Annotated in this window: 102 protein-coding genes and 3 pseudogenes (1 of these 105 running past the window's edge); 43 read left to right on the plus strand and 62 right to left on the minus strand. The window is 43.6% G+C overall.

Annotated features, from left to right (window positions below; all coding sequences use genetic code 11):
* Positions 1-35: 35 nt before the first annotated feature.
* Both menD and myaer_RS02010 read right to left on the minus strand, forming a co-directional pair.
* A complete protein-coding gene (gene menD / locus myaer_RS02005) occupies positions 36-1,745 on the minus strand; it encodes a 2-succinyl-5-enolpyruvyl-6-hydroxy-3-cyclohexene-1-carboxylic-acid synthase (RefSeq protein WP_046660755.1) in 1,710 nt (569 codons plus the stop codon).
* Between the two features lie 173 nt (positions 1,746-1,918).
* A complete protein-coding gene (locus myaer_RS02010; RefSeq protein ID WP_046660756.1) occupies positions 1,919-3,259 on the minus strand; it encodes an ArnT family glycosyltransferase in 1,341 nt (446 codons plus the stop codon).
* An 87-nt stretch (positions 3,260-3,346) separates the two neighbouring features.
* On the opposite strand from myaer_RS02010, the gene myaer_RS02015 reads away from it, so the two are divergent.
* The 3 genes from myaer_RS02015 to myaer_RS02025 all read left to right on the plus strand — a co-directional run bounded on the left by myaer_RS02015 (position 3,347) and on the right by myaer_RS02025 (position 6,192).
* Positions 3,347-4,342 carry a formylglycine-generating enzyme family protein gene (locus myaer_RS02015; RefSeq protein WP_046660757.1) on the plus strand — a complete coding sequence of 332 codons (996 nt, stop codon included), beginning with the start codon at positions 3,347-3,349 and terminating at the stop codon, positions 4,340-4,342.
* Positions 4,343-4,419: 77 nt separating this feature from the next.
* Positions 4,420-5,682, plus strand: coding sequence for a glycosyltransferase (locus tag myaer_RS02020; protein ID WP_046660758.1), 1,263 nt, complete (start codon positions 4,420-4,422; stop codon positions 5,680-5,682).
* An 87-nt stretch (positions 5,683-5,769) separates the two neighbouring features.
* Positions 5,770-6,192, plus strand: coding sequence for a Mov34/MPN/PAD-1 family protein (locus myaer_RS02025; RefSeq protein ID WP_002799991.1), 423 nt, complete (start codon positions 5,770-5,772; stop codon positions 6,190-6,192).
* Here myaer_RS02025 and myaer_RS02030 read toward each other — a convergent pair.
* The gene (locus tag myaer_RS02030) at positions 6,171-6,734 is read right to left on the minus strand and encodes a DUF4334 domain-containing protein (protein ID WP_046660759.1); all 564 of its coding nucleotides are present in this window, start codon (positions 6,732-6,734) and stop codon (positions 6,171-6,173) included. The genes myaer_RS02025 and myaer_RS02030 overlap by 22 nt on opposite strands.
* A 117-nt stretch (positions 6,735-6,851) precedes the next feature.
* Positions 6,852-6,935 (minus strand): annotated as a pseudogene (locus myaer_RS22415) (recombinase); the annotation flags it as partial.
* Positions 6,936-7,080: 145 nt separating this feature from the next.
* Here myaer_RS22415 and myaer_RS02040 point away from each other — a divergent pair.
* The gene (locus myaer_RS02040) at positions 7,081-8,244 is read left to right on the plus strand and encodes a cysteine desulfurase family protein (RefSeq protein ID WP_046660760.1); all 1,164 of its coding nucleotides are present in this window, start codon (positions 7,081-7,083) and stop codon (positions 8,242-8,244) included.
* Positions 8,245-8,306: 62 nt separating this feature from the next.
* Here the strand turns inward: myaer_RS02040 and myaer_RS02045 are convergent, their stop codons facing one another.
* On the minus strand, positions 8,307-9,779 hold the full coding sequence (locus tag myaer_RS02045) for an NADH-quinone oxidoreductase subunit M (RefSeq protein ID WP_046660761.1): 1,473 nt from the start codon (positions 9,777-9,779) through the stop codon (positions 8,307-8,309).
* Positions 9,780-10,015: 236 nt separating this feature from the next.
* Here myaer_RS02045 and myaer_RS02050 point away from each other — a divergent pair, with 236 nt between their 5' ends.
* The 9 genes from myaer_RS02050 (at position 10,016) to myaer_RS02090 (ending at position 19,371) form a co-directional block, all read left to right on the plus strand.
* Positions 10,016-12,685 (plus strand): type I restriction-modification system subunit M, encoded by a 2,670-nt coding sequence (locus tag myaer_RS02050; RefSeq protein WP_046660762.1) that lies wholly within the window; start codon positions 10,016-10,018, stop codon positions 12,683-12,685.
* A 23-nt stretch (positions 12,686-12,708) separates the two neighbouring features.
* Complete coding sequence (locus tag myaer_RS02055; protein WP_046660763.1) at positions 12,709-12,924, plus strand: hypothetical protein; 216 nt, start codon at positions 12,709-12,711, stop codon at positions 12,922-12,924.
* Between the two features lie 39 nt (positions 12,925-12,963).
* Positions 12,964-14,193: a restriction endonuclease subunit S gene (locus tag myaer_RS02060; protein ID WP_052734152.1), complete on the plus strand. Its 1,230-nt coding sequence runs from the start codon at positions 12,964-12,966 to the stop codon at positions 14,191-14,193.
* 16 nt (positions 14,194-14,209) lie between these two features.
* Positions 14,210-14,338: a hypothetical protein gene (locus myaer_RS22240; RefSeq protein ID WP_268807302.1), complete on the plus strand. Its 129-nt coding sequence runs from the start codon at positions 14,210-14,212 to the stop codon at positions 14,336-14,338.
* Positions 14,339-14,464: 126 nt separating this feature from the next.
* Entirely contained in the window at positions 14,465-14,791 is a 327-nt protein-coding gene (locus myaer_RS02070; protein WP_046660764.1) for a nucleotidyltransferase family protein, read from the plus strand.
* On the plus strand, positions 14,775-15,128 hold the full coding sequence (locus tag myaer_RS02075; RefSeq protein ID WP_046660765.1) for a DUF86 domain-containing protein: 354 nt from the start codon (positions 14,775-14,777) through the stop codon (positions 15,126-15,128). Before myaer_RS02070 ends, myaer_RS02075 begins: the two co-directional genes overlap by 17 nt.
* Positions 15,115-15,297 carry a hypothetical protein gene (locus tag myaer_RS02080; protein WP_046660766.1) on the plus strand — a complete coding sequence of 61 codons (183 nt, stop codon included), beginning with the start codon at positions 15,115-15,117 and terminating at the stop codon, positions 15,295-15,297. Before myaer_RS02075 ends, myaer_RS02080 begins: the two co-directional genes overlap by 14 nt.
* A 244-nt stretch (positions 15,298-15,541) precedes the next feature.
* Complete coding sequence (locus myaer_RS02085) at positions 15,542-18,655, plus strand: type I restriction endonuclease subunit R (RefSeq protein WP_046660767.1); 3,114 nt, start codon at positions 15,542-15,544, stop codon at positions 18,653-18,655.
* A 32-nt stretch (positions 18,656-18,687) separates the two neighbouring features.
* Positions 18,688-19,371 (plus strand): M48 family metallopeptidase, encoded by a 684-nt coding sequence (locus tag myaer_RS02090; RefSeq protein WP_046660768.1) that lies wholly within the window; start codon positions 18,688-18,690, stop codon positions 19,369-19,371.
* A gap of 127 nt (positions 19,372-19,498) precedes the next feature.
* Here the strand turns inward: myaer_RS02090 and myaer_RS02095 are convergent, their stop codons facing one another.
* The 6 genes from myaer_RS02095 to myaer_RS02120 all read right to left on the minus strand — a co-directional run bounded on the left by myaer_RS02095 (position 19,499) and on the right by myaer_RS02120 (position 28,223).
* Positions 19,499-20,842, minus strand: coding sequence for a 2-succinylbenzoate--CoA ligase (locus tag myaer_RS02095; RefSeq protein ID WP_046660769.1), 1,344 nt, complete (start codon positions 20,840-20,842; stop codon positions 19,499-19,501).
* The gene (locus myaer_RS02100; RefSeq protein WP_046660770.1) at positions 20,818-21,783 is read right to left on the minus strand and encodes an o-succinylbenzoate synthase; all 966 of its coding nucleotides are present in this window, start codon (positions 21,781-21,783) and stop codon (positions 20,818-20,820) included. Before myaer_RS02100 ends, myaer_RS02095 begins: the two co-directional genes overlap by 25 nt.
* A 188-nt stretch (positions 21,784-21,971) precedes the next feature.
* Positions 21,972-26,192 (minus strand): beta strand repeat-containing protein, encoded by a 4,221-nt coding sequence (locus myaer_RS02105; protein WP_046660771.1) that lies wholly within the window; start codon positions 26,190-26,192, stop codon positions 21,972-21,974.
* A gap of 154 nt (positions 26,193-26,346) precedes the next feature.
* The gene (locus tag myaer_RS02110) at positions 26,347-26,844 is read right to left on the minus strand and encodes a DUF3368 domain-containing protein (protein ID WP_046660772.1); all 498 of its coding nucleotides are present in this window, start codon (positions 26,842-26,844) and stop codon (positions 26,347-26,349) included.
* The gene (locus tag myaer_RS02115) at positions 26,841-27,086 is read right to left on the minus strand and encodes a UPF0175 family protein (RefSeq protein ID WP_002739258.1); all 246 of its coding nucleotides are present in this window, start codon (positions 27,084-27,086) and stop codon (positions 26,841-26,843) included. The genes myaer_RS02110 and myaer_RS02115 overlap by 4 nt, the downstream gene beginning before the upstream one ends.
* A 168-nt stretch (positions 27,087-27,254) precedes the next feature.
* Positions 27,255-28,223: a DUF4351 domain-containing protein gene (locus tag myaer_RS02120; protein WP_046660773.1), complete on the minus strand. Its 969-nt coding sequence runs from the start codon at positions 28,221-28,223 to the stop codon at positions 27,255-27,257.
* Between the two features lie 27 nt (positions 28,224-28,250).
* Here myaer_RS02120 and myaer_RS02125 point away from each other — a divergent pair, with 27 nt between their 5' ends.
* Positions 28,251-28,445 (plus strand): hypothetical protein, encoded by a 195-nt coding sequence (locus myaer_RS02125; protein WP_046660774.1) that lies wholly within the window; start codon positions 28,251-28,253, stop codon positions 28,443-28,445.
* Positions 28,446-28,682: 237 nt separating this feature from the next.
* On the opposite strand, the gene myaer_RS02130 is transcribed toward myaer_RS02125, so the two are convergent.
* On the minus strand, positions 28,683-30,110 hold the full coding sequence (locus myaer_RS02130; RefSeq protein WP_046660775.1) for a glycosyltransferase: 1,428 nt from the start codon (positions 30,108-30,110) through the stop codon (positions 28,683-28,685).
* A gap of 211 nt (positions 30,111-30,321) precedes the next feature.
* On the opposite strand from myaer_RS02130, the gene myaer_RS02135 reads away from it, so the two are divergent.
* Entirely contained in the window at positions 30,322-31,557 is a 1,236-nt protein-coding gene (locus myaer_RS02135; RefSeq protein WP_046660776.1) for a bifunctional sterol desaturase/short chain dehydrogenase, read from the plus strand.
* A gap of 10 nt (positions 31,558-31,567) precedes the next feature.
* On the opposite strand, the gene myaer_RS02140 is transcribed toward myaer_RS02135, so the two are convergent.
* Both myaer_RS02140 and myaer_RS02145 read right to left on the minus strand, forming a co-directional pair.
* Entirely contained in the window at positions 31,568-32,512 is a 945-nt protein-coding gene (locus myaer_RS02140; protein ID WP_046660777.1) for an NAD(P)-dependent alcohol dehydrogenase, read from the minus strand.
* Between the two features lie 2 nt (positions 32,513-32,514).
* Positions 32,515-32,901 carry a hypothetical protein gene (locus myaer_RS02145; RefSeq protein WP_046660778.1) on the minus strand — a complete coding sequence of 129 codons (387 nt, stop codon included), beginning with the start codon at positions 32,899-32,901 and terminating at the stop codon, positions 32,515-32,517.
* A 635-nt stretch (positions 32,902-33,536) separates the two neighbouring features.
* On the opposite strand from myaer_RS02145, the gene myaer_RS02155 reads away from it, so the two are divergent.
* Entirely contained in the window at positions 33,537-34,067 is a 531-nt protein-coding gene (locus myaer_RS02155; protein WP_046660779.1) for a universal stress protein, read from the plus strand.
* Here the strand turns inward: myaer_RS02155 and myaer_RS02160 are convergent.
* Together myaer_RS02160 and sppA are read right to left on the minus strand one after the other, a co-directional pair.
* Complete coding sequence (locus myaer_RS02160; protein WP_046660780.1) at positions 34,057-36,216, minus strand: ComEC/Rec2 family competence protein; 2,160 nt, start codon at positions 36,214-36,216, stop codon at positions 34,057-34,059. The two genes, myaer_RS02155 and myaer_RS02160, sit on opposite strands and share 11 nt — an antisense overlap.
* A gap of 56 nt (positions 36,217-36,272) precedes the next feature.
* Entirely contained in the window at positions 36,273-38,084 is a 1,812-nt protein-coding gene (gene sppA / locus myaer_RS02165; RefSeq protein ID WP_046660781.1) for a signal peptide peptidase SppA, read from the minus strand.
* 383 nt (positions 38,085-38,467) lie between these two features.
* On the opposite strand from sppA, the gene obgE reads away from it, so the two are divergent.
* A complete protein-coding gene (gene obgE / locus myaer_RS02170; RefSeq protein ID WP_046660782.1) occupies positions 38,468-39,496 on the plus strand; it encodes a GTPase ObgE in 1,029 nt (342 codons plus the stop codon).
* Positions 39,497-39,505: 9 nt separating this feature from the next.
* Here obgE and myaer_RS02175 read toward each other — a convergent pair whose 3' ends face one another.
* The 3 genes from myaer_RS02175 to myaer_RS22245 all read right to left on the minus strand — a co-directional run bounded on the left by myaer_RS02175 (position 39,506) and on the right by myaer_RS22245 (position 40,334).
* Positions 39,506-39,871 carry a KH domain-containing protein gene (locus myaer_RS02175; protein ID WP_002801906.1) on the minus strand — a complete coding sequence of 122 codons (366 nt, stop codon included), beginning with the start codon at positions 39,869-39,871 and terminating at the stop codon, positions 39,506-39,508.
* Entirely contained in the window at positions 39,864-40,112 is a 249-nt protein-coding gene (gene rpsP / locus myaer_RS02180) for a 30S ribosomal protein S16 (protein ID WP_002780060.1), read from the minus strand. Before rpsP ends, myaer_RS02175 begins: the two co-directional genes overlap by 8 nt.
* A 93-nt stretch (positions 40,113-40,205) precedes the next feature.
* On the minus strand, positions 40,206-40,334 hold the full coding sequence (locus tag myaer_RS22245) for an HNH endonuclease (RefSeq protein WP_268807303.1): 129 nt from the start codon (positions 40,332-40,334) through the stop codon (positions 40,206-40,208).
* Between the two features lie 33 nt (positions 40,335-40,367).
* On the opposite strand from myaer_RS22245, the gene myaer_RS02190 reads away from it, so the two are divergent.
* The 6 genes from myaer_RS02190 (at position 40,368) to myaer_RS02215 (ending at position 45,533) form a co-directional block, all read left to right on the plus strand.
* A complete protein-coding gene (locus tag myaer_RS02190) occupies positions 40,368-41,333 on the plus strand; it encodes an IS630 family transposase (RefSeq protein ID WP_046660783.1) in 966 nt (321 codons plus the stop codon).
* A 216-nt stretch (positions 41,334-41,549) separates the two neighbouring features.
* Complete coding sequence (locus myaer_RS02195; protein WP_235614797.1) at positions 41,550-41,801, plus strand: hypothetical protein; 252 nt, start codon at positions 41,550-41,552, stop codon at positions 41,799-41,801.
* Between the two features lie 446 nt (positions 41,802-42,247).
* On the plus strand, positions 42,248-42,520 hold the full coding sequence (locus tag myaer_RS02200) for a BrnT family toxin (RefSeq protein WP_045359780.1): 273 nt from the start codon (positions 42,248-42,250) through the stop codon (positions 42,518-42,520).
* Complete coding sequence (brnA, locus tag myaer_RS02205) at positions 42,501-42,725, plus strand: type II toxin-antitoxin system BrnA family antitoxin (protein WP_016515715.1); 225 nt, start codon at positions 42,501-42,503, stop codon at positions 42,723-42,725. Before myaer_RS02200 ends, brnA begins: the two co-directional genes overlap by 20 nt.
* A 3-nt stretch (positions 42,726-42,728) precedes the next feature.
* The gene (hsdR, locus tag myaer_RS02210) at positions 42,729-45,041 is read left to right on the plus strand and encodes an EcoAI/FtnUII family type I restriction enzme subunit R (RefSeq protein ID WP_046660785.1); all 2,313 of its coding nucleotides are present in this window, start codon (positions 42,729-42,731) and stop codon (positions 45,039-45,041) included.
* 81 nt (positions 45,042-45,122) lie between these two features.
* Positions 45,123-45,533, plus strand: coding sequence for a VOC family protein (locus myaer_RS02215; protein WP_046660786.1), 411 nt, complete (start codon positions 45,123-45,125; stop codon positions 45,531-45,533).
* Here myaer_RS02215 and myaer_RS02220 read toward each other — a convergent pair.
* Positions 45,500-46,684, minus strand: coding sequence for a class I SAM-dependent rRNA methyltransferase (locus tag myaer_RS02220; protein ID WP_046660787.1), 1,185 nt, complete (start codon positions 46,682-46,684; stop codon positions 45,500-45,502). The genes myaer_RS02215 and myaer_RS02220 overlap by 34 nt on opposite strands.
* A gap of 186 nt (positions 46,685-46,870) precedes the next feature.
* Between myaer_RS02220 and myaer_RS02225 the strand changes: the two genes are divergently transcribed.
* A complete protein-coding gene (locus tag myaer_RS02225; RefSeq protein WP_046660788.1) occupies positions 46,871-47,665 on the plus strand; it encodes an MlaE family lipid ABC transporter permease subunit in 795 nt (264 codons plus the stop codon).
* A gap of 197 nt (positions 47,666-47,862) precedes the next feature.
* On the opposite strand, the gene myaer_RS02230 is transcribed toward myaer_RS02225, so the two are convergent.
* From myaer_RS02230 to myaer_RS02250, 5 genes are all read right to left on the minus strand, one after another.
* Positions 47,863-49,236: a TIGR03279 family radical SAM protein gene (locus myaer_RS02230; RefSeq protein WP_046660789.1), complete on the minus strand. Its 1,374-nt coding sequence runs from the start codon at positions 49,234-49,236 to the stop codon at positions 47,863-47,865.
* 105 nt (positions 49,237-49,341) lie between these two features.
* Positions 49,342-49,674, minus strand: coding sequence for a DUF4164 family protein (locus myaer_RS02235; protein ID WP_046660790.1), 333 nt, complete (start codon positions 49,672-49,674; stop codon positions 49,342-49,344).
* Positions 49,675-49,984: 310 nt separating this feature from the next.
* Positions 49,985-51,862, minus strand: a complete 1,878-nt coding sequence (ftsH4, locus tag myaer_RS02240; protein ID WP_046660791.1) for an ATP-dependent zinc metalloprotease FtsH4 — start codon at positions 51,860-51,862, stop codon at positions 49,985-49,987.
* A 77-nt stretch (positions 51,863-51,939) separates the two neighbouring features.
* The gene (locus myaer_RS02245) at positions 51,940-53,124 is read right to left on the minus strand and encodes a tetratricopeptide repeat protein (RefSeq protein WP_046660792.1); all 1,185 of its coding nucleotides are present in this window, start codon (positions 53,122-53,124) and stop codon (positions 51,940-51,942) included.
* A gap of 135 nt (positions 53,125-53,259) precedes the next feature.
* Complete coding sequence (locus tag myaer_RS02250; protein WP_046660793.1) at positions 53,260-54,474, minus strand: RNA-guided endonuclease InsQ/TnpB family protein; 1,215 nt, start codon at positions 54,472-54,474, stop codon at positions 53,260-53,262.
* Between the two features lie 78 nt (positions 54,475-54,552).
* On the opposite strand from myaer_RS02250, the pseudogene myaer_RS02255 reads away from it, so the two are divergent.
* A pseudogene (locus tag myaer_RS02255) lies at positions 54,553-54,759 on the plus strand (IS200/IS605 family transposase); the annotation flags it as partial.
* Positions 54,760-54,913: 154 nt separating this feature from the next.
* Here the strand turns inward: myaer_RS02255 and myaer_RS02260 are convergent.
* Positions 54,914-56,389 (minus strand): leucyl aminopeptidase, encoded by a 1,476-nt coding sequence (locus myaer_RS02260; RefSeq protein ID WP_046660794.1) that lies wholly within the window; start codon positions 56,387-56,389, stop codon positions 54,914-54,916.
* A 447-nt stretch (positions 56,390-56,836) separates the two neighbouring features.
* On the opposite strand from myaer_RS02260, the gene myaer_RS02265 reads away from it, so the two are divergent.
* The 4 genes from myaer_RS02265 (at position 56,837) to myaer_RS02280 (ending at position 62,343) form a co-directional block, all read left to right on the plus strand.
* Positions 56,837-57,964, plus strand: coding sequence for an aldo/keto reductase (locus myaer_RS02265; RefSeq protein WP_046660795.1), 1,128 nt, complete (start codon positions 56,837-56,839; stop codon positions 57,962-57,964).
* 132 nt (positions 57,965-58,096) lie between these two features.
* Positions 58,097-59,176, plus strand: coding sequence for a class II fructose-bisphosphate aldolase (fba, locus tag myaer_RS02270; protein WP_002744497.1), 1,080 nt, complete (start codon positions 58,097-58,099; stop codon positions 59,174-59,176).
* Positions 59,177-59,367: 191 nt separating this feature from the next.
* Positions 59,368-60,606, plus strand: a complete 1,239-nt coding sequence (gene ctpA / locus myaer_RS02275; RefSeq protein ID WP_046660796.1) for a carboxyl-terminal processing protease CtpA — start codon at positions 59,368-59,370, stop codon at positions 60,604-60,606.
* Between the two features lie 432 nt (positions 60,607-61,038).
* Positions 61,039-62,343, plus strand: a complete 1,305-nt coding sequence (locus tag myaer_RS02280) for an ABC transporter substrate-binding protein (protein ID WP_046660797.1) — start codon at positions 61,039-61,041, stop codon at positions 62,341-62,343.
* Positions 62,344-62,916: 573 nt separating this feature from the next.
* Here myaer_RS02280 and myaer_RS02290 read toward each other — a convergent pair.
* The 9 genes from myaer_RS02290 to phaA all read right to left on the minus strand — a co-directional run bounded on the left by myaer_RS02290 (position 62,917) and on the right by phaA (position 72,060).
* Positions 62,917-64,104, minus strand: a complete 1,188-nt coding sequence (locus myaer_RS02290; protein ID WP_046663577.1) for an FtsW/RodA/SpoVE family cell cycle protein — start codon at positions 64,102-64,104, stop codon at positions 62,917-62,919.
* Between the two features lie 71 nt (positions 64,105-64,175).
* Positions 64,176-65,120: an isoaspartyl peptidase/L-asparaginase gene (locus myaer_RS02295; RefSeq protein WP_046660798.1), complete on the minus strand. Its 945-nt coding sequence runs from the start codon at positions 65,118-65,120 to the stop codon at positions 64,176-64,178.
* Positions 65,121-65,787: 667 nt separating this feature from the next.
* Entirely contained in the window at positions 65,788-67,005 is a 1,218-nt protein-coding gene (gene chlP, locus myaer_RS02300) for a geranylgeranyl reductase (RefSeq protein WP_002735532.1), read from the minus strand.
* Positions 67,006-67,254: 249 nt separating this feature from the next.
* Entirely contained in the window at positions 67,255-68,349 is a 1,095-nt protein-coding gene (locus myaer_RS02305; RefSeq protein WP_002789736.1) for a class III poly(R)-hydroxyalkanoic acid synthase subunit PhaC, read from the minus strand.
* 151 nt (positions 68,350-68,500) lie between these two features.
* Positions 68,501-69,496 (minus strand): class III poly(R)-hydroxyalkanoic acid synthase subunit PhaE, encoded by a 996-nt coding sequence (gene phaE, locus myaer_RS02310; protein WP_046660799.1) that lies wholly within the window; start codon positions 69,494-69,496, stop codon positions 68,501-68,503.
* A gap of 79 nt (positions 69,497-69,575) precedes the next feature.
* Complete coding sequence (locus tag myaer_RS02315) at positions 69,576-69,788, minus strand: hypothetical protein (RefSeq protein WP_002784823.1); 213 nt, start codon at positions 69,786-69,788, stop codon at positions 69,576-69,578.
* Positions 69,772-70,071, minus strand: a complete 300-nt coding sequence (locus myaer_RS02320; RefSeq protein ID WP_046660800.1) for a BrnT family toxin — start codon at positions 70,069-70,071, stop codon at positions 69,772-69,774. The genes myaer_RS02315 and myaer_RS02320 overlap by 17 nt, the downstream gene beginning before the upstream one ends.
* A 69-nt stretch (positions 70,072-70,140) precedes the next feature.
* Positions 70,141-70,857, minus strand: coding sequence for an acetoacetyl-CoA reductase PhaB (phaB, locus tag myaer_RS02325; RefSeq protein WP_046660801.1), 717 nt, complete (start codon positions 70,855-70,857; stop codon positions 70,141-70,143).
* 12 nt (positions 70,858-70,869) lie between these two features.
* Complete coding sequence (phaA, locus tag myaer_RS02330) at positions 70,870-72,060, minus strand: acetyl-CoA acetyltransferase PhaA (protein WP_046660802.1); 1,191 nt, start codon at positions 72,058-72,060, stop codon at positions 70,870-70,872.
* Between the two features lie 219 nt (positions 72,061-72,279).
* Between phaA and myaer_RS02335 the strand changes: the two genes are divergently transcribed.
* Both myaer_RS02335 and psbQ read left to right on the plus strand, forming a co-directional pair.
* The gene (locus myaer_RS02335; protein ID WP_046660803.1) at positions 72,280-73,410 is read left to right on the plus strand and encodes an FAD-dependent oxidoreductase; all 1,131 of its coding nucleotides are present in this window, start codon (positions 72,280-72,282) and stop codon (positions 73,408-73,410) included.
* Between the two features lie 239 nt (positions 73,411-73,649).
* Complete coding sequence (gene psbQ, locus myaer_RS02340; RefSeq protein ID WP_045360899.1) at positions 73,650-74,090, plus strand: photosystem II protein PsbQ; 441 nt, start codon at positions 73,650-73,652, stop codon at positions 74,088-74,090.
* A 70-nt stretch (positions 74,091-74,160) separates the two neighbouring features.
* On the opposite strand, the gene myaer_RS02345 is transcribed toward psbQ, so the two are convergent.
* Together myaer_RS02345 and myaer_RS02350 are read right to left on the minus strand one after the other, a co-directional pair.
* Complete coding sequence (locus tag myaer_RS02345; RefSeq protein WP_002790976.1) at positions 74,161-74,460, minus strand: 2Fe-2S iron-sulfur cluster-binding protein; 300 nt, start codon at positions 74,458-74,460, stop codon at positions 74,161-74,163.
* A 43-nt stretch (positions 74,461-74,503) separates the two neighbouring features.
* Positions 74,504-75,763: a phosphopantothenoylcysteine decarboxylase gene (locus myaer_RS02350; protein WP_046660804.1), complete on the minus strand. Its 1,260-nt coding sequence runs from the start codon at positions 75,761-75,763 to the stop codon at positions 74,504-74,506.
* Positions 75,764-75,993: 230 nt separating this feature from the next.
* Here myaer_RS02350 and myaer_RS02355 point away from each other — a divergent pair, with 230 nt between their 5' ends.
* The gene (locus myaer_RS02355; protein WP_046660805.1) at positions 75,994-76,935 is read left to right on the plus strand and encodes a DUF1517 domain-containing protein; all 942 of its coding nucleotides are present in this window, start codon (positions 75,994-75,996) and stop codon (positions 76,933-76,935) included.
* 341 nt (positions 76,936-77,276) lie between these two features.
* Here the strand turns inward: myaer_RS02355 and myaer_RS02360 are convergent, their stop codons facing one another.
* From myaer_RS02360 to gltX, 5 genes are all read right to left on the minus strand, one after another.
* The gene (locus tag myaer_RS02360) at positions 77,277-77,645 is read right to left on the minus strand and encodes an STAS/SEC14 domain-containing protein (RefSeq protein WP_046660806.1); all 369 of its coding nucleotides are present in this window, start codon (positions 77,643-77,645) and stop codon (positions 77,277-77,279) included.
* Positions 77,646-77,871: 226 nt separating this feature from the next.
* Positions 77,872-79,467, minus strand: a complete 1,596-nt coding sequence (locus tag myaer_RS22250) for a calcium-binding protein (protein WP_149039019.1) — start codon at positions 79,465-79,467, stop codon at positions 77,872-77,874.
* A 217-nt stretch (positions 79,468-79,684) separates the two neighbouring features.
* Entirely contained in the window at positions 79,685-81,175 is a 1,491-nt protein-coding gene (locus tag myaer_RS21110) for a calcium-binding protein (RefSeq protein WP_052734154.1), read from the minus strand.
* 403 nt (positions 81,176-81,578) lie between these two features.
* Positions 81,579-82,661, minus strand: coding sequence for an ATP-dependent 6-phosphofructokinase (locus tag myaer_RS02385; RefSeq protein ID WP_046660807.1), 1,083 nt, complete (start codon positions 82,659-82,661; stop codon positions 81,579-81,581).
* Between the two features lie 261 nt (positions 82,662-82,922).
* Entirely contained in the window at positions 82,923-84,365 is a 1,443-nt protein-coding gene (gltX, locus tag myaer_RS02390; RefSeq protein ID WP_046660808.1) for a glutamate--tRNA ligase, read from the minus strand.
* Positions 84,366-84,619: 254 nt separating this feature from the next.
* On the opposite strand from gltX, the gene myaer_RS02395 reads away from it, so the two are divergent.
* The 3 genes from myaer_RS02395 to myaer_RS02405 all read left to right on the plus strand — a co-directional run bounded on the left by myaer_RS02395 (position 84,620) and on the right by myaer_RS02405 (position 86,345).
* Positions 84,620-85,279: a glutathione S-transferase family protein gene (locus myaer_RS02395; RefSeq protein ID WP_046660809.1), complete on the plus strand. Its 660-nt coding sequence runs from the start codon at positions 84,620-84,622 to the stop codon at positions 85,277-85,279.
* Complete coding sequence (locus tag myaer_RS02400) at positions 85,280-85,576, plus strand: hypothetical protein (RefSeq protein WP_046660810.1); 297 nt, start codon at positions 85,280-85,282, stop codon at positions 85,574-85,576.
* A 148-nt stretch (positions 85,577-85,724) separates the two neighbouring features.
* A complete protein-coding gene (locus tag myaer_RS02405; protein WP_046660811.1) occupies positions 85,725-86,345 on the plus strand; it encodes a chorismate lyase in 621 nt (206 codons plus the stop codon).
* A 32-nt stretch (positions 86,346-86,377) separates the two neighbouring features.
* Here the strand turns inward: myaer_RS02405 and myaer_RS02410 are convergent, their stop codons facing one another.
* Positions 86,378-88,417: a hydantoinase/oxoprolinase family protein gene (locus myaer_RS02410; RefSeq protein ID WP_046660812.1), complete on the minus strand. Its 2,040-nt coding sequence runs from the start codon at positions 88,415-88,417 to the stop codon at positions 86,378-86,380.
* A gap of 84 nt (positions 88,418-88,501) precedes the next feature.
* Here myaer_RS02410 and myaer_RS02415 point away from each other — a divergent pair, with 84 nt between their 5' ends.
* Entirely contained in the window at positions 88,502-89,509 is a 1,008-nt protein-coding gene (locus myaer_RS02415) for a Gfo/Idh/MocA family protein (RefSeq protein ID WP_046660813.1), read from the plus strand.
* 341 nt (positions 89,510-89,850) lie between these two features.
* Here the strand turns inward: myaer_RS02415 and myaer_RS02420 are convergent, their stop codons facing one another.
* The 7 genes and pseudogenes from myaer_RS02420 to myaer_RS02450 form a co-directional block, all read right to left on the minus strand.
* The gene (locus myaer_RS02420) at positions 89,851-90,225 is read right to left on the minus strand and encodes a type II toxin-antitoxin system PemK/MazF family toxin (RefSeq protein WP_172968156.1); all 375 of its coding nucleotides are present in this window, start codon (positions 90,223-90,225) and stop codon (positions 89,851-89,853) included.
* A complete protein-coding gene (locus myaer_RS02425; protein WP_046660815.1) occupies positions 90,206-90,508 on the minus strand; it encodes a hypothetical protein in 303 nt (100 codons plus the stop codon). Before myaer_RS02425 ends, myaer_RS02420 begins: the two co-directional genes overlap by 20 nt.
* Positions 90,509-90,696: 188 nt before the next feature.
* Positions 90,697-91,104 carry a PIN domain-containing protein gene (locus tag myaer_RS02430; protein WP_235614798.1) on the minus strand — a complete coding sequence of 136 codons (408 nt, stop codon included), beginning with the start codon at positions 91,102-91,104 and terminating at the stop codon, positions 90,697-90,699.
* Positions 91,104-91,313: a DUF2281 domain-containing protein gene (locus myaer_RS02435; protein WP_002760653.1), complete on the minus strand. Its 210-nt coding sequence runs from the start codon at positions 91,311-91,313 to the stop codon at positions 91,104-91,106. Before myaer_RS02435 ends, myaer_RS02430 begins: the two co-directional genes overlap by 1 nt.
* A gap of 257 nt (positions 91,314-91,570) precedes the next feature.
* Positions 91,571-92,581, minus strand: a complete 1,011-nt coding sequence (locus tag myaer_RS02440) for an adenine-specific methyltransferase EcoRI family protein (protein ID WP_046660817.1) — start codon at positions 92,579-92,581, stop codon at positions 91,571-91,573.
* Positions 92,582-92,618: 37 nt separating this feature from the next.
* Positions 92,619-93,455, minus strand: a pseudogene (locus tag myaer_RS02445) (EcoRI family type II restriction endonuclease).
* Between the two features lie 445 nt (positions 93,456-93,900).
* A complete protein-coding gene (locus myaer_RS02450; protein WP_016517018.1) occupies positions 93,901-94,701 on the minus strand; it encodes a BMC domain-containing protein in 801 nt (266 codons plus the stop codon).
* A gap of 213 nt (positions 94,702-94,914) precedes the next feature.
* On the opposite strand from myaer_RS02450, the gene myaer_RS02455 reads away from it, so the two are divergent.
* From myaer_RS02455 to myaer_RS02465, 3 genes are all read left to right on the plus strand, one after another.
* Positions 94,915-95,994, plus strand: a complete 1,080-nt coding sequence (locus tag myaer_RS02455; RefSeq protein WP_046660818.1) for a RuBisCO accumulation factor 1 — start codon at positions 94,915-94,917, stop codon at positions 95,992-95,994.
* A gap of 273 nt (positions 95,995-96,267) precedes the next feature.
* The gene (csaB, locus tag myaer_RS02460; protein ID WP_046660819.1) at positions 96,268-97,305 is read left to right on the plus strand and encodes a polysaccharide pyruvyl transferase CsaB; all 1,038 of its coding nucleotides are present in this window, start codon (positions 96,268-96,270) and stop codon (positions 97,303-97,305) included.
* 5 nt (positions 97,306-97,310) lie between these two features.
* Complete coding sequence (locus myaer_RS02465) at positions 97,311-97,934, plus strand: hypothetical protein (RefSeq protein WP_046660820.1); 624 nt, start codon at positions 97,311-97,313, stop codon at positions 97,932-97,934.
* A 60-nt stretch (positions 97,935-97,994) separates the two neighbouring features.
* On the opposite strand, the gene myaer_RS02470 is transcribed toward myaer_RS02465, so the two are convergent.
* From myaer_RS02470 to myaer_RS02480, 3 genes are all read right to left on the minus strand, one after another.
* Entirely contained in the window at positions 97,995-98,285 is a 291-nt protein-coding gene (locus myaer_RS02470; RefSeq protein ID WP_002752661.1) for a circadian clock KaiB family protein, read from the minus strand.
* Complete coding sequence (locus myaer_RS02475) at positions 98,282-99,148, minus strand: response regulator (RefSeq protein WP_046660821.1); 867 nt, start codon at positions 99,146-99,148, stop codon at positions 98,282-98,284. The genes myaer_RS02470 and myaer_RS02475 overlap by 4 nt, the downstream gene beginning before the upstream one ends.
* A 295-nt stretch (positions 99,149-99,443) precedes the next feature.
* Positions 99,444-101,645, minus strand: coding sequence for a PhoX family protein (locus myaer_RS02480; protein ID WP_046660822.1), 2,202 nt, complete (start codon positions 101,643-101,645; stop codon positions 99,444-99,446).
* 305 nt (positions 101,646-101,950) lie between these two features.
* Here myaer_RS02480 and myaer_RS02485 point away from each other — a divergent pair, with 305 nt between their 5' ends.
* On the plus strand, positions 101,951-102,274 hold the full coding sequence (locus myaer_RS02485; protein ID WP_046660823.1) for a DUF4164 family protein: 324 nt from the start codon (positions 101,951-101,953) through the stop codon (positions 102,272-102,274).
* Positions 102,275-102,311: 37 nt separating this feature from the next.
* Here the strand turns inward: myaer_RS02485 and myaer_RS02490 are convergent, their stop codons facing one another.
* The 5 genes from myaer_RS02490 to speA form a co-directional block, all read right to left on the minus strand.
* Positions 102,312-102,998 carry an N-acetylmannosamine-6-phosphate 2-epimerase gene (locus myaer_RS02490; protein WP_046660824.1) on the minus strand — a complete coding sequence of 229 codons (687 nt, stop codon included), beginning with the start codon at positions 102,996-102,998 and terminating at the stop codon, positions 102,312-102,314.
* Between the two features lie 116 nt (positions 102,999-103,114).
* Complete coding sequence (locus myaer_RS02495; protein WP_002732961.1) at positions 103,115-103,624, minus strand: inorganic diphosphatase; 510 nt, start codon at positions 103,622-103,624, stop codon at positions 103,115-103,117.
* Positions 103,625-104,853: 1,229 nt separating this feature from the next.
* Positions 104,854-106,032, minus strand: a complete 1,179-nt coding sequence (locus tag myaer_RS02505; protein WP_046660825.1) for an AI-2E family transporter — start codon at positions 106,030-106,032, stop codon at positions 104,854-104,856.
* Between the two features lie 171 nt (positions 106,033-106,203).
* A complete protein-coding gene (locus myaer_RS02510) occupies positions 106,204-108,219 on the minus strand; it encodes a ribonuclease catalytic domain-containing protein (protein WP_046660826.1) in 2,016 nt (671 codons plus the stop codon).
* Between the two features lie 77 nt (positions 108,220-108,296).
* Positions 108,297-110,336 (minus strand): biosynthetic arginine decarboxylase, encoded by a 2,040-nt coding sequence (speA, locus tag myaer_RS02515; RefSeq protein ID WP_046660827.1) that lies wholly within the window; start codon positions 110,334-110,336, stop codon positions 108,297-108,299.
* A 140-nt stretch (positions 110,337-110,476) separates the two neighbouring features.
* On the opposite strand from speA, the gene myaer_RS02520 reads away from it, so the two are divergent.
* Positions 110,477-111,010, plus strand: a complete 534-nt coding sequence (locus myaer_RS02520) for a DUF4330 domain-containing protein (RefSeq protein WP_046660828.1) — start codon at positions 110,477-110,479, stop codon at positions 111,008-111,010.
* Positions 111,011-111,152: 142 nt separating this feature from the next.
* Positions 111,153-111,743: a recombination mediator RecR gene (gene recR / locus myaer_RS02525; protein ID WP_043999193.1), complete on the plus strand. Its 591-nt coding sequence runs from the start codon at positions 111,153-111,155 to the stop codon at positions 111,741-111,743.
* 243 nt (positions 111,744-111,986) lie between these two features.
* Here recR and ctpB read toward each other — a convergent pair whose 3' ends face one another.
* From ctpB to myaer_RS02545, 4 genes are all read right to left on the minus strand, one after another.
* Complete coding sequence (gene ctpB / locus myaer_RS02530) at positions 111,987-113,312, minus strand: carboxyl-terminal processing protease CtpB (RefSeq protein WP_046663580.1); 1,326 nt, start codon at positions 113,310-113,312, stop codon at positions 111,987-111,989.
* Positions 113,313-113,454: 142 nt separating this feature from the next.
* The gene (locus tag myaer_RS02535; protein ID WP_004162555.1) at positions 113,455-113,874 is read right to left on the minus strand and encodes an NUDIX hydrolase; all 420 of its coding nucleotides are present in this window, start codon (positions 113,872-113,874) and stop codon (positions 113,455-113,457) included.
* A gap of 31 nt (positions 113,875-113,905) precedes the next feature.
* Entirely contained in the window at positions 113,906-114,265 is a 360-nt protein-coding gene (locus myaer_RS02540) for a four helix bundle protein (protein WP_046660829.1), read from the minus strand.
* Positions 114,266-114,291: 26 nt separating this feature from the next.
* Positions 114,292-115,002 (minus strand): nucleic acid-binding protein, encoded by a 711-nt coding sequence (locus tag myaer_RS02545; protein WP_046660830.1) that lies wholly within the window; start codon positions 115,000-115,002, stop codon positions 114,292-114,294.
* Between the two features lie 89 nt (positions 115,003-115,091).
* Between myaer_RS02545 and folD the strand changes: the two genes are divergently transcribed.
* Positions 115,092-115,343, plus strand: partial view of a bifunctional methylenetetrahydrofolate dehydrogenase/methenyltetrahydrofolate cyclohydrolase FolD gene (gene folD / locus myaer_RS02550; RefSeq protein ID WP_004160794.1) — the beginning only. It continues 606 nt past the right edge of the window; 252 of the gene's 858 nt are visible here — the first part of the coding sequence; the start codon lies at positions 115,092-115,094; its stop codon lies off the right edge, out of view.

The following is a 115,343-nucleotide window of genomic DNA, read 5'->3' on the forward strand; positions in this document are numbered from 1 at the left end:
GTGTCTTTGTGGTTCGTTCCACAAAACCCCACACCCTACACATAATTACTGAGGAACCATTGAGTATTAAAAGCTCGATCGCAGGATATTTCTAGTAATCTTAGGCCTGATTCCGGCAAAACTGCGATTTTTTGCTCAAAATCAGTCCAATCGCTGATTAAATGGTAATCGATACCGTAGGTGCGACAGAGTTGGCAAAAGTCGATATTTTGGGGAGTGGCAAAAAATTCTTCAAAGGGGGGGTCAAATTTGGCGATCGGCAACATCTGGAAAATGCCTCCCCCCTTGTTATTGATTAAAATTATGGTCAAGGAGCCAACAAAATATTTTTTGATTAAAAAACCATTTGTGTCGTGTAATAGGGCTAAATCTCCCGTTAATAGCAGACTGGGGACATTTTTATAAGCTATTCCTATCGCAGTGGAGAGGTTGCCGTCGATGCCATTGGCCCCGCGATTAAAATAGGGACGAATTTGGCGATCGCTAGGCGGGTTAAAAAATTCGGCATAGCGAACAGGCATACTATTAGAGATAAAGATCGGGGTGCGGGGGGGGAGGTATTGGGAGAGCAGCCAAGGAATTTTCCCTTCAATCAGTTTAGTTTCTGCTGCCAAAAGGCGATCGATGGTTAATCTGGCTTGCTGGTCGAATTTTTGCCATAATTGCCCATATTCTCGGTTATTATCGGGTTTTTCTGGGAATAGATGCCCTAATTGCTCGATATTTCCCCTGAGATGTCTGGTTTTTCCCTGTAGAGGATCGTAATTATCGGGATGGGGATCGATAATCCAACGCGGACAGTCGATTTCTTCTAACCAGGTCCGTAATTCTTTGCTGGTGGGTAGTTCCCCAATTTGCAGGACAACATCGGGGGTTAATTGGGTTTTAATAGCAGGATTCCGCAATAATAAATCATAGGTGGTGATGAGATGGGGATTTAACCCTGCATAGTTTCGTAGAGGAGATAAAGCTTCTGCTAAGACGGGATATTGTTGCGATCGGGCTAAATTAGCGATCGCCTGACAGTAACTTTCAGGGTTTTGCGGGGAAGCTAATCCCGCGATGATAATTCCTTGGGGGGGTAAAGAAGGAATTTCGAGAATTGAGTGGTTAATGGCGATATTTTGCCGAGATATATGGCTAAAAAAAGCTTCTTGGTCAAAATTAGCCTCTAAATTGTTAATTTCTAGATCGGGAGTTGGTGCGAGGGGATCGCGAAATGGTAAGTTCAGATGCACCACTCCGGGGACAGGATCAAGACAGCGCCACCACGCGTGGATGATAGTTTGACGGAGATAGCGTAAACGCTCGATATTGGCACTAGGACAGCTAATTTCCGCTTGCCAGTTGGGATAATTACCGTAGAGTTTGACTTGATCGATAGTCTGACCGGCGTGAGCATGACGCAATTCTGGGGGGCGATCGGCGGTTAGAATTAATAAGGGGACATGACTTTCTTTTGCTTCAATGACTGCGGGATAAAAATTAGCCGTGGCGGTCCCAGAAGTGCAGACTAAAACCACCGGTTGATATAATTGTTTGGCTAATCCCAGGGCGAAAAAAGCGGCCGAGCGCTCGTCTAGGATGGGAATAGCTTCAATCTGGGGATGTCTTGCCAAGGCTACCGTTAAAGGAGTTGATCGCGATCCGGGAGAAACCACCCCTATCTTCAATCCCAAACGGGCCAATGTTTCGACTAAAATGGAACCCCAAAGTGTATTAAGATTGCGAAAATCGATCGACATTTATCATTTCAGTGCAAAGGTTAGGGGACAATCGGTTAAAGAGTCTATTAATAAATTTAACATTGGCTGGAACTGGCCAAGAATAAGTTATTCCTGAGTCAGTGATCCTAGTTAAGTTTACTCTCGATTCCCAGGCCAATTTATCCCTTTTCGGGGTTCCTTCTCGCCAAGTTTTAACCAGAAAATTTATAGGTTAATACCACATTGATATTAGCTGCCAGCAGGGCCAAGAATAACAGGAAAGTAAAGCGATCGATCCAGAATTTTTTAAAGAGACCAAAGATATCCTTGAGATAGAATACTCCCAGAATTGCTGCCGTACCGATCATAAAATAATAGCGACCGTAGGGAGAAGCTAATATCCATGCTGTCAAGTTGAGATGAATCGACCAAACTCCCAGAAAGATAAAAATAATTGAGGCAGTTAATCCGTCCGTTTCCTGGCGAAAATCATCGAGAAAGATGGCTAGAATAATAAACATAAACGGATAAAAAGGAATCATATACCAAGTAAAGAAGTGACTTTGCGCTCCCGTGGCAACTAAAATTAAGGTGTAGAGGATTACCGGTAAAGCGAGTAATCTAACTTGGGGACTAGCGGGATTTTTTCTGAGAAAGGGTAAGAGGGTTAACCAGCTAAAAATTAACCAACCATCCTCGAAAAATACCGTAGGAGTGGTTAGATATTTGACAAAGTTAAAGTCCTCAAAACGCAGGGATTGCTCTTGAAATATCTTACGAAAAAAATCGTAGTCGTAGATAGCACCGTAGAGAAAATAGAGAGAGAAAAAGAAAGCACCGATCGCAGTCACATAAATGGCTTCTCGTCCTTGCTTTTCGTAAATCAAGAGGACAATTAATAATACTACTAAATAAATAGCTGTTACCTTGACTAAACAGGCTAAACCAGCTAAACAAGCGGCAATGTAGAGATATTTTTTCTGCTTAGTTTGATAGTATTGCCAATACAGTAAGATGATAAATAAGCAGAAAACAATCATTAAATTTTCACTAATAGCTAACCGAGAGAGGAAAACTGTATTGGGATTGGTGGCATAAATTAAACTAGCGATTATAGCGATCGATAAATTACTCAACTTGAGAGCAAGTAAATATACTAAAACTATCGAAGCAATACCTAAGAGTAAAGAAGGGACTCTAATAATAGTTAAACTGCAATCAAAAAAAGTTTTTGCTCCTCCTAAAAGAGCAAATAAACCCACCAATAAACCAAATAAAGGAGGATGATCAAACCAGGGAGTCACCAAACGATAACGGAGATTTTTCGCTTCCCAAACCACCGTAGGAAAATTATCCGTGGGACTCAACCATGACCAACTGGTGGGGATACCCGTTTGTAATAAACTCATGCCACTCCAAGCAAAAGCATATTCATCAGAAGTCCAATTATCTGGAGGCAAAGAATCATAATTATAGATTCGCAAAAAAGCACCTAAAAAGGTGATAATTGCTCCAATCAACCAATGTTTATGGACAGTCAAAAAGCTGGGCATCGATTATTAAGGACAAGGGGCAGTGACCAAATAATAGTCAGAATTTCATGGTATAATAGATGGGGTGATAATGACAGAAAAATCGGGATGATTAAAGTAAACAGACGTAAATTTTGCCAGTGGATCAGTCTGATCGGTGCAGGAGTCGGACTGGCAGCGATTCTAGATAGAAAAAATATTTTTTCCCCCTCCACTGCTACAGCAATCATCCCCCCGCAACCCACCCCCAATTCCTCTTTTCCCCCCCGACAAAGCTTTTCCTTTGAAACCGTTACTCTCGATCCTAGCGGTTTCGTGATCGAGCGCAATTCCCGCAGCGCCGAATACTACAGCGAAACCCTTGCGGGATTAGAGATGATTGCTATCCCTGCTGGCACTTTTATCATGGGGACACCGGACGGAGAAAAAGGAGACTTTACCGGTAGTGATAAACCCCAGCGCTTAGTCAAGCTGAACAGTTTTTACCTGAGTAAATACCCGATAACCCAAAAACAATGGCAAATTGTCGCTAATCTGCCCAAAATTAACCGCGATTTAAACCCCAATCCCTCCCACTTCCAAGGGGATAACTTACCCGTCGATAGCATCTCTTGGTATGATGCGATCGAGTTTTGCGATCGACTTGCCAAGGCCACCGGCAGAAACTATCGACTCCCAAGCGAGGCACAATGGGAATATGCTTGTCGTGCCGGCACTACCACACCCTTCTACTTTGGTGCCACCCTTACCAGTGAATTCGCTAACTACTATGCCATTAAATTTCCCTACGCAGTGGAAAGAGAGAGCGAATTTCGAGCTAAAACCACCCCTGTAGGCAGTTTTCCCCCAAATGCCTTCGGATTATACGATTTACATGGCAGTTTATACGAATGGTGTGCCGATCCTTGGCATCGCAACTATAAAAATGCTCCCAACGATGACCAAGTATGGCCGGCCGATCCTAATAGCACCGGCAATCGTTATCGCGTCCTGCGCGGAGGTGGTTGGGGGACAGAATTGAGGGAATGTCGCTCCGCCAGTCGGGGCCAATTTAGCCCCGATAATCGCTATAGTGTATTAGGATTCCGCATCGCCAGTAGTTAGCTCAAAATTCTGGTTTCAACAACTTTGCCGGTAAATTGTGCGTCTCTAAACCTGTTTTAGTCTGTGAGTGTAAGCGAGTGACCAACTGTCCACCCTATCCCTTTTTAACCACCCCCGTCGGCTCTTTGCAAATCCCTTTTTTAGAGCAAATTGAAGGAATTATTAGCAATAATAGTTATATTCTCAGGGATGAACCCCAGTTACTCAAATTATCTCTAGTTATTCCCACCTATAACGAGCGAGATAACGTTATTCCCCTAGTCGAGAATCTCAGTCAATTACTCGATCGAAAAATTCCAGGTCAGTATGAACTAATTATCGTCGATGATGACAGTCCCGATCGCACTTGGGAATTAGCCAGCAAATTAACCCCAGATTACCCGCAACTACGGGTGATGCGTCGTCAGGGAGAAAAAGGATTAGCGTCGGCAGTGGTGCGGGGTTGGCAAGGGTCAAGGGGTGAGATACTAGGAGTAATCGATGGAGATTTGCAACATCCCCCCGAAATTCTCTATAATCTCCTCGAAACTATCGAAAAAGGAGCGGATTTAGCTCTTGCTAGTCGTCACGTCGAAGGAGGAGGAGTGAGCGAGTGGAGTCTGCTGCGACGATTTCTCTCCCGCGGCGCTCAAATCCTTGGTTTAATTCTACTGCCAGAGGTGGTCGGTCGCGTCTCCGATCCCATGAGCGGTTACTTTATGGTCCGCCGTCAAGCGATCGCCGGTCTGATTCTCAATCCCACCGGTTACAAAATTTTACTAGAAGTCATCGGCAAAGGCCGCATCGAAACCATCGGAGAAGTGGGTTATGTCTTCCAAGAGCGCCTAGAGGGGGAAAGTAAGGTAACTTGGAAACAATGGCTAGAATATATCTTCCATCTGCTGCGTTTGCGCTCTCAAAAGCCATTAAGGTTTTTAGATGCAATTGTCAATCTACCTTTAGATAGATTTATTCGCTTCGGTTTAGTGGGATTAACCGGGGTTTTTGTCGATATGGCCTTTCTCTATCTTCTCAGTGATCCCGCCGCTTTGGGTTGGGGATTAACCCGCAGTAAAATCATCGCCGCCGAATTAGCAATTATTAATAATTTTATCTGGAATGATCGCTGGACTTTTGGCGATTTATCCGCTCGTCAACGGGGTTGGAATAAACGCTGGAAAAGATTTTTCAAGTTCAATTTGATCTGTTTAGCCGGTTTAATTTTAAACGTCTTGCTGCTCAACCTGCTCTTTAATGGTTTAGGAATCAATCGCTATCTAGCTAACTTCATCGCCATCGCTATCGTCACGGTTTGGAACTTTTGGGTTAATCTTAAACTCAGTTGGCGGGTGACAAAATAACCGGCTAGAAGCAAAAAAATGGTGGGCCAAAATTGAGATGCGCTTACCCTGTTGTCCATAGCATTTGATCCCCGCTTACTCCAGCCTATGATCCTGATTACAGACCAAATTTACCAGTCTATTTTCACCCACGCAGAATCCACCTATCCCGAAGAATGTTGTGGGTTACTCCTAGGAAAAATTACCGAGACAGCAGCCGAAGTTATCAGCATACAAGCAACAGAAAATAACTGGTCAGGCAATAAAAGAAACCGCTTTAGTATTGCCCCAGAAGTGCTTTTACAAGCTCAAAAATCGGCGCGGGAAAACCAGCTAGAAATTATTGGTATCTATCATTCTCATCCAGATCATGCCGCCATTCCCTCGGAAATCGATCGCCAATTAGCCTGGTCAGGATATACTTATTTAATTGTCTCCGTAGTTTCAGGGCGGGCGATCGATTTACAAGCTTGGCAACTGGACGAGCGCGAACAATTTCAAATCCAACCTCAAGAATTAAAATGTTTTTGACATCGCTTGAGAACAAAAAAGAAAGGCTGGGGAAAGTTTTTAAAATCCATAATTCCCAGCACCGTATTATCATCTACTTTCCGAAAAGAGTCATTAATCGGCAAATAATCATAAATCATCGTGGCGCTGACTTTGTCCCGATATTCCATCATTCGCAGTCTAGCCTGACTTGTCTGCGTTTTTAGCAAGGAGTTGGTCAGCATCAGTAAAGGTTTCAGAGAATTATTTTTCAGTATCGGCAGCTTCAAAATCCAGTTCATGGCCGTGGGATTGGGTGCCACCTTAAAAATTTTTCCCTGACCATCTAAAAATAACAGGGGGTGGACATTCTCAGTATCAACAAATTCTTTACCATACCAATTAGATGCCTCTAATAAACCATCCATTGGGTGATTTGTCTCAAGTCCAGAACCTTGCCAAAGACCGAGCATAAAGTCTAAACTCACGGGTTCGAGAGCGTCAAACAATTGTAAAGCTATTTCTGTGGTCGTTTGACCAGCTTTAAGAATCGACTGGCAGCTTTCTAATTCTAATGTTGTCATTGTTTCGCTCTTCTTGTGTCCCGACCATAATATTATAGCTTCTCAGCTAGAGGGTCGGGGATTGCTCCTCGGTTAAAATCACCAAATATCCGACATATCTTCAGTCAATGGGTCATCTTATTGCCTTAGGGTTTCCAGCCATTCACTCATTTCTTCCTTGATGGTTTCTTTAAGTTCTTGCAAATCATCTTTATCTATAATCTTAAGACCGTTTCTAGTGGCCAATCCTATAATTAATTACAGGGTCGGAGAACTTGCCTTCTGCAAAAGTCCCATTTATCCCATCTACCCAACTAATCAATTCCATCATAGACAAGACCTTCCTGCTCCCCCACACGCCAAAAATATGTCTCAAAAGCCGATTTATCTAGATTGCCACGCCACGACACCCCTAGATCCGCAAGTTCTGGCGGCGATGTTACCCTATTTTACCGAACACTTTGGTAATGCCAGTAGTATTAATCATGTCTATGGTTGGACAGCCGAGGCCGCGGTTAAACAGGCAAGAGAAACAATCGCCGCTGCTATTAATAGTAGCCCCGAAGAAATTATTTTTACCAGTGGAGCAACGGAGGCCAATAACCTGGCTATCAAAGGGGTTGCCGAAGCTTATTTCGCCAAGGGACGGCACATAGTTACGGTGGTGACAGAACATCGCGCCGTTTTAGATCCCTGTCATTATCTGGAAAAATTGGGTTTTGAGGTGACAATTTTACCCGTCGGTGCTGATGGTCTAATTGACTTGGAATTACTAGAAAAATCTTTGCGTCCTGACACGATTTTGCTGTCAATTATGGCGGCTAATAACGAGATTGGGGTGATTCAACCTTTAGCGGCAATTGGGGCGATTTGTCGCCAGTATCAGGTGCTTTTTCATACGGATGCGGCCCAAGCAATCGGCAAAATTCCCCTAGATGTGGAGGAAATGAATATAGATCTGATGTCCTTAACTGCCCACAAAGTCCACGGACCAAAGGGAATCGGTGCGCTGTACGTCCGGCGCCGGAACCCCAGAGTTCGTCTCGCCGCTCAAATTCAAGGGGGAGGCCAGGAAAAAGGACTGCGATCGGGTACAATATTTACACCGCAAATTGTCGGTTTTGCCAAGGCGGTAGAATTGGGCATCAAAGCGATCGAAGAAGATAACAGCCACTTAAATCAGTTAAAAGCCCGTTTATGGGAGATTATCAGTCAATTAGACAGAATTTATCTCAATGGTCATCCTAGCCAAAGATTAGCCGGAAATTTGAATATTAGTATTGAAGGGGTGGACGGTGCGGCGTTATTGTTAGGATTACAGCCAATAGTGGCTCTTTCCTCCGGTTCTGCCTGTTCTTCTAGCCATACCGCCCCCTCTCACGTTTTAACTGCCTTGGGTCGCCCCGAATCTCTCGCTTATGCCTCCCTGCGCTTCGGGTTGAGTCGTTTTAATACTTTAGAAGAAATTGAACTGGTGGGGGAACAGGTGGTTTTAACGGTTAATTCCCTCCGCAAAGCCAAAAATTTTTGACGTTTCGGCTCCTATCCACAAGTTAGTTTCGGTCTAGGTTTAAAAAATTCCGGAAAAGGTTTCTATGATTGCCTTTGACTGATTGCCGTGCCGGTTAATAACACTGATGCTTGGTTTTCAGTCCAGTGAATCATCCAACTCGGTTGTAATCCCAAAACAATAATAAATAAAGCCAAAGCAATTTCGGGAAATCTTTCGGGCCAGGTACTGCGGGGAATGCGCGATAATTCAGGGGTTAAACGACCAAAGAAAACCCGATTAATCATCAGGAGAAAATATACTGCGGTTAAACCACTAGCAACCAAACATAAGAGCGTTTGTATCGGAAAAATCGGGAAACTGCCACGAAAGACCAAAAATTCGGCGATAAATCCCACCATTCCGGGGATGCCGGCGCTGGCCATAGCCGCTAAAATCATTAACATTCCCGTGATTGGTAAACCTCTTTCTGGATTTAATAAACCGCGTAGATAATCCACATCCCGGCTGCCGGTTTTTTTATACACTACTCCCACCAACAAAAATAACAAAGCGGAAATTAAACCGTGACTAATCATCTGCAAAATCGCCGCGGTGATGCTTAATCTGGTGGTGGCCGCCGCCGCTAGTAAAATATAGGCCATGTGGGAAATGGAAGAATAGGCGACTACTTTTTTCATATCCTTCTGGGCAATAGCGCAACTGGCCCCGTAGAGGGCGCTGATAGCTGCTATCGTTGCTAACCAAGGGGCGATAGTCACCCAAGCGTCAAGAAATAAACCGACTCCAAAGCGCAGCAGTCCATAGGTTCCTAATTTGAGTAATATTCCCGCTAAAAGCACAGAAACGGGGGTAGATGCTTCGACGTGGGCATCCGGTAGCCAAGTATGAAAGGGAAAAATCGGGATTTTGATGGCTAATCCAATCAGAAGGGGAATAAGGAGCAGTAATTGGGTTTTAACGTCTAAATTGTTCGATAAAAGGGGGTTATAGGCGAAATTATTAGCACCGGTTAGCCAAACTAAGCCAAGGAAAGAGATTAGCACTAAAAAGCCAGAAATTGCCGTGTATAATAAAAATTTCATGCCCGCATAACCGCGTCTTTGACCCCCCCAAATGGCAATGAGAAAGTAAAGCGGGACGATTTCTAATTCGTAAAATAGGAAGAATAGCAGTAAATCCTGCGCTAGAAAGGCCCCCGCTACTCCGGCATTGAGTAACAAGAGCAGAGAATAGTAAAATTTCGGTCGGTTAACCTCTGTGCCACTAGCATAAAGAGCAATTATTGTCAAGATGCTGTTAAGAAAAAGTAATGAGAATGACAATCCATCAACACCGAGGGCATAATTGAAACCGAGGAAATTAATCCAAGGCAGGTTAACCGTGAACTGCATTTGCGGGTTACTAGGGTCAAATTGCCAGCCAAGGAGGATATTAAGCAGTAAGAGAACGACAGAAAGAGTTAGAGCTAATCCTCGCACTTTTTTCGCCTCTAGAGGCGTGTAGGCAATCAGTATCGCCCCTATAATCGGTAGCCAAATAAAAGCGTTGAGCATTCTTTAATGGGCATGATAAACCTTCCCATTATTGCCTGAGCGGTCAATCTTTAGCAAGATAAGTAGATAGGTGTTAAAAGTTGTCAGACACTCCCCTTATCAAGGTAGGGTTGATTCAAGGTAGGGTTGATTCATGAATCAACCCTACAGGGGCAAGGGGGGATCGAGCCTAAAACCCATTTTCAATTTAATTATAAACAGCTACTTAAACTGGTGAACATTTAACTTAACTAACGATGAAACAAGAAAAGATCACTCTCAGTCAACTCGAAGGCTTTCTATTTAAGGCGGCGGACATTCTTCGCGGCAAAATGGACGCTTCCGAGTTCAAAGAATTTATCTTTGGGATGTTGTTCCTCAAACGCTTGTCAGACGAGTTTGAGCGCAAGCAAGCGCAACTCAAGAAACAATATGCACACATCCCAGACCCGTCGCTGCTGGCCGAACTCCTAGAAGGCGAAACCTCCTATGGAGAAACATTTTTCGTACCTCCTCGCGCTCGCTGGCATCAATCTTGGCGCGACGAAAACGGCCAGGAAGTCCCGCCGCTCAAACACCTTAAGCAGGACATCGGCAATATGCTCAATAAGGCATTAGCGGCGGTAGAGGATGCTAACGATGCCTTGGCGGGAGTGCTGAAGAATAACATCGATTTTAATGCCACCAAGGGCAAAACCAAGATACCTGACCACAAATGGAAGGATTTACTAGATCACTTCAATCAGCCCCAATTTGTGCTGGTCAACGATAATTTTGAGTTTCCCGACCTATTGGGTGCAGCCTACGAGTACCTAATCAAATACTTTGCCGATAGTGCCGGGAAGAAAGGGGGAGAATTTTACACGCCGGCCGAGGTGGTGCGGCTGTTGGTACAGTTGGTTAAACCCCAAGCGGGCCATACTATCTATGACCCTACCGTGGGGTCGGGCGGTTTCCTTATCCAGTCCTATCAATATGTGGAGGAACAGGGGCAAAACCCCCAGAATCTAGCACTCTACGGACAGGATTCTAACGGTACGGTCTGGTCAATTTGTAATATGAATATGATCCTCCACAACATCACCCGCTTCACCATTGAAAACGGGGATACTCTCGAAGATCCGCTCATTTTAGAAAACGGACAGATTCGCAAGTTTGACCGAGTTCTCGCTAATCCGCCCTTTTCCCAGGATTACAGCCGGGCTAATCTCAAGTTTACCAACCGCTTTCGCGAATTCTGCCCGGAAAAGGGGAAAAAGGCGGATCTGATGTTTGTCCAGCACATGATTGCCAGTCTTAAACCCGACGGCCACATGGCCACTATCATGCCCCATGGGGTGCTATTTCGGGGGGGGAAAGAGAAGCTGATTCGAGAGATCTTAATTGAGGATGATCTGATTGAGGCGATTATTAGTTTGCCACCGGGGTTATTTTATGGCACGGGTATCCCGGCCTGTGTGTTGGTGGTGAATAAAAATAAACCCGAGGAATTAGGCGATAAAATCCTTTTTATTAATGCCGATCGAGAATATGCTGAGGGAAAGAACCAGAATAAATTGCGCCCCGAAGACATTGAAAAGATCGATTATGTCTTTACCCACAAGCGAGAATATCCCAAATATAGCCGCTTGGTAGATAAGTCGGAAATTGTCGAAAAACACGACTTTAATCTTAATATTCGCCGCTATGTGGATAATACGCCAGACCCGGAACCAGAGGATGTAAAAGCTCACTTGATGGGGGGTATTCCGCAGGCTGAAATTGCCGCACAACAGGATACTTTTGCTAAGTTTGGCATCAATACAAATACCCTATTTAAGCCCCTACGCCCCGGCTATGCTAGTTTTTGCCCAGAAATTGCCACGAAAGCCGCTATTAAAGAGAATCTGGAAGCTAATCCCGATTTACAAGCAAGGATAAGCGACCACTATACTACGCTTAAAAATTGGTGGCGAGAAGCGCGGGATGATTTTGCCAAGTTGGAGGGAAATAATATTATGCCCCAAGTGCGGCAGCAATTACTGAGCAGCCTTAAACAGCAGCTGATTCCTTTGGGGGTTTTAGATGAGTTTAAATCGGCGGGGGTGTTTGTTAACTGGTGGCAGCAGATTCGCTATGATCTAAAGACTATTATTAACACTGGCTGGCATCATACTCTTATCCCTGATCAGTATTTATTAGCGGCATTTTTTCAGGCGGAAGAGGCGGCAATTGAGGAACTAGAAAGTAAGATTAGTGCAGTACAAGGGGAGTTAAGCGAAGCGGTGGAATCAGCGCAAGAGGTGGCGAATTATGAACCGGAAGAGGAAGAAACTGTTAGCGCCGCATCGATTAAGAAATGGCTTAAAGAGTTGATAGATGACCTGAAGCAATCCCAGGGCGATTCAGCAGCCAGAGAGCGCCAATCTTACCAACAAGAATACAATGTTATTACTGACATTGAGAATCGGATCAAGTTACTTAAGAATACACTTAAGGAACAGCAGAGTCAGCTTGAGTTAAAGCTGCGCTTAAAACGGGTTGGTGATGAGGAATTTAAGGCTGAAACTGTTGAATTACTTGAGCAGGTACAAAATCAGCTTATGGGGTTAAATGCAAGTAAAAAGGAAGAAAAGGCCAAGATTAACGCGCTTAATAAGGATAAGAAAGCCTTGGAGATTAAATTATCTTATCCTGAGGGATTACTGACTGAAATAGGAGGACAGTTAAGGGATGAAGAAGCGAAAAAATTGATTCTAAAAAAGCTCTATGATTGGGTATCGGAGCAGCTTACTCGTTACTTGAATGGGGAAAAGCGGGGACTTGTCGCTAAGGTTGAGAATCTTTGGGATAAGTATGCGGTATCAAGTCAGGAAATGGAGGCCCAGCGAGAGCAGACTTTAGGACAGTTAAATGAGTTTTTGGTTAAACTAGGGTATAGGGAATAATCTAAGTCAGTTAGGAGCAGGTTATGCAGTCTATTAAAAAGCAATTTGTCACAGATGAAAATCTGAAGCCAGTGGCGGTAATTATTAATTACCAAGATTGGCAAAAAATTGAGGCATTATTGCAGGAAAGTGAACAGGAAGATAGTACAGAGTCTTTTAAAGCACTAGCAGCTTATGCGGGTAGCATTCAACTAACTATCGATCCTTTAGAATATCAAAGTGAGATAAGGAACTCTTGAGTTTTTAAATGTTTTTTTGATTAAGTTGAGGTATTTGGGATGAGTGTGGAAGGTTGGGAGAAAAAAGCCATACAATATTTAGCTAGTGATGTGCATCACTCATTTATTGATGGTGATTGGATTGAAGCACCATATATAATAAACGAAGGAATTCGCCTTATTCAAACAGGCAATATTGGAGTTGGAAAATTCATTGACAGAAATAAGAAATATATTTCTGAATCTTCCTTTGTTGAACTTAGATGTAAGGAGGTTTACAGTGGAGACATATTAATATGTCGATTAGCCGATCCAATTGGTAGATCTTGCATAGTTCCTCCCTTAGAAGAGAAGGCAATTACTTCTGTTGATATTTGTATTCTTCGCATAGACAAACAAAGATATGATAAGTGGTTTATTTCTCACTCTTTGAATCAGCAGTCATTCTTGGATATTTGTCAAAAGGTTGCTGGAGGAAGCACGAGACAGAGAATTAGTAGAAGTAATCTCGGTAAAATTGAGATCGATATTCCACAAAGTAAAGCAGAACAAACCCAAATCGCCACCATCCTCTCAACAATAGACCGCGCGATTGAGCAAACCGAAGCCCTAATTGCCAAGCAGCAGCGCATCAAAACGGGACTAATGCAGGACTTGCTCACCAAAGGAATTGATGAAAACGGCAATATTCGCAGTGAAGAAACCCATGAATTTAAGGATTCACCGCTTGGGAGGATTCCGGTTGAGTGGGAGGTGAAAGAAATAGGAAAAGTTGCATCTTTACAGCGTGGATATGATATTAGAGAAATCGATTTTCTTCCTGGTAACTTTCCAGTTATCGCATCTTCTGGAATTATAGGCTTTCATAAATTTAGAACTTCAATTGGTCCTAATGTTGTTGTAGGCAGGAAAGGCTCTATTGGAAATGTCTATTATATAGGTCTTGACTTTTGGGCGCATGATACCAGTCTTTTTGTAACAAATTTTTTTGGAAACCATGAGAGATATATTTATTATTTATTTGTTTATCTAGAATTAGAGAGATTTGGCACAAAATCAGGCTCACCATCACTTAATAGAAACGATATCCATCCATTGTTAGTAAGTATTCCTAATCCAAATGAGCAAATAGAAATTGCTAGAATTATTTATAATTGCGATGAGTTGCTAACTACACTTTCAAAGGAGCTAGAGAAAAACAAACTCCAAAAAACCGGACTCATGCAAGACCTACTAACTGGCAAAGTTCGAGTTACGGACCTCCTCAACCAAAAAACAGCAGCAAATTGATTCATCGGTCAAACCTATGCAACCAGAGCAAACACCCACAAATCACAAAAACTTAAACATATACCCAGACTTTGCGAAGACAATGGCGATCGCTCGGCGCGGCATCAAAAAATATTGTAACGCCCTGATTGACCTCGCCAAATGAGAGAACCATACTGGCTCAACGAAAAGGAAATCATCGCAATTCATGGCGAAATCCTGATAAACCAAACCGCACTGATCAGGCATACACAACAGCAAGCGATGAAAAAAGGGAAAATAAGAGTTTGCCATGAAAACACCAATAACAAACATCAAACCATCCCCTGAGCAAATTGAGAACTTTTGCCAACGTTGGCACATTACAGAACTGTCCCTATTTGGTTCAGTATTACGCGATGATTTCCGTGTTGATAGCGACATTGATATATTAGTCACCTTTGACCCCCAATTTCAGCGCGGACTAACCGAAACATTGCAAATAAAAGAAGAACTGCAAAACCTATTTGACCGCAAAATTGACTTAATTGTGAAAGCTGCTATAGAACGTAGTGCCAACTGGTTGCGTCGTCAGAATATCCTAGAATCTGCTCAGGTTATCTATGCTAAGAGATATTGAATCCCTCATCGATATCGAACAAGCAGCCAAGCGTATCCTTCGCTTTTCGAGCGGTGTTGAGCAAATTGAGCTAATCACCAATGATGAGAAAATTTCAGCAATTCTCTATCAGATTACAATTATAGGAGAAGCAACAAAACGACTTTCAATGGGATTTCGCCAACAACATCCAGAAATACCGTGGCGAAATCTGGCAGGGATGCGTGATATAATTGTCCATGAATATGATCAAATTGATCTTGATATTGTTTGGGACGTAATTCAGCACGAAATTCCTCAACTATTGAAGCAAATTAAACCTATATTGATGGACTCCAAAACTAATGAAAGCAATTAATTTTAAAACCATCCTAAAAAACGGCATAGTCACCATTCCCGCCGAATATTCTTCTGAATGGGAAGGTAAACAGATCTGCGTTATCTTGTTGGATAATGCAGAGAAGATATTACCCGTCGAAACCACTGATATCAATCCCCTCAAAGGAAGCGTGACATTTGATGAGTAGAAAACGGGTTTCTCCGAGAAACCCGTTTTCTGTGCGTTACTCAACGGATTTAGTATTAGTACACAAAGCAGCGTTGGTTTCCAAAGATGAAAAACCTCATAAATATAGTTATAGCGTTTCCTAAGCTAGTGAGGTACACCTATTTTTCTTCCCTTTTGCCTTTTGCCTCTTGCCTTTTGCCTAAAACCCATAACTTTTGTACCTCAGCAGACTGAAAAACGCTATAAATAAAGGTTATCTGGTCATGAACAAAACACCTCAACCTATCAAACTCGATGAGCGCAACGGGGTCGAAAAGCCCTTACTTGACCAACTATACGGTTTAAATTGGGAAATATTGGATTTAGAGACAAAACAAAAACCACAGGATACTTTTAGAGAAAGCTTTACCGAGGTGGTGATGCTGCCAGTGCTACGAGAACAGCTTACAATCATCAACCCCTGGCTAGAAACCGACCAAATAGAAGAGGCCATCAAACAACTCACCGCCAACTTCCCCAGCACCAACTTACTGGAAAATAACCGCCACGTCTTTAAACTGCTTCAGGAGAATACCAGCGTCTCAGAGAACCGTAAAACAGGCGAAAAAAGCCCCACCGTCAGGTTTATCGACTTTGACCACCCAACTAACAACCGCTTTATCGCCGTTTGCCAGTTTAAGGTGCGGATTCTAGGCACAGAAAACCACATCATCCCCGATATTGTCCTCTTTCTCAATGGGCTGCCAGTGGTGGTCATTGAATGTAAATCTCCCAAAGTCAAAGAACCCATTGCCGAGGCGATCGAGCAACTCCTCCGCTACAGCGAACAGCGCGGCGCTAAGGGCGAGGGAAATGTCCCCCTCTTCTTCTATAACCAGTTTGTCGTAGCTACCTGCCGCAATCAGGCAAAATTTGGCACCATTACCACCCACACCGAAAAATACTTCTTCCGTTGGGCTGACCCCTATCCCCGCACCCTAGAAGAACTAGAACACGGTATTAGCTCCCCCAATGACCAGCAGCGACTGGTGGCGGGAATGTTTGCCCCCGATAACCTCCTAGAGATTATTCGCAACTTCACCCTTTTCTCCATCAACAACAAGGGAGAAACCATCAAAATCGTCGGGCGTTATCAGCAGTTTCGTGCCGTCAAGAAAGCCGTGGAGCGTCTCCTAGAGGGCAAAACCCCCCGGGAGCGCAGCGGCATTATCTGGCATACCCAGGGGTCAGGTAAGTCCCTTACCATGATGTTTATGGTGCGGGCCATGTACCGCCATAACAACCTTTCCCAGTGGAAAGTGGTATTTATCACCGATCGCACCCAACTAGAGCAGCAACTCGCCGAGACCGGCCAAAGTGTTGGCTTTACCGTTAAGCCCGCCAATAGCATCGCCAAACTGAAGGAACTACTTCGCAGCGACTCCTCGGATCTGGTCATGGCCATGATCCACAAATTCCAAGAGCGGGAACTGCGGGAGACCTTCCCGGAGCTAAACCGGAGCAGCAACATCCTGGTGATGACCGATGAGGCCCACCGCTCTCAGTACAGCCTGCTGGGGACAAACCTCGACAAAGCTCTCCCCTACGCTTCCCGTATTGGCTACACCGGCACCCCCATCGACAAAACTGAGAAAGTTTTCGGGGACTACATCGACAAGTACACCATGGGCCAGTCCATCGAGGACGGCGTGACCCTAGAAATTGTTTACACCGGGCGCACTCATAACGCCGAGGTGTCTGATCAGACAGCTATGGATGCGGCTTTTGCCGATGTCTTCAGTGAGTACAACCTGCAAGAGCGGCTGCAGATTTTGGGCCATGGTTCGCGGGATGCCTACCTAGAAGCTCATCCCACCATCGCCGCTAAAGCCAAGGATATGGTGCAGCACTATCTCCAGTGGATTTTTCCCAACGGCTACAAGGCCCAGGTGGTGGCGACTTCCCGGGAGGCGGCGGTGCGGTACAAAGAGCATTTAGATGCTGCCCTGGCCGAGGAGATTGCCAAATTGGAGCAGGGGAATCCCCACCAGCTTAACCTCGATCGCCTGAAGCGACTTAAGACCGATGTGGTCATCTCCGGCAGTCATAACGACCTACCCCACCTCAAGCAATACAGCAACTCCACCCGCCACGATACTACTATTAAAAGCTTTAAACTGCCCTTTGACGCAAGGGATGAGGGGATTACTGGAGATGTGGGCATTGTCATCGTCAATAATATGCTACTGACTGGCTTTGATGCCCCAGTAGAGCAGGTGATGTATCTCGATAGGGTCATCCAGGCCCACAACCTGTTACAGGCGATCGCCCGTGTCAACCGAGTCGGCGGTGCGAACAAGGATAAAGGCTTTGTCGTGGACTATGTAGGCATCGGCCACCACCTGAAGCGAGCTATTGATAACTACGACGAGCGAGAGCAGCAAGAAGTCGAGGAAACCTTAAGTTTTCCCGAGGACGAGATCCGTCAACTTGAGGATGATCACCGCAAAATCCTCGCACTCTTGAAGCAACATGGACTCACCGACCTGAACGATCAAGATGCCTTTTTCGACCTCTTCTATGATGAGGATGTGCGATTCGAGTTCATGCTGGCCTTCAAGAAGCTGACCCGCAGCCTTAACTTGGTCTATCCCGCCAAGGAGGCCTTGAACTATATGAGAGACTACCAATCTCTCACCGCAGTGAATATACTAGCGGGGAAGCACTTCCGCGATGAGCGCCTGAGTATGAAGGGAATCCCACCCAAGCTGCGGGCCCTGACCGACCAGTATCTGCAATCAAGGGGAATCGACGAGAAAGTTAAACCGATCTCGATCTTGGATAAGGACTTTGAGAGTCATGTCCAGAAACACCAGCGAGTCAAAACAAAGGCCGCCGCAATCGAACACGCTCTCCGCCACTATATCGAGATCGATCTGGTGGACGATCCCGAACTGCAAGCCTCCTTTTCTGAAGCACTGAGAGCCATCTTCGAGGAGTTTAAAGACAATTGGGACAAGATTTACCAAGAACTGGAAAAACTGCGCCAGAAGGCGAGAGAAGCAAAAAATGAGCCTACCTACGGACTGGACAGGAAAAAGCAGCTGCCCTTCTTTCGGATGTTCAAACGGGAGTGTTTTGGAGAAGCGGCATTAACTGACGATATGGTTTCTCAGATGGTCGCTCTCACTCAACAGGTATTTACCGTTGTTGAGCAGGAGTTACAATTAACTAGCTTTTGGGAGAGCATTCCCGCTCGCAAGAAACTTAAGGCAGAGATTCAAAAAGTGTTACTCTCTCCCGACTTTTTCCAAATTCCTAATCTTATGGACAATCGAGAACAGATTATCTCGCGGGTGATGGAAATAGCAGAGAAAAATAACGACCGAATTTTTTAGGCTGAATCGAGTAAAATTGAGCGACTTTTAATATGAAACTTGACTATAAAATCATTTATTCTTCCAGTCGTAAGACCCTGACCATTACCGTGGAACGTGATCGCTCGATCGTGGTCAGAGCGCCTACTGGTACTCATCCCGATAAGATCCAGCAAATAGTAGAGTCACGCAAGCAGTGGCTCTATGAAAAAATTCACCACGAGCAAAAGTATCGAGTCCCACTTCATCCTCCGGGTAAGGAACTGGTTAATGGCGAGTCGCTTCTTTATTTAGGGCGCTACTATCGTTTAGAATTGGTTGATGATCAGACAGAGATAAAGTTTATTAACAATCGCTTTCGAGTACCAAAGGCACTAACAGAGAATGGTGGCGAGATTTTTCAAGATTGGTACATTCAGAAGGCAAAAGAGAAGATACTTCCTCGTGTCAACCTTTATGCTAAAAAGCTTGGTGTCAGGTTTAATCAGGCTAAAATTACCGATAGCAAATATCGCTGGGGTTCTTGTACACCCCAAGACAATGTTAACTTTAACTGGCGATTGATCAAAGCCCCGATGTTCGTAATTGATTATGTGGTAGTTCATGAGTTAGCGCATCTGATTGAATCGAACCACACTCCACGATTTTGGCAGATTATCAGGTCGCAAATTGCTACTATGGAACAGGCAAAGCAATGGCTTAAAGAACACGGTCAGATGTTGGAACAGTCACTATAATTTTGGAAAATAAACCTAATTTAAATCTGCTCGGATTAGCACCCATAGCCATTTTACCCGATTATATCGTCTCGGATTCTCCCCAAAAGGAAAACCTCATAACTCACCATTAAGATAACTGCTATAATTATCGTCCGGGGTTTGACTCGGTGTCAAAACAAGTTTCAGCTAATTTAATTAAATTGGTTCGATTAATCTTCCCCTGGGGACTTTTTGGTATCTCTGGTAATTTTATCCAATGTTTCGGCAGTTTATAATTGACTAATTTATCCTTAATCTGGGATTGAATACTTGTCTGGTTTATCTGAGAGTTAACGGGTACATAAAAAGCCACAATTATCTGTCCCCATCGAGAATCTGGCAATCCTAAAACCACCACATCTTTAACTAAATTAGTTTGTCTAATGGCAGTTTCTACCTCAAGAGGATAAACATTTTCTCCTCCGGTAATTATTTTTTGACTATCGCGACCAATAATATATAAATAACCACTTTCATCCAAGTAACCTAAGTCATCGGTCTCGAAGTAGCTTGCTTGATTAAGATGGGGATAATAACCTAAAAATAAAGATTTCGCTTCAATAATAATTTTCTGGTTATCGGGATTAATTTTTATCTGAGCATGGGGTAATAGCTGTCCACTACTATTATTGCCTCGTCGAAAATCTTCTGGTTTAAGGGTGACAATTTGTGAGGCAGTTTCCGTCATTCCATAGGTGGGAGATAGGGAAATATTATATTCTCTAGCTTTTTCTAATAAAGATGGCCATGCAGGGGAACCTCCTAGGAAAACTGTTTTAAAATTGGCTAACCATCGAGGATCATTTTCTAGAAAAAATTGTAATTGACTGGGGACTAAGGAGATAAAATAATCTTGAAGATTGAGATTATTTATGCGCTTTTGTTTGATTTTATGGTAAGGAATAACAGCAAAATCTCCCTCTGTTAAAAAACTTCTCAGAAACTGCATTAAACCACTAACATGATATAAAGGCAGTAGGCAAAAACAGTTAACCTGCTTGACTTGAAAATATTCAGAAAAACCTTTGACAGAAGCAGTTAAAGTTAACCAGTTATGGATAGCAAAGCGAATTTTTCCCGAGGTTCCTCCCGTGGGTATCATCAGAGAATTAGTCAAAGGATTGACAGGAGGAGAATTATAGTTAAAAACCTTGATATTTTCGCCAAAAATATAATCGGGTTGCATCAGAGAGAAAACCTGTTGCCATTCGTTAGTTTTCCAGTCAGGATTAGCTAAAAATAGGCAACTTTTGGTACTGACGGCAGCCAAGAATATCGCTAAGAATTTAAGGGGATTGCCTTCAGCAAGCAGTATAGTTAATCGAGGATTATCTGCGGCGATAAATTGCCGAGAATAGGACTGATATAATTGATAAAATTTCTGGCTATTGTATCCATATAACCAATCTTTTTGACTGAGATATGCTAATTGTTCGCTGATGTCGTCCACAGTTTTTCTAACCAATCGGGGTCACTATTATTAAACCATTGTTGCACACCAAAACCTAAAGCTCGCTCCTTTTTGGGGTATTCTTGTGCTAGACGTAAAGCGGATTTTCTGCCGATATTAGTTTCTAAAACCGAGGAAAATACTAAATCTAAGGGATATTTTTTCCAGAGATTTCTTAACCCTTGTATTGAACCAGTAATAGCAGGTTTAATCACAAAAATTCCTCGCCATCCCCGTTGATAACATTCCTCTATTTGTCGAAGATTGGCCACCGATTCATCTAAAGCAATCCCTGTGGTAAAATCTTGACTTAATTGCAACATTTCTAACCATTGAGACGGAGGTAAAGGTTGTTCGATAAATTCAATTATTTGACATTCATCGGCAATTTTTAACCAGATTTTACTCTCAGCAATACTTAATCCCCCATTGGCATCTAAACGCAATTTAATTCCCCTGGGTAATCGGTCAATTAATTTTTCAAATAAGTTTAACTCCTCTGCGAGAGAATTAACTGCAATTTTCCATTTATAAGTATTAGTTTGATTGACGGCTAAAATATCATCCAGACAGGGAAATACTGCCGCACCGGTGGGTAATAAATAACTATAATTTCTCGGTTCTAATTCTCTTGATTTATTCTCGATACTTAAATCTTCTAAAGCTGATTCAAAGGCAAATTGACAAGCGGGAAATTGTTCGGGAATAGAAAAAATTGAAGTTATTGATAGGGGATTTTCGAGACTTTGACAGAATAATATTGCTGCCGATAATGTTTCCGAACCAAATTCAGGTAAAGGAGCAATTTCTCCCCATCCTATACGTCCATCTTCAGCTTCTAAGCGAATAATAATTCCTTCCCTAATTTGCCAGAGTCCGTGATGGGTTTGTAGGGGATGCAGCAAAGGACGCTGATAAACACGAAATTGCCAGAAATACATGATTAACTATAAGTAGTAGTGAAAAGCTTAACATGAGCAGGCGTTGGGTTTCATGCTTCAAACCAACCTACGTTCTTTATAGAGTTTGTCAGCGAAACGTTTTTTTCTTAAAGTCCAGAAAACGGGTTTCTAAATAGTTTCTTGAAGAAACCCGTTTTCTAGGTGACTTAGAAGGAGAGCTTAGACACTTAGATAAAGAAATTACCCACTGGAATGCTCCCTAAAGCTGGTAAAGTGCCAGTAAATCCGGTGATATTTATTAATAAATCATTGCTGGATTGGAAGCCAGCCGCGCTATCATTAATAACGAGGTAAGTTCCAGCTATCGCACCGGTTGTTACCTGCACTAAGGCGGCACTACTAACCGCTAATCCTTGATTACCTGTAGTGGCTCCATTGGCATCAGTAAATACCTGATTGACTAAATTGTCTAAAGTGGTAGTAGTGCTATCAGCAGCGCGACTGAAACTACTAGGCGCATTCATGGCGGTTCCACCTTGAGTTAATAAGTCGATTTTATCACTATTGATGGCAAAATCTGTGATACGATCGCTTGTTGATATGGTAGATTGGCCAAATTGGAAGATGAAAGTATCTGCACCTAAACCACCGGTTAAGGTATCGATTCCCGCACGTCCATTGATTTGATTATTGCCACTATTTCCGGTGATATTATTGTTACCAGCGTTACCTGTACCGTTAATATTATTACTGCCAATTAGTCTGAGGTTTTCGACATTGTTGGGTAAGGTGCGAGTAAGACTGCTTTGCCAAGTATCAGTAATGATAACTTCTCCTATTCCTCCTTCGGGGTTAATGGTAGCATTAACGGGATTTGACAGGGTTACTGTAAAAGCTTCATCAGGTTCATTGAGGTTATCATTGAGGATGGGAATGCTAATAGTAGCGGTGGCAGTATTAGGTGCAATGGTGATAGTTCCGGTTTTGCTAGTGTAATCTACATTGGCGGTAGCATCAATGGGTGCAGTGGTATAGTTGAAGGTAATTGGTTGTGAATTGGGGTTATCAACTGTGACGGTGAGGATGGCATTATTATCTTTACCTTCCACTACGGTGATGTCATTAATGGAGAGTTGCGAGGTGACACTGGTATCATCATTATTAATTGTTCCCGTCACTGCGGTGGTCGTACCTATTGTATAACCTGTCCCAGAAGTAAGAGTTAAAGCAACAGTTTCATCATCTTCAACAGTTGTGTCAGCAGTGGGGTCAACTGTGACGGTAGCAGTGGATGAATTAGCTGCAAAGGTGACAGTATTGTTAGTCCCTGTACGAGTGTAGTCGGTATTAAGAGTCCCTGTCCCTCCGATGGTGTAATTGACGGTTAAAGGATTGATTGTTACTCCGCTACGAGTGAAGGTATAAACCAGATTTGTTGTCCCATCTTCGGTGACGCTTGCGGGGGAAACTGCAAGAGTAATACTAGGAAGGGTGACATCATCATTGGTAATTGTCCCCGTAACTGCGGTGGTCGTACCTATCGTATAACCTGTCCCTGAAGCGAGGGTTAAAATAACAGTTTCGTTACTTTCTACTATTGTGTCAGCAGTGGGATCAACGGTTACAGTCGCGGTCGCTGAATTAGCAGCGAAGGTGACTGTATTGGTAGTCCCTGTACGAGTGTAATCGGTATTTAAAGTAGCTGTCCCTCCGAGGGTGTAATTAACCGTTAAAGGATTAGTGGTTACTCCAGTACGAGTGAAGGTATAGACTAAGTTGGTTGTCCCATCTTCTGTCACACTTGCGGGAGAAACCGCAAGAGTAATACTGGGAAGGGTGACATCATCATTGGTAATTGTTCCCGTCACTGGGGTGGTCGTACCTACTGTATAACCTGTCCCAGAAGCGAGGGTTAAAATAACAGTTTCGTTACTTTCTACTATTGTGTCAGCAGTGGGATCAACGGTTACAGTCGCGGTCGCTGAATTAGCAGCGAAGGTGACTGTATTGGTAGTCCCTGTACGAGTGTAGTCGGTATTGAGAGTCGCTGTTCCCCCGATGGTGTAATTGACGGTTAAAGGATTGATTGTTACTCCGCTACGAGTGAAGGTATAGAGTAAGTTGGTTGTCCCATCTTCGGTAACACTTGCGGGAGAAACTGCAAGAGTAATACTAGGAAGGGTGACATCATCATTGGTAATTGTCCCCGTAACTGCGGTGGTAGTCCCTACTGTATAACCTGTCCCAGAAGCAAGAGTTAAAGCAACAGTTTCATCACTTTCTACTGTTGTGTCAGCAGTGGGGTCAACGATTACGGTAGCTGTTGATAAACCAGCAGCAAAGGTGACTGTATTGGTAGTCCCTGTACGAGTGTAATCGGTATTAAGAGTAGCTGTCCCTCCCAGGGTGTAATTGACTGTTAAAGGATTAGTGGTTACTCCGCTACGAGTAAAGGTATAAATGAGATTAGCTGTCCCGTCTTCGGTGACGCTTGCGGGAGCAACTGCAAGAGTAATACTAGGAAGGGTGACATCATCATTGGTAATTGTTCCCATCACTGGAGTAGTCGTACCTATCGTATAACCTGTCCCTGAAGCGAGGGTTAAAATGACGGTTTCATCGGGTTCAACTGTTGTGTCAGCAGTGGGGTCAACTGTTACCGTCGCAGTGGATGAACCAGCAGCAAAGGTGACAGTATTGGTAGTCCCGGTACGAGTGTAATCGGTATTAAGAGTAGCTGTCCCTCCGAGGGTGTAATTAACCGTTAAAGCATTTGTTGTTACTCCGCTACGAGTGAAGGTATAAACCAGATTTGTTGTCCCATCTTCGGTAACACTTGCGGGAGAAACTGCTAGGGTGACACTGGTATCATCATTATTAATTGTTCCCGTAACTGGAGTAGTCGTACCTACTGTATAACCTGTCCCCGCAGCAAGGGTTAAAATAACAGTTTCGTTACTTTCTACTATTGTGTCAGCAGTGGGGTCAACTGTTACGGTAGCAGTGGATGAACCAGCAGCAAAGGTGACTGTATTGTTAGTCCCGGTACGAGTGTAATCGGTATTAAGAGTAGCTGTCCCTCCGAGGGTGTAATTGACTGTTAAAGGATTGGTTGTGGAACCGGTACGAGTAAAGGTATAGACTAAGTTAGTTGTCCCATCTTCTGTCACACTACTGGGAGCAACAGCAAGAGTGACACTTACAGGCAAATTGAAGGTAACAGGTACGCCCGTATCTGCCAAAATAGCGACATCGAGAGGTGATATGTAATACTTTTGACCAGAATAATATACTACGCCATTCATCAAATCAGAGATAAGATCCGACCCGGGACGAGGAGAATTGTTGCCTAAATGAGAGATGTTACCGTAGGTTAGAGGTACTGAAGAACCGTAAATACTCACGGCTTGACTGCCAGTGAAAAAGAAGTTTGTGCCGTCAAAGTAAGTTTTTTCATCGAAGATAGATTGATAATTTCCCGGCATTGTTCCCGTAGTAGGGTTCATCCAGCCGCTGAAAGCGAAGGCATGACCTAATTCATGCATAAATACAGAAACGGCATCGATTTTATTGTTGGGGACGATTCCCTCTCTCGTGAATGGATTACTATCAAACCAAAGTGTATTAATTAAATAATTAGGACTTAAGTTAATTTCTATATCTGGTTCATTCTCATTAGGATCAATTCCAGTTTTTATCTCGGCAGCTGCCCCTTGCTCGAATATGTTAAAAGTGCCATTATTTCTTACGAAAGAGGAAGTAACGCTTCTTCCAGTAGCAGTAGGGATATTATTGTTAAAATTAACAACCACTTCTAGATTAGCGTTTACTCCCCCGATATAGTTGTCCCAGAAAGAACCAGAGGCTTGTATGCTAGATTTTATGGCGGCATAGTAGGTAGAATAAGCATTTAGGGGATCGTTTATGGTGATATTAAAGTGGAGGTTATTGGTAGCCATCTGTTCAATCTGAATTTGCTGTCCATCAATCTCAACAATAGCAGTATCATTTTCTAATTTAAGCACTTGCAACTGCTGGCTAGATAAACTCTCTCCTGACACCAACTCCGCAAAAATTGCCCCCTCATCTCCCGCGCTATCCACCTGATTAATTTGAGCATCCACATAATGCCCAATTTCTTCTAAAATTACGTTAATTATCGCTGCTGAGGAAGCCGTATTTAAAAAAGATGCTGATAGATAAATCTTATTGGTACTACTGGAATATGCACCATTCGCCGTCCCTAAAACCTCATCACTGAGTACCTCAATCGGGGGAAGTTGACTAAAATTTCGGCTTCGCCACTGCTGTTGTAATTCCGTCGCCTTAACCACATCATAACTTGTGCCAAAAGCAGTTTCTAAATTCGCCCAAAAACCGTCAGATTGAGCGAAATTAAACAAAATATCGTAAACAGAAGGAAAGAACGGCAAAAGAGAAGAAGTCATGACATTGACAGCAAAAGTTTATTGCTAACAGTTTTAGCCTAACAATTGCCAATTTTTCAATACCCCTGTAACAGAAATTAATATTGATCGGGAAAACTGTATTTCTAAATCATCAGTTTTTCTGAATATTGTCTCTCAATTCCCCCCTCACAACTTAATCTAATTCATTTGCAGTTTGCAAAACCTCCTCATAAAGTTGATGACTGATGCGAAAATTTGCTTGGCTAATTAGAGACTCCATTATCGGTTTAACCTTAGCAATCAATCCTCTATTTTTAGCGATTAAAAGAACTCCTAGAACCCCCGTAATTGACAGGCCCAAACGCACAGCCTCTCTCCGTCCAAGACGCTCATCAATTAACAATTCATCTGCTTTTAATTCTAAGGCAAGAGCGATTGCTTCTGCTTCGCCAAGATCTAAATTATATTCATTCCTCAAACAAGCCACAAGTTCCAAATTAGTGGCTTGTTTAACCTGTATCCAGTTCAGAGAAATTATCGCTTTAATGCGGATATCTTCCGCAGTTAAATTGGCCAATTCATTGGCAACTGCTTGGGGAATAACAACATTAGTATAAATATCTTTTAAGATTGACAGATAACCAACAAGAGCAAGACTGCTGAGAGGAGAAGTATCGCTAATAATAATCATAGCCAACCTTTCTCTTTTAAATGCTTAATATCTTGCTGAAACTCAGCAACATCATAGTGAATACAAATTCCTCGTTCAGAAAGCATCCGTTGAAACTTGATTTGATTAATACCTAATAACTCACTTGCTTTTCCTAAGCTAATCTTATCTTGTTGGAATAACATAACAACAATTTCCTTCAACAGTTCATCCTCTGATAAACCACTTGCTTTAATCACTTCTTGGGAAATAACTAGAGTCATATTTTCTCCGTATTTTGATAAGAATTATACAAATGCTATCCTATGTTTTGCGGTCTGTCAATTCCCTTTGGCAGACCTCACTTCTAACTGTTAACTGTTAACTGAAATTTCCTCTCCGAAGCAATCTTACCCCTTGTCATGGCGAAGATGCGATCGCTAACGTCAAACCTAAGCAGTTAAAGTATTTAACCAATTGATTAAATCTTCAACCGTAGAGAAATCGAATAAAGCTTCTCCTAATACTTCAACATCATCAATACTTAACTGCATGATTTTAGTTTCCAATGAAGGATTAATCTCCCCTAACTTGCGTTTAAGTTGACGAAGAATCAATGTCTTTTCCCGTTCAATACCTTGTTCGATACCTTGTTCGATACCGCGTTCAATACCTTGTTCGATACCTTGTTCAATACCTTGACGCATCCAACTGGTGGTAATTTGCATAACTCCCTCCTGTACAGGTTGACTAAATGTGCTAATCTCTTCTTGAAATTGTCTCTCTTCCACTGGATTTAGATTGAGATATGTATCAATAAATCCGGAAATTAATTGCATTCTCGCTGGATCTAACCTTAAAGTTATTAACAAGCGCAGACATTCCGCTTTTACCTTGGCTCGCTCTTTCTCGGCAATGTTCATCTTCGCCATCAAAGCTGAAGCAACCGGATTCGGTTGATTGAGAAAATCTCGCCAATTTAATCGATTTAACTGCACTACTTGATAGTTAAATTCTAATACCTTAAAATCGGGAAAATCGACCACATATTGACTAATCGCTTCTCTTTTTGGCTTTGAATAAGAAAAAATTACAATCGGATAAATCGGTAGGACAAATTTCTCATGAAAGCGAGCAAAATAAGTAAACATTCGCCGATTAAACCACTTTCGAGAACTTTCCTGCGCCTCCAGATGAATCAGAAAAAAAGATTCTTTTCCTCGAAACTTAACCTGTGCGACTAAATCACTTTCATACCTTTCTCCTTCCGTGACATCAGTAAATACTTCTTTGTCTAAAAAAGTAATCGAGTCCCTATCTAAATAATCCATCAATTGAGGAAAAAATAACTCAATAAATTCGACAAAAAAGGTGGAGATTAACTCCTTAAATAAGCGGTCATGGTCAATATTATTAGTCATGTAATATCATCTTAACTAATCTGAGCGATGAATGACTACTCTTGTTTATTATATTCTGAAAAGTCGGTTTTGGCAACGGATTGTTATGACCTCACCCCCTTAACCTACGAGGAGAGGGGGATGCTTCCCGCAAAAAACCCCACAGAAAACGGGTTTCTTGAAGAAACCCGTTTTCTCGATAAGAAATTAATTACATTTTCGCTAGATTTAACCTTAAAGTAATTAACAAGCGCAGACATTCCGCTAACCGATCACAAAAAAAACTGGAGCGAGCGCTTTTCGCCACCCCAGTGCTGTCACGGAATTCAATTCTGTATCTAAATTAACACATTATTGGTAGCAAGCATGATTAAGGAAATTGGAAATTTTTCCCAAAGGGGTTTCCAAAGGCTGTAACCTTGACTGACAGGGGATTTCCGGCCTGATAAGGCCAAAGTTTTTGGAGTCTATCCTCGAAAATTAAACTTCGGCCCTGAGATGTTCCCCCAGATGAACGGTTTTCACCCATTTTAAACGTTTAGGACGCAAAGCCATCCGCAGGCTGACACTGGGAATAATAATAAACCAGTGCATCATATAAATCATGCCGCGAATGGTTTGAGCAAGGATGTCCAAACCAAGAGCAAAAGTCAATTTTTTACCCGTATTAACTCGGATTAATCCTGTCACCATACCCCAGAGAGAAAGGGAAAGAGCCAAACCAGTTAAAGGAGTTAAAATCGGAGCTTGATGCTGGGTAATTGTGATTAAAAGATCGGGAATAGCGGCCGCAGGTAAGATATATTGAACGATCAAAAAAGCAATTAAATCAAACTTTTTTGGCCAAGGCATGGGAGACTTTAAAATTGCTTTCCAATAGTCGAGATAACGCTGAAAACCACCTTCGGCCCAACGATTGCGCTGATGCCACAAAGCGATCGCAGTTGTCACCCCTTCTTCCGCTACTGCGGGAAAATTTAAGACATTAATTTTCCAATTATCGATATGGAGACGAATAGTTAAATCAAGATCGTCGGTGATCGTTTGTTCATTCCAACCCCCGCAACGATTTAAGGCACTACGTCGGACAAATTGACCATTTCCGCGCAATTCTCCGATCCCTCCCACTGCGATCCGTTGCTGTTGGAAACAACTATCAAAGATCATTTCTACCGCTTGTCCTTTTGTCCAGAAGTTTTCGGCAGCATTGGCGATCGCTTTTCGCACCTGTACCGCACCCACTTCTCGATCGTCGAACATCGGCACCACATGACGGAGTAAATCGGAGGATAATCCCGCATCCGCATCGAATACGCCGATAATTTCCCCGTTAGTTAGGGATAAAACCTGATTCAAGGCTCCGGATTTGCCACCTCCGGCATTAGCAGGACGATGGAGAATTTGTAATTGGGGATATTCTAGAGCCAGGCGATCGAGAATCGCCCCCGTGTTATCGGTGCTATAGTCATCGACGATCCAAACTTCTAATTTATCTTGGGGATAGTCTAGATGACAGAGATAATCAACCAGTTTCGTGATTACGGTTTCTTCATTTTTGGCCGCTACTAAGAGGGACACCCTGGGGACAGAGGCTAGATCTTGATCCAGTAAAGGAATTGGCGGCGTTTCCGGTTTGGTGAACAGCAGCCGCAAAGCTTGCCCCGATAGTACCATAGTTAGGGCGATAATTGCCCAATAACCCCAACTAAGCCAATGAAGTCCGATAATTATTGTCCAGATCGCCATGAGGCTAAAAGCCGCTTTCTGTCTGCGTCCCGATCGGCCTTGAAAAATTTCGCTCCTAAATTCGTCCTCCTCGTCTTCGGGATCGGACCAGTCAGATAGGAGGGAACCAATCGGGTCTAATTCTTCGTTATCATCCTCTCGCGACCAATAATTTTCTGCCATAATCGACTCAGGTTAAGTAACTGTTCAAGTAGACGCTTATTTCTTGCTTTATTTTACCGAAAATTGTTAAAATTTTTAACAGAATCTTAAGTTTTTTCGGGAAAGAAACCCTAGTTTTTCAGGCTATTGGTTTTTTTTGCCCGATAAATGCGCTTTTTCGGCTAAGATTGCTCTGTTTACATTCGTTGAGAAAATTTAACATTTATCCCCTATGTCAAACCTGCTCCTCTGTGTCGGACTGATTTGTGGCTCAATTATTTGGGTGGAGATCGTGCGTGATTGCTATCATGCTCTGGCCCACCATTGGCAGCCCCTTTATCGTCTGCACGTCTGGCATCATCGGGTTTTTCGTCCCGATCTGTCGGTAATGAGCGAGGAAATTTATCGTCGGGCCCACTGGTACAATGATGTACCGGAGGCCTTGGTTATGTTGGCTGCCAGTGTTTTACCGGTACTACTGGCCTACTCTTGGGGGTTCGATCGCCCTTGGTTGGGTTGGTTAGGTTCCCTTTATACTTTGGCTTTTCTCAGCACGGCGATCGGTCGAGGTTTAGGTATCGCTAATCTGGAGGAATTAACCGATTTAACCCATCGTCCGGGGCAATTTGAGAGTTTTCCCGCTCAATGGCGCGTTAATCGTACCTACCACTGGCGACACCATTTTGATAACCAAAAGGCTTATTATTGTGGCACTTTCACCTTTATGGATAAATTGATGGGGACGGCACTTTCTCTTAAGGGTAAAACGATCGCCATTACTGGGGCGAATGGAACTTTAGGGCGATCGCTGTTAAAGTACCTACAGCTGAAGGGAGCCAAGGTAATCGCGCTCACTTCTGGGGAGAATGCGATCGCTATTGAAATTAACGGCGAATCAGTACCTGTAAAAACTGTAAAATGGCAAATCGGCGAAGAAACCCAACTTGAGGACCTATTTAAGTCTGTAGATATACTGATTTTAAATCATGGCGTTAATGTCCACGGCCAAAGAACCCCAGAAGCGATCGAATTAGCCTACCAAGTGAATACTTTTTCCGTCTGGCGTTTAATGGAATTATTCTTCAAAACTGTCCGCACTAACGAGCAAATTGCCCGCAAGGAAGTCTGGGTGAATACCTCGGAAGCGGAGGTTAATCCTGCCTTTAGTCCCCTCTACGAACTCAGTAAACGGGCGATCGGTGATATGATTACCCTGCGTCGTTTAGATGCCCCCTGTGTGGTGAGAAAGCTAATTCTTGGCCCTTTTAAGAGTAATTTAAATCCTGTGGGTATTATGTCCGCCGATTGGGTGGCTAAACAGATTATCAAGGCGGTACAGAGGGATAGCCGCAATATTATTATTACTATTAATCCCTTGACTTTTATCACCTTCCCAATTAAAGAATTCTCTGTTTCTACCTACTTAAAACTATTTACTCGTTCCCCAAAAAATCGGGAAAATCCCTAACTATTTGTCCTTAATCGGGGATTAAGACTATTTTTCCTCGCACTCTTTCCGATTCACTATAATTATGAGCTTCTACCACCTGGGAAAAAGTATAGGTGCGATCGATCCTAACAGTTAATTTTCCCGATTCGATCGCTTCTTTGAGAAATTGCCAGTCAGACGCTTGTGCTTGAGCAAAAAATATCAGTTTCCCTTTTTGGGGCAACCAAGCACCGAGATAATTTAAGAGGATAATTCCTGGATTTGGTAGGGTGGTTATATAGATGCCTTGGGGTTTTAAAAGCTGACGACAGTGCCAAAAAGAAGACTTAGCCACAGCATCGAAGATTATATCATATTTCTGCTCAGTTTTTCTCCAATCTTCTTGGGTATAATCTATAACTTTATCTGCTCCTAAAGAGGTGACATAATCCATATTTTTACTACTACAAATTCCATCTACTTGCGCGGAGAAAAATTTTCCTATCTGCACGGCAAAGCTACCCACTCCTCCCGATGCACCATTAACTAAAATCCGATTTCCTGCTTGAATACCGCCAAAATCGCGCAAGACTTGCAAAGCGGTAGAAGCGGCTAAAGGAGTGGCGGCAGCTTCAATAAAACTCTGATTATGCGGTTTTTTAACTAAGAGGTAAGCGGGAATAATCGCATATTCAGCATAGGTTCTACCGGGTAATTGATTGAGAAAACCAAAAACCTCATCTCCGATCTGGAATTGTTCCACTTGACTACCTTTTTCAACGATAATTCCCCCATAATCAAAACCTAATTGCAGGGGAAATTTATTACCTGTGGCTATTTTGAGCATTCCCCGACGAATCTTCCAATCAATCGGATTAATCCCCGCTGCCATAATCTTAATTAAGACTTCTTTTTCTTGGGGAATTGGCTTTTCTATGTCTGTGTATTGGAGAACATTACTATCGCCATAGCGATTAATGATAATAGCTTTCATAATTAAGAAAAAAGTTGATAAAATAGTAAGGGAGCAAAAGTAATGACCAAGAGAACAAAAATCCAAACTCGTCCCGCCAAAAGATTATAATCTTGACCTAATCTTGACCAAGAGTGACCGGCGATAAAATGGCCGAATAGAAACTCAAAACCCACTGTTAATACTAACCAAATTAAACCGATAGTAATTGCTTGGCTGGAGGATTCTAGACCCCAAAAATAGACAAGAGTGCCAATATAAAGACTAAAAAATAGGCTTCCCGTCAGGGTAGAAATTTGATGAGCGCGTAGTTCATCGAGATATTTTCCGTAGGTGGTTTCTCGGAGGATACCGTTACTAATTCCTATTACGATCATCGGGAGCCATGCAACAATGTAGCGACTAATCATAAGTTGTTGGTTTAGAACTCGCTCTAATTGGATTATATACTGCAGCTGCCCTTGGCAAAGGCTGCATCTCAATTTGGTCGAAATATCTAGATGACATTTTGGGCGCACGCAGTTCGATAAACTCACTGACCACAGTGCGCCCCTACCATTGGCGCGATAATATTATTTATTGTAGGGGCGAATTGTATTCGCCCTCTTTGAATAACTTCTGCTTAAAAACGGATTTGGGGTTAAAAAGGGAAAAAAAGGCGTGTAAAAGGACTGACATTTATAAATACAGTGTATTTGTAAGAGGTTTACACGCCTAGACAGCTTTAAACATCCGCTTTAAATCTATAATCCCCCATTAGCGCCAATATAGATGTAATCTCGATCCTATTCTGACTATGATTTGTATCAACAAATGCTGATGGGTTAGGACAGAACAGGGAGGTAACAGTAGGGTAAATTGTTAATTTTTTTAGTAATTCAGCTACATTATCCTAAAAATGTCACACTAGAGGTAGGGGATCGTCAGGGATTAATCATCAGCTTTCAGCAATTTTTGACTATTTCCCCAGGGTATTGCTGGCAGCCGATGGGAAAAAAGATTAACTTCAACCCTGAAGTTATCTGCTATCGAGGAGGTTAATTCTATGGATAATACGGAAACACTCTCAGTCGATCGAGATACCAACAAACTCTATAATAAAATTCTCGTGGCTGTGGATTATCAAGATGTCACTCCAGAGGTGTTGGATGCTGCTATCCTCTTAGCGAAAACCTACGCTAGTCAGTTGCGGATTATTTATAGTCTATCTAAACCTTTGATTCCCTACACGGAAACTTTTATTTATGGTAATCTGATCGGTTATGGTGGTGGTTATCCCCCCGATATGATCGCCTTAGAACAACAAATCACCGAAGAAATGCAGGCGGAATTACAGGCTTGGTTAAACGGTTTAGTCGATCGAGCTAAGGAAGATAATATCACAGCCCAGGCTGATTATTATATCGGTGATCCGGGCCAGAAAATTTGTCAAGTTGCCCAGCAAGAGGGGATAGATTTAATTATTGTTGGTCGTCACGGTCGATCGGGTTTATCTGAGTTAATCTTAGGTAGTGTCAGTAATTATGTGGTGCATCATGCTCCCTGTTCGGTTTTGGTGGTACACATCACTCGTTAATTAGAAAGGGTTGAAATCCATTTTTTGCTGTCCATTGAATCGCTCCATCTCTCCCGGTCCAGTAAGTCTTAATCCTAGCCTTTCTCAGTTGATTTCTGGCATTGCGGGAGAGATTGTTAGTGACAGCAATCGCTGTTTGCGGTCGAATGGACTCTAACCATTGTTTATCTAGATTACTTCCCTGCCATAATAACACTAGGGGGCTAAATTCTTGGGATAAATTAACGGGATTTTTAGGGTTGATAATCCAGAGCCAGGATTGATTTTTTACCTGAAATTTAAATAAATTTTTCTCGATCAATTGTCCAGTAATTTCGCCGAGATTAAATTTTTCTGACTGGGATAAATTAATAATTTTTTTGATCGGTATGTCCTCACTGATAGTTGAGAATTGCGCCGAATTATTGACGGTTATTGCTCCTTGTATTTGATTAATTCCCTCCTGTCGCAAAAAGGGTAAAACTGTATAACGTGCTGTGGCGGGTTCCTCCCCATTAATTAACAGGGTATTTCCTCGATTTTGAATAATTATTACCGGTTGCGATTTGGTGGCTAAAACTGTCACCTGAGTTAAAGTAAAATGCTGATAAATAATCGGTATTAAAATTACAGCGAGGATAAATAACCCGATTAAATGCCACCGTTGACGAAACCAGAGATTAAAGCAGATTAAGGTAAGGCAAATATAAATAATTAACATCACTCCTAAAGATAATTTACCTGTGGAGTAGGTACTAAAAGGAAGCCGACTAAAAAAGGTGGTAATTTGCAGTAGTAACTCTAGAGGGTAATATAGAATACTAGCGCCGATACTGCCCAAGGGGGGATAAATTAAGCCTAAAAAAGCAGTAAAAACTCCTCCTAAACTAATTAGGGTAACTAGGGGTGTTGTGATAATATTAATGGGGATATTATAAAGAGCGATCGAGTTAAAGGTAAACATTAATAAAGGCATAGTCCAGATAGTGGCAGCTAGACTAATAGCTATAGGTTCAGCGATTAAATTAGGTAAATAGTCAATTTTATTTTTCAGGAAAGGAACGGTAATAATTAATCCCAAAGTCGCTAAAAAACTTAACTGAAATCCTAAATCCCAAATCCAGAGAGGTTGCCATAATAATAGAATTGTAGCCGCTAGTAAAAGTGATCCTAAACTATTAACTTGTCGATTATAAAGCAGACCGATTAATGCGCCAATTCCCATCAAAATTGCCCGCAGGACTGAAGGTTGTAACCCTGTTAGAGTGCCGTAAATTATTAAGATAGTAAGGGCAATAATAAACTGTTTTTTGGGGGATAAATTGCGAGTAATAGTTAAAACAAACCCCAACAAAATAGACACATGAAAGCCAGAAGCTGCTAAAATATGAGCCAGTCCAGTTTTAATAAATAAATCGGTGATTTTTGCTGGCAAATTAACCGCTTGTCGTCCGAGGGTAATCGAACTTAATAAAGTCCCTTTTTCTTGACCTATTCCTTGAATTTGTGCCTCAACAATGCGCTGACGAATCTGCGAAACTCCCCAATTTGGTGACTTTTTGTCGATAATTATTTCCCCTTTTAAACCAGCAAAAGCACCCCGACGCGCTAGATAATTAGCAAAGTCAAAAGCATTGGGATTATTGGCACGACGGGGACGATACAGTAATCCTTTAATTGTTATTTCTTGTCCGGGATAAACCTGATTTTCTGCTAGATTTGGTAGAGTAACGTAGAGTTTACCTTCGGATTTTTCTGTTGGTAAATTCCTAAGGCTAAATTCTTTTACTTCTAACCAAAATTGTAAATTTTCTCGGCGATTGAGACGAATTTCTGATATAATATTACCCGTGATTTTAATAGAGTTAACTACATTATTTTTTAAAAGATGACTGATATCGTTTGCGCTGGGGTAAGGAGTGCGAATTTCCAGATAAACAACGGCAAAGATAGCTATTAATCCCGCTATCAGCCAAATTTTTTTCGGGGGACTTTGCCACCAAAAACGACGGATAAAAATTGTGGTTAAGAGGGTAATTAGACTAATAATAATAATTCTAATTACCACTTCTTGCCATCGGTTTAACTGGGGACTAAAATCTAGCAGACCTGTAGATAATAATCCCAGAATATAGGCTAAACCAAGAATAACGCTATTAGGGCGATTCATAGAAATTTTTGTCGTCAAAGAATTTCAGAATTAGCGGCCATTATTTTTACATAATATCAGCGAAAATCAAGATTAAAAAGTAACTTAGCATAAACACTATGGGGATCATTAAATGTAGGTAACTTCAATAATTCCTGCTGAAAATTTTGCCATTCCTGCGTCAAAGGATGATTATTTTTAGTGAGAGGAGGAAGATAGGTTTGCAAGAAATTAGAAAAAAGTTCTTCTTGCCAACTTTGCGATCGAGGATATTCCTTAAGACTCCAATCATCCCCTAATTTAGCTGTTTTGGCTGCGTATTGCACGGCCGCTTCTAGACCACCGATTTGATCAACTAAACCAATTTTAACCGCATCTTTTCCCGTCCAGACGCGACCTTGGGCCACACTTCTAACCTTATCTGGTGATAATTTTCGTCCCCGGGCTACCGTCTCGATAAATAAATCATAGAACCGATTAACTGCCGCTTGATAAATTTCTAATTCTTGGGGATTTTTCGGTCTGGTAATAGTAGATATATCGGCCAATTTTCCAGTTTTCACCGTATCCCAATCGATGCCATTGTTATTAGCAATCTTCTGGATATTTAACAATAATCCAAACACACCAATCGAACCAGTAATTGTATCATGATCGGCAAAAATTCTTTGACCCCCCATCGCAATCCAATAACCCCCAGAAGCAGCCACATCACCCATAGAAATAATTACTGGTTTTTTCGCATCTAAACGCTTAATTTCCCGCAGAATTACCTCAGAAGCGGTGGCACTTCCCCCCGGACTATTAATTCTCAAAACTACCGCTTTCACCTCCTCCTTCCCCTGTAATTTTCGCAGTTCCTTCGCCAATTTATCCCCACCAATTTCGCCTCTATCTCCCTGACCTTCTACGATTGTCCCTTCTGCATAAACTATCGCTATTTGATTGCTACTATCTTCCTCCTCATCGAGAGAACTAGCATAATTAGCTAAAGAAATTTGCGAAAAAGAGTCAGAATTTACCTCCTCATTAGTTTTATTTTTTGCTTCTCCTGTTAACTCCTTTGCTAAAACAATTACTCGATCTAAATAGGCCACTTCATCGACAAAACCCGCCTTTTTCGCTCTGGTTGCTTCCAGAATACCTTGAGTATTAGAAATAGTTTGCACCTGTTGGGGGGTTAAATTGCGACTTTTGGCCACTGTGGAACTATAATTAGACCAAATTGTATCGAGTAGGGTTTGCAGCTGCTGACGATTCTGGACACTTAAATCCTGACGCGTATAGGGTTCCACCGCACCTTTAAAAGAACCCACTTTTACCACTTGTACCCCCACACCATACTTTTCTAGTGCATCGGCAAAAAAGGTTTGTTGACTACTTAAACCATTAATTTCCATTCTCCCCACGGGATTAATAATCACCTTTTCAGCAACGGAAGCGAGATAATATTCCTTTTCCGTCCATTCCACATCGTAGGCGATAATTTTTTTACCCGATTGGCGAAATTTTGCCAAAGCTTGCCGCACTTCCGTCAGGGTAGCATAGCCATATTCACCGATATTGTCGCGACCGTAGAGTAACAGACCGACAATACTATCATCAAGGGTGGCCTTTTCGATCGCCGCTATCACCTGTCGCAAATTTAAAGCGGTCGTACTCTCACCGGTCAAACTATCGGCTAAACTGGAACTAGGGGGAGCATCGCTGATATTGGTGGCTAAGTTAAAAACTAAGACTGATTTTTCCTTAACTGAGGAGCTATCGCTAGAAATCAGGGAAGAAAGCAGTAAAAATGCTAATCCCCCCACACCTAAGACCGAAAATGCCAATAATCCCAATAAAGTTCCCAAGCAACTAGCGAAAGTTTGTTTAAAAAACTGCCCCATCGGTTTTCATCTGCTACTAATTATCCTCTTTCCTATTGTAGGGATTCCCCGCCCAGAAACAAGTTTTTTATTTGCGAACAAATGTACTAATAGCTTACTCTCGCTCTGTTTTAAGGAGTATAATTAACTGGTTGCGGCAAACTAAGTAGCCGTTTACAATTAAAGATAAAATACAGTAAAACGTAGGGTGCGTTAGACGGCAAAAATTGCTGCTTTGACTTGAAGGTAACAATCCGTCGTAACGCACCACCTGTTATCAACTAAGTAGCCAGTTACAATTAAAGAACAGGAACCAGAAGCCTGTCCCACTATCTAACAATTAATTGAGATTACTTACTTAACAGCTAATTGGTTTTGACTTTTCACTTTAATTATTTAATCTTATGCAGTTTATTGATCGCGCCGAAATAGAAGTAGAAGGGGGTAAGGGAGGTGATGGAATTGTCGCTTTCCGTCGGGAAAAATACGTCCCCGCTGGCGGTCCGGCCGGAGGTAATGGGGGAAAAGGTGGTTCGGTGATTTTTGTCGCCACTCAGAACCTGCAAACCCTGCTAGATTTCCAGTACAGTCGCTATTTTAAGGCCGATGACGGTAAACGGGGCGGCCCGAACAACTGCACCGGGGCCAACGGTAGCGATCGCATTATTAAAGTTCCCTGTGGTACAGTGGTTTACGATCTCGATAGCGAGGAAATTATCGGCGATTTGGTCACGCCTGAACAGACTTTAATCGTCGCCGCTGGGGGAAAAGGGGGATTAGGCAACCGCCACTTTTTAAGCAATAATAACCGCGCACCTGAATACGCTTTACCCGGTTTAGACGGAGAAAAACGCCATTTACGCCTAGAATTGAAGTTATTAGCGGAAGTGGGACTGATCGGGCTGCCCAATGCGGGAAAATCCACCCTAATCTCGGCCGTTTCCTCTGCTCGTCCCAAAATCGCCGATTATCCCTTTACGACTCTTATCCCTAACTTGGGAGTGGTACGCAAACCCACGGGAGATGGGACGGTATTCGCCGATATTCCTGGATTAATCGAGGGAGCGCACCTAGGAATCGGCCTAGGACACGAATTTTTACGCCATATCGAACGCACACGCCTGTTAATTCATCTTGTCTCCTTGACATCAGAAGACCCGATCGCCGATTATCAAATTATCCAAGGGGAATTAGCCGCCTATGGTCGGGGATTAGAAAAGCGCTCACAAATACTGGTTTTCAACAAAATTGATGCTGTGGACGAGGAAACGATAGATAACTATCAAAAGCAGTTTGCTAAAATAACTAATGCCGAGATTTTGACTATTTCCGCCGTGACGGGAGCCGGATTAACCACTTTACTCGCCAAAGTTTGGCAGCAACTGGAGCAACTGGAGAGGGTCGAGGATGAAACCCCTTCCCTGTTTTCCTAAAATCGCTCGTTAGTTGTTGGGTTGCCGGGGTGCGGGTGGTCGGCGATTGCTCGGTCTTCTTTCCGTACCTTCAAAGTTACCATTAGAACGACGGGTGCGGCGCTGTTCGCCTTCATTTTCGGCCGCATAGACTTCTAGATAAAGAGAGCGACCCGCACTCGCGGCCGCCATTTCTAGGGTAGTTCTAATCGCCTGTAAATTGCGTCCTCCCCGGCCGTAAACTTTGCCTTTATCGGCATCATCGAAGGCTACACGCACCCAAAGACGTTCATTTTCCTTACAGCGCTCGATATCCAATCTCAGACTGGCCGGATCTTCCAAAAACGGCTCGATCATAAATTTCACCAGTTCGAGATAATTGGGGGTACTAGGCATTGATTTTCTCGAAAATTTTCTGTTTGGTGAGAATGCCGCGCACGGTGTCCGTCGGTTGCGCTCCTTGTTGTAAGCGTCGGATAATCCCTTCTTCATCCAGACGCACTTCATCGGTGCGGGGATTGTAGAATCCTAACTCCTCTAGGGGACGACCATCGCGACGACTGGTGCTAACGGCCGCAACGATACGATAACTGGCTTCGCGTTTTTTACCAAAGCGTTTTAGACGTAATTTGATCATGGTTACTCAAAAATTCTCCTTTCCGATTCTAACTCATCCAGGCGGTATTTCCACAAGTGGCGATCGAGGGAACCGGGAGGCAGCCATTGGATATTATTGAAAATAACGCCGAAAACGAGGGTCTAAATGGTCTTTTTTGCGGCGATTACAGGATAAACAAAGGGTTTGCAGGTTACTAATATAGCGGTATGCACTTGCATGAGGTACAATAGAAGAGGACAATAAATTATAGACCTAGGCAGGAGCCACGACCCGATGAAGCCCTATTCTTTAGACTTGCGACAAAAGATCATCGAGACCTACGAGGAGAATAACCTCTCACAACGTGAGTTAGCCAAAAGATTTAGAGTAGCTTTAAGCTTTATCCAGAAACTAATCAAGCAGTGGCGTGAAACAGGAAATCTAAATCCCCGACCGCATGGTGGAGGACAAAAACTCAAGCTTAAGAGCGACGAAATTATCTTGCTGGGCGATTTAGTCCAAGAAAAGAAAGATGCCACCTTAGACGAGTTAAGAAAACAAATTGAGGAAAAAACACAGACGGTGGTGAGTAACTCAACAATCAGTAGAATTTTAAAACGGCTAAATTTAACTCAAAAAAAAAGCTTACACGCTAGGGAAAGAGACACGGAAAGAGTGCAAAAATTAAGAGAAGAATATTGGGAGAAAATCCGAGATGTTAGAGCGGAAGATTTGGTTTTCGTTGACGAGTCTGGCTCTAATCTAGGGATGACAAGACTTTATGGCAGGGCTGAAAAAGGTCAGAGAGTGTATGATTCAGTTCCGTTAAACCGAGGAAAAAACGTCACGATAATTGGAGCGATAGCGCTCAAAGGCTTGCTGGCTTTTATCAATGTATTTGGAGCCGCAAATGGTTTAATATTTGAAGCATTTATTGCTACATTATTAGTTCCAAACTTGTGGAAAGGAGCTTGTGTATTAATGGATAATGCTTCGATTCATCAAAAAGAAACCCTCGAACCAATTCTTCAAGAAGTCGGTGCTAGACTGGAGTTTTTACCTCCCTATTCTCCCGATTTTTCTCCCATTGAAAACTGTTGGTCGAAAGTGAAAATACTGATTCGTTCTATGTCACCTCGTACCTATGCTGATCTAGAAAAAGCGATCGTTCAAGCCTTTAGTCAGATTACATTGCGAGACATCCATCACTGGTTTACCCATTGTTGCTATTGCGATACCCCTTTTAAAGAGCCTACCTAGTCATCCATGCTGTACCTCATTCAACTGAAACCCGCTATAAAGCCACAGAGCAACAAAAAACTATAGTAAAAAAGGTTTATAAAATAAAAGATTGTCTTCAAGATTTAGAGAAAATTTACCAACGCAAACTAGAAGCGATCGCCGAACTTAAACAATCGATCCTAGAAAAAGCCTTCACCGGTCAACTCAGCCAGTAGAACCGTTAAAATGTAAATAGTGTCTTCCCGTAGCTCCATGATCATCCAAAAAATCATCGACGAACTCCACGAAATCCCCGAAGATCACCTGAGTCAGATTTACGAGATCGTTAGATCCTTTCGCCTTGAATTAGAACGGGAACGATCGCACAACCCAGACGACACCCCAGACGAGGAAATCGTCGCCAACCTTAAACAAGGAATGCAAGAAGCCCTAGGGGGAAATACCATCCCCCTAGATCGAATGTGGGAAGGCATTGATGTCGATTAACGAAAACCCCATCGAAATTAGACTCACCCCCCGCTTTCAAAAAGATCTCAAAATCCTCGCCAAACGCTATCGATCTATCCGCCAAGACTTATAACCCCTACTTCAGATTTATTCCTCCAATTGTAGAACAAAAAAAATCGTCGAGCAAATAGAAGAATGTTATCAAAAAACTCAAAAACTCGAAACCATTTACCAACGTAAACTAGAGGCGATCGCCGAACTTAAACAATCGATCCTAGAAAAAGCCTTCACCGGTCAACTCAGCCAATAGATGGGTTAAAATACACAGAATAGCGGGAACGCTCATCGATGCCGACCTATACCCTCGCAAACACTCGTAATCGACCCGGTGCGGGGCCAGCCGCCAGAACCAACGGGAAACCATCGGGAAAAAGCAGGGTCGAGGCCTTGACTGCGGACGTAAAAAAACTCGCCGATTCCTAGAAATGCCTAGCTTCGAGTACGACGAAAACAAAAGTAAAACCAACCAACAAAAACACGGCATAGACTTTATCGAAGCCCAAAAACTCTGGGAAGACGACAATCTACTGGAAATCACTGGCAAAAGCGAGACCGAGCCACGCTATTTAATCATCGGTCAAGTTCAAGATAAGCATTGGACGGCCGTGATTACCTATCGTAGTGAAATGATCCGTATTATCTCTGTTCGCCGTTCCCGTACTAATGAGGTTACATGGTATGAAAGCCGAAGAATTTGACGCGAAATTTGATGCGGGGGAAGACATGAGCGAATTTCTCGATTTCTCCACCGCCCGACGACCCAACCGGGAAAAGCAAAAAATCGAACTCGATTTACCCTTTTGGATCATTCGCAAACTAGAAGCCGAAGCCCAGAAAGAGGGCGTTTCCACTCAAACATTCCTAGAAAACTATCTAGCCCGACACATCGCCTCCGCCCCCTAGTTTATGAACGAAGCCGAAACCAGAGCCGAACTGATTGACCCTGCCCTCAAAGCCGCCGGATGGGGAGTCATTCCCGACAGTAAAATTCGTCGCGAGGTAATTGCCCCCGGTCGTCTGGTGGGTTCTGGCCAGCGCAGTTCATCGAAAACCTGCGATTATGTCCTGGTCTATCGCGGTCACAAACTCGCCACCCTGGAAGCCAAAAAACGCGACGCGCACCCCACCGAGGGACTTGGGCAGGCTAAGGACTACGCCGAGCGCCTGCAAACTCCCTTCGCCCTCTGTACCAACGGCCTCCGCATTTATCGAGTGGATACCCGCGCCGGAAAAGAAGGCTATATCGATCGCTACCCCACCCAGGAAGAACTCTGGGCGGCCACCTACCCCGATTCCAACCACTGGCGCGACCGTTTCGCCACCGTCCCCCCCGATAATAAAAGCGGGATGCGCGAGTCCCGCTACTACCAACACAACGCCATCCAGGCCGTTCTAGAAGCGATCGCAGCTGGTCAAAAACGGATGCTCCTGACCATGGCCACCGGCACCGGCAAAACAACGATCGCCCTTCAAATCGCATGGAAACTCTTTCATAGTAGTTGGAACCTGAGCGGTGAACCGACCCACCGGCCCTGTATTCTCTTCCTTACGGACCGCAATATTCTGGCTAATCAAGCTTTAACCGAGTTTACCGCCTTCCCCGAAGATGCCCTCGTTCGGATCGAACCGAAGAACATCCAGAAAACAAAGAAAGTCCCTAAAAACGGCAGCGTCTTTTTTTCGATCTTTCAAACCTTTATGACCCAAAACGGCGAGGAACTAGCCCCTAACTTCCTCGAATACGCCCCCGACTTTTTCGACTTGGTGATCGTGGATGAATGTCATCGGGGCGGGGCCAACGACGAAAGCACTTGGCGAAAAATCCTCGAATACTTTGCCCCTGCTGTACAACTGGGATTAACTGCCACCCCGAAACGGGATCTCAACGGCGACACCTACAAATATTTCGGCGAACCCCTCTACACCTATTCCCTGAAAGAAGGCATTAACGAGGGCTACCTAACCCCCTTTAAGGTGGTTGAATTCACCACCAGTCTCGACGAGTACCAATATGATCCCGACGATGAACTGATCGAGGGCGATATCGACGAAAACAAGGTTTATACTGAATCCGACTTTAACCGGATTATCGAGATCGAGGAACGGGAACGCCAAAGGGTAAAAATTTTTATGGAGGCGATCGACCAAAACGAGAAAACCCTGGTTTTCTGCGCCAATCAAGACCACGCCCTAGCCATTCGCGATCTGATCAATCAAATGGCTATCAGCAGCGATCCTAACTACTGCGCTCGCGTTACGGCCAACGATGGCAGCTTGGGAGAAACCCACTTAAAAAAGTTTCAAGATAACGAGAAAAGGCTCCCCACCATCCTCACCACCTCTCGCAAACTCTCCACCGGGGTGGATGCTAGAAACCTGAGAAATATCGTTCTACTGCGTCCGGTCAAATCGATGATCGAGTTCAAACAGATTATCGGGCGGGGGACGCGCCTTTTCGATAATAAAGACTATTTCACCATCTACGATTTTGTTAAAGCCCACGAAAACTTTAACGATCCCGAATGGGACGGGGAACCGCAGGAACCCGTCGTCATCGATCCGAGGCCGCGCCCCGAACCACCTGACGCGATCGAAGATCCTCTCGACGAGCCGGATCCTCTGCCGATACGCCAGAAAATTAAAATCAAACTGGCCGACGGCAAGGAACGAGAACTGGAACACACCCAGAGAACAACTTTCTGGAATGCCGACGGAAAACCGATCTCGGCCGAGGAGTTTATCCAGCAGCTTTTCGGGGATATTCCCGATCTTTTTCAAGATGAAGCGGAATTGCGCCATCTCTGGGGCCGACCCGACACCCGCAAATCCCTGCTAACTGGACTCGCGGAAAAAGGCTACGGCGAGGAACAGCTACAGGCGATCGCCCGGATCACCAACACGGAAAATAGTGATATTTACGACGTGCTGACCTATATCGCCTACGCAGCCAGACCCTTGACCAGAGAAGAGCGGGTAATCAAGCACAAAGATTTAATTTTCTCGAAATACACGCGAAAACAACGGGAGTTTCTCGACTTTATTCTTGATCAGTATATTCGCTCTGGCGTTGGCGAGCTTGACCGGGAGAAATTGCCAAAACTGATCGAGATTAAATATCACACCATTAACGAGGCGATCTCCCAATTGGGAGAAATTCAAGAAATTAGCGGGGTATTTATGAGTTTTCATGCTTATCTTTACTGGTCAGACGCGGCCTAATCCCCCCTGCCACCCCATGACTGAACTTTCCCCAGCCATTGTTTACTGTTTACCGATCACTGAAAAAGCTTGCCAACCCCGATGAATAACCCCCCCGATAGTCCATTCAATTACACAGAGGCTTTTATTGCCCTAGGAACGAGTAATTTCGATCGCTCGGTGCAGTTTTATCGTCAACTGTTGCAACAGGAACCAAGCCCCTACCTTGCCGCCGTTTATGCGGAATTTAGGCTGATTAACCTTAAATTAGGTCTTTTTTGCCCTAAAGAGTCCCACAGAGAGGAATTTGGCGATTCTAGGGGCAGTGGCATGAGCATTTGTTTCGAGGTGGAGAGTCTCGAAAAAGCGATCGAGCATTGGAGCGAAATCGGCTATGGTGCTAGGGGAGAAATTAGCCAAGCTTCCCACGGTTCGGAAATCTACATCTATGATCCCGATGGTAATCGTTTAATTTTCCATCAATCCACCGCTAAAACCAATCCTTTCAGGTAGGAACCTTCCGAGTGATAGATACTGGTGGGATGGTCCGCCGGTTGGCTTAAACGTGCTAAAATTCGCACTGGGCGAGCCGATTCAATGGCGGCAGCCATGACAGCCCCCTGAAAATGTTCTTCGTTAACCACTTGGGAACAGGAAAAGGTGAAAATAATACCTTGGGGGCGAATTTTCTGGAAAGCTTGGTAATTTAATCTTTTATAAGCCATAACCGCCTGATGACGGGATTGGATACTTTTGGCAAAAGCGGGGGGATCGAGGACAATCAGATCGTAATCCTCCTGACAGTCGCGCAGAAAGTTAAAAACATCGGCGCTGTAGGATTGATGGGGAACTTGACTGAGATTATTCAGGGCGATATTTTTTTCGGTAAGATCGATCGCACCGTGGGAACTATCAACGGAATCGACTAGGGCAGCCCCCGCTTGCATGGCATAGACAGAAAAGCCGCCAGAATAAGAAAAAGTGTTTAAAACCCGTTTATTATGGGAATATTGAGATAATAAAGCTCTGTTTTCTCTTTGATCGAGGAAAAATCCCGTTTTTTGTCCTTTTTCCCAATCAATAATAAAGCGATGGCCGGATTCTAACACCTCATCGCTGGTTTTTTGACCAAATAAGTATTTATTCTCGGAAATATGGGCGCTTTTCGCCAAAACTGCGGCACTTTTATCGTAAACTGCCCGTAAATTGTCAGCGTAGATAGTTTTCAGACAATCGACAATCAGATCGAGACGTTGGTATAAAGCTAAGGAATAAGCTTGAATAACCGCCGTGCCATTGTACCAATCGACGATTAAACTAGGTAAACCGTCTCCTTCAGCGTTAATTAAACGATAACAGTTAGTTTTCGGGTTATCCACTAAACCGATTTGTTGCCGCAGCCGATAGGCATTCTGGAATTTTTCGAGAAATAATTGAGCAATATCGCTGACTTTTTGGAAAGAAAGAATTTTAACGGCAATATTGCTAGGATTATACAGTCCAGTGGCTAGATATTCGCCTCGATCGCTATAAACCTCAACGATAGCACCCTCTTTGACTTCTCCCTCCATCTCTTTAATCGCCCCGGAAAATATCCAAGGATGGAATCGTTTAACAGCATCAATTTTATGGTTTTTCAGGATAATTTTCGCTAAATCTGGCATGGATAAAGAATCAGGGTTGATAGCTGACGGCTACTAGATAATTCTATTATCCCCTGCCGGCAGCACAAAACCATGGTTTGTTATCCCTCGATCGAGTGGCATCAAAGCAAGTCCCAACAATCGAGGGATAATCAGAGGGAATTCTCGCCTATAATAAGTTAGATTTTAGCGATAGTCCCTCGACAAATGCCAAGAAAAAGTGATGCTGCCAGTGGTTTAAGTTTATGGTTTCAGCGTTTGGGGGCTGCCGGTTTGTTAGCGGGACAAACTTTTTTACATATTCTTAATGGCAAAATCCACCGGCGTAATACTCTTGAACAAATGAGTATTGTGGGACCCGAATCCTTGACAATTGCCCTAATTACTGCTGCTTTTGTGGGTATGGTTTTCACTATTCAGGTAGCCAGAGAATTTATTTTTTTTGGGGCGGGTAGTTTTGTTGGGGGAGTCCTTTCCTTGGCTTTAACAAGAGAATTAGCCCCAGTTTTAACCGCAGTGGTGGTGGCGGGAAGAGTTGGCTCGGCTTTTGCCGCCGAAATTGGTACAATGCGAGTAACAGAACAAATTGACGCTTTATATATTTTAAAAACCGATCCGATCGATTATTTGGTCATTCCCCGGGTGATTGCCTGTAGTTTAATGTTACCCCTGCTCACTATTATCTCTTTAGTCACAGGGCTACTGGGGGGTTTATTTATTTCCGATAGTCTTTACGGCATTTCCTATTCCCTATTTTTACAATCAGCCCAAAATTTTATGGAAACATGGGATTTAATTAGTTCTATGTTAAAGTCGCTAATTTTTGGGGTTTTAATTGCCATTATCGGTTGCAGTTGGGGTTTAACCACCACCGGCGGTGCTAAAGGAGTTGGTCAATCTACTACCACGGCTGTGGTAACTTCTTTATTAGCGATTTTTGTGGCTAATTTTTTCCTCTCTTGGCTGATGTTTCAAGGTACAGGTAATGCGGAAATCGGCTAAGACAGTAATCAGTAATCAGTAATCAGTTATCAGTGCCAAGAAAACGGCAATTTTTTACTTAATACCGCTCAGTAAAAACTCAAATCAATTTGGTCGAAATATCTATATTACATTTTGGGCGCACGCGATGCGCCCCTACCATTGGCGCAATAATATTATTGTAGGGGCGAATTGCATTCGCCCTCTTTTAATCACTTTTACTGCTCACCAATATGTGAGAGAAAGTCAGAGAAAGGATTGAGAGCAAGACAAGTTTTAATTAATTCCTCCACTCCCAGGACTGGATAAATAGGGACTCCTAATTGATTAATAACAGTTTCTAGGGTGAGATCATCTAAAAATACCGCTTCCCCATGCTTGAGCATGAGGGAGGGTAATAAAACCCCATCCCCAAGATTTTTACCTTGTAATCCTTTGAGAATATCTTGCCCAGTTAATAAACCCGTAACCGTGATTTCCTGCCCCCAATAATCACTATTTAAAGCCACTAATTCCACGGTTAAACCCTGCACCTTATTTAACTGTTTAACTAGGGGTTGAAAAGCTTGTTCTACCGCATTGCCCACTACCCATATTAACCGTCTAGAGGGACTAATTTGAGCAGGTAATAACTTCTTAGCTGTCTTCTGGAAATCCCTAATAAATTGACGAATCGAGCCAACTCCGTTACCGATTTGGGGATAGTCTTCGTAGTGAGATTGAGGGGGTAAATCGACTCGGGCAATTAAAAACCATTCATCGGCTAACCATACCACATTACTGCCAAATTCTTGACGAAATTTTTTCTGTAAAGTTTGGACTTGTTCAATAACTTCTCGCGCTTTTTCTTGGCTAACGGGAATTAATTCATCTTCTTGGGGACGAAAGCGGGTTAATCCCACCGGAACTACAGCAATCGACTCCACACAGGGAATATCTCCCCGATGAAAAGAAACCAGATCTAACAGGGTTCTTTCGAGATGAATTCCATCATTAATATTGGGACAAACTACCACTTGTGCATGAATTTGTAATTGTCTGGCTTGTAGCCATTTTAAATGGTCTAAAATTTGACCAGCGCGGGGATTTTTTAAGAGACGAATTCTCAGATCGGGTTCCGTGGCATGAACGGACACAAAAAGCGGTGATATCCGCATCTTTTCGATCCGCTGCCATTCTTTTGAGGTGAGATTAGTTAAGGTTAAATAACTGCCATAGAGAAAACTTAAGCGATAGTCATCATCTTTATAGTATAAAGTTTCTCTTTTGCCCTCTGGTTGTTGATCGATAAAGCAAAAAGGACATTTATTATTACACTGAATTAAGCCATCAAAAAGGGCAGTTTCAAACTCTAAACCTAAGTCTTCATGATAATCTTTTTCGATTTTTACTTGGTGAGTTTTGCCCTGACTATCAAGCACTTCTAGGGTTAAAAATTCATCGGCACATAAAAATTGATAATCGATTAAGTCCCGGGGACGATTACCATTAATAGAGACGAGCGAATCCCCGATTTCAAAACCTACCTCGGCGGCGATCGAATCTGGGATGACACCACTAATTTTAGCTGGACGAATAGTTAATTCACTCATATTTTTAGGTCGCCATCCAATTATTTAACTGCATTTCCCAGAGAGTCTTTGGCTGCGTTTTAATATTTGTCAAGTTAATTCTACAGCATTTTAAGGCGATCGCTGTTAGGGATTGGGGAAAAAACCAAAAAGTTTAGCAGCCCCTCCTAAAATGGCTACAACCAGAGCGATGAGAATCCCCCGATTGGTAAATTCCTGATAGGCAACTCTTGCAGTTAACCCTTTAATTTCTGTGGTTAGTCGCTGATCCAAGGCTTTAATCTCTCCTTTGAGTTCGACTTGTCCTATTTCCACTTTTGTCAACCGTTCTTCTATCTTATCAAATCTCTCATCTACCTTATCAAATCTCTCATCGATCCGTTTTTCCAGAGAGTCGATTTTCCCCTCAATCCTTGTCAAAACAGCTTCTAGGGAATAAGTGACGGTTTCGTTAGCCATTTTCTGTCTCCTTTAGCTCTTCTGGATTCACCATCGTGATCTCAATATCAGTATCGCTGATTTTTGCCTCCCAGTTTCAATCTCTAATAGGGGTTAAGATTAATGGGAACGCTGTAGGGTTGATTCATGAATCAACCCTACAAAGTATTAATCTCTAATAGGGGTTAAGATTAATGGGAACGCTGTAGGGTTCTGGGACTGCGGAGAGGCAAAAGGAGGAATAAATAATCAATTTTTAATAACCGGATTTAGTATAATAGAAAAAAACCCATCTTTGTTCAAGATGGGGTAAGGCAAAAATCAAATCAATCTAAACAGTAACAGGTTCTCGATCGAGGGGTTTAACGCGCTCGAGCAGTGCTTGCAATTGTTCCCCTTCAATCACCTCTTTACTGAGGATTTCTTGGGCAATTTCTTCGAGTAAATCGCGATTTTGAGCAAGGATATCCAGGGCCTGCTGATGACCATTTTCGACAATCTCTTTCACTTCATTATCGATCGCTTTGGCCGTATCATCGCTCACCAAGCGCCGGGGATTCATCATGCCATCTCCCAGAAAACTATTCTGTTGACCTTTTTCGTAGGCTAGGGGGCCAAGGGTCTTACTCATACCATAGGTTGTCACCATGCGTTCGGCCAAGTCTGTCGCCCGCTGCAGGTCATTAGCGGCCCCAGTAGTAATACTACCGAAGATAATTTCTTCGGCGGCCCGACCACCTAAAAGAGTAGCAATTTGGTCGCGTAATTCCGTATCATCCATAAGGAAACGGTCTTCAGTGGGCATTTGCAGGGTATAACCGAGGGCTGCCATGCCGCGAGGCACGATCGAAATCTTGGCAACCTTACCACCCCCCGGCATAACTGCACCGACGAGAGCGTGACCAACTTCGTGATAAGCGACGATTTTCTTCTCTTTTTCCGAGAGAACCCGGCTTTTCTTCTCTAAACCGGCCACTACCCGCTCGATTGCCTCATTAAAGTCCTCTTGGGCGACGGTGCTGCGTTGATTGCGGGCTGCCAATAAAGCGGCCTCATTGACTAGATTAGCTAAGTCAGCACCAGCAAAACCGGGGGTACGGGTAGCAATCTGTTTTAAATCCACATCCGAGCCTAATTTTACCTTACCTGCGTAGATTTCGAGGATTTTTAAGCGTCCAGCCAGATCGGGGCGATCAACTAACACTTGGCGATCAAAACGGCCGGGGCGTAAAAGGGCGGGATCAAGAGTTTCGGGGCGATTAGTGGCGGCCAGCACGATCACCGTCGCATCACCAGCGTTAAAACCGTCCATTTCCGTCAATAATTGGTTTAGAGTCTGTTCCCGTTCATCGTTACCCCCCATAAAATTACCGTTAGCGCGAGATTTACCGATCGCGTCTAATTCATCGATAAAAATAATACAGGGGGCTTTTTTCTTGGCCTGTTCAAACAGATCTCGCACTCGGGCTGCCCCTGCACCAACAAAGAGTTCCACGAATTCCGAACCTGAGATACTAAAGAAAGGAACCCCCGCTTCTCCTGCTACTGCTTTTGCCAGCAGGGTTTTTCCTGTCCCCGGCGGACCGACTAGGAGGACACCCTTGGGAATCCGCGCCCCGATTTGAATGTAACGTTGGGGATATTTGAGAAATTCGACGATTTCGGCTAATTCGGTTTTCGCTTCTTCCACACCGGCCACATCTTCAAAAGTGGTTTTGGTGGTGTCTCCTTCCACATAGACTTTAGCGCGACTTTTGGTAATCGAGAGGGCCCCGGCCGGACCACCGCCACCGCTGCGAGCGAGGAAAAATTGCCAAATACCAACAAAAATCAGGGGAGGAATCACCCAACTAAGGACGCTACCAATCCAGCCATTTTTTGGTGGTGGTGCGGCGGCGAATTCTACGCCCTTGGCTTCTAGACGTTTGGGCAATTCTAGGTCAAAAATCGGTGTAGTGCTGAAAATTCGTCCGTAGTTGCCCTCTTGGTCGTTTTTAAGCTGATAACGAATCTCATTCTGTCCCACGGATACCCTAGCGACGTTGCCATCTTCCACTTGGTCGATAAAAAGACTATAGGGAACTTTGGGGACGCTAGGGCCAAATAATTGCGGGAAAAGGAGGTTAACAATCAGAAATAAGCCGCCTACGGCTAATAAAACATTACCGATCAGGCGAGATTGTGAAGGAGGTTTGCTTTTTATACTCATTGCTGGGCCTGATTCATTAAAATTAGTCTCTATACTTTCCCCATTGTAGGCTGTTGACTGCTCAAGTTCAGATTGAATCAGGCGGGGGGATTACCGTCGTCTTCGGGCGGTTTTTGCCCTAGTAAAGCCTCTAGACGGGTTTGGGCAAGCTCAAAATCCGGCGCAATCCCTAAAGCTTTTTGATAACAGGCGATCGCTGCTTGGGTTTCGCCCAAATTTTCTAGGGTACTGCCGCGATTGTACCAAGCTTGATAAAAATTATCGTCCGCTTCTAGCACCTGTTGCCAACATTCTAAAGCCTCTTGCCAACGTTGCAGTCCGTATAGGGCGCTGCCTCTAGCGTTAATGACTTGGTGATCGTTGGGGGTGATTTCTAGGGCGCGATCATAACTATTTAACGCCTCTTCGTAGTTACCAATCATGGCTAAGGCACCACCACGATTATGCCAGGCCGAGGCTAATTGGGGATCGATCGTCAGGGCCTGTTCCCAATCGGCGATCGCATTTGACCAATTGCCTAAATTTGCCTGTTCTAAGCCCTGATTAAACCAATCTTCGGCAGTTTCAGGGGTTTTAGCTTCCTGGGGGGAAAATTGAGCGATCAGACTATCAATAATGCTTTCTGCGTCCTTATTTTCGATGCCCAATTGTTCGGCCATTTGCCCGGCTAGGGTAGGATCGTTTTGCAGACGGTTAAATAATTCATCGAGGGTCAGGGTTTCTAATTGGGGATTTTCTGGGTCATTACCGTTAAAATCGCTAGTTTCACCGGAATATAAGAGATTTTCTGGGGGTTGCGGCAGGGAATAACTACCCGGGGCCTCATCTTCGCCGGCGTATTCCCAAATTAAAGTGGCAGTTTCTTTGGTGTAGAGTTGATAACCGATCTCGTAGGAAGCTTCACCAATACGTTCAATCCCGGGGAAAGCGCGAGCTAATTCTCCTAAACGGATCATTCTGCTGGCGAGAAGTTGGTTAAGGGAAGCGGAGGATTGCAGACGGGTCCCAAAGCGCTCTAACCATTCTACCCAATCTTTTTGCCGACCTCGATCGCCCAATTTCTCAAAAAATCTCAGAATTCTGCCTTCGTGCCAACCGTGGGACACTCCATCGAGTAACTGCATATAGAGAAACTCGTAATCTGTATCGGTTAGGGGAACAGATTCGATCGCTTGTACTTTCCCCTTTCCCTCTTGTCCCCCCAAAAGTCGGGTAAAAAAGTTTTCGATCGCACGCCAAAGTTTTCTTAAAAGTCCCTGCATTCTAATCTCGACACTGGTTTTATTAATCTTGCAAGCATCACCCAATTAGTCTAGCAGTTATCAGTTATCGGGGATTGACTCTCCCCCGCTAACCGCGGAGCGCGGTGTAGCGGGGGATTCTCGGTTCTTAGGCTTTTAACTAGATCGACCGAGTTTAACCCAGTCGATCCCCGTCAAATCGCCTCCGCGAGCGTTTTCTAACACGGTCAGTCCGACCGCGTTTTTTCCTCGGTTCTCAATTACCTTCGCTGATGCCGTATCTCTCGGTTCAATGTGGCCGCAAGAATCACACCGGTGAACTCTTTCCGATAACGCTTTTTTACCAGTAATTGCGCCACAATTCGGACACTCTTGCGAGGTTCCGTTTTTATCAACCTTAAGATAATATTTTCCCCGTTTCCAAGCGACAAACGGTAATATCTCGTTAATAAAACTACCGATACCTGAATCCAGAGATTGTTTTCTAACGATCCCTCTAGACCAGGAAACGAAGTTAATATCTTCAACAAAGATATTATCAGCGAGATCGCAAAGGTAATGAGCTAACTTAAAATGCCAATCTCTACGAGTATTAGACACTTTTTCGTGTAATCTCGCTATCTTATCTTGGAGTTTCAACCAATTTTTCGAGCCTTTGACTTGATGTTTCAAGCGTCTTTGTAGCAATTTAAGCTTACTCTGTACTTTCAACAAAAATCGAGGGGCTTTGATTAAATCTCCCCGTGAAGTAGCGACAAAACTCTCAATTCCCGCGTCAATTCCTAAACAGGTCTTCCCTACTGTCATATCGGGAACTAATTCCGTAGATTGGAAAGAAACCAAAACGTAAAATCCCGACGCTTTTTGGATAATTCGAGCTTGTTTAGGCTCAAACCCAGACGGGTACTCCCTAGATTTCCTAATCCGAATTTTTCCCAATTGTGGAAAATTTAAGTATTCGTCACCTAGAAAATTTTTCGAGAGCGCGGGGAAAACAAAACTTCGCATCTTTTTCTTAAATCTAGGAAAGCCGAAGCCTTTCGATTTTATATGGTCAAACGCTTTATCTACAGTTTTTAAAACTTGCTGTAAGACTTGAGCGTTAACCGTCTTTAATATCGGGTCAACTTTTTTAGCTTCCGTTAGATTTTTAGCTTGAACGAAGTAATTTGGATAGGGTTGATCCGCAGGAATTATGTACTCAGAAACTAGCGAACAGCGATCCGCAAGACACTTTCGAGAGTTTAACCAATCTTTCCGTTCCGAGAGCGCGTAATTATAAACGCTCTTACAAACATCAAGAATGTGGACAATCTCTCGTTCCTGTTTCTTGTTTACCTTTAGTTTGTACTGGTAGGTAAGCGTTATCACTGTCGTTAGTTTCGTGATGTGATGTATAGTTAAATTGTAACACCTACTGCCTAGTATATCAACTAATTACAATCATAGACCAAACTAATCGCTAACCTTAAAACAGTTAGTAGTCGCTTAATTAGACAAGAATTTCCGGATTTGGCGGCAAAGTATTTCGACAACAAACCCTATTTTTGGGCGGGAGCTTATTTCGTGGCTAGTTGTGGCGACGTTACTGTCGAACAACTAAAAAAATACGTCGAGAACCAAAACTCCCCAAAAGTGGAAAGGCTACTGCGTTAGTTTCATTCTGGTCGCGATTCATCTCCCGTTAACCGCTACGCAGTTTAACGGGAGTCCTCTCGCGACCTTGAGATAGGGGTCAGGGGTGGGGCAGATTTTTCAGGGATCGGTAAACAGTAAACAGTGAAAATACTCCTCACCTAATACCGCTTACTTAATTATTGGCCATTACCCAATTAACTAGAGTGCGGACGGGAAAACCGGTGGCCCCGGAATTATTAACGCCATTTTCTTTGTCGGACCATACGGGTCCGGCGATATCTAGGTGGAGCCAGGGAGTATTATCAATGAATTGCTTCAAAAATAAAGCGGCTGTAATGGAACCGCCGGGGCGTGGGCCGGTGTTTTTCATATCGGCAATTTGAGACTTCATCCCCTCGAAATATTTTTCTTCTAGGGGCATCGGCCAGAATTTTTCGCCGGCTAATTTGGCGGCCTCTTGGAGTTGATCACCGAGACTCTCATCGCTACTCCATAAACCGGCGATATCTTCCCCTAAAGCGACGACACAGGCCCCGGTTAAAGTGGCTAGATCCACGATCGCATCCACCTCTAATTTTTCCGCAAAAACCAAGCCATCGGCCAGGGTTAATCGTCCCTCGGCATCGGTGTTATTGACTTCAATAGTTTTGCCATTAGAAGCGGTTAAAATGTCCCCGGGGTGCATAGCGCGACCACTAATCATATTTTCCGTAGCCGGACAGATAAAGTGTACTTCCACTTCTGGCCGTAATTGAGCGATCGCCTTAGCCGCGCCTAGGGTAGCGGCACCACCCCCCATATCCATTTTCATGGTTTCGATGCCACTGCCGGCCCCTTTAATATTCAAACCGCCGGAATCAAAGGTCAAACTTTTACCGACGATTGCTAGTTTACGTTTCGGGTTTCCTTGGGGTTTATAGATTAAATGAATGAATTTCGGGGGAATATCCGATGCTTTTGCCACTCCTAAGAATGCTCCCATACCCAAGCTTTCGCATTCTTCCTGTTCCAGAATATTAAGACTTAATCCGTATTCAGCAGCAATTTGCTCGGCGGTTTCTGCCATGGTTAGGGGGGTGACGGTGTTCGCGGGAGCATTGACTAATTCTCTGGCCAGAATCACCCCGGAACAGATTTGCTCGGCCTTGGCGATCGCCGATGATTGTTCTCCTAAACCCAATAACTCGACGGTTGCTAATTTGGCTCCTTTTTCCTCTTTAGTGGACTTGAAGCGGGTATCCTGATGATTGGCCAGTAGTAGTCCTTCCGTGATTGCTCCGGCGGTGGCGGACTGATCACCAACTACCGGTAAACTGATGGCCAGAGCTTGGCTTTTTTGTTGTTTGGCCAGACGAGCGATCGCGGCGGCCGCTAGACGCAGGGTTTGCAGGTCGAAATCGGCAGTTTTTCCCAATCCCACCAGGATTAATTTGCGAATCGGACCACCACCACCTAGACGAGTCGCCGCACTACTGCCTAATTTTCCCTCGAATTCCGTCTCGGAGATGAGTTCCTCTAGGGTTCCCCCCAGTTTATTGTTTAATTCTGCCAATTCTCCTGCAATCTCTACGGCTCCTTCTGGTAAACCTAGGGCTAAAGTATCTCCTGTCCAAGTAAGGAGCGAGGTGTCAGTCGATCGAATATCCATTCTTTATCTCGATAATTCTTTGCAAAATGCTTCTATTACTCACTATACTGTAAGCTCTATCAGTGGCTGTCTTATTCTTTGTGTGATAAGTTTAACTTATAATAGTAGTGATCGATCTCTGTGTCCTTTGTGTCTGGAGTGGTTCGTTCCACTCACTCGCCCATAAGACTGTATCTTAACGTCAGTTCGGGATAAGGGAATTTTGCCATAGCTTCCACGAAAGAACAGGAGTTTCAGGCTACGGTAGCATCAGGGTTTTAGCTTATCCCGAACTGAGGTTACCTAATTTTCAGGGAAAAAGTGCCTAAACTTCCCCCCGATCACCCCAATGTCTGGCACTTTTTGATGGGAAAAAAGTCTAAAATTCTTATCCAACAAGGTTTTTAGATTTATTCAGCAAGCCCTACTTAACTGATAACTGATAACTGATAACTGATAACTGAATCAATGCGTTATCGACGATTTGGCCGTACTAATTGGCAATTTTCGCTGTTTTCCCTGGGGACAATGCGCTGTTTGTCCTCAGAGTCGGTATTTGCCGCAACACTCGATCGCGCCTTAGAATTGGGGATTAATCACCTAGAAACGGCCAGAGGTTACGGTAATAGCGAAGTTTTTCTCGGTCGCTACCTGCAGCGTCAAGGAGTGCGGGAGCGGGTTTATCTGACCACGAAATTGGTCCCCACTCCCGATCGCCAAACTATGGAAAAAGCGATCGCCGAATCCCTAGAACGATTACAATTAAATCACCTCGATTGTCTAGCAATTCACGGTATTAACACCCGCGAACATTTAAACTGGATTAAAGACCCGCAAGGCTGCATGAAAGCCGTTTTTCTGGCCCAAGAGGCTGGAAAAATCGGTCATATTGGCTTTTCTACCCATGCACCCCTAGAAATTATTCTGGAGACGATCAATACAGATTTCTTCGCTTTTGTCAATATCCATTACTATTTTTTTTGGCAAAGACAGCAACCGGCGATCGCTTTAGCCCAGGCAAAGGACATGGGTGTGTTTATTATTTCCCCTGCTGATAAGGGAGGTGGTCTCCACAGACCTCCTAAGAAGCTAGAGGAATTATGCGCCCCTTTTTCACCCCTAGAGCTAAATTATCGCTTTTTATTGAGCGATCCGCGCATTACTACCCTCAGCGTCGGGGCAGCGATACCAGAGGAATTAGAGTCAATTATTAACGTATGCGAACGAGATCAGCCCCTAGATGCGGCAGAAATTGCCGTTTTTAAACGTTTAGAGGCACATTTAACCGATAAATTGGCTACAGATTTATGTAGCCAATGTTATCAATGTTTACCCTGTCCTGAAAATATTAATATCCCCGAAGTGTTGAGACTGCGGAATCTGGCCGTAGCTTACGAAATGACTGATTTTGGCCAGTATCGCTATCAAATGCTGGAAAATGCCGGTCATTGGTTCCCCGGACGCAAGGCGAATAATTGTACTGAATGCGGCGATTGTTTACCTCGCTGCCCGGAAAAATTGCCGATTCCCCGGCTGCTATTTGATACACACGAACTACTTAACGGACCGCCGCAACGGAGATTGTGGTCATCTTAGGACGAAACCTAGAAAAATTTTTTTTGGGGATCGTCAAAGTGTAAAAACTATCTTAAGATTAACAGGTAAGAGAATTAACTTTCTTGAATTTAAAGAGACAAAAAACAAGAAATAGATTAAGGAGTAAAGGATATGGCACTCGTCCCCATGCGGTTATTGTTGGATCACGCGGCTGAGAACGGATATGGCATCCCCGCTTTTAACGTAAATAATATGGAGCAGATCCAAGCGATCATGCAAGCGGCGGCAGCCACCGACAGCCCCGTTATCCTACAAGCTTCTCGCGGTGCGCGCAAATATGCAGGGGAAAACTTCCTGCGTCACTTGATCACCGCCGCGGTGGAAACCTATCCTCATATCCCCATCGTGATGCACCAAGATCACGGTAATGAACCCGCCACCTGCTACTCGGCGATCCGTAACGGTTTCACCAGCGTCATGATGGATGGTTCCTTAGAAGCGGATGCTAAAACTCCCGCCACCTACGAGTACAACGTTAACGTTACTGCTGAAGTAGTAAAAGTTGCCCACTCGATCGGTGCTAGTGTGGAAGGGGAACTCGGTTGTTTAGGTTCCTTAGAAACCGGTAAAGGAGAAGCGGAAGATGGCCACGGTTTTGAGGGAGAATTAGATCACTCGATGCTGTTAACCGATCCCGATGAAGCGGTGGATTTCGTCGAAAGAACCCAAGTAGATGCTTTAGCAGTAGCGATTGGTACTAGCCACGGCGCTTACAAATTTACCCGCAAACCCACCGGCGAAATTCTCGCTATTAGCCGCATTGAAGAAATTCATAACCGCTTACCAAATACTCACTTGGTCATGCACGGTTCTTCCTCGGTTCCTGAAGATCTCCTCGAATTAATCAACCAATTCGGTGGCGCTATCCCTGAAACCTACGGTGTTCCCGTGGAAGAAATCCAAAAAGGCATCAAGAGTGGTGTGCGTAAAATCAATATCGACACCGACTGCCGTTTAGCAATTACTGCCGCAGTTCGTGAAGCACTATTCAGCAACCCGAAAGAGTTTGATCCCCGTTTCTTCCTGAAACCCTCGATCACCTATATGCAGAAAGTTTGTGCCGATCGCTATCAACAATTTGGTACCGCCGGTAACGCCAGCAAAATCAAACAAATGTCCCTCGATGACTACGCAGCCAAATATGCTAAAGGGCAATTAACCCAAGTCAGTAAAAAAGTTGTGGCTGTCTAGTAGCTGAACAATTAAGCGATCGCTTAATGGCACCAATTTAGCAGGATTTTTTGGGGTAGTTAACCATAACTACCCTCTTTTTTATGGGAATGCCTTCAAGGGAAAGAGTTACCAGATAAGAATCGATTTCAGAGAAAAGACTATACTGAAAATAATCAGCAGATCAGCACTGGATTTATAAGAGAAGCAAGATGAGAAAAAAATCGTTGTGGGCGGGATTATTGGTGGGATTTTGGTTTTGTCTGACTTGGATGGCATGGACACCCACAGCAGCCGCCTTTAGCGAAGAACAAAAATTACTACTGCAATCTTGGCGATTAGTCAACCAATCTTATTATGATGACACCTTTAATCATCAAAACTGGTGGCAGGTGCGGGAACAATTCATCAAAAAACCCCTTAACGATCGGACGGCGGCCTATAATGCGATCGAACAGATGTTAGCCACTCTCGATGAACCCTTTACCCGTCTCTTGCGACCGGATCAATACCATAACCTACAAATTAGCACCACGGGGGAATTATCGGGGGTAGGACTGCAAATTAATATCAATCCCGACAATGGTTACTTAGAAGTGGTTGCCCCCCTTGCCGGTTCTCCTGCCGAGGCCGCTGGTCTAACTAGCCACGATCGCATTTTGTTTATTGATGGCATCGATACCACTACTTTAACTCTCGATGCGGCGGCGGCTAAAATGCGCGGGACAGCCGGAACAGAAGTTTCTTTGGTGATTCTTCCCTATCAAAAAAGTCAACCAAAAACCCTATCTTTAACCCGTCAACGCATTTCTTTAAGTCCAGTGGTAGCGGTTTTGGATAAAAATTCTAGTTCCTTGCCCATCGGTTATGTGCGCTTAAATCAATTTAGTGCTAACGCTGCTAAAGAAGTCTCGGAAGCGGTGACGAACCTACAAAAACAAGGGGCAAAGGGTTATATTTTGGATCTAAGAAATAACCCCGGTGGTTTACTGCAAGCTGGCATAGAAATCGCTCGGATGTGGATTAATCAGGGAACGATCGTTTATACGGTTAATCGCGAGGGAATTGCCGATAGTTTTGCGGCTGCTGGCAATGCTTTAACCGATGCGCCTCTAGTGGTTTTAGTCAATCAGGGAACCGCCAGCGCCAGCGAGATTTTAGCCGGAGCATTACAGGACAATCAACGGGGGGTTTTAGTGGGAGAAAAGACTTTTGGTAAGGGATTAATTCAGTCTTTATTCGAGTTACCCGATGGGGCAGGATTAGCGATTACCGTGGCTAAATATGAAACTCCAGCCCACCATGATATTCATAAGTTAGGAATTATGCCGGATCAAGTGGTGGCACAGGAACCGATCACATATCAGGAAATTGGCACCGAAAAAGATAGTCAATACCAAACGGCGATTCAGTTTTTAAACCAGAACACCGTTTTAGCCAAAGCTTCCTAAGTGGGTTTTCAGCCATCAGTTACCAGTGATCAGTTACCAGTTATCAGATGTGAGTTTTCAGGGTTCTTAGTTACTTAGTATGGTTCGATCGGGTGGCATAAATCGACTAAATCCTTATCTGGCAAGAGATTTAATTGATTAGTTCGCTCTAGAGCGAAAACAATTAACAAAAATCGCCAAATGTCTTTCTCTATAAGAGTTTCATTCCTTATAACCCTGTACGTTGCATAAGACAAACCGAAGAACCATAATTCATAATTCATAATTCATAATTACTAGGGCATAAATCGAACAAATTAGCCATTTTTTCCATCAATATCTAAATTAAGATGAAAACCTGTTTGATTTGGAGAGAATGCTAACATCGATTAGAATTTTCCCAGTCCGGACTTTTCAGCCTTGCAACCTTAACTCATCCTTGATTTTACTGCCATGCAGAGATATATTCGATCGCCCCTAGCCCTAACCCTGAGCATCAGCCTCTTAGCTAATTTTTTAACCGCTTGTAATAATGCCCAAACCCCCGATAACACTGCCTCTAGTCCCACCACCACTACCCCCGGTGATCAAGGCTTAAAATTAGGGGCTTTACTGCCCATTACCGGAGATTTAGCCGCTATTGGTCAAAATATGCCCGAAGCGTCTGCCCTAGCGGTAGAGACTATCAATGCCTGTGGTGGAGTCAATGGCAAACCCGTCACCCTCGTGAAAGAAGATGACCAAACCGATCCCGCCGCCGGTGCTTCAGCGATGACGAAACTAGCGGAGGTGGATAAAGTAGCCGGTGTGATCGGTTCCTTTGCCAGTAGCGTCTCAGGAGCAGCCGTCGATGTGGCGGTGAGAAAGAAAGTTATGTTAGTCTCTCCGGGTAGCACCAGTCCTGTATTTACTGACAGGGCGAAAAAAGGCGATTTTAAAGGTTTTTGGGCGCGGACGGCTCCCCCGGACACCTACCAAGCTCAAGCTTTAGCGGTCCTAGCTAAGAAAAAGGGTTTTCAAAATGTGGCCACCGTCGTGATCAATAACGATTATGGAGTGGGATTTGAACGGGAATTCGTGAGCGCTTTCGATAAATTAGGCGGCACTATCACTAATAAGCAAAATCCCGTCCGTTATGACCCGAAAGCTGCCACTCTCGATAGTGAAGCGGCGGCTGCCTTCGCTAACCAACCGGATGCTGTAGCGGCAGTCCTTTACGCTGAAACGGGTAGTTTATTACTACAAGCGGCCTATAAACAGGGATTGACCAAAGGAGTTACTGTCCTCCTCACCGATGGGGTTTATTCGGAAGATTTCACCAAACAGGTGGGGAAAGGAACCGATGGTAAGTCAATTATTGCCGGCGCCCTAGGCACTGTCCCCGGGGCCGACGGTCAAGCTTTAAGGGCTTTTACTAGCCTCTGGAAAGAAAAAACTGGCAAGGATGTCACTGCTTTTGTTCCCCATACTTGGGACGCGGCGATTTTATTGATGTTAGCGGCTGAGGCGGCTAAATCTAACACTGGTGAAGGGATTCAAAGCAAGATTCGTGAGGTGGCTAATGGTCCGGGGACGGAAGTAACCGATGCTTGTCAAGCCATGGAAATGATTCGCAAAGGCGAGGATATTAACTATCAGGGGGCCAGTGGTAATGTCGATATCGATGAAAATGGCGATGTGGTGGGTAGTTACGATGTCTGGACTGTTAAGGATGACGGGACTCTCAAGGTTATTGATAAGGTGACACCTAATCAGTAATCAGTAATCAGTAATCAGTGATCAGTAATCAGGAGATTGTTTTTATTTATTCTCTCTGCTCTCCTTCTCCCCTCTCTCCCCCAACACCCACGAAGTCCGTTGACAGCAGCATACTTTGTGCTTTTTGTCAAAAAAACTTTTTTTTTGCAATAAAACTACACAAAAAAAAGATCATCGTTGTGGGTGAAATTGACTCATTTACCTGTCTTAATGAGGATTACCTTCTAGGTGTGGCAAGGGTTTCAACCATTGCGGCCCGAAAAAGCACAGAACAACCCATTATGAAATTCAGTAAAATCGCTGTAACCATCATAACATCGTTGTTAAATAAAAATCTTTCTCAATTAATTTTTAAGAATTTGTAAATATTGCGGAATGTTAATTTAAATATTCTCAAGTTTGTGGAGTTAATCAATAATTTTTGCTTATCTTTGTCGAACATTGGGTTAGGAGTCGGTCGTCAGGAGATAGGGTGTTAGGGTTTTGGGGTGATAGGGTGATAGGGTGATAGGGTGATAGGGTGATGAGACAGCTTCCCCACTTCATAATTCATAATTCATAATTCATAATTCATCACTGATGACTGAAAACCGAGACAGTTTTCTGAGGACTTTTTTTACTGGTGGGAACTGGATCGGGGTCATTTTCTTCCCTAGCCACCCGGATTAAGAGGGCTGCTAAAAAGAGACTGGCTAAACTGGAACTGCCGCCATAACTAAAGAGAGGGAAAGGTAGGCCAGTAGTGGGTAAAGAACCAGTGGCCACACCCATATTTAACAGAGATTGACCGATTAAAATTACCATCGCCCCGATCGCCACTAATTTTTTGATGCGATGACGACATTTAACCGCCACGATTAGAGCGAGAGTAGCGTAGAGAAATAGCATAATTAACAGTAAAATACCGCCAATAAAACCAAATTCCTCGCCAAAGACAGCGAAAATAAAATCCGTATCTGGGAAGGGTAGATAAAATAATTTTTGTTGGGATAGACCGTAACCGCTGCCGGTGGTTCCGCCAGAACCGATCGCCAGTAAACTCTGCACTAATTGATAACCATCACCCCGGGGATCCTGCCAGGGGTCTAAGAAAGATAAAATCCGTTTTCTCTGGTATTCGCGGAAAGTAACACTAACCACGGCCATAGTTAAACCCAGTAAAGCGGTGCTGGTCATGTAGGATAAAGGCAGACCGGAGGCGAGAGCGATCAACCAGAGAGTTATACCACACAGAGCAGTGGTACTCAAGTTAGGTTGTAAGAGAATGCCGGCTAGAATTAGGCCAAAAATAGCAATCCAAGTTAACCGTTGATTGACATTTAAACGCGGCCATCCACCGAAAACCGCCGCCCCTTGCAGGACGAGAAACGGTTTCATAAATTCTGACGGTTGCAAGAGAATCGGCCCGATTTTAATCCAACGGGTGGCACCGTTGATATTAGCTCCCAAACCGGGGATGAGAGTGATCAAAATTAATCCTAAAACTAATAAAATCATCCAGGGGGCGATTTTGAGGAGTTTCTCGATCGGCAATCGCACCAAGAAATTAAAGCCAATTAAGCCAATCCAAAGCCAGATTAATTGGCGGATAAAATAGTATAGTCCGTTATCAAAGCGACTGTCAGCCAGAGCGTAGGAGGCAGAAAAAAGCACCACTAACCCGACTGACAGCCACAAAAAGGTCATCCAGCGCAATAATCGCGCTTCGGCTGACCAGTTTTTCACATCGGGGTCAAAAATAGGGATAATGTATTGCCACACGGAGATTTTTCGAGAAGAAGTATCTTGCACAGATTAACCGAAAAGACTAGGCTCGATCGCGGTTTGTTCCACTATCCGACGGCTACATGACCGATTAAACCCGCATTTTCACCGTGCCATTCTAGGGTATCACCGATCGCCTGACCGTCGTGATAGGCAGCCAAGAGAATTTCCGCCGTTTTCCCCCAAACAATATTACCCTGACGATCAAGGGAAATCATGCCCAGATCCCGACCATTAGTTTGGGATTCGTGCATGGACTTCTCCACGGCAGCGGCGAGGGAAAAACCATCGGTGACGCGAATGACCACCTTAGCGGCTAAACACTCATCGATAATATCTTCCCCGACCCCCGTACAACTTACTCCGGCCCATGGATTCGCATAATTGCCGGCCGGCATGGCACTGTCACTAACGCGACCAATTCTTTCTAATCCCTTACCTCCGGTAGAAGTTCCGGCGGCGATGTCTCCTTGCTGATCAAGGGCCACTACCCCGATAGTTCCCCGTCGTGCTGACGAGTCGGCGAATAAACGGGCCATTTTGCGATTAAAATTCGTCTTTCTTTCCTCCATCCATTCTTGAATCCGATAATCGGTGAGGGGATCATAGAGGGGAATTTGTAATTCTCGGGCCAGATCTGCAGCCCCAATTTCCGAGAGAATGCGATCCTCTTGACTTTGGAGAAATTGGGCCAGGCTAATGGGATTCTGTACCCGCGAGACGTTAATGACACCGCTTAAACGCTGATGACGACCATCCATCAAGGCTGCACTCATTCGCACCTGACCGTCCGATTGCACCACCGAACCAGTCCCAGCATTAAATCGCGGTTCATCCTCCAGTAACATACATCCTTTTGTTACCGCCTCCACAGCACTAGCACCATTGTCAAGGAGGTTGTAAATATTCTTAACAATCCCCCGGAGAGAATCGCGCACTGATTCTAAACCACCTTTGTCCTCTAGGGAACTCGCTCCCCCATGAATAATTAACTTCGGATTTACTCTGGTCATCGAAAAATTGAGTCCGAAACCCCGTCTCTTGAGGACGGCTTTACCATTAAATAGTAGCGCATTTACACCATCTATCTTGACTTCCCCTTTAACAAAAGGGCATAAACTGTACTGTCAGCTGCCCGCGCATTTAAATTGCTTAACAGCTTATCATACTAAATCCAGTTATTAAAAACTGATTATTTATTCTCCGTTTTGCCTGAGTGCCTCTCTTGATATGTAGTCCATACTCAACGGATGACCGTATTACTTCCGATTTTATCTCTCAATCCAAGCCTTTGGGGGGTTCTACCCCCCAAACCCCCCGTTGGGGGCGTGGCGCCGCCCCCAAACCCCCCGCGCATTAGTTTTTCGGTGAGATGCTTACACGCAGCTGCTAATACATCTGTCATAATTTAAGAGGCACTCCTGCAAGGGGAGTGCCTCTCCTGATATGTAGCCTATACTCAGCGGATTTATAGTCATTTCAGATAAGTCTGATACACTCTAGACCGACAAAACCCTTATGAACTCTGGGATTGATATTCTCAATCTTAATTGAAATGACTATAGTATCAAATATTTTTTCGACATTTTTGTTTGAATTAGAGAAGACAAGAAGGGACAACCCAAAAGAAAACCCAACCACCGCCATGGGAAGATTGGGTTTTCTGGTTATCAATGGATTTTAAGGGGCCAAAGCGTTACCGCGCAGGAGAGAACCGATGGTTTTAGCGGTAATCTTCATCTGTACGAGAGGATTAGCGGGAACAACGGTTTTATAGAGATAACTGTCAAAAGTCATCTTCTGTACATCCTTATCGGAACACATTTCCACAAAAGCTTCCCGGGTGGCATCGGTACGGTAGAAAACCCGTTGCAGGATATCTAATACCAGATAGGTCATACCGTATTTCTTATCCCAACGCTTGAGGTAGAGTTTTAACTCGTCCTCTGTGGGAATACGTTGGCCGCCGTTAGTGACTTCGACAATGGTTTCCGCACACATCCGCGCCGATTTAGCGGCGAAATAGATGCCTTCTCCCGAAGACTTGGTAACTGTTCCCGCAGCATCACCTACGAGGGCCACGCGACCAACTACACGACGAGGACGGGGATGTTCGGGGATGGGGTGAGCTTCCACGCGGATGATTTCGCCCCCTTCCAGACGACGGGCCGCGCGAGCGCGAATACCGGCTTGTAGGTCTTTAATCATGGCTTTATTGACCTTCATTGTGCCAGTACCGACGGCGACGTGATCGTATTTAGGGAATACCCAAGCGTAGAAGTCGGGGGATACGTCTTTTCCTACATACATTTCGGCCAGATCTTCGTAGTAGGCCATTTTATCTTGGGGGAGACGGATGCGTTCTTGGAAAGCGATCGCATAGTTGTAATCCCCGGCATCAATAGCTTTGGCAATGCGGGAATTAGCACCGTCGGCGCCGATAACCACATCCACCTTCAGAGATTTCATTTCCCCTTGGGAATTGCCGTGGGAGTGATCGGCGTAGTGTAGGGTATAGGGATCGGTGCTATTGGTGGGAATGTCGAGACCGTAAACGGTTCCGTTGATTAAATGCGCTCCTAATTTATGGGCGCGTTCTCTCATAAAACCGTCGAGGACTTCCCGACGACACATTCCGATATATTCGTCTTGATTATCGAGATTAATATCGACTTCGACGTTAGAGGGGGAGATCATTTTCATTTTTCTCACCCGGCGATCGATAATTTCAGGAGGTAGGTCAAATTCGCTCACCATACAGAGAGGAATCGCTCCACCACAGGGTTTAGCATTATCTAATTTGCGTTCAAATAAATAGGTTTCAATGCCTGCTTTAGCTAATGTTTCTGCCGCCGAAGAACCGGCCGGCCCTGAACCCACAACAGCGACTCTTAACACTCAGGTTTTCTCCTACATACTTACGAGCGAGTACGCTTTGCAGTGTACCACAGGGGTTTAGCCGAAAGAAACGGGATTCTCCGATTCTGCCCGATCTTGCAACAGTGCTTAACATCCTCTGTTACAAAAGTTTATTTTCTTGCCTGTAGATGTTTTTTTATCGATGTGTTGTATTGTGTTACACCCTTAGAGAAGAAAACTGCTAAACCCCTCTCCCAAACTGGGAAAAGGGGATATTTTCTAGGATTGTTAACCTCTTGCTTTCAACCAATCGCTAATAGCGGGGGGTAAATCCCGTTGTACTTTGCCACTGACATACATTCCGATATGTCCGACGGGGAAGGCACAAGCGGTATAGTCAGAAGTACCGATATAATTCCCTAAAGCGAGGGAAGAAGCGGGAGGGACAAGGTGATCTTTATCTGCGTAAAGATTGAGAATTGGCATGGTCAGATTATGTAAATCTACCCGTTTATCTCCTAACATCACTTCCCCTTTAATCAGTTTATTTTGCTGATAGAAATCCTTGAGAAACTGTCGATAGGATTCTCCCGCTTGGTCGGGACTATCAAAAATCCATTTTTCCATACGCAGAAAATTAACTAATTTCGATTCGTCTTCCATGATGTCGGGAAAATCGAGGTATTTCTGATAACCTAACTGTAAAGGTTTCAATTCCAGAAACTCTAAGTTGAGAAAATCTCCCGGAATATTGCCCATGGTATCTACCATTAAATCGATGTCTAATGCTTCGGAACCCAAGGAACACCCCCCGCGCATATTTAAGAGGGTCTCGGTTTGATAAAAGTCCACTGGTGTCACCATTGTCACCAGATTTTTTACCTTATCGGGATAGAGGGAACTATAGCATAAACTAAAGGTTCCTCCCTGACAGATTCCTAACAGATTAATTTTGTCGAGATGGTGACTTTGACGAATAAAATCGACGCAATTATCCACATAACCATTGATATAATCATCAAGGGTTAACCAGCGATCGCTTCTGGTGGGATATCCCCAATCAATTAAGTAGATATCTAGACCTAATTTCAGCAGATTGGCCACTAAAGAACGCCCTTCCTGTAAATCTACCATGTAGGGACGATTGACCAAAGCATAAACCATCAGTAAGGGTATCTCGAAGGGTTTTTCGACCACGGGTTTAAAGTGGTAGAGAATGATTTTATCTTCCCGATAAACTGCTTCTTTTTCCGATACTCCACACTGAATATCTTCTTCTTTAACTCGTTTGAGATTGTCTAGACCTTTAAGATTTTTCTGAGTTAATTCTAGATAATCTTGGGTAAAATCTTCCAGTTTCACTTGCGTCAAAAATGGCCACATAATTTAATTCTCCTAGAAAAGTGGGGATTTTTCAGTGAGCAGTGAACAGTAATCAGTGAAAAGAAAGTTCCGAAGTTTTCACCTAACACTATATACTGAAAACTGCAATCCTATAACTGATAACTGATAACTGATTGTCAAGCACAATTAACTAATTATTACTTTCTATTTCTTTTTTTTCTCCTAAAGCTTTTTTGAGACTTTTTACCTCTTTGCGTAATTCATAGATAGTCCGATGAATTTCATCCACTTCGCTGCGGGTAGGCAGATTCATTGATCGCAGGTAAATTTCCATTAAATCCTGCTGTTTGAGGCGATAATCATTGAGGGAATTAATAAATTTTCCCCTTACTTTTAGGTTTTCTGGTTGACAAAAAGCCTTTTCAAAAATATCATCAGCGACGACACTCCACACATCTTGAAATTCTCGCCAATCCTTGACAGGTTGACCTTTTTCTGCTAAGAAAACTAATTTTTTAGTTAAAGCTTCAAAGGATTTAACTTGAATATCAGCCAGCACAATTTGATAGTTAATACTAGCTTGATAAAGAACGCGCCAAGTTTCAAAACTATCGAGTAATTTGCGGTTAAATTCTCGCGGCAATCCCAATAAAGGCATCTGTAACCATTGGCCAAAAGTTTCATCATAAAACTTCTGCCAATAGATATTATTGAGTTCGATCAAAGAAGAAGTATTACCTAACCAAGCTTTGGTTATTGTGTCATTTGACAGCACGAAAGGATCGAACCATAAATGATTGAGACTTTGTAATTGTTGCAGGTAAATTGTCCATAGTTGACTGACATCTTGACTACTTTGGGAAGTGGTATTAGTAAAACTATTCAGTTGACCCCGCATCTGTTGGGCATAATTATTTAAAATTGTTTGCCAGTCTTCTCCTGTTTGCATTTTCGGAAAGATACTTTCCCAAGCTTCCACCGATAATTTTAGGAATTTGATCAATAAATCCCGATTATCAAAATAGCGCTGGGTTGCCTCTTGTAATTCTGGTTTAATATTGCCCATAGGAGTCGGTATCGCCCCCATCATATCAAACCAACTTGACCACATTTTTGCCCCGGTTTCTGTCCAAAGATTGACGTAATCGGTGGCCATCTCACTCCAAGCTTGTGTCGGTTTATCCATTATTTTTGCCCTTTTCCTTTAACTCTAATTTCGCTAGTTTACTAACCCACCCTACACCCGATAACTGATAACTGATAAGTCATATTTTTCCAGACTTGGCAATTTTTGCTAGTAATCTTAACGCTTCATTGACTGAGGCTGAATCTTGAAAAATTTCCGCCACATCGGGATCGAGAATTATCACATTACTAGCCTGTCGATAAGCTTGATAATATTTGCCACGAATACCACCAGAAAAGTCATATTCAGTTCGCATCTCGTCATTAACCGTTTCTTCAGACTCCTGATTCATAATTTTTTCTCTCCTGTTTACTAGCTAAACGGGCGCTAATTAAGCGAATCTCATTTTCTCTTTCTGTATGGGATATGACTAACAGCTTTTGTGATTTTGACTGTCCTATCGTCAGAAAACGAAACTCGCCCACTGAATGATCGGGATCTAAAATCGTTACGGCCAATGGATCCCCAAATACGGTCACTGCTTCTTCAAAAGATATACTATGTTTTTTGATGTTGTTATTTGCCTTGTCTTGATCCCATATCAAGCAACTTAGCAGGGACAATAACAAACACATTTTCCATCTTTGAATTAGATAACTGATAACTTACCCACTGATAACTGATAACTGATAACTGATAACTGATTAGGTGTGATGGGCCCCATTAACTCTGAGGACTTCTCCAGAGACATAACTGCTGGCAATAGGAGAGAGTAAATAGGCAGTTGCCCAGGCGATATCTGCGGGTTCACCGAAGCGACGACAGGGAATTTCGGCGGTGATTTTATCGCGAACCTTATCGGGAATCGCTAAAGTCATTTCCGTGTTAATAAACCCCGGTGCGATCGCATTGGCGCGAATATTATAACGGGCAGCTTCTCGCGCTAGGGATTTGACTAAACCGATAACTGCCGCTTTTGTGGCTGCGTAATTAGTTTGGCCGGCATTACCGCGATCACCGGAAATAGAACTAATACAAACGATCGATCCCGCTTGTCGTTGATACATTCCCTCAATAAACGGTTTAATCGTGTGATTAACCCCTTTTAGGTTGACATTAATCACTAAATCCCAATCTAGCGGCGTTAATTTAGGGAAAAAGTTATCTCTGGTAATCCCCGCGTTAGCGACGATACCGTAAACCGGTCCCAATTCCGCTTCAATTTGTTTAGCTGCCGCTTCCATGGATTCCAACTTAGTCACGTCGGCCACAATGCCTAAACCCTGGGGATTATCGGCGACTAAATCCGTGTAGGCCACCTTGGCCCCCAAATCTATCAAAAGAGAGACAATAGCCGCTCCAATGCCTCGATTTCCGCCGGTAACGACGATAACTTTCTCCTCTAGTCCGAGAGATACCATAGCTTTTTCCTCCTAAACTCTTTCAATTGCGATCGCTGTTCCGCCACCGGTCCCATGACAGATGGCCCCCATACCGAGGGTTTTATCCTGTACTTTCAACGCATTAATTAACGTCACCAGAATCCGCGCTCCGGAAGCGCCGATGGGATGACCCAAGGCGATCGCACCACCGTGAACGTTTTGTTTTTCCCTCGCTAACCCCAGATCCATCTCAAAAAGCAGATTATTTAAGGCAAAAGCTTCGTTATTTTCCACTAAATCGAAATCTTCGATCGTTTTATCTAGAGATGCCAGTAATTTTTTCACCGCGAGGACGGGGAATTCTGGGAAGCGATCGGTTTTTCCAGCACCCACAGCGCCGCCAAGGATTTTGGCAATTGGTTTTAAACCGTACTGATCCACAGCTTTTTGACTGGCTAAAAGGATAGCGGCAGCCCCATCGGAAATCTGACTACTATTGCCTGCGGTTAAAACTCCCGACGGATTAAAAGCCGGCCGCAGTTTTCCTAAACCTTCCGGGGTACTATCGGAACGAATACCCTCATCTTGAGCGATAATTGTGGAACCTTTCTTAGATTTAAGCTCAATTGGCACGATTTCACCATTAAACCAGCCTTTTTCTGTGGCTGTGGCCGCTCTTTGGTGGGATAAGGCGGCAATTTCGTCTAATGCTTGCCGAGAAACCCCGCGATCGAGACAGAGGCGATCGACTTGGGAACCCATGCCCTCGGCCGTGGTAGCATCGGTTAAGCCATCGTGCAGTAATAGGTCGGTTAATTGTTCTGGCGCACCCATGAGGAATTTATAACCCCACCGGGCCCGATGGGAGAGAAAAAAGCCGGTTTGGGACATGGATTCGATGCCACCGGCGAGGATGAGATCCGCTTCTCCAGCGCGAATTGAGGTGGCAGCGTTACTAACGGCAATCATTCCCGAAGAACAAACCATATCTACCCGATATCCGTCCACGCTTACGGGAATTCCCGCTTTAATCGCCGCTTGCCGGGGAATTAACTGACCATGACCCGATCCCAAAACATTGCCGAAAATGTACAAATCTAGGGCTTCTGGAGGCAAATTAGCGATTTCTAGGGCGGATTTCATCACTGTTGCCCCTAAATCGGCCGGGGATAATCCCATTAATCCCCCACCAAAACGACCAATTGGAGTCCGGACAGCGGCCACGATATAAACTTCTTGCATAGACTTCTCTCTATTGGGAAGCGAAGATACTAGATAGAATTTGCTTAAGAATATCGAGTCCGAAAAGATCAAAATCCCAATTTACTGTCATTGGTTAAAAGTTCCTGGCCTCGATGCCTTGAGTTTTTGTCTATCTACCCTCGATCTTGCAACAGAATTTCTGTGTCAGAACATATATTCATTAGAATTTAACTTTTCCGGCAGCAATCCCCTTTTTTTATGGATTTAGTCAAGCGCCTAGTTTTTATCGGTGGTGGCCATAGTCATGCGATCGCCCTTCGTCTTTGGGGGCAATCACCCCTCAAAAACGTTCAATTAACTTTAATTAGCGATGTCACCCATACCCCCTATTCGGGAATGTTACCCGGCCACATCGCTGGTTTTTATGATTTTGCCGAGACTCATATCGATTTACCTTCTCTAGCTAGGTATTCTCAAGCGCAATTCTGTTTAGCTAAAGCCGCTAACATAGATATAAAAAAATGTCAAGTAATTTGTAATGATTCTTCACCGATTCCCTTTGATTATCTCTCGATCGATATCGGCAGCATCCCGGCAGTGGATAATGTTATCGGTGCTAAAGAATACGCTATTCCCGCCAAACCCGTGCCGATTTTTCGGGAAGGATGGCAAGAAATCCTGAAAAAAGCGGTTAGTAACCCCAATAATACTCTAAATATCGTCATTGTTGGTGGTGGCGCGGGCGGGGTCGAATTAGCTTTAAATATGCAGTCCCGTTTGGCCAAAATTCTCAACTCTAGCGGTAATTTGAATTTGTCTCTAATTCATCGAGGAAAAAAACTACTACCGAACCATAATAATTGGGTCGGTCAACGTTTGGAGAATATTTTTAAACAAAGGGGAATTAGATTATATTTATCAACGGATGTGACGGCAGTGCAAGCAGATCGGATTATCTGTTCATCGGGGTTAGTTTTGCCCATGGATTATACAATTTGGGTAACGACTGCCTCGGCCCCTAGTTGGATTAAAGCGTCAGGATTACTGACAGATGAAAAAGGGTTTATTTTAGTGAATAATTATCTGCAATCTCTTTCCCATCCCCATATTTTTGCCGTGGGAGATATTGCCACGATTCCAGATTATCCCCGTCCGAAAGCGGGAGTTTTTGCCGTCCGACAGGGAAAACCCCTATTCGATAATTTAGTCAGAATTCTGCAAAATCAGCCACTAAAACCCTATTTTCCCCAGAAAAATTATCTGAGTTTAATCGGGACAGGAGACCAACAAGCGATCGCATCTTGGGGCGGTTTCGGGTGGCAATCACCGTTATTATGGTTATGGAAAGATCGGATCGATCGAGCTTTTATGAAACAGTTTAAGCTGTAATCAATAAGTAGGTAGGTGTTAAAAATTATCAGACACCCCCCTTGTCAAGGGGGGATTAAGGGGGGATCAGAGGCAAAATTGCTGATTATCGTCCAATAGCACCGAGTTACTGTCAAGGTCGTTGGGAGTAAAATCTGATTTGGGAATCCCACAACCTGATAAAGTAAAAATCGTCCCGATAGCTTGACTGGTTATCGGGAGAGAACGTCAATAGTTTGTTAAATAGTACATATAAACCAATGCCACGTCTTCGCTCGATTATTTCCCTAGTTTTAGTCCTAGTTACTACGCTGCTGGTTAGTTGCAGTGGTCCCCAAGCAACTATCCCCACCGTCTATAGTCCGCAAAAAATCGAACAGTTACAGGTTTACATCCAACCCATAGAAGGATTTCGCGAAAAAATGAGCGTTTTGCAAGACCTCATCGCTGACAAAAATTGGGTAGATACTCGCACCTATATCCACGGTCCTTTGGGGCAATTGCGTCAGGAAATGGTAGGATTATCGCGTAATTTACTGCCCAAAGACCAAGAAAAAGCCAAGCAGTTAGCGAAAAATCTTTTCGTTCACTTTGAACGTATCGATGCGGCAGCCAAAGAAAAAGATGCTAGTCTCGCTGCTAATCAATTCCAAGAAGCATTAAAAGACTTCGATGCTTTCTTAAATATTGTTCCTAGTTAGTTTGTATTAGTGATCACTGATCAATTATCAGTGATCACTGACCAGGCCGCAGCTAAAAAACCGATAAAGGCTATTTTGGTTTAGTTTGGACGCTAATAGGGCCATTAACCATGGTTTGACAGGCTAAACGATAATTTTCGGGTTTTTTCTTCAGACAGCGCTGTTCAAAGTCGGTTTTAGCCGAGAGATTTTCCATCCCCTCGACAATTGCCACTATACAAGTACCACACTGACCGTAACCGCCACAATTCATCAATTTACCGCCAAAAGTGTAGATATCAACGCCATTCTGGATTGCTTTCTCTCGTAAATTCGCTCCATCTGCCGCTACCACGATCTTATTCTCTTTGACGAAGTTGATGTTACCCATGACTGTGTTACCCTAAATTTTTGCAAATTAATATTAAAAAATATTAAATTTTTTTGATTGTAACATTTTTGGCTCGCTCTTCTAAATATTCGGCGATGCCAATAGCGATCGCTTTTTTGCCGATAAATTTCCTCAATGCCGCTTTTGTGACCAAATAAGCCACCTGTTCCCCTTGATCGCCCTTTTCCTCACCCCTATTAGCAATGACAGCCTGATAGCCCTTTTCTAGGCGTTTACGGGCGATTTCCAGCAACTCCTCCTGACTAACTCCCTCCTGATACTTGAAAGTCACCATCTCTAAATCGGGAAAATTTTCTCTCACCTTGTCAATCACTTTTTCCGTCGGCACAAAATTAAGATTTAACTGCCCTCCACTGGGAATCTTACCATAAAAAGGGTTTTCTAAGCGATAATCGGCCACTGCCGCCGAGAAAATGCCAAATTTATAATCTTTACTCTCTAATTCTCCCATCACCTTCCCTAGATACTCGTCATAAGTTTCAATAATTTCATGGGGTAAATAAGCGGGGGGTGTATAGCTGCCGCGTCCGTGGATTAACTGCACCTTGGCCCCGCGCAGGTATAATTCTTCTGCAATAGCGGCCCCTAATTGTCCAGTAAAACGATTGGTTAAACGACGGATATTATCGATAATCACGGGTGTGGGTCCACCAGTGACTAAAATCGGCATATTTTTCAGGACAGAATTACTGAGAATCCCACAGGCTGCCACGGTAATCTCTTTTTCCCCGGGGAGATTGTGTTTACCGTAATCATCCCGGGGTGGCATAATCTGAACTCCCCAGCGATCGAGAGTTTGCAAAGATTCGCTCAGAATAGCATTATGTAAACTGCCGTGCATGGTGGGGACAAGCAGAATTTTAGTTTTTCCCTTTTCCTGTCGTCCCAAGGCCGAGGCCAAGCATGAAGTGATCACTCCGTCAGCGATTCCGTAACGAAACTTATTAATCGTGTTATAGGTAGCGGGAGCGACTAAATAAAGATCAAAGGGAGATTGATCGCTTAAATGTTCTGCTTTTGCCGTTAATTGGCTAATTACGGGATTAACCGTACTCCATTCCAAAGCTTCCTTAGTGACGTATCTTAAAGCTTCTTCCGAGACAAAAGCCACGACTGTGGCCCCGAATTTCCGCAAAGATCGGGCAATTAGCGGCGCTTTCATGGCCGCAATCCCTCCCGTTACCAGTAAAGCAATCCGTTTACCCCAGAGATGATGATTTTCTAAGGGTACTTCGCGATCGCCTAAGGGCGAATCCGTGGGAGAGGAGAAATTCCAAGTCATAAATTTGGGGAAATGGGGAAATGGGGGAATGGGGGAATGGGGAAATGGGGGAATGGGGGAATTCAACTAAAAAACCCCAAAACCCCAAAACCCTAAAATCTCAATACCCAACACCTTCTAACTGATAACTGATCACTGATAACTGATTCGGTTATCCCTATTCGGGATTTGTCTATCTCTGAGCGAGAAACTGGTTATGCTAGTAAATAAAGGGTTGCTTCGGTGTTCTTATGATTGACAAAATTTTAACTAAAGTTCGATCGCTTGCCAAGCCATTATTGGTTCTAGGATTAGTGACAACGCTGATTTTAGGCAATATTCCCAGTGCTTTAGCGGCATCGGGGGGTAGAATGGGGGGCGGTAGTTTTCGCGCCCCTAGTCGCAGTATTAGCCCTTCTAGAGGTGGTGGTTACAGTTCCCCGGGTTACGGTGGAGGTATTGGTTTTCCCTTCCTTTTACCCTTCTTTTGGGGTGGTGGTGGCGGTGGCTTAATTTCTCTGTTAATCTTTTTTGCTATTGCCAATTTCCTCGTTAATGCTTTCCGTAATGGTGGAGGCAGTGATGAGAATGGTATGACGATAGAATCCGGTTATGAAACCGTCTCCGTGGCTAAAGTACAGGTGGGTTTGTTGGCTAATGCCCGTTATCTGCAAAAAGAATTAAATCAAATCGCCCTAACTGTCGATACTAGCACCTCCGAGGGACGAGTCGAAGTCTTACAAGAATCGGCCCTCGCCCTGTTACGTCATCCGGAATACTGGGTTTATGGTAACGTCGATTGCCAACAAACCAGCCTTAGCAGTGCAGAAGCGAAGTTTAATCAGTGGTCCCTCAACGAACGCGGTAAACTAACGGCGGAAACCTTAACTAATTACAATAATCAATTGCGTCAAGGTTCTAGAGAAAATATTTTACCCGAATCGGCCGGAGAATTAGCTAAAACCGCACCGGAAGGCTATATTTTGGTGACTATTTTGGCTGGCATTGTCGGTAAATTTTCCCTACCCAAAATTAATGATTCCCAAGACTTGAAACAGGCCCTGCAACAAATTGGTAGTATGGGAGGCGATCGACTTTTAGCAGTAGAAGTGATTTGGACTCCCCAAAGCGAGGGTGATATTCTCAGTCAAGATGACATTCTCGCCAATTATCCCGATCTGAAATTAGTGTAATTTGTCGGGGAATAACTCCAGATATTAGCTAAAATCTCCCTTTTACGGGGAGATTTTTTGATTAGGGTTTGCGGCAAAAAGTCAATTGGCTGGTGATGGGGTGAGTTTCGTAGGTTAGTCCCTCGGAACGAAACCTAACAACTCCACCGATTATGCCTAAATCCTGATAACTTGGGAGTTAATCATACTATTAAAAACGGATTTGGTATAAGACCAGTATTTTACCTTCTATTTCATGACTCGGATTCTTTCTCTATCGATCCAACCGTGTATTAGACATCTCCAAAATTCAGGCCAGATTGAGGTTAATTTCTGGAAATGTCTATTGTACTGCAAGGGAATCAGGAGCCGCCCAAGATCCATTGGTTCGCCACCTCGGTTTCCCCCCAAGGGAACTGCCTGACTTCAGCCGAGACAAAGTGGGAAGCCAGACTTTCGATCAGTTTAACCAGAGTGGAATCAGTCACCACTGCAACTTTACTGACGTACTTGTGATGGTCGCGTATCAGCCGGAAATGAGCAACCAAGGCGCCAAAACTCTCCCAACCGGTGAAAGTAGGTACTTCGATGATTACGCCAGCAAGGCCCCCAGTGGCTTCAATGTGGGGATCCACTGCCTCCGCAATCTTGACAAAATCTTCCGCCGCCAGTGCAGATGTAGGTCGCATATAGAGAATGCTATGCGCGGCATCTAAATTATAATCTATCATAGTTTGCCTCTCCCAAATGGTCGAAGTCTAACTATATACTATCACAAATAATGGGACCAAGATTGAGGCAAAATTAACAAGCGATCGCAGAAAATAACCACAAAGACACAAAGACACAAAGACACAAAGATTAGGTTGGTTAATTCTTCTTGCCATCTAATCAGAATTGGGTCGGTTACGCATTGCTAACCCCTACCTACTGGACCAATTGATTGGGGAGATGAAGTTAAATAAAGTTACCTGCCACCAGATTATTACTATTAACCAATCCCAAAAGAACCGAGGAAGCGTTGCTTGAAAAAGCAGCCCCAGTACCTTGAATAATCAGTGTATCTGAGCCAACACCATCGGCGCTGATGGTGAAGACATTACCACTAAAAGTACCAGAAAGGTAGTAGTTTGTACCGGAAGCTAGACTAGAACTTGAAACCCCAATCGCGGATATTGCAGAACTCGAAGAATCCAGATCAAGTTGATCTCCTAGGGTACCGGCGGTAAAGTCGGAAATAACATCCAATCCGTTACCGAAAACAATAGTGTCACCAGAGGTAAATGTAGCTGGGTTACTAAAAGTACCTCCTGTTGAGGCTACACTGTCAAGGGTTCCTTGAACAAATGTGTCTTGTCCGAATGAACCAGACAGACTATCAGCATCGACACCTCCCACTATCCGATCACTATTATTTGCCCCCAAGAGCGTATCATTACCGATTCCACCGAATAAGGTATCATTACCACCAGACCCATCGAGAGCATCATTGCCCACACCGCCATCGAGAAGATCATTGTCCCCACCCCCATTCAGGGTATCGTTACCATCTCCACCGAATAGGGTATCTTGACCCAAACCCCCATTAAGACTATCATCGCCCCCACCGCCATCAATACTATCATTCCCAGTAAATCCTAGAAGTACATCGATACTGGCTCCACCTAATAAGGTATCGTTACCAGATTCCCCATCAGCATTATTAATACCATCACCCGGATTAATAAAATCATTTCCTGCGCCGGCCAGAATCGTATCAATACCGCTGCCACCTAATAAAGTATCGTTACCATCGCTTCCGTCAAAAATATTATCACCATCACCCGCGTCAATAGAATCATTTCCCGTACCGCCTGCGATCGAATCATTACCGTTTCCACCTAATAAGGTATCATCGCCCTCGTCTCCACCAAAAATATTATCACCATCACCCGCATCAATATAATCATTCCCTCCTATGCCCCAAAGGGAATCGTTACCATCTCCGCCTAAGATAGTGTCATTACCATTAAGACCTTGCAAAAGATCGTCGAAGGCAGTACCGATCAGCTTGTAGTTGTCCGTATCGGTCAGGGCCGGTTCGTTGAGGCCGGCAAATACATTATTAGATGCGGCCTTGGTAAATGATGAACTTGACGGGATTGCCAGGATATGAGTAGCAGGTCCGGTAACAAAGGGAGAAATGATAAAGGTATCTGTGTTGGCAGCAAGATCATAGGTATTGATAAAACTAGAGCCATAGCCCCTAATAGTCCCAGTTGAATCAGTACCATCGCCATTCCGCAGTCGCCAAGCGGTTCCGGTGATATTATATCCCGCATTATTCGTGGGGGTTACTCGTCCTACAGAAGTGAGATTTTTTCCGGTTGCCAGGGTGGGAGTTGATAAGGTGATGTGTTGGGGTGTACTGTTTAACCCGTTGTCGTTGATTAGATACAGTAGTGCCAGTCTCGCACCAAAACCTTGACCAACAATATCCTCCATATTCATTCTTACGCCACCGGTGGCTGTTGGAGATGTTAGGGTTTTCGCAGAAAATGTATAAGTAGCCATGATCTAATTACCTCGTAAAGTACGTTTATTGGCAGATTATCGGTCAGTTACAAAATGGTTAAGCATTTTACCCAAGTGGGCTTGTTAAAACCCAGACCAAAACTAACTTTTAGAACTGGTAAAAGTTGGCATTCATACCTTGATTCAGCAAGGCTGGATGGTGGGGTTAGCGACAGCGTAACCCCCCCTAATAGACCAATTGATTGAGGAGATGAAGTTAAATAAAGTTACCTGCCACCAGATTATTACTATTAACCAATCTCAAAAGAGCCGAGGAAGCGTTGCTTGAAAAAGCAGCCCCACTACCTTGAATAATCAGTGTATCTGAGCCAACACCATCGGCGCTGATGGTGAAGACATTGCCACTGTAGCTACCAGAAAGGTAGTAGTTTGTACCGGAAGCTAGACTAGAAGTTAAAACCCCAATCGCGGATATTGCAGAACTCGAAGAATCCAGATCAAGTTGATCTCCTAGGGTACCGGCGGTAAAGTCGGAAATAACATCCAATCCGTTACCGAAAACAATAGTCTCACCAGAGGTAAATGTAGGCAGGTTACTAAAAGTACCTCCTGTTGAGGCTACACTGTCAAGGGTTCCTTGAACAAATGTGTCTTGTCCGAATGAACCTGACAGACTATCAGCATCGACACCTCCCACTATCCGATCACTATTATTTGCCCCCAAGAGCGTATCATTACCGATTCCACCGAATAAGGTATCATTACCACCAGACCCATCGAGAGCATCATTGCCCACACCGCCATCGAGAAGATCATTGTCCCCACCCCCATTCAGGGTATCGTCACCATCTCCACCGAATAGGGTATCTTGACCCAAACCCCCATTAAGATCATCATTGCCGAAACCACCATCAATACTATCATTTCCATCAGAACCTGATAGTATATCAGTACCAGTTCCACCTAATAAGGTATCATTGCCAGATTCTCCATTAGCAATATTATATACACCATCACCCGTATTAATAGAATCATTTCCCGTACCGCCTAGAATCGTATCAATGCCGCCGCCACCTAATAAGGTATCGTCACCCTCGTCTCCACCAAAAGCATCATTACCATCACCCGCGTCAATATAATCATTTCCCTTATAGCCCCGAGAGGAATCGTTACCATCCCCGCATAAGATAGTGTCATCACCATCATGACCTGTCAAAAGATCGTCGAAGGCAGTACCGATCAGCTTGTAGTTGTCCGTACTGGTCACGGCCGGTTCGTTGAAGCTGGCAAATACATTATTAGATGCAGCCTTGGTAAATGATGAACTTGAGGGTATTGTCAGGATATGAGTAGCAGCTCCAGTAACAAAGGGAGAGATGATAAAGGTATCTGTGTTGGCAGCAAGGTCGTAGGTATTGGTAAAACCAGAGCCATAACCCCTAATAGTCCCAGTTGAATCAGTACCATCGCCATTCCGCAGTCGCCAAGCGGTTCCGGTGATATTATATCCCGCATTATTCGTGGGGGTTACTCGTCCTACAGAAGAGAGATTTTTCCCAGTTACCAGGGTGGGAGTTGATAAGGTGATGTGTTGGGGTGTACTGTTTAACCCATTGTAGTTGATTAGATACAGTAGTCCCAGTCTCGCACCAAAACCTTGGCCAACGATATCTTCTATAATTATTCTTACGCCACCAGTGGCTGTTGGAGATGTTAGGGTTTTCGCGGAAAATGTATAAGTAGCCATGATCTAATTACCTCGTAAAGTACGTTTATTGGCAGATTATCGGTCAGTTACAAAATGGTTAAGCATTTTACCCAAGTGGGCTTGTTAAAACCCAGACCAAAACTAACTTTTGGAACTGGGAAAAGTTGGCATTCATACCTTTATTTAGCAACGCCTTTTGATTATAACAAATACTGGAGAGGAAAGATAGCTTATAGTTCAAAGTTTTAGTAATCGAGCAAGCTATTTGATTTCTAACAATCTTTCTGCTACATTAACTGAACTATTAATCATTTAGGTTTACTGGCGAAATTGCCGAAAAATAATTATCAGAGTTTATCTTTATTTGATTGGTAATTTTAATCGGTGGGGAAAGGGCGATACTTAAGGGTTAATTCTCGCACCGATTCCCCTAGATTTAATCTCAATCCCCTAGACAAATACCCAAACCCCTGGCGGTTTTGACTAAAGTTTCTTCGGGATCGACGACGCGATAGGTTTTAATCGCCTCCTCAATGGGAACACTGACCACTTGCCGATTTTGCCAGGCCACCATGCGATCGAATTCTCCCCGAGCGATCAGATCCACGGCCGCTACGCCAAAAGCCGCCCCCAGTAAGCGATCCATCGGAGAAGGAATGCCCCCCCTTTGAATGTGGCCTAGGAAAGTCACTCTCGTTTCGGCCCCGGTTTCCCTGGCAATTTCTTCGGCTAAATAGCGACCGATACCCCCGAGACGATCCTCTCCTAGGGCTTCCTTTTGCACTAGGCGATTGCCAGTTTCGGTACGCACAGCCTCGGAGACAATAATCAGAGAAAACTGTTTATCCAGACGCTGCCGTTGCCGGATCTTCTCGCAGATCTTCTCTAATCGGTAGGGAATTTCGGGAATGAGAATGATATGGGCCCCCCCCGCAATACCGGCAGCCAGGGCGATATGGCCGGCATCTCTACCCATAACTTCTAGAATCATCACCCGGTTATGACTAGCGGCGGTAAAATGGAGGCGATCGAGGGCTTCTGTGGCGATATTAGTAGCTGTATCGAAGCCGATGGACACTTCTGTGGCTCCCACATCATTATCGATGGTTTTGGGGATACCGATCAGATTAATGCCTCCCTGTTGGGCAATACGGCGCAAAATCGCCAGACTACCATCGCCACCGATGCCGATCAGGGCATCCAGTCCCAGACTATGATAGCCGTCAATGATGTCCTGAGAGCGATCGATCAGGGTTCCATCGGGCATCGGGAAAGCGAAGGGATCCCCCTTATTGGTAGTACCGAGAATTGTTCCTCCCATCACCAACAGGCGATCAACTCCTTCAATATCAAAGATCGTGGTTTTGGGGGGACGGTTAACTAATCCGTTCGTTGCTTCTCGAATACCCACCACTTCCCAACCATAATTGCCACTGGCATGGTGGACAACGGCACGAATGGCGGCATTTAAACCCGCACAGTCGCCACCACTGGTGAGCAGTCCAATTCGTTTTTTTTCACCCATAGGTTTTTGTCAGGAGATTAACAAGTCTATATTTAGAGAAAAGTTGCGGATAATGCCTGAAAATTAAGAAAGTTTCTAGATCGTCCCTGACAGCTAGGGGAAAAAACCGAAAAGTTTCCCCCCATCCCCTCAGTAATCGATCACGAGCAGGGTATGCAGGGCAAAACGGATTCCCATTATACTAGAAAGTATATAGCAATATTAGGGCATTTGTCAACCCTAATATACAAGAAATTTTCTGATAACTGATAGCCAATCAATTTAACTATTTACTGCTTGCTGAAGACGGGATAGATCCCAACCTTTTTGATTGAGAAGTAGCCAAGACTGCATTAAATCTGGACCGTGTAACTCCCCCATCAAAGCGGCCCGCAGAGACTTCATCACTAGACCTTTTTTAACCCGATGGGCTTTAGTTGTGGTCTCCACAATTCCCTTAGCAACTTCTCCGGTCAAATCGGGAGTAATAGCGGCGAGAATATCCTTGATAATATCCTTAACTCCTTCTAATTGTAATTGACTTAAAGCCTCCTGATTATAATTAGCCAGAGGGGTTAAAAGTAAACGACTTTCGGCGACAGCATCGCTTAAACGAGTTAAACTCGGACCGATGAGAGTAGCCAAACCGATCAACCAAGCTCGATCGGTTTCAGCATCAAAATTATACCCTGCTTCTTGCCAGTAAGGGAGAAGTAAAGGCACTAATTCTTCACCGGTTAAACGATGGAGATATTGACTATTAATCCAATCCAGTTTAGTCCAGTCAAATTTTGCCCCCGCTTTATTTACCCGTTCTAAACTAAACACTTCTGCGGCCGTTTCAAGGGTAAAAATTTCTTCAGTGGAATCGGGGGGAGTCCAACCGAGGAGAGTCATGTAATTAACCAAAGCTTGCGGCAGAAAACCCAGTCTTCGGAAATCATCGATCGAAGTGACTCCATCCCGTTTAGATAACTTGCGACCCTCCTGATTTAAGATCAAAGGACTGTGGGCAAACTCTGGCACTTTTGCCCCCAAAGCTTCGTATAAAAGAATTTGTTTAGCCGTATTAGCGATGTGATCTTCCCCACGAATAACATGGGTAATTTCCATATCGATATCATCAACAACTACCGCTAAATTATAGAGAGGCTGACCGAAGTTTTCCTCCGCATTTTCCGAGGTACGAGCGATCACCATATCGCCACCTAAATCACTACCTTTCCAGATAACTTTTTCCCGGATTAAATCCTGCCAAATAATTTCTCGATCATCGTCAATAATAAAACGAATTACTGCTTTTCTCCCCCCTTGCTCGAATTGAGCTTGTTGTTCGGGGGTGAGATAACGATGACGATTATCGTAACGGGGGGCAAGATTGCGGGCTTTTTGTTCTTCCCGCATTTTTTCCAATTCTTCCGGGGTACAATAACAACGATAGGCTAAACCTCGATCGAGCAGGGTTTGAATGGCTTGACGATAATAATTAAGGCGTTGAGTTTGAAAAAAAGGACCTTCATCCCAATTCAGTCCTAACCATTGTAGGCCCGCTTGAATATTTTCCGTATATTCTGGTCGAGAACGTTCTAAATCTGTATCTTCCACGCGCAAGATAAATTTCCCCCGGTGATGATGGGCAAAAAGCCAGTTAAACACGGCTGTGCGTGCGGTTCCAATGTGTAAATTTCCCGTGGGACTGGGGGCAATACGAACTCTAACTGTCACGATTTAACTCCTAGGTTTTTTGCGGCAACGATTTATGTTTTTAAAGGTGTTGATTACCCTATCTGCTATACTTATATGGTAGCTGTTTTGAGTAAGTAGGTCAAGACCTTTAAAGGAAAAAAGATTACAGATGCTTATGACCACAAAAGAAGAGCAATCGTTGGCGGAATAAGCCGCTCTTATGGCAATTAACCATATCGGAAATTAACTGATAAATGATGACTGATAACTACTCTAGCAACCAATAACACTTAATGATCTTACTTCAATTTAGCACCTCTCATTACTGTCGCAAAGCGCGTTTAGCTCTAGGTTATAAGGGGATTGATTACCAAGTAGAAAATCTCACCCCCGGACTACATATTCTTAAACTCAGTCCCCTAACCAAAGGGTTAACCACTGTCCCCGTTTTAATGGCAGCGGATGAGATTATTGCCGATTCTACTGCCATTTTCAGATATTTAGAAAAGGTGGTTCCTTTCCCCTCTTTTATTCCCGCTGGGGAAAAGGAGAAAAATCAAGCTTGGTTACTAGAGGATTGGTTAGATGAAAGTATTGGAGTAGCGACTAGATTTGTCTATTATGATTATCGCGCTGGAGAGGGAAAAGCGATCGATCCTTCCCTGAGTAGTCAAATAATTATTAATATCGTGCGACAACAATATAAAATCACCCCAGCCAGGGTAAAACTAGCGGAGGAGCGCCTAGAAAATGCCCTCAAAATTCTAGAATATTGGCAAAATCAGCCCTATTTGGTGGCGGATAAATTAAGTGTAGCAGATATTGCCGCCACTGCCCTCCTCAGTCCTCTGGCTCTAATTCCCAGTTATCGTCAAAAATATCCCTGGTTGTTTGCTAGAATCGGGGAAATTCATCAACAGTGTCGAGAAAAATTGCCACCGGGTTTAAATTAAATGCAGCGAACGACCAAAATTATCATCCTCATCTCGATCGGTTTATTATCGCCCCTAAAAGCCCTCGCTTTGCCCGCTCCTGAAGATATTCCCGAAGAAGTTTTACGAGCAGAAATTATCACTTCGGCTCGCTCACCCCTGGATAATCAACCCCTAACTGCGGCAGAATATGCTTTACTGGAAGAACAATTAGCCACCAGCATTTATCCTCCCCAAATTAATCCCAAGATTCGACAATTAATTGCCCTGAGAAGATTACAAAAACTTCTCCAGATATTCATACCTTTCTATCGTTAATATCAAAATAGCCGATCTCCTTTGGCAAGAGTGCATCTGCTAACCGAAAAATTAGAGGGGATTAGAGCAAGGCGATCGCTTTTATCACCAGCAGACAAAAATCCCGTGTTATGATTAATGAAAAAATCATAAAGTTTTGTAACAACCCTTGACTGCTATCCTCCGCCCCCAAGAAAAGCCCCCGCTTAATCGTCCTTGGTACTCCCTGTCCCCTCTCTGGCAAGGAGACGAAACCGATGTTAAACAAGGTTTACCCCATAGCCAACTCGCACCCCCGTGGCAGATTTTAATTCTCGGCGATGGTTCTCCCACCCGTCATTTACAACTTTTAACCGGTGAAAAAACAGAGGTGGATGTGATCGATATGTCCCCCATCGGCGACGATGAGGATGGCGCACCGATGAAAATTAGCCTGATTCCGGGGCCGAGATTGCGTCGTCAAGTCTGGTTACGCACAGCTAGTGGTCAAAGGTTAGCCTATGCCGCCTCTTGGTGGTCTGCCAATCAAGTGGACGAATATCTAGAAAATCGTTCCCTACCGATTTGGGAAAGTCTCTCGCGGCTGCACACGGAATTGTATCGCGATGTGCAGGGACTTTATTACGGTCATTCCCCGGAATTAGAAATAGCTTTTGGGGAAAAAGGAGGATTTTGGGGTCGTCATTACCTATTTTGGCACGCTCGCCAACCCCTTACCCTGATTTACGAGGTTTTTTCTCCCTATCTCCGTAAATACCTCGGCGAAATGAGAATTGATCAATTAGGATAACTGCCGTAGATATTTCTATGTAGTTCAATTAGTTAATCTTTGGAGAGAATTAAATGATTTTTCTCCGTTAATTTGGCCATCCAACCCGGTTCGACCACAATCGTGCTAATTTTTTCGATAATAATTGCAGGTCCTGCCAGACAATCAAAAGGTTCCAGATCTGAACGCTGATAAATTGGCGTTTCCCGCCATTTATTAGCCATAAAAACCGCTACTCGATCGAGGATATGAGGTAATTCTCCCATCGGACGGGTGCGGGTTAAAATTGCTTCTTGGGGACTGTCCATAGTCTGGATTAATTCCACGGCAATCGACTCAACAATTAAAGCTTTTTGTTCTTGTTTAAACCCATAACGTCTTTGATGTTCCCGTTCAAAATCCTGACGCATTTGATCGCTAAAATTAACCGCTAAAGTGGCATCACTGCCCTGATATTTTAAACTGACTTGCTGCCGCACCCGATTATAACCCGCTAATTCCCGACCCGCTAAAACTTCTAATTCGTTCATTTCCGTGAGTAACTGCCCGATTAAATCGGCATTTAAGGGCTGTTCGATCGCTTTTTCCTTAATTACCCTCAAATCGGCCAAACCCATGCCGTAGGCACTTAAAACCCCGGCGTAGGGATGGAGAAAAATACTTTTCATTCCCAGAGTATCGGCAATTAAACAGGCCACTTGACCCCCGGCACCGCCAAAGGTACAAAGAGTATAATCACTGAGATCATAACCCTTTTGTAGAGAGATTTTTTTAATCGCATTAGCCATATTTTCCACGGCAATTTGAATAAACCCCGCAGCCAACATTTCAGGACTATTATTACCCCCCATTGTTGCCGCCAATTCTTGAAACTTTGTCAGCACAATCTCTCTATCTAGGTGTAAATTTCCCTCTTGTCCAAAAATAGCGGGAAAATAGGCGGCTTGAATTTTTCCTAACAAAACATTAGCATCGGTAATTGTTAAGGGTCCACCCCGTCGATAACAGGCAGGTCCCGGATTAGCTCCGGCACTTTCTGGCCCAACCCGAAAACGATAACCATCATAGACTAAAATTGAACCCCCACCAGCGGCCACGGTGTGAATACTTAACATCGGCGCTCGCATTCTTACGCCGGCAATTTCGTTATCTGTTTGCCGCTCGTATTCCCCTTGAAAATGAGAAACATCGGTGCTAGTTCCTCCCATATCAAAACTGATAATTTTGCTAAATCCCGCCCTTAAACTGGTTTGTACTGCCCCAACTATTCCCCCCGCAGGACCGGATAAAATGCTATCTTTGCCCTGAAATTTATCGGCAGTGACTAAACCGCCATCGGATTTCATAAATAGTAAGCTAGTTTTCGGTAATTGCTGGCTAATACTATCAACATAGCGGCGTAAAATTGGCGATAGATAGGCAGAAACTACCGTGGTATCTCCCCGGGATACCAGTTTCATTAAAGGACTGACTTGGTGGGAAATGGCTAGATGAGTAAAGCCGATTTCTTCGGCAATAGCTGCCACTTGTTTTTCGTGGTCGGGATAACGATAACTGTGCATAAAAACAATCGCACAACTTCGGATACCCGCTTGATAAACTGGTATTAAATCGGCTTTAACTTGGGCAGGATTAACGGCGATTAATTCTTGTCCTTGACTATCGTAGCGTTCGGCCACTTCGATAACTTGTTCGTATAATAAAGAAGGAAGAATAATTTGACGGGCAAAAATATCGGGGCGATTTTGATAGCCAATTCTCAAGGCATCTTTAAACCCTTTGGTGATTAACAAAACCGTGCGCTCTCCTTTTCTTTCTAACAGCGCATTGGTGGCTACCGTTGTTCCCATTTTGATCACTTCGATGTTATCTAGGGAACCGCTAATATCTTTCATCCCTTGAATGACTGCATCTGGGTATTTTTCGGGATTTTCCGAGAGCAGTTTATAGAGAACAATCCACTGTTGATCGGCAAGGGGAACAATCAGAAATCTAGCGGCATCTCTAGCTAGTCGTTCAATAATTTCTGGTTGATCGATTATCGCCACGATATCGGTAAAAGTTCCCCCTCGATCGATAAAAAATTTTAACATAATCCCTTCTAGGTCTCAGAATCAATTAACAATTGCGCCTAATCCTTTTAAGATAAACTAGATTGATCTATCTGAGTAAGCAAAATGTCCACAGGAATCGCTATCTTAGGGGTAGGACGTTGGGGAGTGCATTACGTCCGTCATTTTTCTCAACATCCCTCAGCACAAGTGGTGGCAATCGTTGATCCTTCCCCTGAAAAACTCCGTCTCTGTCGCGATCAATTTAATCTCGATACTAATAAAGTTATTTTAGCCAATGACTGGGAATCTATTCGCAATCACCCCGAAATCTCGGCCGTAGTAGTCGTTACTCCTGCCATTAGCCATTATCCCCTGATTAAAGATGCTCTTAATTTAGGTTATCACGTCCTCGCCGAAAAACCCTTAACCCTCAATCCCCAAGAATGTGGCGAATTAACGGAATTAGCGGCGAAAAAACAGCGTATTTTATTAGTTGATCATACCTATCTTTTTCATCCCGCCGTTATCACTGGACAAAAAGTCCTGCAATCTGGGGGTATCGGTAAACCTCTTTATGGTTATGCCACTCGTACCCACTTAGGTCCGGTCCGTCAGGATGTGTCCGCTTTGTGGGATCTAGCTATTCACGATATCTCGATTTTTAATCATTGGTTGAATAGTACACCAGTATCGGTACAGGCGAGGGGAACCTTCTGGCTACAACCTAATCTAGCCGATTTAGTCTGGTTAACCCTGATCTATGGCGATGGTTTTCAAGCGACTATTCACCTTTGTTGGTTGAATCCCGATAAACAGCGACGTTTAGGGATAGTTGGCAGCGAAGGGACTTTAATTTTTAATGAATTAGACTCTCGATCGCCTTTAACCCGACAAAAAGGCCATTTTGAGCGTCAGGAAGCCTATTTTATTCCCCGGGGACAGGAGACGGAATCTATCCCTATTGCCGATGGTGAACCCCTAAAAGCATTATGCGAACATTTTTTAGAGTCGGTGGCTACGGGTGTCGATTCTCCTGTATCTTCGGGATCGGTAGGGACGGAATTAGTCAAAATCCTCCAGGCAGCAGAATTATCTCTAGCCAGAGGTGGAGAAATCCTGCACTTAGAATAGGGAAACATGGGGTTGATAAGCTGTTGACTATCTAAATTACTCGTTAAGACTGCACCGGGGTTGAGAGCAGGGAAACGAGCGATCGCTTTCCAGTTAGTAGATGTGTTCGGCAATGATGCCAGTGCCACGGTTGCGGTGAGGTGAAATTGAGAGACTTTCTCAGAAAGATGAAGTATAACCTGATTTGCCATTGACGAGGAGTTTGTACGGCGTTGGATTTATCTAATTTCTTTCACCCGATCGGTGCGTAGCGCGGTCGATCGCTAACGGCTGAATTCAACCGCTATTTTGGTCTATTTTCCAGCATCAGTCGCTTTTTGTTGGTCGGGTGCAATGATTTGTTAGATCTCAAATTCGATTACAGTAGCAATGGCGGCTACAATTTCCAGTATTGTAATTTCAGAAACGCTTCCTAATTTACGAATAAACCTTTGTAAATCCACCCCCCTTAGTTGAAGAGTATCAATTGCAGAAGCTTTATTCAATCCATTGATACTGTTAGGTTCAATTTTAACGTGCCAGAAATTTGCTGAAAAATATGTTTTCCAGTCTGTAATAGGAGCAATAAGCTTGATAGGAAGCTTTCCTACTGAATCGGAACTGATGACGACGGCAGGACGCAATTTTTTGATTTCTGCACCAACAGTAGGATCGAAGTTGACTAACCAAATTTCTCCACGTTTTGGCAGCTCAGGGTTAATACTCAATGATGTCACCTGCCATTAACTCCTGCCATTCAGAATCTTGTTGATAGTGAGAGAGCATTATATCGGCTTGACTTTTGAGAATATTCCTCCGTTCAGTCATTGGTAACTTCAGAAAAGCAAGACGCTGTTTTAAGGATGGAGAGATATCTTCGGTGCTAGAAGCATCAGAACTAACTTCTTCAACCAAAATAACTACCTCAACAGTTTGTCCTACAGTCAGATCTGGAGATTCAATTTCAATTCTATTTCCCGGTAGGACTTTTGCTGTCGTGTACAAAGTTGATTTAACCATTTTAAGCCTTCTCTTTAAGTATTGTTGTTAATATAGCTTATTAAGATCGGCGACCGCACTTTAACCCACAGTTTCAATCAATGTGCAGGGTGCGTTCCCCAAAAATCTATTAGTGGAGCAGCAGTAGCCATATTAGGGAACGCACCCTACAAGATTGCGTTCGGCATCGCACTGGCGGGAGCAAGCAATTAATTTCTAATTTTAAGCACTTGCATAGGAGTCAAACGTCTTTGCTCTGTCCTGTCAAAATCTTGATCAAAACTCACAATAGTAGCTTTTTCAAGCTCGGCAGCAACATATTGGTAAGCATCATCAAAATCCAAGCGAAAGAGATCTATTATTTCTACGACTCTCTTCATTTGGTTAGCAGGAATACTGACCAGTACAACACCAGCATCAATCAAAACGTCATCCACAAATTTGATAAAAACCTCTCGTTGATTCAGCCGATTGCAGATCACCCCGATAGAATGTAAAGTAAAATCAGTCATACACATATCAGACGGTGAGAGCGTATCAAGTAGCTCCGCAACAACCTCCGCCTGTGCTTGTCCTAATAAGCGTTCTAGCCAAATATTCGTATCCAGAAGAAACACTAGCCATTTCTCCATTCAACTGCAAGATGCTGTAACTCAATTGATGTGTAATCGGTTTTAAGCATCCCTGCCCAGTCTTGACGGAGTTTACGTTTTATAGGTTGGTTAGATTTACTTAAAAGTGACTCTACAAACGTTTGTACTTCAACCTTTAACTGGGGCGATAATTGTCTCACCAGTTCTTCTAGTGATTTTGCTGATGTACTCATGTATTTTACCAATTCAACTTTTTGTAGTAGTTGATAACTGCTCTTACCATCAGTCTAGCATAGGATTTGATGAGAAATAGCACTAATCTTGAAAACCCCTATAACCCAGTATCGCGCCCTAAAGCAAGCCCTCCAACCCCATCTAGGGGGGCTACCCAGTGCCTTCGACATCGCACTAGCTTTGGAGCATAACGATCGATTTCACCGACATTTTGGATCGTAGCGGAAAAATGTCAGGTACAACGATTTGTTATACCTTATCTTTCTTTGTCAGTTAAATCAATATATTCAGTTTGTATTCGTTTATTCTTTATTAGTATTCTAAAATACGGACATTTCCCATTTACTGATAAATCTTTATCATCATTCCCTTTCCTGAATTTAATTATTTCAAATTGGTCGGGATTAAATTTATGCAAAAATGTTATTGGCACACCCATATATCCCTTGTAATCTATTGGTATATCTTGTGTTTTATTAACATTAATTCCATCATAATTGTCATATTTTGGATATTGAACTTCGTTGCCAAAATATCTTTTTGTGAGTTCTATATCTTCGTGCCGCTTAAAATTATCTAAATTAGTAAGCCATAAACAATTGTTCGGTGAGATTACTCTATTACCAGAGTTATCTATTCGAGTTTCTGTTCCATATAGTTCATAGTGTTCAGGTACAATAAAACCTGAAATACCTCTACCAAGATTTATTCCTAACCACGCCTTGTTTTCTTTAATAAGTTTGAAAATTTCTTTATAGGTTATTGCATTAATATTTCCAATTATCAAAAACTTTTTATCGTATTTAACCAATTGAGCTACATACTCTCTGAATAATGAAAATGGGGGATTGGTAACAACAATATCGGACTGCTTTAATAGTTCAATGCTTTCCGAACTACGAAAATCACCATCTCCATTAAAGTAAACTAGGTCTGTTGAACTTGGTTTGTTTTTTTCGCCTTCTGTACCTGTATATTCAAAGAAAAACCCTTTTTCATCTTCTTCTGTATTAAATAAATTTTTTACTTGCTCTCTATAACAAGATGTTATTATTTTTTTAAGACCTAATTCATTAAAATTTGAGGTAAAATAATTAAAAAAGTTACTAATTCGGGGGTCATCGCAATTGCAATAAACCACTTGATTTTCAAAATGACTTTTATAATGCTGTAATTCGCTTTCTATATCTGAAAGCTGTGTATAAAACTCGTCACTTTTTGATTTTTTAGCTTTTTGTAATAATTCGTTTGTTGCATTTCTTGCCATTTTCAACCTATTTTGATTTAATAAATCTTTGTTTTAGTTATTTACTTTTGTTTATCTGATTAAATATCTCACTGCCTAATACTTTAAGAGAGGTTTTAGAAATTTCAAGCATAATATCAAACATTTTTTTGACATCCCATTTTTCGCCATTTTCTTGTGTGTATATAGAAGTTGCTTGAAGCATAATTGTTTTATCTTTATGCTTGACAAACTTATTTTTACACAAATTGGTATTAATGAGCATTCCATAATTTGCAGAAGTTAACCTATCTAATCTATTTAGCGTTCCTGAATTTTATTCAATCGTTACAACCCTTCCATCGGTTTTTTTAATTGAAATAGTTTCTGTTAAAAAATTTGAGCCTTCCAGAAATAATACATAGGTAAAATGAGATTCGGATAACATCAAATTAGCGATTTCAGATATGTTTTTATGGGATCTTTCTATCGCATTACCAGCAGCCATCAAATCTTGATCATTTTTTGCTCCTACAAGTTTTCCTGCTTTGATGTTTTCAATGTCTTTACCCTGATGTTTAGCTTCCGAAACTAAAACGATTCTCCAATTACCGTTATCATCTTTTACTTCTATTATTCCACCATCGGGTATAATACTTGAATTTGATACAAAAAGTGTTTGTCCTAATTCTGGGTCAATTTTCTTTAATGCTTCGTTTATTTCTTCTTTTTTTATGCTCTTTTTGTATTGAAAAGATAATTGAGGAAACTACTTTTCAAGCTGTTCAATTACAAAAAGTGAAATTTTTCCAACAGTTCTGTCGTGTGATTTTGCTTCATCTCCAAATATACCAACTACACCTTTAGACTCTTTATGTTGATTCGTTAATTTTTTTGATTGATTCTTTTTAGTCATATTGTGCCTTTTCTTTACTTAAATCTTCCACTTTCTGCTACAGATAATGTATGTATAACTAAAAATTATACGGAAAATTTCTGGATAACACTCCTCAGAGTAACGATATGGGTTAACTTTCGGCATATCACCCCATCTAGGAGCAATCGCTAGAAGTTTTCCCTATATCACGCCCAAAAGCCTGTTAGCCAGATTAGCATATTGCCAAAAACCTTGTTTAACTAAATTTCTGACAATTTAGGCTAATTCTAGCGACGATTATTTGATCTGACCGCACCCCTTGACAAAAATTTATCATTATTCGATTCGTTTAATTGTCGGGGGACTCTGTAAAGATTTTTTACTGGGAAATCCACACCCACCAACAAACTTTTTCCAGCAAATCCTAATTCAACCTTTTGCTCCTGTACTTTTAGCAGCACAGGAGCAAAGCTGAAAATAAAAATTAATAACCGTCTTCATCGGTGATAACTTCCACGGGAATCACTTCTTCTAACACTTTTTCCTGCATTTCTTGGCGACGAATTGGTATTTTGGTTTTTTCCAATTCTGGTAAAGCGACCAATTCCCGTTGTTTTTCCCGGACAGTATTGGGTAACAACATCGGTAAAGGTTCGGGAGTTTCTAACCAGTAGCTGGCCACCGGTAGAGTATGTTCTAAATCTTCCAATAAACGGGGAATAATCATCACCGCGTGCAGTTCACCGATTTTCTCCGCTTCCCGCATTCCCGCATCAATGGCCACGGCCACATTAGCGACGGAACCCCGGATAATGGCCGTACACAAACCATCCCCAATTGTTTCGTAGGAAGCTAACTGCACATCGGCGGATTTTAACATGGCATCAGCTGCCCCCACCATAGCAGGAAAACCGCGGGTTTCCAAGAGACCGATGGACATATTGCTCAGTTTGCTGAAACCCCGTTGACTTTGGGCAATTTCGGCTAAACGGCTACCAATTGGGAAAATTACCTCTAAATTGGGCATCGGTCGGGGAATAACCGATTTAGATACCAATTGTCCGAACTGTGCGGCGGTTTTTGCCCCTTCTTCCACTGCTAAACGCACATCGGCAATATTACCACGCACGATCGCCGTACAGTGACCACCGCCAATTTTTTCGTAACCCACGAGGGTAACTTCTGCCGATTTTAGCATCATATCCGCCGTCCCGACGATCGCCGGAAAGCTGAGGGTAGAGACTAAACCCAAGGCACTATCTTTGGGGTGACGCTTGGTTTTCATCGTCCTTTGACCGGGGTTAGTTGTGGACGAGGGGGGAATGCTTCCATTAACTCTTAATCTAGACATTGAAGATAAACTTGCCCTAACAGGTACGAAGGGGGTGATTGTCAGCTATCCTGTTACTATCTAGTCTATCCTGTTAACCTTAATTGCTATTGAAGATTTTTGAGGGATTAGATAAATTTTAGTTATTGTAGCTTGATCAAATTGTCTATGACAGAACAGCCTCGCAGTACAGATGATCGAATCAGCGAAACGGAAGCGACCGAATTAATGCGCTCGCTGCTTCATAAGGAAGGAAATTGGGTGAATTGGGGGCAAAAATGTCAAAAACTGCAAAAAGCTGGCTACGATTCCCAGTTAATCTTTGAACAAACCGGGTTTCAAAATGCCCAACAAAATTTAATTATTGTCGCTGCCCAAGTTTTTGAGAGTTTAATCAAAGCAGGAGCAGATGAAGATTTATTAAGTTACTACATCGGGCCGCGCAGTGATGTGCTATACGAATTACGGATTCTCAACCAAGAACAAAGATTGGGGGCAGCGAAATTAGCGGCAGAAAAAAGGATTGAGGTGGCTGAAGCACACGATATCGCCAAAGCTATCCAAGATTTTTCCCGTTTATCCCAGATTCCCAGTGAATTTACCCGTCATCCTGGAGATGCGATCGCTTACCAGTGTTGGAAACGGGGCAAACAAAAGCGAGATTTAGCCGAAAGAGCGAAATTAATCGCTAAAGGTTTGAAATTTGCCCATTCTGACTCGGCCAGACAGGCGATCGAGTCCTTACTACAAGATTTTACCGTTACTCCCTCCCGTAGCGCACCGTTGCTACCCGTCCATCGTTTACAGGATGAGGACGAATTAGCCAGAATTATTCCTTTAGTAGGAAGATTTCCGGTGACGGTAACTGATATAAAACACACAGAAAGTTTGAGCGTCGAGGAACCTTTTCGACTGGTAACGGTGGGGGATAAACAAACGATTGTGCCTCTCCCCGGTTGGCAAGCAATTCTCAAGGCGATCGATCCTGTAGCTATTTTATGGCCTAGTGATCAATTACCTCGATCGATTGCCACCAGATCCGAGGAAGTGTTATTAGTAATCGATCGAGTTTTGGCCGAATGGGACGTGAACAATTATTATCTAGTGGAGAAGGATAATTCCGTTTTTTTACAATGGTTTGATAGTTCCCCCGATGTCACCATACTAGGTGAATTAGTCTTGATTTTAAGAGCAAAAAATATCCTCGATGAAAAAAACATCACCGAACCCTGGCAAATGGACGACTAAATCAGTGATCAGTGATCAGTAACCAGTGATCAGGTTTAAGCTATTAGTTATGAGTGGGAATAAGAAAATAGATAAACTGATAACTGAATCGAATAAAACTGGTCACTGTTAACTTGTAGCTGACGGCATAACTTAAGAAACTAAGAGACATTTTTAAAGGAAAAAGTAACAAAGCGGACAAAGGAGACAGGAGACAAATTCACCATACTTTTGCCTTTTGACTCTTGCCTTTTTCTGGCTGACAACTGATAACTGATAACTGATAACTGATATATGCGTGCAGTAATTTGTGGATATTATGGGAGAGGAAACGGAGGAGATGAGGCATTATTAGTGTCTCTATTGCAGATGCTGCCGTCAGCAATTAAACCTATTGTTTTGTCAAATAATCCCAGAGAAACCAGTCAACGTTATGGAGTGGAAACCTGTCCTAGTCGGGATTGGTGGCAAATTTTTCAAACTCTGAAAAAAGCAGATGTATTTATCTGGGGTGGCGGCAGTTTAATGCAGGATGTCACCAGTTTTGCCAGTCCAATTTATTACGGTGGTTTAATGGCTCTTGCTCAATTATTGGGCTTAAAAACTATTGCTTGGGGCCAGGGAATTGGACCATTAAATAGACCTTTTACCCGTTGGTTAACCAAAAAAGTCTTAAAACAATGTAGTTTAGTTACTGTGCGCGATGATGCTTCGGCTCATTTAGTCGCTGATTGGGGTATTAGTCCGATTGTTGCCCCCGATCCAGTATGGGCTTTGGACGCTCAATCAGTCAAGGGATTATCGGATTTACCCGCCCCAAGAATCGCCGTCAATTTACGGCCCCATCCCCTATTAACCCCAGCAAAATTAGATAAATTAACCCGAGCTTTAATCGATTTACAAATCAGTACCGGGGCGTTTATTCTCCTAGTCCCTTTTCAAAAGTCGCGGGATTTGCCCCTCTGTGAAGCTGTAGCCCGTCAATTAAGGGAAAATTATCAAATCATTAGTTTAGAGGATCCAAGACAGTTAAAAGGCTTATTTCGTGGGGTAGAAATGGTGATCGGAATGCGCTTTCATAGTTTGATTATGGCCGCAGCAGAAGATTGTCGTTGTTTTGCCCTTAGTTATGATCCGAAAGTGTCGCGATTAATTGCCGAAGTACCGATGCCGGGTTGGGAATTAGATCAGTTACCAGAGGCAGTTAATGATATTAGTAACACTTGGATTAATTTTTATGCCAATGGAGAGGGATTAACCAGCGATCGCAAACATTTTTTAATAGATCGAGCTTTAATTCATCGAGAAATTTTATCTAGATTGGTGAGCTAATTTTTATGTCGAGTGCTATTACCGAAGCGATCACGACTATTGCCTTGGATGAGACAAGATTTAATCTCTCCTTAACAGAAGATGGGGCATTTTTTCCCGAATGGAAAAGTGATTTACTGGCCCTATCTAGCCATGAAAAAAAGAGTTTAGATGAACTAATACAAAAGTATTTATACCAAAGATCGGCAGGACAGTTATTAGAAGAAACCGTGACTTTATTGTTAGTTTCTCCCCTACTAGCGATTGCGGGTTTTTACGATCCGCCTTTGCGAGTACGCGCAGAGGAATCGGTAAGCTTAACCGTCGATGATGGGGAAGAAATACTATCGGGTAGAATCGATGTGTTAGTCTGGTTAAATCAGTTTTGGGTGGTAATTGTAGAATCAAAAAAAACCGCCCTATCGGTTTGGACTGCCTTACCGCAAACCTTAGCCTATTTGATGGCTAATCCCCGGACCGAAAAACCTGGCTTTGCCCTCGTCACCAATGGAGATGATATTTTATTGGTCAAATTGAGAGCTAATGCCCATCATTATGCCCTATCTAGGGTATTTGCTCCCTTTATTTCCAGAGAAGAACTATATAGGGTTTTGCAGATTTTCAAACATATCGGTGCAGCGATCAAATAAAATCAAGATTAGAGCTTATTAGCGAGGAAAAACCTAACCAGAATAATTTTTAGGTGAATCCTAATTGAGATGGGAGTCTTTGGGAATAACATCCAAACCGAGGAGAACCTTTTGGGTATTGGACATATCGCCGATAATTCTTTGTAGGGGTGGGGGAAGTTGTTTGACTAAAGTAGGAGTTACGAGAATTTTATCCTGTTCCGCTAATTGGGGCTGTTCGAGAACATCAATTATTTCTACCGTATAAAGATCCGACAACTCCTCGCGACAGATACGAAAAATATTGGCGATCGCCCTCTGGGATTTACTTGAATCACCCATAATGTAGAGTTTGAGAAGATATTGACTCATGATTGCGTGTTATTGAATAGTTTAATGTTGCTGAGACCGATATAGTATTTACGATAGAAAGAGACGAGATAACCCATCAATTCCAAGACCATGAGACGACCTTCGCTAACGTAGGCCTGCGCTTTGGCCAGGGTGACATCCTGATTTTTTTGGCGTAGGGTGGTGGTATGAATATCGACCACATCGCGAGGACTCGCTTTTAAGAATCCTAACTTATCGGCCAAGCTTCGCAGTCGTTCCGATAGATTATGTTCCACTTTGTATGCTTGTTCTTCTAAAGCTAAATCTAATAACTCTCCGTAATTTTGGACTAATTCTTGAAAAATATCGGGAATACTCTGCCTTATTGCCTCAGAACCGAACATTTTCGCCGTTATGCTAGTTTGCACTCCCTTGATTAACTGTTCCAGTTCGCGAAATTCTTCTTCCTGTTGTTGATGTTTAAGATTGAGGATATATTGCTGACGCTCGATCGCCACACGAATTTGATAGACTAAAAGACTACTATCGATATTATTTAACTGAATATAACCGTCAGCACCGAGTTGAAAGGCTTTAACGACTAATTTCTCATCATTGCTAGTAGTTTGAACGACTATCGGTATATCAGAGGCTAATTCTCTGGTTTTGACTAAGATATTTAAACCGGGGGGGACAGAGATTTCCAAGCTTAAGAGGATAAGATCAAATTTCTCCCCTGCCAGTTTTTCGGCAGTTTCCTCTAGATCCTGAGCTTGGGTGAGGGTAAAAGTCAACCCCTTGGCCAGGGAACATTGGGGGGCCTTTAACAGCAATCTCTGGATTAATTTAACAGTCGTCGGTTCGTCCTCTATCAATAAAATCCTACAGAGATCCCTAGTCATTGTTAATCGATCGCTAAAATTATCTTTTTTCCCCCTACTTTCATAGTAAGCCCATCTTTGGGAAACTCAAGGACAAAATCACAGTATAACCTGCCCGCGCATTTAAATTGCTTGATAAGGCACTCTTGCAAGAGGCAACAGTAAAAGGATAGGCAGTGAAAATGCGTCTTAGCTTATCTCCAGCAAAAGTCAGAAGGGCTAAATTGCTCTTAAAGTCCTTAATTTAACGATTTTTCCCGAAAAAAATCGCTTTTATACTCCAAGGAAACAATCTATTTCTTTCTTCTCCCTTCTCCTATTTTGACTCAATTCGGCGAATCGCCACCACTGCCGGCCGGGGAGGTTGATTAACTTGACCACTAGGCCAATTCGACCCTAGGGGTACTTGTCGTATTTGTTCAAATTCCTGTCCATTAGTGGTTTTAAGGGCAAATTTACGGTTTTCAAAGGCTAAATCTCGACGAATTCCCCCCGCTTCCCCCGGATGCTGTACTGCCAAAAATAACGTCTCTTGGTCGGGAGTAAAGTACAATCCCGTTAATTCCGCATCCATGGGAGCGATAGCAAAAGGATAGGGATGCTCTTGACCCTTGGCAAACACCCAAGCGCTATTATTACCAAAAATCCCCAATAAATCCCGTTGACTAACCGGGACCCCTTGGGGATAACGAGTTTTCATCTCTCGATTTAACCCACCCGTAGAAATATCGCTAACCATCCAGAGATTTCCCTGTTTATCGAAAGCGAGGTTATCGGGATTAGAAAAACCCTCACCTTTCTCTGTCGGTTCCCCTCCATAAGCGACCACATCCCAACGAAAACTTAAGGAAGCAGCATCGTTGTTATCTTCCCTTAAGCTGATAATCCAACCAAATTCGTAGGGGATTTCGCCATTTGGTCCCTTAAATATCTCCTTATCGGCTCCTCCCTCCGCTTCACTGGGACTACCAGAGGTAAAGGTTATATATAAAGTGCCATTCTCGTCCACTTCCGTATCTTCTGGCCGACCAGTACAAGTGACCCCAACGGCGTTAGCGGCAAAATGAGCATCGATGAGAATTGCTCCCTGTTTTTCCGTCCCATTACCTTCATACAGGTCTGCGAGGGTCTTATATTTAGCTTTGTAGGCTAGAATCTCCTCATCGTCCTTAAATAGCAGTAATTGATTATCATTGACCGTTCTTTCGGGATTTGGCAAGGCTACCACCCCATCCCCGCGACTAGCGGCAATTTGACTCGGTAGGACGGGATTTATCTCCGTGTCGGGATTTAAGGGTATCCAATAACCGGTTTTATCGGGGTTGAATTTCGCCCCGTAGAGCATTCCTTTTTCTAGGAGTTTTGAGTTATTTTTCGCCTTAATATCGCTAATTTTGCCCTCGGAAACAAATTTATAGATATGACCGCCTCTGCGATCGCATCCTGAATAAACCGCCAAGGGTTGCCCCGTTTGAGCGAGAAAAGCGACCGCTTCATGGCGAAAACGCCCTAACCAAGTGTGTTTTGTGCCATAATCGTCGGGATTGGCAGGATCCACCTCCACCATCCAACCGTATTTATTTCCCGCTAACCCGAAGACGTTACCCCGGCCATCCACTTCCCCACTATTGAGAATAAAGGGGGTAGTATCGGGATGCAAAGAGGAACCATCTTTTAACACTACCTCCGTCACTTGGTCTTGAAAGTTCTCCTCGGCACTAAATACGGTCCCCCAAGGCGTTGTTCCCCCGGCGCAATTTTGAAACGTTCCGATAATTTTTGCCCCTAATCCGTCATCGTAGCCAAGTTTATCGGTTTTGGTAAAAATTGCTACAGCAGGACCGGTGGCTTTCAGGTAACGACCGTCCTTTAGTCCAGAGATACCGGTAATGCGGCGATCGGCTTTACTATAGGTACGTTGCCATTTTCCCGTTTGATCTTTAGCGAGGGAAATTACGCCAATTCCCTGATCAATTAAGCCTTCTAGGGATATTTCCTCGATTTTTGCCTTTAAGCTGGCATCTTGCAGACGATAGGCGGCAATTTCACCCTTTTCGTTGGTTTTTTCTCGTACTTCCTTGACGGGTAGGGTTTTACCAATCACTTGTTCAAAGGTTTGTAGCCAAGTACGACCACTGATATATTCAAAATTAACGGTTAGATAACCTTGACCCGCACTGGTTTCAATAAAAGATAGATAATCATTGTTATAACCGAAACGGGAATCACCCACTGCATCCCCCCACTGGGCCAGCACATCAGATGTGAATCCTTGCGGAAGAACGAGATCATCTAGGACTTTATAGGTTTGATAGGCATTTTTTTGGCTTTCATCGCTCATACCGTCAATTTTTAAGGGAATTGGCAGTTTGACTGGGGCAAAGTTTAAGCCGAAACTATTAGCAGCGATCGCAGGACTGCTAATCAGAGAGGAATATTTTTTCTCTTGCAGACTGAAAAAAGAGACACCAGCAGTGGCAGTTAAAAAGGTGAGGAAATTACGGCGAGAAATACTCATATTTTCAGGAATAAAGTCAAAACTGATACTCGGACATCGATTAGGTTACATTTTATTACAGACCCTTGACATAGGTATTATATATTATCCAAGTTATGACTAAGTTAACAGCCAGTTAAAAGTAATCAGTAAACAGTAATCGGTGCAAAGACAGCAGAAAACTGCCATAATCAGTAAACAGTAAACAGTAAACAGTAATCGGTGAAAAGACAGTAGAAAACTGCCATTTAATACTGCTCGCTTAATCCATACTGCACACTTAAAACTCCAATCTGATAACTGATAAATGAATAGGGGTTTAGCCAATGTCTAACGAAACTGTAACTTATTCCCTAGAAGCCGTCTTGACCAGGATTGAGGGAAAAATAGATAACCTACAAAGAGATGTTACTCAAAAATTCGACAAAATCGATGAACGTCTCACAAAATTAGAAATCGGACAAGCCGAAATCAAGGGAGAGTTAAAAGGAGATATTAAAGCTTTAGATGAGCGATTGACCACGGAAATCAAGGGATTAACGGCACGGATTGCCTATCAGGAATTTACTAACCGGGGGATTTTAATCGCTTTAGTCGTCGCCATTTTGGGTGGTGCGGCTAAACTTTTTGGGTTTTTTCCTAATCCCTAGAAGTGGCTACTAGGCACGGCTAGGAGCAAGATCAATGTCATGAATATTTTGATAAAATTCCTTGTAAAAAAGCGGTAGTTTTTAAATCAATCCCTGTAATTGCCGTGCCAACAACTACCGAATAGGCACCAACTTCTAGGGCTTTTTTGGCTTCTGTTGGAGTCGATATTCCTCCCTCACAGATAACAGGAACTGATAACTTATTAACTAATTCTTCTAGGAAAGAAAAACTCGGCGGCTGCAGATGTTTAGTTGCTTCTGTGTAACCGTAAAGAGTTGTACCGACAACATCAGCACCAGCTGCCACGGCATAAATAGCACTTTCGATCGAGTCTATATCTGCCATGACTAATTTACCAGTTTCCCGATGAATACGATCGATAATTGTGGCTAAATTTTCATCATTAGGACGCTTTCTGGGGGTAGCATCCAAGGCAATTATATCGGCACCCGCATCGGCAATGGCGAGAGCATCTTGATATTTGGGCGTAATATATACCGAACAATCGCGATAATTGCGTTTCCAGAGTCCAATTATCGGTATATCCGGCAATTGTTGACGGGTGGCTTTCAGATGAGCGGGACTATCAATTCTTACCCCACAAGCACCCCTATCCACGCAAGCATGAGCCATGGCGGCAATAATTACAGGATCGTGCAGAGATGACTCCACTGGCGCTTGACAGGAGACGATTAAACCCGATTTTAAGGTTTCTATTCTCATAAAATTGGAAGTGGGGAAGTGGGAAAGTGGGGGTATTTTCAGTGAACAGTGAACAGTAATCAGTGAAAAAACTCCAATCTGATCACTGATAACTGTTTACTGATTTTGGACTTAGATTACTTATAAGCAGCAATACACTGTTCAACTAAAGCGGTTACTGCGTCCACATCTTTCCAACCGAGAATTTCTGTGACTTTTTTCTCTAGATTCTTATAGGTTTTGAAAAACTCGGCGATTTCGTCCAAGCGATGGGGAGAGACATCTTTAAGAGATTTTACCTCTGCATAACGGGGATCTTTAGCGGGAACACAGAGAATTTTTTCATCGCGATCACCACCATCGATCATTTCTAGCATACCAATGGGACGCGCCGTAATCACACAGCCGGGGAAAGTAGGCTGATCCATGATCACCATACCATCTAAAGGATCGCCGTCATCGGCGAGGGTATTGGGAACAAAACCATAATCACAGGGATATTGTACCGAAGAATAGAGAACGCGATCGAGAGCAAAGGCGTTTAAATCCTTATCAAACTCGTATTTATTCTTACTACCGGCGGTAATTTCCACTAAAACGTTAATTAAACCGGGTTTCGGTTGGGCAGGAATGCGCGATAAATCCACAAGCTTTCTCCAAATACAAGACAATAGCGCCTTTAGAGTCACCTAAAAGCGCAAGCGAAATTAAAACACACTTTGATTAACTCCGATCCAAATTCTACCCATAAGGGGGATCGGGACGAAGAAAAAAATTTTTACTTTGGCAATCGTCTATCTCAATTCTGTCACCTCATTTGCCTCGTTAGGGAGTAGGATGTGTTACCGGTAAGGGGTTCTTCGGTATAGTTAGGCGTGGAGTTATATCCAATCGCTAACAAGGGTAACGTTAGGGTCAGAATTGCGATCATGGTTCCGAGTAAGTTTGCCCACCTATGACTAGGAGGTTCGGAAGTCTTCCCTGACGGGTTGCTTGATTCCATAAAGGGGTCGTTTTGAACTCGACAAGTAAAGAATACGAGAGATATATAGAGCAGTCAGCTATCGGCTTTTAGCTTTTAGCAAATTACTGCTATTTTTTGCTTTTGAGCTTGGTTAACGTCTCGTTAAAAAGCGAAACATTAACAGCAATACTCTCCCTACTAATTATATTTTACCAATTCTTTTCCAGGAGTTCACTCTGATACTTTTCTTGACGATCTCTCCAGATCATGGTCTGTTGGTGTTTGTCCCTGTTATACTAAATCCGTTGAGTATAGGCTACATATCAGGACAGGCAAAAGGCAATAGGCAATAGGCAAAAGGAGCAATAGATAATCAGTTTTTAATAACCAGATTTAGTGTTACACTGTGGGTGCCAGCACAGCTTCCTTGTCTGATTCCGAAATCAGGTTATTTACTACTCAATCCACAAAAAAAATGTCTGAAGGGCTTAAATATTAAGCGATCCAAACATTTTCTCATTGCAATCGGAGGGTGATATTGACTTTATGTCTTAACTTCGAGCTTACGATAGAAACCTGGCTGTTAATGTAGCCTATTTAACCAAAATATCGATTTTTTGCTTATTTATAGGGATAAAAAATGGCCTTTGCTTAAAATTATCCGAGTTTAGAGACAATTACTTAGTAATAATCTCCCAATAAGCTAGGCCTCAGAGACCGGCAAGGCATCCTCAAGCCTTGATTTGTCCTTGCTTGCCATGGACGGCGATCACCAAGGGCGGAGTTAATCTACCAATACAGATATCATAACTCGATCGAGGGAGAAAAACCAAGAACCTGCGAGAAAATTGCCGATTTATCCCGGCCAATATTACTGCTCAGATCGCCCCAGATGATGCCGTCAGTCATTCTTCAGCGAGAAACCACCTCGCTAGGGGATTCCGATTCCAGGGGGAGAGAGGGTTTAATTACCCCGTGTTTTGTCTCCTCCGGTGTCACTTGACGGATCACCTCCAAAGCTTCCTTAATCATTACCGCCATGGGAACCGCGACAATCACCCCCAGTAAACCGCCCACTCGCGCCCCCGTCAAGACTGAGACTAACACCCAAAAGGGATTTAACCCGGTGACACTGCCCAAAATCCGGGGAGCAATGCCGTTTTCGACAATTTGCTGCACCACTACAGCCACGGCTAAAACTTGCAGAGCTAAACCAATATCGCGCAAAGCTAGTAAAGCTGTCACCGTGACAATGCCTACAGTTCCCCCAAAAGGGATTAAAGCCATGGTGCCAATCAAAAGGCCGAATAGGAGACCAAAAGGGACTTTAATCGATAAAAAGGCCGTGACTAATCCCAGGGCCATGCAGGTGGCACAAATTACCTGTCCGACAAAGTAATTCTGAAAACTTAAGCGTAGAGTTAGGGAAAAGGGTTGTTGGACGGGTTTGGGCAACCATTGGATAATACTCCTCCAGATATCGGGACTGTGGAGAAGCAGATAAAAGGTGAGGATAATAGTTAGCAGCACATCAAGCACGCGCACCACGGTAAAAACGGTGAGATTAAGGGCTAAATTAACGCTTCTTCCCGCTAGAATTTGCAATTCTGCCCCTAAACGACTGTTAAACTGAGCGATCAGACCATCGAAACTGATCGGAATCGGTAGATTCATCGTGTCGATTTTGGTATCTAGTTGCATCAGTTGGCGCTGTCCCGAGTCTAACCATTCTGGCAATCTATTGACAAATTGCTGCGCTTGGGTGAAGACTAGGGGAACTAGGGTTATTCCCACGGCCACAAAAATTAAAATCGTGATCAGGGAAACCACGATCGCAGCTAAACCCCGTTTTAATCCCTGACGTTCCAACCAAGTCACCGGATAACCCAAGAGAAAAGATAGAACGGCCGCTATCAGTAAAATAACAAATAAAGATTCAAAATAGCCAAAAATTGCCGATAATGCCCAGACATTCAGGACGACAAGTGGTGCGGCTAGAGCAATCACCAGTAAGCGGGATAAGGAATTCAGGGATTGCCACCACGTCTGAATCCAATTGCGTTTCGGGGGAACGACTTTAACTTCCACCATGAAGCCTCTTAAAAGGGTTGTTTCAATACTTGTATTCTGACAGATCGAAGCCTAACCCGCTAACTCCAAAAGGGAAGGTGGGGTGTGGGGGAGTGGAGCATTTGGCTGAAATTTCCCTAAACCCCGTAAATCCCTATCACCCTATCTCCTGACTCCTGACTCCGCCAGAGATTAACTTGCTTGGGAGGAGACAAAACCCGATAACTCGCGGAAGCGGATCTCATCGCGGTGGGGATCGGCGCGACTAACTTGTACTTGAAAGCGATCGCCTAAAGATACTGAACGCTCAAAACGATGGGGTAATTCTAACCCCAATTCCTCCAATAAAATCAAGCCTAAATTTTCCTCTTCCCGCAGCCAGCGCAACACCAAAGCTTGCCAGACTTGATCTCCCTGTCGTCGCAAAAATTCCAAACTCCAATAACGATTAGTTTGTCGTTCCACCGAGGTGGCTTCCTGGGCTGAACTAGCGACACTATAGAGAATTTCTTGCATTCTATCCCGGGTAAAAGGCAGTTGATCGCCCCGAAGATGGGCTTTTAGTTGAAAATGGGTCAAAAGGTCAGTATAACGGCGAATTGGCGAAGTTACTTGGGAATAGGTATTCAATCCCAGACTAGCATGACGGTTAGGAATCGTCGTCATCTCACTGCGCGGCATACAGCGACGCAAGGCACAGGAACGCACAGGGCCCGCAGGTAGTAAAATTAACTCCTCATCGGGGGGTAATTCCGGTTGTGGTTGTCCCCGGAAAGGCACGGGGATCTCGTGTTCCTGACAGTAGCGACCGGCGATTTCTCCAGCTAAAATCATCATTTCCGCCACTAATTGCCGAGATGGGGAAACCTCCTGCAATTCTACGATAATTTCGTCGTTATCCTTCACCTTAATGGATGATTCTGGCATTTGGATGTTAATCGATCCCTGAGATTTGCGCCAGGCGTGGCGTTGTTTGGCCCAACGGTTGAGAATCTTCACTTCCGGTTCATGCTGCAGATCCAGATGTAACATTTCGTCCACATCTTCGTAGGTGAGGCGATAGGTAGGTTTAATTGTACTAGGATGGATACGATAATCAGCGATCGCCCCTGTTTCATCGAGGATTACCCCAAAACTTAAGGCAGGACAAAGTTTACCCTGTACCAAACTCATTGGACCTGCGGCCAACTCTAGGGGAAACATGGGAACCATTCCCGTGGGAAGATAGAGACTGGTACTGCGACGACGCGCTTCTAGGTCTAATTCATCATCGGGACGCACTAAACGGCTAGGATCGGCAATATGAATCCAGAGACGATGACCACCATCCGCAAGCATTTCCACCGATAATCCGTCATCGATTTCCTCGGTACTTTCATCGTCGATGGTATAAATTTTTTGGTGGGTTAAATCGAGACGATTGTTGACATCCGCATCCGCAGGGGGATTGAGTAAATTAAGACGCGCCACATCAAGCACCTTTTTCGAGAATTGAACGGGGTAGGAACTGCGTCGCAGGAAAAGGTTTTCGTGACTACTCCACCATTTCAAATCGACTAACAATTCAAAAGCGGCCTCGGGGGTTTGGGAACGGCCCAGCAGGGAGAGTATTTCCATGGCTGCTGGATATTTTTGTTCGGGTTGGAGGATAAATTTTTCTAGAGATTCCAGACGAATTCGATCGCTTTCTGACCATTCTACCGTTTCAGAGGCCAAGGCTTGCTGGATACGTTGGAGAAATTGGCTTTTTTCCCGTTGACGCTGTTTTTCCACCTCTAGCTGGTGTTTGATTTCCTCTACCTGATTTTCCGAGCGGGCCTCGTAACCATCCCCTTTATTTTTAAAATAAACTTTATCATCACTCAAGAGACAATGGGCTGCATAGCAAAACTGCCAACCGCGATCAGAAAAGAGGATCTCGGCCATGGTTTCGGGAGTGACTAACTGATTTTCCCCGGCTAATAATTCCCAGGCCACTTCTAAACCACTAGGATCTAGATAGGGTTGGACTTCTCGCAGAAAATTGCCGATCTCCCTATAGTTGGACGGACCTCCTTTGACAATGTAATCGAAGCGTTGGGGACGCAGTTTATGCGGGTTTCCCCCCTGATCGATGACGATCCAATCTTTTTTACCTTCTGGGCGATCGATCACCCCTAAGCGCCTTTCTCCTTGCACTCGAAATTCTACCAGCGTTCCCTTTTCCACTGTTTTCCTTTACTGCCTATTTATTTTGTCTATTTTCTATCATCCTCGATCGATTACTCGATCGGCAAGAACAATCATCAATCCCCACCCACTAGATAGGTATAACGTCGCAAACTGCGTTCATAATCCTGTAGTAGTAATTGGGATTCTTCCACAGTCATGCGATTTTCCTGCAAAGCTTGTTCACAACGAAGACGAATTCTTTCTAACAGATCTTCTGCGGAATACTGCACATAACTTAATACTTCCGTGATCGTATCTCCTTTGACTAGATACTCGATATCGTACCCCTTGGGACTCATCTGAATATGTACCACGTTAGTATCGCCAAAAAGATTATGTAAATTGCCCATAATCTCTTGATAAGCACCCACCAGAAACATTCCTAGATAATAGGGTTCTGGAGAATGTTTACCGTTTTTGTACTCCAAAGGATGCAATTCTAAAACTGATTTTATGTCCCCGCGCAAATCGATAAACTGGGCAATTTTCCCGTCACTATCACAGGTTAAATCGGCGATAATTCCCCTTTGAGTAGGTTCTCGATCGAGACGATGGATCGGCATAATTGGAAATAGTTGATCGATCGCCCAACTATCGGGAACTGACTGAAAAACCGAGAGATTGGCATAATAAATTGAGGCCATAATTTGCTCTAAGTCTTCCAAGTCATCGGGAACATAATCCTGTTGTCGGGCCACTTGCAGAATTTTGTGGCAACAAGCCCAGTACAATTGTTCGGCTCTAGCTCGTTCTTTGAGACTGAGATAACCGAAATTAAACAGACTAATTGCCTCCTCTTTGAACTGTCCCGCATCGTGATAAGCTTCCTGATAATTGCGCTCATCGATACCCGTGTAGGTTTCCCAGAGATTACGGAGGATGAGGTGTTCTTTCCCATTGCAGGGATCGGGAGGGTTTTGGGGAACCTCGCTACTTCCCAGGATGTCGAAGATTAGCACCGATTGATGAGAAGCGATCGCCCGTCCACTTTCACTGATAAGAATTGGGGGGGCAATCTGGGCATCTTCACAAGCTTCCTTGACCTCGGCCACGATATCATTGGCATAATTCTGCATATTGTAGTTTTTTGAGGCGTAGAAGTTAGTTTTTGAGCCATCGTAATCGACCCCTAAACCACCCCCCACATCGAGATAGGTCATATTTGCCCCTAATTTCGCTAATTCCACATAAATCTGACTAGCTTCGCGAATGGCATCCTTAATAACGCCAATAGCGGAGATTTGCGACCCGATATGATAGTGCAGCAGTTGCAGACAATCTAACATCCCCGCTTGTTCTAATTCCATCACCACCGTTAGGATTTCCGGAACGGTTAAACCGAATTTTGCCCGGTCTCCCGTGGAACATCCCCAACGGCCCACCCCTTTTGTCCCCAGTTTCGCACGCACTCCCAAATGTGGGGCAATTCCTAGCTGACGACTGACGCGCAGGGTTAAATATAATTCTTCCAATTGTTCGATGACAATCAAAGGCCGATGACCGAGACGAGTGGTCAACAGGGCAGTTTCTAGGTATTCTTTGTCCTTATAGCCATTACAAATTAGCAATGGTTGTGTTTTGTCATTTTTGCCGTTTAAGGCAGGTTCTAGGGTCGCTAAAGCAATCATTAGCTCAGGTTTTGAACCAGCCTCCAGCCCAAATTGATAGGGTTTGCCAAAACGAACTAAAGACTCGACGATGTGACGGTGTTGATTGCACTTGATCGGATAGACACCGCGATAGACGTTGGCATAATTATAACGGGCGATCGCTCGGTTAAAACAGGCGTTCAGGCGCTCGATCCGATCTTCCAAAATATCGCTAAACCGAATTAACAGGGGTAAACCGATATTTCGCCGCTTAATCGCCGAAACTAACTCGTATAAGTCCAAAGAACCGCCCCTTTCTCCCTGGGGCGAGACGGTGATATTTCCCGCAGCATTGATCGAGAAATAGGGTTCTCCCCAGCCTTGGATGCGATAGAGATTTTCGCTATCTTCGATCGACCAATGTTTAACGGGGGCAACTTTTTCGAGGTTGTTACCGTCAGAAGGGGTCAGATCCACTGGAGATAATTGCTTTTCCTGTTTCTTAAGTTGAGTTTTACCCGCCATTGTCTATCGATCGCTCCGTGTGAGACTCCGATCTTCTATCTTAAGTCAGACTCCCTGTCTGCGACCAAGATTCTGATCATGATAGAATTTACTCTCTAGGCTCGATCTCTAGGAATAGTCATCTATATAAATTCAAGGCTATGCAGTTATTAGACTCAAAAGGACGTTTATTCGGTAAATTTAGCTTGCTTGATATCGGAGCGGCCTTAGTAATTTTATTGACAATTATCGGTATTTTTGTTGTGCCGGGGACGAGTGGTAAAAGTACGATCGCTCAAGTCACCAAAGAACCCATAGAAGTGGATGTTATTGTCCGGGGTTTAAGTGTTCTTAATCCCAATGCTTTGATTAATCAATTCAATACCGAGAAGAAAACTAATATTGTTATTCGTAATCAACCGGCTGGTCAAGTGGATATAAAAAATGTTAAACCTTTATCGAGAAATGTCTTAGTTCCGCAGCCAGATGGTAGTGTGAAAGTCCTACCCGATCCCCGCACGGAAAACTATTCTCAAGATATGATCATGACTCTCAGTGGTCAAGCGGAAGTTACCGATACCGGTGCGGTTGTTGGCGGTCAAAAGGTGAAAATTGGCACTTTAATCGAGTTAGAAGGAGATAATTATAATTTCAACACCAGTGTTATCGATGTCCGTTTATCAAAAAGGTCTTAATCAGTGACCAGTGAGCAGTAAACAGTGAAAAGACAGCAGGAAACTTCCATGTAACACTGCTCACTTGAAAACTCAAATCTGATAACTGATAACTTACCCACTGATAACTGATAACTGATAACTGATAAGAGGATTAACTGCTATTTATACACCGCCTTTAGCTCGTTTGATCGAGCAGTTACAAAAATTACCAGGAGTCGGACCCAAAAGCGCCCAACGTCTGGCCCTCTATATTCTCAAACGACCGGAACAAGATGCGATCGAATTGGCCCAGGCGATCGTAGCAGCGAAAAAACAAGTAGGATTATGTCAGGTTTGTTTTCATCTTTCGGCCGAACCGATTTGTGAAATTTGCCGCAATCCCAACCGAGAAACGGGGACTATCTGTGTGGTAGCTGACTCCAGAGATGTGATTGCTTTGGAGAAAACTAGGGAATATTCGGGCAAATATCACGTTTTAGGGGGTGTTATCTCACCTATGGATGGGATTGGACCGGATCAATTAAATATACAGTCTTTAGTCACCAGAGTCAGCCAGAAAAAAATTCAGGAAGTTATCTTAGCTATCAGTCCCAGTGTCGAGGGGGAAACCACGACTTTGTATATCGGGGGTTTACTGAAACCCTTCACTAAAGTTACCCGCATCGCTTTTGGGTTGCCGATGGGCGGCGATCTGGAATACGCTGATGAAGTAACTTTAGCGAGAGCTTTAGAAGGTCGTCGGGAATTATAGAGCAGGGTGTGAGGTTTTGATCAGGTTACTTTTTGGCGAATAATCGAGCATTTGTAGCCAGCGATACAGTTTTATAATGCGTATTATGCTTAGTTGCAGAATTTGTAGATGCAGAAATCTTTGGGGGGGAATCACCAGCAACTGCACGGGAGCGAGAGAGCGCGCTGTTAAATGCTGTCAAGGCTGTTCTAGAATCGCCATTTCGCCGAAACAGTCACCATTTCCCCAGATTTCCCAGGACAATTATTCAGCCCGACTACTCAAAGGATTATTGAGATTGCCGGTGCTGGGACGTTTAACATTATGGGATTGTAGGAGTGAGATCGCCTGTTGGTACTGGGGATCATCCTTAGTTCCCAGCAAAGAAGGATCATCGCGGAAGCGCAGCTGTTGTTCCCGGGTTAACTCGATCTGCACATCGGGTTTAATGCCTTTTTTGTAGATATTTTCGCCGTTGGGGGGATAATAACGGGCAATTGTCACCGCTAAACCAGAACCATCGGAGAGGGTGTGTACCGATTGGACGGTACTCTTGCCATAAGTCGATGTACCGACTAAAGTCGCCCGGCCATTTTCTTTTAGCGCCCCGGCGAGGATTTCGCTGGCGCTGGCGGAACCTTTATTGACCAAGACTACTAGGGGTAAATCGGTAATAGCGGTGTTATTGGCACTAAATTGACGATCTCCGCCCCGTCGATCGATGGTGCTAACGATTTTGCCCTGTTTCATCCACATACGAGCGATATCGACACTAGCAAATAGTAAACCCCCGGGGTTGCCTCGCAGATCGAGAACATAGCCGGATATTTGTTGTTGACTTAATTCCTCGATCGCCTCTTTCATTTGTTCGGCTGCGTGGGAACTAAATTCATCCAGTTTGATATAACCAACTTTCACCCCACCTTCCTGTTTCAGGGTATAGCTAACCGAGGGAATTTCGATATCTACCCGGGTCAAAGTCACTTCAAATACCCCTTGATCGGGACGGGCAAGCTGTAAACTAACGCTAGTACCCACTTCTCCCTGTAGAGCTTCCATTGCCTGTTCTAAGGTCATTAAAGCGGTGGGTTTGCCGTTAATTCTGATCAGGCGATCGCCGCTTTTCACTCCCGCTTCCTTGGCGGGGGATTTTTTCACCGTATCGACAACGATCAGATCGCTAGTGCGTTTATCGAGGGCTAAACGTATGCCGATTCCCGATAATTCTCCAGAAGTTTGACTGGTGAGGACAGAAAATTCACTAGGAGTTAAAAAACGGGTATAAGTATCACCCAACTCCTTTAACGCTTCCCGGATTGCCGTGTAAGCTTGTTGGGGATTAGTATAATTTCTGCTTAACAATTCTTGACGTTTTTTTTGCCAATCAATTTGATGAAAACTACGATCTACAAATTCATTATTAACAATTTGCCAAACCTGGTCGATGACTGCTTTCGGGTTATCTTCTAAGGGTTTTTCCCCTTTGGCTGCGGGGGTGAGGACCATCAGGGAACTAACTGCTAGGGTAGCGATCGCACCTCCAGATAGGAGTTTCTGCACGGAAACGAACGAGGGACGCGACTGGTTCATAAAGACAAAGCCAAAATAAGATTGACGTTTAGATAAAGCCATTCAAAAAGCGGGAGCATTTTGCCTTCGAGGGAGGTGAGGAGCAGTGTTAACTACGACTTTCGTATAGATAGGGGAGTTCCTTGTCTGGCTCTAATATCCACTATAATTCTACTTCTAGAAAATCGAGTAATATCTGGCGATGAATTTTTCCTAAAGAACGAGTCTGATTAATCTTCTCGGAGTAGTATTCCCCTTGACGGATGGCAGCCGGAGGTAATAAAGCTAAATCTTGTCCTTCTGTTTGCACTAATTTTTCTAATCCCAAGGTCAGGGGTACATGATAAAGATAACGGGAGAGATTATCATCGTTATAAGAGCGAAAATAGCGTAAACTAGGAGCTTCGTAGTTAATTTCTTCTTTTAACTCTCGTTTTAACCCTATTTCTGGACTTTCACCCGCTTCTAAGTGACCACCAAATAAACCCCACACCCCCGGATAGAGAATCGTCGGGATGTCGTCGCGCAACTGCATTAAAAATCGACCGTCCTGTTCCAAAATCGCCAAAGCAACAAATATCATCAGTTATCAGTTATCAGTTATCAGTTATCAGTTATCGGTTTTTGGTATTTTCTTGGCAGGTTTTTAGAATAGCCCAAAGCATTTTACCAATTTCCTCTGCGTCATCATTGATACTTTGAAAGGCTCTTTCCTCTATGTAATTCGTGTCTTTCAATAGAGACAGCCAATACTTTGTTTCTAGACATTCCTTATAAGCTATTGACATTTTAGCTCGAAAATCAGATTGAGAAATAGCTCCATTAGCCTCGGCAATGTTAGCCCCGATTGAAGTGCCACTCCTTAATAGCTGTTTTGACAAAATATATTCTTGTTTAGTCTCACACAAATATTTATAGCCTTTAACAATCCTAAGGGCAAATTTATAAGCTTTGTCATAAACTTTACTCTCCATCTGTTTGCCCCGCTACTGATTACTAATTACTGATTACTGTTTTTCTCGCTTTGTTTATGGGGTAAAAAGAAAGCATCAAGGGGATCTGGGATGGGTTTAACCACTGCGGGGGGTTTGGGGGGAATCGCTTCTGCGACGGGTTGCGCGGGGGGATTGGGTTTAACAGGGGTAACGACGGGAGTTTCTGGGGGTTTTGTTTCAGCTGCGCTGGGAATTGTCACCTGTCGGGGATTTTCGAGGGGTTTAGTGGAGACTGGGGGAGAATTGTTTTCTGGGGGTTTAACTTCTGAGGTGGGGGAAGGTTTAATTTCTGGGGACGGGGAAGGAGTGGGAACCGAATGAACTGCTACTGCATCCATCTGTTCTAATTCCACTACATACAATTCGTTAACGGTTTGGGAACCCTGGGGAATAACTTCAAAGTCAATTTTGCCCTTAATGACGATTTCTTCGCCTTGACGGGGTAATTTATTGCTATTGGTGCGAATCCAAATCTTACCAGACTTATCCTGCAAAAGATAGGCCCCTCCCGCTAAAAAAGGGGCATAATTGCTCACAGTTCCCCTAAGATAAACTAAAGCGCCTTTTGGTTTTTCCTGTAATTGCTCGATCGCTGTTAGGGGAGGATCACCGATGTAGGGAACGGCAATACCGAGGTCAGCAAGGGTACTACAACCGAATAACCCTAGCAATAATAATAAACTGCCGATGCGCCCTACACGAGTCTGGATAGACATTCTTGCTTTAACCTTAACGAGTGCTATTAGCCAATCTTTTTGACCATAGAATGGATCCGAAAGATTTTTGTTCTCGGTATTATCATAGAATGTCCGTAACTACTTGCCAAATTCTCGACGGGAAAGCCTTAGCTCAAAAAATCCAACTTGGTCTAGGAGAGCGCATCCAGACGCTAAAATCTTCAATGGGAAGACCTCCGGGGTTAGCGGTGTTGATGGTGGGGGATAATCCTGCTAGTGCCGTTTATGTACGCAATAAGGAGAAAGCTTGTACTAAAATCGGCATGGCCTCTTTTGGTCGTCATTTTCCAACCAATACAAGTGAACCAGAAATTTTGGCG

Origin of the sequence: Microcystis aeruginosa NIES-2549 (assembly GCF_000981785.2) — a bacterium.
Lineage (GTDB): Bacteria > Cyanobacteriota > Cyanobacteriia > Cyanobacteriales > Microcystaceae > Microcystis > Microcystis aeruginosa_C.

Excerpts from the sequence above, each read along its gene's own strand:
- menD (WP_046660755.1), bottom strand. The coding sequence starts at position 1,745 with ATGTCGATCGATTTTCGCAATCTTAATACACTTTGGGGTTCCATTTTA.
- myaer_RS02010 (WP_046660756.1), bottom strand. The coding sequence starts at position 3,259 with ATGCCCAGCTTTTTGACTGTCCATAAACATTGGTTGATTGGAGCAATT.
- myaer_RS02015 (WP_046660757.1), top strand. The coding sequence starts at position 3,347 with ATGATTAAAGTAAACAGACGTAAATTTTGCCAGTGGATCAGTCTGATC.
- myaer_RS02025 (WP_002799991.1), top strand. The coding sequence starts at position 5,770 with ATGATCCTGATTACAGACCAAATTTACCAGTCTATTTTCACCCACGCA.
- myaer_RS02030 (WP_046660759.1), bottom strand. The coding sequence starts at position 6,734 with ATGACAACATTAGAATTAGAAAGCTGCCAGTCGATTCTTAAAGCTGGT.
- myaer_RS02040 (WP_046660760.1), top strand. The coding sequence starts at position 7,081 with ATGTCTCAAAAGCCGATTTATCTAGATTGCCACGCCACGACACCCCTA.
- myaer_RS02045 (WP_046660761.1), bottom strand. The coding sequence starts at position 9,779 with ATGCTCAACGCTTTTATTTGGCTACCGATTATAGGGGCGATACTGATT.
- myaer_RS02050 (WP_046660762.1), top strand. The coding sequence starts at position 10,016 with ATGAAACAAGAAAAGATCACTCTCAGTCAACTCGAAGGCTTTCTATTT.
- myaer_RS02055 (WP_046660763.1), top strand. The coding sequence starts at position 12,709 with ATGCAGTCTATTAAAAAGCAATTTGTCACAGATGAAAATCTGAAGCCA.
- myaer_RS02060 (WP_052734152.1), top strand. The coding sequence starts at position 12,964 with ATGAGTGTGGAAGGTTGGGAGAAAAAAGCCATACAATATTTAGCTAGT.
- myaer_RS22240 (WP_268807302.1), top strand. The coding sequence starts at position 14,210 with ATGCAACCAGAGCAAACACCCACAAATCACAAAAACTTAAACATATAC.
- myaer_RS02070 (WP_046660764.1), top strand. The coding sequence starts at position 14,465 with ATGAAAACACCAATAACAAACATCAAACCATCCCCTGAGCAAATTGAG.
- myaer_RS02075 (WP_046660765.1), top strand. The coding sequence starts at position 14,775 with ATGCTAAGAGATATTGAATCCCTCATCGATATCGAACAAGCAGCCAAG.
- myaer_RS02080 (WP_046660766.1), top strand. The coding sequence starts at position 15,115 with ATGAAAGCAATTAATTTTAAAACCATCCTAAAAAACGGCATAGTCACC.
- myaer_RS02085 (WP_046660767.1), top strand. The coding sequence starts at position 15,542 with ATGAACAAAACACCTCAACCTATCAAACTCGATGAGCGCAACGGGGTC.
- myaer_RS02090 (WP_046660768.1), top strand. The coding sequence starts at position 18,688 with ATGAAACTTGACTATAAAATCATTTATTCTTCCAGTCGTAAGACCCTG.
- myaer_RS02100 (WP_046660770.1), bottom strand. The coding sequence starts at position 21,783 with ATGTATTTCTGGCAATTTCGTGTTTATCAGCGTCCTTTGCTGCATCCC.
- myaer_RS02105 (WP_046660771.1), bottom strand. The coding sequence starts at position 26,192 with ATGACTTCTTCTCTTTTGCCGTTCTTTCCTTCTGTTTACGATATTTTG.
- myaer_RS02110 (WP_046660772.1), bottom strand. The coding sequence starts at position 26,844 with ATGATTATTATTAGCGATACTTCTCCTCTCAGCAGTCTTGCTCTTGTT.
- myaer_RS02115 (WP_002739258.1), bottom strand. The coding sequence starts at position 27,086 with ATGACTCTAGTTATTTCCCAAGAAGTGATTAAAGCAAGTGGTTTATCA.
- myaer_RS02120 (WP_046660773.1), bottom strand. The coding sequence starts at position 28,223 with ATGACTAATAATATTGACCATGACCGCTTATTTAAGGAGTTAATCTCC.
- myaer_RS02125 (WP_046660774.1), top strand. The coding sequence starts at position 28,251 with ATGAATGACTACTCTTGTTTATTATATTCTGAAAAGTCGGTTTTGGCA.
- myaer_RS02130 (WP_046660775.1), bottom strand. The coding sequence starts at position 30,110 with ATGGCAGAAAATTATTGGTCGCGAGAGGATGATAACGAAGAATTAGAC.
- myaer_RS02135 (WP_046660776.1), top strand. The coding sequence starts at position 30,322 with ATGTCAAACCTGCTCCTCTGTGTCGGACTGATTTGTGGCTCAATTATT.
- myaer_RS02140 (WP_046660777.1), bottom strand. The coding sequence starts at position 32,512 with ATGAAAGCTATTATCATTAATCGCTATGGCGATAGTAATGTTCTCCAA.
- myaer_RS02145 (WP_046660778.1), bottom strand. The coding sequence starts at position 32,901 with ATGATTAGTCGCTACATTGTTGCATGGCTCCCGATGATCGTAATAGGA.
- myaer_RS02155 (WP_046660779.1), top strand. The coding sequence starts at position 33,537 with ATGGATAATACGGAAACACTCTCAGTCGATCGAGATACCAACAAACTC.
- myaer_RS02160 (WP_046660780.1), bottom strand. The coding sequence starts at position 36,216 with ATGAATCGCCCTAATAGCGTTATTCTTGGTTTAGCCTATATTCTGGGA.
- sppA (WP_046660781.1), bottom strand. The coding sequence starts at position 38,084 with ATGGGGCAGTTTTTTAAACAAACTTTCGCTAGTTGCTTGGGAACTTTA.
- obgE (WP_046660782.1), top strand. The coding sequence starts at position 38,468 with ATGCAGTTTATTGATCGCGCCGAAATAGAAGTAGAAGGGGGTAAGGGA.
- myaer_RS02175 (WP_002801906.1), bottom strand. The coding sequence starts at position 39,871 with ATGCCTAGTACCCCCAATTATCTCGAACTGGTGAAATTTATGATCGAG.
- rpsP (WP_002780060.1), bottom strand. The coding sequence starts at position 40,112 with ATGATCAAATTACGTCTAAAACGCTTTGGTAAAAAACGCGAAGCCAGT.
- myaer_RS02190 (WP_046660783.1), top strand. The coding sequence starts at position 40,368 with ATGAAGCCCTATTCTTTAGACTTGCGACAAAAGATCATCGAGACCTAC.
- myaer_RS02200 (WP_045359780.1), top strand. The coding sequence starts at position 42,248 with ATGCCTAGCTTCGAGTACGACGAAAACAAAAGTAAAACCAACCAACAA.
- brnA (WP_016515715.1), top strand. The coding sequence starts at position 42,501 with ATGAAAGCCGAAGAATTTGACGCGAAATTTGATGCGGGGGAAGACATG.
- hsdR (WP_046660785.1), top strand. The coding sequence starts at position 42,729 with ATGAACGAAGCCGAAACCAGAGCCGAACTGATTGACCCTGCCCTCAAA.
- myaer_RS02215 (WP_046660786.1), top strand. The coding sequence starts at position 45,123 with ATGAATAACCCCCCCGATAGTCCATTCAATTACACAGAGGCTTTTATT.
- myaer_RS02220 (WP_046660787.1), bottom strand. The coding sequence starts at position 46,684 with ATGCCAGATTTAGCGAAAATTATCCTGAAAAACCATAAAATTGATGCT.
- myaer_RS02225 (WP_046660788.1), top strand. The coding sequence starts at position 46,871 with ATGCCAAGAAAAAGTGATGCTGCCAGTGGTTTAAGTTTATGGTTTCAG.
- myaer_RS02230 (WP_046660789.1), bottom strand. The coding sequence starts at position 49,236 with ATGAGTGAATTAACTATTCGTCCAGCTAAAATTAGTGGTGTCATCCCA.
- myaer_RS02235 (WP_046660790.1), bottom strand. The coding sequence starts at position 49,674 with ATGGCTAACGAAACCGTCACTTATTCCCTAGAAGCTGTTTTGACAAGG.
- ftsH4 (WP_046660791.1), bottom strand. The coding sequence starts at position 51,862 with ATGAGTATAAAAAGCAAACCTCCTTCACAATCTCGCCTGATCGGTAAT.
- myaer_RS02245 (WP_046660792.1), bottom strand. The coding sequence starts at position 53,124 with ATGCAGGGACTTTTAAGAAAACTTTGGCGTGCGATCGAAAACTTTTTT.
- myaer_RS02260 (WP_046660794.1), bottom strand. The coding sequence starts at position 56,389 with ATGGATATTCGATCGACTGACACCTCGCTCCTTACTTGGACAGGAGAT.
- myaer_RS02265 (WP_046660795.1), top strand. The coding sequence starts at position 56,837 with ATGCGTTATCGACGATTTGGCCGTACTAATTGGCAATTTTCGCTGTTT.
- fba (WP_002744497.1), top strand. The coding sequence starts at position 58,097 with ATGGCACTCGTCCCCATGCGGTTATTGTTGGATCACGCGGCTGAGAAC.
- ctpA (WP_046660796.1), top strand. The coding sequence starts at position 59,368 with ATGAGAAAAAAATCGTTGTGGGCGGGATTATTGGTGGGATTTTGGTTT.
- myaer_RS02280 (WP_046660797.1), top strand. The coding sequence starts at position 61,039 with ATGCAGAGATATATTCGATCGCCCCTAGCCCTAACCCTGAGCATCAGC.
- myaer_RS02295 (WP_046660798.1), bottom strand. The coding sequence starts at position 65,120 with ATGACCAGAGTAAATCCGAAGTTAATTATTCATGGGGGAGCGAGTTCC.
- myaer_RS02305 (WP_002789736.1), bottom strand. The coding sequence starts at position 68,349 with ATGTGGCCATTTTTGACGCAAGTGAAACTGGAAGATTTTACCCAAGAT.
- phaE (WP_046660799.1), bottom strand. The coding sequence starts at position 69,496 with ATGGATAAACCGACACAAGCTTGGAGTGAGATGGCCACCGATTACGTC.
- myaer_RS02315 (WP_002784823.1), bottom strand. The coding sequence starts at position 69,788 with ATGAATCAGGAGTCTGAAGAAACGGTTAATGACGAGATGCGAACTGAA.
- myaer_RS02320 (WP_046660800.1), bottom strand. The coding sequence starts at position 70,071 with ATGTGTTTGTTATTGTCCCTGCTAAGTTGCTTGATATGGGATCAAGAC.
- phaB (WP_046660801.1), bottom strand. The coding sequence starts at position 70,857 with ATGGTATCTCTCGGACTAGAGGAGAAAGTTATCGTCGTTACCGGCGGA.
- phaA (WP_046660802.1), bottom strand. The coding sequence starts at position 72,060 with ATGCAAGAAGTTTATATCGTGGCCGCTGTCCGGACTCCAATTGGTCGT.
- myaer_RS02335 (WP_046660803.1), top strand. The coding sequence starts at position 72,280 with ATGGATTTAGTCAAGCGCCTAGTTTTTATCGGTGGTGGCCATAGTCAT.
- psbQ (WP_045360899.1), top strand. The coding sequence starts at position 73,650 with ATGCCACGTCTTCGCTCGATTATTTCCCTAGTTTTAGTCCTAGTTACT.
- myaer_RS02345 (WP_002790976.1), bottom strand. The coding sequence starts at position 74,460 with ATGGGTAACATCAACTTCGTCAAAGAGAATAAGATCGTGGTAGCGGCA.
- myaer_RS02350 (WP_046660804.1), bottom strand. The coding sequence starts at position 75,763 with ATGACTTGGAATTTCTCCTCTCCCACGGATTCGCCCTTAGGCGATCGC.
- myaer_RS02355 (WP_046660805.1), top strand. The coding sequence starts at position 75,994 with ATGATTGACAAAATTTTAACTAAAGTTCGATCGCTTGCCAAGCCATTA.
- myaer_RS02360 (WP_046660806.1), bottom strand. The coding sequence starts at position 77,645 with ATGATAGATTATAATTTAGATGCCGCGCATAGCATTCTCTATATGCGA.
- myaer_RS22250 (WP_149039019.1), bottom strand. The coding sequence starts at position 79,467 with ATGGCTACTTATACATTTTCTGCGAAAACCCTAACATCTCCAACAGCC.
- myaer_RS21110 (WP_052734154.1), bottom strand. The coding sequence starts at position 81,175 with ATGGCTACTTATACATTTTCCGCGAAAACCCTAACATCTCCAACAGCC.
- myaer_RS02385 (WP_046660807.1), bottom strand. The coding sequence starts at position 82,661 with ATGGGTGAAAAAAAACGAATTGGACTGCTCACCAGTGGTGGCGACTGT.
- myaer_RS02395 (WP_046660809.1), top strand. The coding sequence starts at position 84,620 with ATGATCTTACTTCAATTTAGCACCTCTCATTACTGTCGCAAAGCGCGT.
- myaer_RS02400 (WP_046660810.1), top strand. The coding sequence starts at position 85,280 with ATGCAGCGAACGACCAAAATTATCATCCTCATCTCGATCGGTTTATTA.
- myaer_RS02410 (WP_046660812.1), bottom strand. The coding sequence starts at position 88,417 with ATGTTAAAATTTTTTATCGATCGAGGGGGAACTTTTACCGATATCGTG.
- myaer_RS02415 (WP_046660813.1), top strand. The coding sequence starts at position 88,502 with ATGTCCACAGGAATCGCTATCTTAGGGGTAGGACGTTGGGGAGTGCAT.
- myaer_RS02425 (WP_046660815.1), bottom strand. The coding sequence starts at position 90,508 with ATGGTTAAATCAACTTTGTACACGACAGCAAAAGTCCTACCGGGAAAT.
- myaer_RS02435 (WP_002760653.1), bottom strand. The coding sequence starts at position 91,313 with ATGAGTACATCAGCAAAATCACTAGAAGAACTGGTGAGACAATTATCG.
- myaer_RS02440 (WP_046660817.1), bottom strand. The coding sequence starts at position 92,581 with ATGGCAAGAAATGCAACAAACGAATTATTACAAAAAGCTAAAAAATCA.
- myaer_RS02450 (WP_016517018.1), bottom strand. The coding sequence starts at position 94,701 with ATGAAAACCAAGCGTCACCCCAAAGATAGTGCCTTGGGTTTAGTCTCT.
- myaer_RS02455 (WP_046660818.1), top strand. The coding sequence starts at position 94,915 with ATGACAGAACAGCCTCGCAGTACAGATGATCGAATCAGCGAAACGGAA.
- csaB (WP_046660819.1), top strand. The coding sequence starts at position 96,268 with ATGCGTGCAGTAATTTGTGGATATTATGGGAGAGGAAACGGAGGAGAT.
- myaer_RS02465 (WP_046660820.1), top strand. The coding sequence starts at position 97,311 with ATGTCGAGTGCTATTACCGAAGCGATCACGACTATTGCCTTGGATGAG.
- myaer_RS02470 (WP_002752661.1), bottom strand. The coding sequence starts at position 98,285 with ATGAGTCAATATCTTCTCAAACTCTACATTATGGGTGATTCAAGTAAA.
- myaer_RS02475 (WP_046660821.1), bottom strand. The coding sequence starts at position 99,148 with ATGACTAGGGATCTCTGTAGGATTTTATTGATAGAGGACGAACCGACG.
- myaer_RS02480 (WP_046660822.1), bottom strand. The coding sequence starts at position 101,645 with ATGAGTATTTCTCGCCGTAATTTCCTCACCTTTTTAACTGCCACTGCT.
- myaer_RS02485 (WP_046660823.1), top strand. The coding sequence starts at position 101,951 with ATGTCTAACGAAACTGTAACTTATTCCCTAGAAGCCGTCTTGACCAGG.
- myaer_RS02490 (WP_046660824.1), bottom strand. The coding sequence starts at position 102,998 with ATGAGAATAGAAACCTTAAAATCGGGTTTAATCGTCTCCTGTCAAGCG.
- myaer_RS02505 (WP_046660825.1), bottom strand. The coding sequence starts at position 106,032 with ATGGTGGAAGTTAAAGTCGTTCCCCCGAAACGCAATTGGATTCAGACG.
- speA (WP_046660827.1), bottom strand. The coding sequence starts at position 110,336 with ATGGCGGGTAAAACTCAACTTAAGAAACAGGAAAAGCAATTATCTCCA.
- myaer_RS02520 (WP_046660828.1), top strand. The coding sequence starts at position 110,477 with ATGCAGTTATTAGACTCAAAAGGACGTTTATTCGGTAAATTTAGCTTG.
- ctpB (WP_046663580.1), bottom strand. The coding sequence starts at position 113,312 with ATGAACCAGTCGCGTCCCTCGTTCGTTTCCGTGCAGAAACTCCTATCT.
- myaer_RS02535 (WP_004162555.1), bottom strand. The coding sequence starts at position 113,874 with ATGATATTTGTTGCTTTGGCGATTTTGGAACAGGACGGTCGATTTTTA.
- myaer_RS02540 (WP_046660829.1), bottom strand. The coding sequence starts at position 114,265 with ATGGAGAGTAAAGTTTATGACAAAGCTTATAAATTTGCCCTTAGGATT.
- myaer_RS02545 (WP_046660830.1), bottom strand. The coding sequence starts at position 115,002 with ATGTCTATCCAGACTCGTGTAGGGCGCATCGGCAGTTTATTATTATTG.